The sequence below is a fragment of the Planomicrobium stackebrandtii genome, assembly GCF_030814955.1.
Lineage (GTDB): Bacteria > Bacillota > Bacilli > Bacillales_A > Planococcaceae > Planococcus > Planococcus stackebrandtii.
Map to the genome: position 1 here is coordinate 228,221 of NZ_JAUSWB010000006.1, position 103,780 is coordinate 332,000.

Annotated in this window: 107 protein-coding genes, 2 riboswitches and 1 other annotated feature; of the genes, 36 read left to right on the plus strand and 71 right to left on the minus strand. The window is 44.4% G+C overall.

The annotated features are described in order from the left end of the window. Positions 1-125: 125 nt before the first annotated feature. From QOZ98_RS12875 to QOZ98_RS12885, 3 genes are all read right to left on the minus strand, one after another. On the minus strand, positions 126-767 hold the full coding sequence (locus QOZ98_RS12875) for an NAD(P)-dependent oxidoreductase (RefSeq protein WP_308787828.1): 642 nt from the start codon (positions 765-767) through the stop codon (positions 126-128). Between the two features lie 75 nt (positions 768-842). After that, on the minus strand, positions 843-1,886 hold the full coding sequence (locus QOZ98_RS12880) for an LLM class flavin-dependent oxidoreductase (protein ID WP_308787829.1): 1,044 nt from the start codon (positions 1,884-1,886) through the stop codon (positions 843-845). An 87-nt stretch (positions 1,887-1,973) separates the two neighbouring features. Further along, on the minus strand, positions 1,974-2,708 hold the full coding sequence (locus QOZ98_RS12885) for an MBL fold metallo-hydrolase (RefSeq protein ID WP_308787830.1): 735 nt from the start codon (positions 2,706-2,708) through the stop codon (positions 1,974-1,976). A 124-nt stretch (positions 2,709-2,832) separates the two neighbouring features. Here QOZ98_RS12885 and QOZ98_RS12890 point away from each other — a divergent pair, with 124 nt between their 5' ends. The 4 genes from QOZ98_RS12890 to QOZ98_RS12905 all read left to right on the plus strand — a co-directional run bounded on the left by QOZ98_RS12890 (position 2,833) and on the right by QOZ98_RS12905 (position 6,170). Further along, positions 2,833-3,162, plus strand: a complete 330-nt coding sequence (locus QOZ98_RS12890) for a general stress protein (RefSeq protein ID WP_308787831.1) — start codon at positions 2,833-2,835, stop codon at positions 3,160-3,162. Positions 3,163-3,413: 251 nt separating this feature from the next. After that, entirely contained in the window at positions 3,414-4,469 is a 1,056-nt protein-coding gene (locus QOZ98_RS12895) for a YkvI family membrane protein (protein ID WP_308787832.1), read from the plus strand. Between the two features lie 231 nt (positions 4,470-4,700). Then, on the plus strand, positions 4,701-5,867 hold the full coding sequence (locus tag QOZ98_RS12900; protein WP_308787833.1) for an acyl-CoA dehydrogenase family protein: 1,167 nt from the start codon (positions 4,701-4,703) through the stop codon (positions 5,865-5,867). Positions 5,868-5,870: 3 nt separating this feature from the next. After that, the gene (locus tag QOZ98_RS12905; RefSeq protein WP_308787834.1) at positions 5,871-6,170 is read left to right on the plus strand and encodes a DUF3219 family protein; all 300 of its coding nucleotides are present in this window, start codon (positions 5,871-5,873) and stop codon (positions 6,168-6,170) included. A gap of 76 nt (positions 6,171-6,246) precedes the next feature. Here the strand turns inward: QOZ98_RS12905 and QOZ98_RS12910 are convergent, their stop codons facing one another. The 8 genes from QOZ98_RS12910 to glgB form a co-directional block, all read right to left on the minus strand. Beyond that, positions 6,247-6,507, minus strand: coding sequence for a DUF3006 domain-containing protein (locus QOZ98_RS12910; protein WP_308787835.1), 261 nt, complete (start codon positions 6,505-6,507; stop codon positions 6,247-6,249). Between the two features lie 4 nt (positions 6,508-6,511). Then, positions 6,512-7,642, minus strand: coding sequence for an MBL fold metallo-hydrolase (locus tag QOZ98_RS12915; RefSeq protein ID WP_308787836.1), 1,131 nt, complete (start codon positions 7,640-7,642; stop codon positions 6,512-6,514). A gap of 89 nt (positions 7,643-7,731) precedes the next feature. After that, positions 7,732-8,541 (minus strand): SDR family oxidoreductase, encoded by an 810-nt coding sequence (locus tag QOZ98_RS12920; protein WP_308787837.1) that lies wholly within the window; start codon positions 8,539-8,541, stop codon positions 7,732-7,734. A gap of 18 nt (positions 8,542-8,559) precedes the next feature. Beyond that, positions 8,560-10,947 carry a glycogen/starch/alpha-glucan phosphorylase gene (locus tag QOZ98_RS12925; RefSeq protein ID WP_308787838.1) on the minus strand — a complete coding sequence of 796 codons (2,388 nt, stop codon included), beginning with the start codon at positions 10,945-10,947 and terminating at the stop codon, positions 8,560-8,562. 15 nt (positions 10,948-10,962) lie between these two features. Continuing rightward, the gene (glgA, locus tag QOZ98_RS12930; RefSeq protein ID WP_308787839.1) at positions 10,963-12,387 is read right to left on the minus strand and encodes a glycogen synthase GlgA; all 1,425 of its coding nucleotides are present in this window, start codon (positions 12,385-12,387) and stop codon (positions 10,963-10,965) included. Continuing rightward, positions 12,384-13,406 (minus strand): GlgC family sugar phosphate nucleotidyltransferase, encoded by a 1,023-nt coding sequence (locus QOZ98_RS12935; RefSeq protein WP_308787840.1) that lies wholly within the window; start codon positions 13,404-13,406, stop codon positions 12,384-12,386. Before QOZ98_RS12935 ends, glgA begins: the two co-directional genes overlap by 4 nt. Beyond that, a complete protein-coding gene (locus QOZ98_RS12940; protein WP_456154011.1) occupies positions 13,403-14,554 on the minus strand; it encodes a glucose-1-phosphate adenylyltransferase in 1,152 nt (383 codons plus the stop codon). Before QOZ98_RS12940 ends, QOZ98_RS12935 begins: the two co-directional genes overlap by 4 nt. Beyond that, positions 14,551-16,410, minus strand: coding sequence for a 1,4-alpha-glucan branching protein GlgB (gene glgB, locus QOZ98_RS12945; protein WP_308787842.1), 1,860 nt, complete (start codon positions 16,408-16,410; stop codon positions 14,551-14,553). The genes QOZ98_RS12940 and glgB overlap by 4 nt, the downstream gene beginning before the upstream one ends. A gap of 232 nt (positions 16,411-16,642) precedes the next feature. Between glgB and QOZ98_RS12950 the strand changes: the two genes are divergently transcribed. Both QOZ98_RS12950 and QOZ98_RS12955 read left to right on the plus strand, forming a co-directional pair. Then, complete coding sequence (locus QOZ98_RS12950; protein WP_308787843.1) at positions 16,643-17,221, plus strand: SCO family protein; 579 nt, start codon at positions 16,643-16,645, stop codon at positions 17,219-17,221. 3 nt (positions 17,222-17,224) lie between these two features. After that, the gene (locus QOZ98_RS12955; protein WP_308787844.1) at positions 17,225-17,554 is read left to right on the plus strand and encodes a hypothetical protein; all 330 of its coding nucleotides are present in this window, start codon (positions 17,225-17,227) and stop codon (positions 17,552-17,554) included. Between the two features lie 50 nt (positions 17,555-17,604). Here the strand turns inward: QOZ98_RS12955 and QOZ98_RS12960 are convergent, their stop codons facing one another. Next, complete coding sequence (locus QOZ98_RS12960; RefSeq protein WP_308787845.1) at positions 17,605-18,645, minus strand: lactonase family protein; 1,041 nt, start codon at positions 18,643-18,645, stop codon at positions 17,605-17,607. Between the two features lie 179 nt (positions 18,646-18,824). Between QOZ98_RS12960 and QOZ98_RS12965 the strand changes: the two genes are divergently transcribed. Further along, complete coding sequence (locus QOZ98_RS12965) at positions 18,825-19,385, plus strand: shikimate kinase (protein ID WP_308787846.1); 561 nt, start codon at positions 18,825-18,827, stop codon at positions 19,383-19,385. A 301-nt stretch (positions 19,386-19,686) separates the two neighbouring features. Here QOZ98_RS12965 and QOZ98_RS12970 read toward each other — a convergent pair whose 3' ends face one another. Continuing rightward, complete coding sequence (locus QOZ98_RS12970; RefSeq protein ID WP_308787847.1) at positions 19,687-21,096, minus strand: hypothetical protein; 1,410 nt, start codon at positions 21,094-21,096, stop codon at positions 19,687-19,689. 273 nt (positions 21,097-21,369) lie between these two features. Here QOZ98_RS12970 and QOZ98_RS12975 point away from each other — a divergent pair, with 273 nt between their 5' ends. Further along, entirely contained in the window at positions 21,370-22,278 is a 909-nt protein-coding gene (locus QOZ98_RS12975; RefSeq protein WP_308787848.1) for a proline dehydrogenase family protein, read from the plus strand. Positions 22,279-22,730: 452 nt separating this feature from the next. Here QOZ98_RS12975 and QOZ98_RS12980 read toward each other — a convergent pair whose 3' ends face one another. Further along, positions 22,731-23,669, minus strand: coding sequence for a ring-cleaving dioxygenase (locus tag QOZ98_RS12980; RefSeq protein WP_308787849.1), 939 nt, complete (start codon positions 23,667-23,669; stop codon positions 22,731-22,733). 112 nt (positions 23,670-23,781) lie between these two features. Continuing rightward, entirely contained in the window at positions 23,782-24,519 is a 738-nt protein-coding gene (locus QOZ98_RS12985; protein ID WP_308787850.1) for a hypothetical protein, read from the minus strand. A 266-nt stretch (positions 24,520-24,785) separates the two neighbouring features. On the opposite strand from QOZ98_RS12985, the gene QOZ98_RS12990 reads away from it, so the two are divergent. Continuing rightward, positions 24,786-25,790, plus strand: a complete 1,005-nt coding sequence (locus QOZ98_RS12990; RefSeq protein WP_308787851.1) for an alpha/beta hydrolase — start codon at positions 24,786-24,788, stop codon at positions 25,788-25,790. Between the two features lie 47 nt (positions 25,791-25,837). Here the strand turns inward: QOZ98_RS12990 and QOZ98_RS12995 are convergent, their stop codons facing one another. The 10 genes from QOZ98_RS12995 to QOZ98_RS13040 all read right to left on the minus strand — a co-directional run bounded on the left by QOZ98_RS12995 (position 25,838) and on the right by QOZ98_RS13040 (position 35,660). Then, positions 25,838-27,154 carry a nucleobase:cation symporter-2 family protein gene (locus QOZ98_RS12995; protein ID WP_308787852.1) on the minus strand — a complete coding sequence of 439 codons (1,317 nt, stop codon included), beginning with the start codon at positions 27,152-27,154 and terminating at the stop codon, positions 25,838-25,840. Beyond that, positions 27,151-27,738: a xanthine phosphoribosyltransferase gene (locus QOZ98_RS13000; protein WP_308787853.1), complete on the minus strand. Its 588-nt coding sequence runs from the start codon at positions 27,736-27,738 to the stop codon at positions 27,151-27,153. The genes QOZ98_RS12995 and QOZ98_RS13000 overlap by 4 nt, the downstream gene beginning before the upstream one ends. A 146-nt stretch (positions 27,739-27,884) precedes the next feature. Continuing rightward, positions 27,885-27,986: riboswitch (purine riboswitch) on the minus strand. Positions 27,987-28,067: 81 nt separating this feature from the next. Continuing rightward, positions 28,068-28,472 (minus strand): acyl-CoA thioesterase, encoded by a 405-nt coding sequence (locus QOZ98_RS13005; RefSeq protein ID WP_308787854.1) that lies wholly within the window; start codon positions 28,470-28,472, stop codon positions 28,068-28,070. 107 nt (positions 28,473-28,579) lie between these two features. Next, positions 28,580-29,194: a PH domain-containing protein gene (locus QOZ98_RS13010; RefSeq protein WP_308787855.1), complete on the minus strand. Its 615-nt coding sequence runs from the start codon at positions 29,192-29,194 to the stop codon at positions 28,580-28,582. A gap of 128 nt (positions 29,195-29,322) precedes the next feature. Then, positions 29,323-30,624 carry a DUF4139 domain-containing protein gene (locus tag QOZ98_RS13015; protein ID WP_308787856.1) on the minus strand — a complete coding sequence of 434 codons (1,302 nt, stop codon included), beginning with the start codon at positions 30,622-30,624 and terminating at the stop codon, positions 29,323-29,325. Between the two features lie 56 nt (positions 30,625-30,680). Further along, complete coding sequence (locus QOZ98_RS13020) at positions 30,681-30,911, minus strand: hypothetical protein (protein ID WP_308787857.1); 231 nt, start codon at positions 30,909-30,911, stop codon at positions 30,681-30,683. A gap of 31 nt (positions 30,912-30,942) precedes the next feature. After that, the gene (locus QOZ98_RS13025; protein ID WP_308787858.1) at positions 30,943-32,442 is read right to left on the minus strand and encodes a carboxylesterase/lipase family protein; all 1,500 of its coding nucleotides are present in this window, start codon (positions 32,440-32,442) and stop codon (positions 30,943-30,945) included. A 162-nt stretch (positions 32,443-32,604) separates the two neighbouring features. After that, positions 32,605-34,269: a formate--tetrahydrofolate ligase gene (locus tag QOZ98_RS13030; protein ID WP_308787859.1), complete on the minus strand. Its 1,665-nt coding sequence runs from the start codon at positions 34,267-34,269 to the stop codon at positions 32,605-32,607. A gap of 169 nt (positions 34,270-34,438) precedes the next feature. After that, positions 34,439-35,401, minus strand: a complete 963-nt coding sequence (locus QOZ98_RS13035; protein WP_308787860.1) for a hypothetical protein — start codon at positions 35,399-35,401, stop codon at positions 34,439-34,441. Positions 35,402-35,507: 106 nt separating this feature from the next. Next, positions 35,508-35,660: a hypothetical protein gene (locus QOZ98_RS13040; RefSeq protein WP_308787861.1), complete on the minus strand. Its 153-nt coding sequence runs from the start codon at positions 35,658-35,660 to the stop codon at positions 35,508-35,510. Positions 35,661-35,798: 138 nt separating this feature from the next. Here QOZ98_RS13040 and QOZ98_RS13045 point away from each other — a divergent pair, with 138 nt between their 5' ends. After that, on the plus strand, positions 35,799-36,326 hold the full coding sequence (locus QOZ98_RS13045) for a methylated-DNA--[protein]-cysteine S-methyltransferase (protein WP_308787862.1): 528 nt from the start codon (positions 35,799-35,801) through the stop codon (positions 36,324-36,326). Positions 36,327-36,376: 50 nt separating this feature from the next. Here QOZ98_RS13045 and QOZ98_RS13050 read toward each other — a convergent pair whose 3' ends face one another. Together QOZ98_RS13050 and QOZ98_RS13055 are read right to left on the minus strand one after the other, a co-directional pair. After that, the gene (locus tag QOZ98_RS13050) at positions 36,377-36,775 is read right to left on the minus strand and encodes a hotdog fold thioesterase (RefSeq protein ID WP_308787863.1); all 399 of its coding nucleotides are present in this window, start codon (positions 36,773-36,775) and stop codon (positions 36,377-36,379) included. Between the two features lie 66 nt (positions 36,776-36,841). Beyond that, on the minus strand, positions 36,842-38,398 hold the full coding sequence (locus QOZ98_RS13055; protein ID WP_308787864.1) for a fatty acid--CoA ligase: 1,557 nt from the start codon (positions 38,396-38,398) through the stop codon (positions 36,842-36,844). A 612-nt stretch (positions 38,399-39,010) separates the two neighbouring features. Here QOZ98_RS13055 and QOZ98_RS13060 point away from each other — a divergent pair. Both QOZ98_RS13060 and katA read left to right on the plus strand, forming a co-directional pair. Beyond that, the gene (locus QOZ98_RS13060; RefSeq protein WP_308787865.1) at positions 39,011-40,054 is read left to right on the plus strand and encodes a C40 family peptidase; all 1,044 of its coding nucleotides are present in this window, start codon (positions 39,011-39,013) and stop codon (positions 40,052-40,054) included. 241 nt (positions 40,055-40,295) lie between these two features. Next, the gene (gene katA / locus QOZ98_RS13065) at positions 40,296-41,762 is read left to right on the plus strand and encodes a catalase KatA (RefSeq protein WP_308787866.1); all 1,467 of its coding nucleotides are present in this window, start codon (positions 40,296-40,298) and stop codon (positions 41,760-41,762) included. 149 nt (positions 41,763-41,911) lie between these two features. Here katA and QOZ98_RS13070 read toward each other — a convergent pair whose 3' ends face one another. Then, entirely contained in the window at positions 41,912-43,309 is a 1,398-nt protein-coding gene (locus QOZ98_RS13070) for a protoporphyrinogen oxidase (protein WP_308787867.1), read from the minus strand. Positions 43,310-43,465: 156 nt separating this feature from the next. Between QOZ98_RS13070 and QOZ98_RS13075 the strand changes: the two genes are divergently transcribed. The 3 genes from QOZ98_RS13075 (at position 43,466) to QOZ98_RS13085 (ending at position 46,182) form a co-directional block, all read left to right on the plus strand. Further along, positions 43,466-44,023: a nitroreductase family protein gene (locus QOZ98_RS13075; RefSeq protein WP_308787932.1), complete on the plus strand. Its 558-nt coding sequence runs from the start codon at positions 43,466-43,468 to the stop codon at positions 44,021-44,023. Between the two features lie 189 nt (positions 44,024-44,212). Continuing rightward, on the plus strand, positions 44,213-45,643 hold the full coding sequence (locus tag QOZ98_RS13080; protein WP_308787868.1) for an FAD-binding oxidoreductase: 1,431 nt from the start codon (positions 44,213-44,215) through the stop codon (positions 45,641-45,643). Beyond that, entirely contained in the window at positions 45,640-46,182 is a 543-nt protein-coding gene (locus QOZ98_RS13085) for an MFS transporter (protein WP_308787869.1), read from the plus strand. The genes QOZ98_RS13080 and QOZ98_RS13085 overlap by 4 nt, the downstream gene beginning before the upstream one ends. Before the next feature lie 74 nt (positions 46,183-46,256). On the opposite strand, the gene coaW is transcribed toward QOZ98_RS13085, so the two are convergent. Next, entirely contained in the window at positions 46,257-47,072 is an 816-nt protein-coding gene (gene coaW / locus QOZ98_RS13090) for a type II pantothenate kinase (protein WP_308787870.1), read from the minus strand. Positions 47,073-47,282: 210 nt separating this feature from the next. On the opposite strand from coaW, the gene QOZ98_RS13095 reads away from it, so the two are divergent. Beyond that, positions 47,283-47,771: a DUF948 domain-containing protein gene (locus tag QOZ98_RS13095; protein WP_308787871.1), complete on the plus strand. Its 489-nt coding sequence runs from the start codon at positions 47,283-47,285 to the stop codon at positions 47,769-47,771. 60 nt (positions 47,772-47,831) lie between these two features. Here QOZ98_RS13095 and QOZ98_RS13100 read toward each other — a convergent pair whose 3' ends face one another. Next, a complete protein-coding gene (locus QOZ98_RS13100) occupies positions 47,832-48,677 on the minus strand; it encodes a mechanosensitive ion channel family protein (protein ID WP_308787872.1) in 846 nt (281 codons plus the stop codon). A gap of 129 nt (positions 48,678-48,806) precedes the next feature. On the opposite strand from QOZ98_RS13100, the gene QOZ98_RS13105 reads away from it, so the two are divergent. Continuing rightward, the gene (locus QOZ98_RS13105; RefSeq protein WP_308787873.1) at positions 48,807-49,895 is read left to right on the plus strand and encodes an NAD(P)-dependent alcohol dehydrogenase; all 1,089 of its coding nucleotides are present in this window, start codon (positions 48,807-48,809) and stop codon (positions 49,893-49,895) included. Positions 49,896-50,170: 275 nt separating this feature from the next. Here QOZ98_RS13105 and QOZ98_RS13110 read toward each other — a convergent pair whose 3' ends face one another. After that, entirely contained in the window at positions 50,171-50,680 is a 510-nt protein-coding gene (locus QOZ98_RS13110) for a hypothetical protein (RefSeq protein WP_308787874.1), read from the minus strand. Between the two features lie 483 nt (positions 50,681-51,163). Here QOZ98_RS13110 and QOZ98_RS13115 point away from each other — a divergent pair, with 483 nt between their 5' ends. Continuing rightward, positions 51,164-51,370, plus strand: a complete 207-nt coding sequence (locus QOZ98_RS13115; RefSeq protein ID WP_308787875.1) for a hypothetical protein — start codon at positions 51,164-51,166, stop codon at positions 51,368-51,370. Between the two features lie 856 nt (positions 51,371-52,226). Here QOZ98_RS13115 and QOZ98_RS13120 read toward each other — a convergent pair. Then, positions 52,227-52,520 (minus strand): hypothetical protein, encoded by a 294-nt coding sequence (locus tag QOZ98_RS13120; protein WP_308787876.1) that lies wholly within the window; start codon positions 52,518-52,520, stop codon positions 52,227-52,229. Positions 52,521-52,688: 168 nt separating this feature from the next. Then, on the minus strand, positions 52,689-53,822 hold the full coding sequence (locus QOZ98_RS13125; RefSeq protein WP_308787877.1) for a DUF1835 domain-containing protein: 1,134 nt from the start codon (positions 53,820-53,822) through the stop codon (positions 52,689-52,691). A gap of 187 nt (positions 53,823-54,009) precedes the next feature. Between QOZ98_RS13125 and QOZ98_RS13130 the strand changes: the two genes are divergently transcribed. Next, positions 54,010-54,207 carry a hypothetical protein gene (locus tag QOZ98_RS13130; protein ID WP_308787878.1) on the plus strand — a complete coding sequence of 66 codons (198 nt, stop codon included), beginning with the start codon at positions 54,010-54,012 and terminating at the stop codon, positions 54,205-54,207. Between the two features lie 334 nt (positions 54,208-54,541). Here the strand turns inward: QOZ98_RS13130 and QOZ98_RS13135 are convergent, their stop codons facing one another. The 3 genes from QOZ98_RS13135 to QOZ98_RS13145 all read right to left on the minus strand — a co-directional run bounded on the left by QOZ98_RS13135 (position 54,542) and on the right by QOZ98_RS13145 (position 58,912). Beyond that, positions 54,542-55,621: a M42 family metallopeptidase gene (locus QOZ98_RS13135; protein WP_308787879.1), complete on the minus strand. Its 1,080-nt coding sequence runs from the start codon at positions 55,619-55,621 to the stop codon at positions 54,542-54,544. Positions 55,622-55,638: 17 nt separating this feature from the next. Then, complete coding sequence (locus QOZ98_RS13140; RefSeq protein WP_308787880.1) at positions 55,639-57,279, minus strand: ABC transporter substrate-binding protein; 1,641 nt, start codon at positions 57,277-57,279, stop codon at positions 55,639-55,641. Positions 57,280-57,493: 214 nt separating this feature from the next. Further along, the gene (locus QOZ98_RS13145) at positions 57,494-58,912 is read right to left on the minus strand and encodes a YfcC family protein (protein WP_308787881.1); all 1,419 of its coding nucleotides are present in this window, start codon (positions 58,910-58,912) and stop codon (positions 57,494-57,496) included. Between the two features lie 269 nt (positions 58,913-59,181). Here QOZ98_RS13145 and QOZ98_RS13150 point away from each other — a divergent pair, with 269 nt between their 5' ends. Next, a complete protein-coding gene (locus QOZ98_RS13150) occupies positions 59,182-59,973 on the plus strand; it encodes an alpha/beta fold hydrolase (RefSeq protein WP_308787882.1) in 792 nt (263 codons plus the stop codon). Positions 59,974-60,045: 72 nt separating this feature from the next. Here QOZ98_RS13150 and QOZ98_RS13155 read toward each other — a convergent pair whose 3' ends face one another. The 3 genes from QOZ98_RS13155 to QOZ98_RS13165 all read right to left on the minus strand — a co-directional run bounded on the left by QOZ98_RS13155 (position 60,046) and on the right by QOZ98_RS13165 (position 63,100). Further along, complete coding sequence (locus tag QOZ98_RS13155) at positions 60,046-61,047, minus strand: S8 family peptidase (protein WP_308787883.1); 1,002 nt, start codon at positions 61,045-61,047, stop codon at positions 60,046-60,048. Between the two features lie 128 nt (positions 61,048-61,175). After that, a complete protein-coding gene (locus QOZ98_RS13160; RefSeq protein ID WP_308787884.1) occupies positions 61,176-62,711 on the minus strand; it encodes a solute symporter family protein in 1,536 nt (511 codons plus the stop codon). Next, positions 62,708-63,100, minus strand: a complete 393-nt coding sequence (locus tag QOZ98_RS13165; protein WP_308787885.1) for a DUF485 domain-containing protein — start codon at positions 63,098-63,100, stop codon at positions 62,708-62,710. The genes QOZ98_RS13160 and QOZ98_RS13165 overlap by 4 nt, the downstream gene beginning before the upstream one ends. A gap of 245 nt (positions 63,101-63,345) precedes the next feature. Here QOZ98_RS13165 and QOZ98_RS13170 point away from each other — a divergent pair, with 245 nt between their 5' ends. Continuing rightward, positions 63,346-64,410 (plus strand): saccharopine dehydrogenase family protein, encoded by a 1,065-nt coding sequence (locus QOZ98_RS13170; RefSeq protein WP_308787886.1) that lies wholly within the window; start codon positions 63,346-63,348, stop codon positions 64,408-64,410. Positions 64,411-64,641: 231 nt separating this feature from the next. Here the strand turns inward: QOZ98_RS13170 and QOZ98_RS13175 are convergent, their stop codons facing one another. From QOZ98_RS13175 to QOZ98_RS13185, 3 genes are all read right to left on the minus strand, one after another. Continuing rightward, a complete protein-coding gene (locus QOZ98_RS13175) occupies positions 64,642-65,400 on the minus strand; it encodes an ABC transporter permease (RefSeq protein WP_142827494.1) in 759 nt (252 codons plus the stop codon). Then, positions 65,397-66,128: an ABC transporter ATP-binding protein gene (locus QOZ98_RS13180; RefSeq protein ID WP_308787887.1), complete on the minus strand. Its 732-nt coding sequence runs from the start codon at positions 66,126-66,128 to the stop codon at positions 65,397-65,399. Before QOZ98_RS13180 ends, QOZ98_RS13175 begins: the two co-directional genes overlap by 4 nt. Positions 66,129-66,192: 64 nt before the next feature. Then, entirely contained in the window at positions 66,193-66,690 is a 498-nt protein-coding gene (locus tag QOZ98_RS13185; RefSeq protein ID WP_308787888.1) for a ferritin, read from the minus strand. 247 nt (positions 66,691-66,937) lie between these two features. Here QOZ98_RS13185 and QOZ98_RS13190 point away from each other — a divergent pair, with 247 nt between their 5' ends. Genes QOZ98_RS13190 through QOZ98_RS13200 form a run of 3 tightly spaced genes read left to right on the plus strand, consistent with a single transcriptional unit; the run spans position 66,938 to position 69,355 of the window. Continuing rightward, complete coding sequence (locus QOZ98_RS13190; RefSeq protein WP_308787889.1) at positions 66,938-67,699, plus strand: GTP cyclohydrolase II; 762 nt, start codon at positions 66,938-66,940, stop codon at positions 67,697-67,699. Beyond that, a complete protein-coding gene (gene ribD, locus QOZ98_RS13195; RefSeq protein ID WP_308787890.1) occupies positions 67,686-68,786 on the plus strand; it encodes a bifunctional diaminohydroxyphosphoribosylaminopyrimidine deaminase/5-amino-6-(5-phosphoribosylamino)uracil reductase RibD in 1,101 nt (366 codons plus the stop codon). Before QOZ98_RS13190 ends, ribD begins: the two co-directional genes overlap by 14 nt. After that, complete coding sequence (locus tag QOZ98_RS13200; RefSeq protein WP_308787891.1) at positions 68,783-69,355, plus strand: 5' nucleotidase, NT5C type; 573 nt, start codon at positions 68,783-68,785, stop codon at positions 69,353-69,355. Before ribD ends, QOZ98_RS13200 begins: the two co-directional genes overlap by 4 nt. A gap of 178 nt (positions 69,356-69,533) precedes the next feature. Here QOZ98_RS13200 and QOZ98_RS13205 read toward each other — a convergent pair whose 3' ends face one another. From QOZ98_RS13205 to QOZ98_RS13260, 12 genes are all read right to left on the minus strand, one after another. Beyond that, a complete protein-coding gene (locus QOZ98_RS13205) occupies positions 69,534-70,370 on the minus strand; it encodes an SDR family oxidoreductase (protein WP_308787892.1) in 837 nt (278 codons plus the stop codon). Between the two features lie 11 nt (positions 70,371-70,381). Beyond that, entirely contained in the window at positions 70,382-71,440 is a 1,059-nt protein-coding gene (gene uxuA / locus QOZ98_RS13210; protein WP_308787893.1) for a mannonate dehydratase, read from the minus strand. 15 nt (positions 71,441-71,455) lie between these two features. After that, the gene (locus QOZ98_RS13215) at positions 71,456-72,076 is read right to left on the minus strand and encodes a bifunctional 2-keto-4-hydroxyglutarate aldolase/2-keto-3-deoxy-6-phosphogluconate aldolase (protein WP_308787894.1); all 621 of its coding nucleotides are present in this window, start codon (positions 72,074-72,076) and stop codon (positions 71,456-71,458) included. A gap of 12 nt (positions 72,077-72,088) precedes the next feature. After that, positions 72,089-73,108: a zinc-binding alcohol dehydrogenase family protein gene (locus QOZ98_RS13220; RefSeq protein ID WP_308787895.1), complete on the minus strand. Its 1,020-nt coding sequence runs from the start codon at positions 73,106-73,108 to the stop codon at positions 72,089-72,091. Between the two features lie 12 nt (positions 73,109-73,120). Continuing rightward, the gene (locus QOZ98_RS13225; protein ID WP_308787933.1) at positions 73,121-74,395 is read right to left on the minus strand and encodes a TRAP transporter large permease; all 1,275 of its coding nucleotides are present in this window, start codon (positions 74,393-74,395) and stop codon (positions 73,121-73,123) included. Then, positions 74,392-74,889 carry a TRAP transporter small permease gene (locus QOZ98_RS13230; RefSeq protein WP_308787896.1) on the minus strand — a complete coding sequence of 166 codons (498 nt, stop codon included), beginning with the start codon at positions 74,887-74,889 and terminating at the stop codon, positions 74,392-74,394. Before QOZ98_RS13230 ends, QOZ98_RS13225 begins: the two co-directional genes overlap by 4 nt. Before the next feature lie 69 nt (positions 74,890-74,958). Beyond that, positions 74,959-75,963: a TRAP transporter substrate-binding protein gene (locus QOZ98_RS13235; protein ID WP_308787897.1), complete on the minus strand. Its 1,005-nt coding sequence runs from the start codon at positions 75,961-75,963 to the stop codon at positions 74,959-74,961. Between the two features lie 22 nt (positions 75,964-75,985). Next, complete coding sequence (allD, locus tag QOZ98_RS13240; RefSeq protein ID WP_308787898.1) at positions 75,986-76,999, minus strand: ureidoglycolate dehydrogenase; 1,014 nt, start codon at positions 76,997-76,999, stop codon at positions 75,986-75,988. A gap of 116 nt (positions 77,000-77,115) precedes the next feature. Next, positions 77,116-78,072, minus strand: coding sequence for a sugar kinase (locus QOZ98_RS13245; protein WP_308787899.1), 957 nt, complete (start codon positions 78,070-78,072; stop codon positions 77,116-77,118). Positions 78,073-78,090: 18 nt separating this feature from the next. Further along, positions 78,091-79,095, minus strand: a complete 1,005-nt coding sequence (locus tag QOZ98_RS13250; RefSeq protein WP_308787900.1) for a LacI family DNA-binding transcriptional regulator — start codon at positions 79,093-79,095, stop codon at positions 78,091-78,093. Positions 79,096-79,299: 204 nt separating this feature from the next. Continuing rightward, positions 79,300-79,668, minus strand: coding sequence for a nuclear transport factor 2 family protein (locus tag QOZ98_RS13255; protein ID WP_308787901.1), 369 nt, complete (start codon positions 79,666-79,668; stop codon positions 79,300-79,302). A gap of 88 nt (positions 79,669-79,756) precedes the next feature. Beyond that, the gene (locus QOZ98_RS13260; RefSeq protein WP_308787902.1) at positions 79,757-80,056 is read right to left on the minus strand and encodes a hypothetical protein; all 300 of its coding nucleotides are present in this window, start codon (positions 80,054-80,056) and stop codon (positions 79,757-79,759) included. A 341-nt stretch (positions 80,057-80,397) separates the two neighbouring features. Here QOZ98_RS13260 and QOZ98_RS13265 point away from each other — a divergent pair, with 341 nt between their 5' ends. Continuing rightward, positions 80,398-81,117, plus strand: a complete 720-nt coding sequence (locus tag QOZ98_RS13265; RefSeq protein WP_308787903.1) for a YwaF family protein — start codon at positions 80,398-80,400, stop codon at positions 81,115-81,117. 5 nt (positions 81,118-81,122) lie between these two features. Here the strand turns inward: QOZ98_RS13265 and QOZ98_RS13270 are convergent, their stop codons facing one another. Together QOZ98_RS13270 and hisC are read right to left on the minus strand one after the other, a co-directional pair. Beyond that, complete coding sequence (locus tag QOZ98_RS13270; protein ID WP_308787904.1) at positions 81,123-82,031, minus strand: NAD(P)/FAD-dependent oxidoreductase; 909 nt, start codon at positions 82,029-82,031, stop codon at positions 81,123-81,125. Between the two features lie 122 nt (positions 82,032-82,153). Then, positions 82,154-83,263 carry a histidinol-phosphate transaminase gene (hisC, locus tag QOZ98_RS13275; RefSeq protein ID WP_308787905.1) on the minus strand — a complete coding sequence of 370 codons (1,110 nt, stop codon included), beginning with the start codon at positions 83,261-83,263 and terminating at the stop codon, positions 82,154-82,156. 324 nt (positions 83,264-83,587) lie between these two features. On the opposite strand from hisC, the gene QOZ98_RS13280 reads away from it, so the two are divergent. Further along, the gene (locus tag QOZ98_RS13280; RefSeq protein ID WP_308787906.1) at positions 83,588-84,307 is read left to right on the plus strand and encodes a SurA N-terminal domain-containing protein; all 720 of its coding nucleotides are present in this window, start codon (positions 83,588-83,590) and stop codon (positions 84,305-84,307) included. Between the two features lie 43 nt (positions 84,308-84,350). On the opposite strand, the gene QOZ98_RS13285 is transcribed toward QOZ98_RS13280, so the two are convergent. After that, complete coding sequence (locus QOZ98_RS13285) at positions 84,351-84,632, minus strand: DUF6509 family protein (protein ID WP_142827516.1); 282 nt, start codon at positions 84,630-84,632, stop codon at positions 84,351-84,353. Positions 84,633-84,763: 131 nt separating this feature from the next. On the opposite strand from QOZ98_RS13285, the gene QOZ98_RS13290 reads away from it, so the two are divergent. Beyond that, positions 84,764-85,411 carry an SDR family oxidoreductase gene (locus tag QOZ98_RS13290; RefSeq protein WP_308787907.1) on the plus strand — a complete coding sequence of 216 codons (648 nt, stop codon included), beginning with the start codon at positions 84,764-84,766 and terminating at the stop codon, positions 85,409-85,411. A 94-nt stretch (positions 85,412-85,505) separates the two neighbouring features. Continuing rightward, entirely contained in the window at positions 85,506-85,889 is a 384-nt protein-coding gene (locus QOZ98_RS13295; RefSeq protein ID WP_142827518.1) for a nucleotide excision repair endonuclease, read from the plus strand. Between the two features lie 39 nt (positions 85,890-85,928). Here QOZ98_RS13295 and QOZ98_RS13300 read toward each other — a convergent pair whose 3' ends face one another. After that, positions 85,929-86,351, minus strand: a complete 423-nt coding sequence (locus QOZ98_RS13300; protein ID WP_308787908.1) for a GNAT family N-acetyltransferase — start codon at positions 86,349-86,351, stop codon at positions 85,929-85,931. A 150-nt stretch (positions 86,352-86,501) separates the two neighbouring features. Here QOZ98_RS13300 and QOZ98_RS13305 point away from each other — a divergent pair, with 150 nt between their 5' ends. After that, a complete protein-coding gene (locus QOZ98_RS13305; RefSeq protein ID WP_308787909.1) occupies positions 86,502-87,356 on the plus strand; it encodes a dimethylarginine dimethylaminohydrolase family protein in 855 nt (284 codons plus the stop codon). 85 nt (positions 87,357-87,441) lie between these two features. Here the strand turns inward: QOZ98_RS13305 and QOZ98_RS13310 are convergent, their stop codons facing one another. Both QOZ98_RS13310 and trpE read right to left on the minus strand, forming a co-directional pair. Then, positions 87,442-88,041, minus strand: a complete 600-nt coding sequence (locus QOZ98_RS13310; protein ID WP_308787910.1) for an anthranilate synthase component II — start codon at positions 88,039-88,041, stop codon at positions 87,442-87,444. After that, positions 88,038-89,390 carry an anthranilate synthase component I gene (gene trpE / locus QOZ98_RS13315; protein ID WP_308787911.1) on the minus strand — a complete coding sequence of 451 codons (1,353 nt, stop codon included), beginning with the start codon at positions 89,388-89,390 and terminating at the stop codon, positions 88,038-88,040. The genes QOZ98_RS13310 and trpE overlap by 4 nt, the downstream gene beginning before the upstream one ends. A gap of 120 nt (positions 89,391-89,510) precedes the next feature. Further along, positions 89,511-89,722 (minus strand) — a binding site (T-box leader). A gap of 214 nt (positions 89,723-89,936) precedes the next feature. On the opposite strand from trpE, the gene QOZ98_RS13320 reads away from it, so the two are divergent. The 3 genes from QOZ98_RS13320 to QOZ98_RS13330 all read left to right on the plus strand — a co-directional run bounded on the left by QOZ98_RS13320 (position 89,937) and on the right by QOZ98_RS13330 (position 92,969). After that, positions 89,937-91,196 carry an ABC transporter substrate-binding protein gene (locus QOZ98_RS13320; RefSeq protein ID WP_308787912.1) on the plus strand — a complete coding sequence of 420 codons (1,260 nt, stop codon included), beginning with the start codon at positions 89,937-89,939 and terminating at the stop codon, positions 91,194-91,196. Positions 91,197-91,200: 4 nt separating this feature from the next. Next, on the plus strand, positions 91,201-92,076 hold the full coding sequence (locus QOZ98_RS13325) for a carbohydrate ABC transporter permease (protein WP_308787913.1): 876 nt from the start codon (positions 91,201-91,203) through the stop codon (positions 92,074-92,076). Between the two features lie 83 nt (positions 92,077-92,159). Beyond that, on the plus strand, positions 92,160-92,969 hold the full coding sequence (locus QOZ98_RS13330; RefSeq protein ID WP_308787914.1) for a carbohydrate ABC transporter permease: 810 nt from the start codon (positions 92,160-92,162) through the stop codon (positions 92,967-92,969). A 47-nt stretch (positions 92,970-93,016) separates the two neighbouring features. Here QOZ98_RS13330 and QOZ98_RS13335 read toward each other — a convergent pair whose 3' ends face one another. From QOZ98_RS13335 to QOZ98_RS13355, 5 genes are all read right to left on the minus strand, one after another. After that, entirely contained in the window at positions 93,017-93,445 is a 429-nt protein-coding gene (locus QOZ98_RS13335) for a hypothetical protein (protein ID WP_308787915.1), read from the minus strand. Between the two features lie 7 nt (positions 93,446-93,452). Continuing rightward, on the minus strand, positions 93,453-93,800 hold the full coding sequence (locus QOZ98_RS13340) for an ASCH domain-containing protein (RefSeq protein WP_308787916.1): 348 nt from the start codon (positions 93,798-93,800) through the stop codon (positions 93,453-93,455). Between the two features lie 100 nt (positions 93,801-93,900). Beyond that, positions 93,901-94,524 (minus strand): cell wall hydrolase, encoded by a 624-nt coding sequence (locus QOZ98_RS13345; protein WP_308787917.1) that lies wholly within the window; start codon positions 94,522-94,524, stop codon positions 93,901-93,903. Positions 94,525-94,795: 271 nt separating this feature from the next. Continuing rightward, a complete protein-coding gene (locus QOZ98_RS13350) occupies positions 94,796-95,326 on the minus strand; it encodes a dihydrofolate reductase family protein (RefSeq protein WP_308787918.1) in 531 nt (176 codons plus the stop codon). A 64-nt stretch (positions 95,327-95,390) separates the two neighbouring features. Next, entirely contained in the window at positions 95,391-95,675 is a 285-nt protein-coding gene (locus QOZ98_RS13355) for a hypothetical protein (protein WP_308787919.1), read from the minus strand. A 158-nt stretch (positions 95,676-95,833) separates the two neighbouring features. On the opposite strand from QOZ98_RS13355, the gene QOZ98_RS13360 reads away from it, so the two are divergent. After that, positions 95,834-96,337: a metallophosphoesterase family protein gene (locus tag QOZ98_RS13360; protein WP_308787920.1), complete on the plus strand. Its 504-nt coding sequence runs from the start codon at positions 95,834-95,836 to the stop codon at positions 96,335-96,337. A gap of 13 nt (positions 96,338-96,350) precedes the next feature. Here QOZ98_RS13360 and QOZ98_RS13365 read toward each other — a convergent pair whose 3' ends face one another. Next, positions 96,351-97,220, minus strand: a complete 870-nt coding sequence (locus QOZ98_RS13365; protein WP_308787921.1) for an STAS domain-containing protein — start codon at positions 97,218-97,220, stop codon at positions 96,351-96,353. A 324-nt stretch (positions 97,221-97,544) separates the two neighbouring features. On the opposite strand from QOZ98_RS13365, the gene QOZ98_RS13370 reads away from it, so the two are divergent. Continuing rightward, on the plus strand, positions 97,545-98,738 hold the full coding sequence (locus tag QOZ98_RS13370) for a DUF3238 domain-containing protein (RefSeq protein WP_308787922.1): 1,194 nt from the start codon (positions 97,545-97,547) through the stop codon (positions 98,736-98,738). A gap of 230 nt (positions 98,739-98,968) precedes the next feature. On the opposite strand, the gene QOZ98_RS13375 is transcribed toward QOZ98_RS13370, so the two are convergent. The 4 genes from QOZ98_RS13375 to QOZ98_RS13390 form a co-directional block, all read right to left on the minus strand. Then, positions 98,969-99,367: a thiol-disulfide oxidoreductase DCC family protein gene (locus tag QOZ98_RS13375; RefSeq protein ID WP_142827533.1), complete on the minus strand. Its 399-nt coding sequence runs from the start codon at positions 99,365-99,367 to the stop codon at positions 98,969-98,971. Positions 99,368-99,423: 56 nt separating this feature from the next. Continuing rightward, the gene (locus QOZ98_RS13380) at positions 99,424-99,786 is read right to left on the minus strand and encodes a nuclear transport factor 2 family protein (protein WP_308787923.1); all 363 of its coding nucleotides are present in this window, start codon (positions 99,784-99,786) and stop codon (positions 99,424-99,426) included. 84 nt (positions 99,787-99,870) lie between these two features. After that, positions 99,871-100,398 (minus strand): TraR/DksA C4-type zinc finger protein, encoded by a 528-nt coding sequence (locus tag QOZ98_RS13385; protein WP_308787924.1) that lies wholly within the window; start codon positions 100,396-100,398, stop codon positions 99,871-99,873. 94 nt (positions 100,399-100,492) lie between these two features. Further along, complete coding sequence (locus tag QOZ98_RS13390) at positions 100,493-101,428, minus strand: phosphotransferase family protein (RefSeq protein WP_308787925.1); 936 nt, start codon at positions 101,426-101,428, stop codon at positions 100,493-100,495. A 256-nt stretch (positions 101,429-101,684) separates the two neighbouring features. After that, positions 101,685-101,732: riboswitch (PreQ1 riboswitch) on the plus strand. 97 nt (positions 101,733-101,829) lie between these two features. Between QOZ98_RS13390 and queF the strand changes: the two genes are divergently transcribed. Both queF and QOZ98_RS13400 read left to right on the plus strand, forming a co-directional pair. Then, on the plus strand, positions 101,830-102,324 hold the full coding sequence (queF, locus tag QOZ98_RS13395) for a preQ(1) synthase (RefSeq protein WP_142827537.1): 495 nt from the start codon (positions 101,830-101,832) through the stop codon (positions 102,322-102,324). Positions 102,325-102,336: 12 nt separating this feature from the next. Further along, entirely contained in the window at positions 102,337-102,987 is a 651-nt protein-coding gene (locus QOZ98_RS13400) for a queuosine precursor transporter (RefSeq protein ID WP_308787926.1), read from the plus strand. A 121-nt stretch (positions 102,988-103,108) separates the two neighbouring features. On the opposite strand, the gene QOZ98_RS13405 is transcribed toward QOZ98_RS13400, so the two are convergent. Next, on the minus strand, positions 103,109-103,780 hold a 672-nt coding region (locus QOZ98_RS13405), incomplete at its 5' end, for a transposase (RefSeq protein ID WP_308787927.1).

Consider the following 103,780-nt stretch of genomic DNA (forward strand, 5'->3'; position numbering starts at 1 on the left):
TTATACATGATTCTTGGACCTGTTCTTTTTAGGAACGTGAACATTTCATGGCAAGTTCCGTTAGATTTCCACGCGGTTCATGCCAAAGAAAAGCCGATCCAAAGAAGATCGGCTTTTCCAGAAGATTAATGGTTTTCAGAAACGACGGTGAATCGTCTATTCTTATGTTCACCGCTTTCGATTTCATCGACTAGGGCAATGGCATAATCCGCATAGCTGATATAACTTTTTCCTTTGCTGTTGACAATAAATCCATCATCGCCTTTTTGGTAGCGGCCAGTGCGGCGTCCCTCCGGATCGAAAAATGCAGCAGGGCTCAAAAAAGTCCATTGAACTCCTTCTGAAGCTTCCAGGTCGGCCAGATTTTGCGCTTGGCCATTGGCGATCGATTTGAACGCTTCAGAAAACTCCGGGGTTTCTGCCAACCGGGTCGTCCGCGCTTCATCAACAAATAAGCTGCCCGCGCCTCCCACTACGATCAAACGGGTCTTCGGAGCTTGTTTAAGCACATCAATTAGAAGTCTTCCGGCTTCGATATGCTGCCCCGCCTTTTCTGGGGGAACCCCAAATGCGTTGACCACTGCATCAAAAGGAGACAAGTCTTCTGAAGTCAAACTGAAAATATCTTTTTCCAGCACTGGTATGTCCGGATTTCCGACTTTCTGCGAATTTCTGACGATGGCCGTCACTTCATGCCCTCTTTTCAAGGCTTCTTTCAAGACTAAATTTCCGGCTTTTCCAGTGGCACCAATAATCCCTATTTTCACTTGCTTCTCCTCCATTCTCTATATAGCGTATAGATGAACAAAAAGGTCAGTTTTTATAACAAGCGGGTCTGCTTATTAGACGTTTGAAGAGGCAGAATCTTGTTGGGCCACGCCGAATCGGCTTGCGGCTTGCTTCAGTACTTCGAATGAACGTTTTCTTTTTTCCTGGTCGTAAATATAGGAAACTGCAATCACTTCATCGATCTGCAGTTCCGCAACAAACTTTCCTAAATGCTCGCTGATGGTTTCTTCATCGCCTTGGAACGTATATTGAGACATTCCGCGCACCATCATTTCCTCACGGTAGCTCCATTGGCCGTCCATTGTATCGAGTGGCGGCTGCAGCAGATTTTTGCTGCCTCTCACGACATTCAAATAAAATTGATCACTGGACGTTGCCAGCTTATCAGCTTCTTTATTAGAATCAGCCCCAATGACATTGACGCAGACCATCACATACGGCTCAGCCAAATATTCAGAAGGCTGGAACTCGCTGCGGTAAATCTGAAGTGCCTGCTTTAGCTGCTGCGGTGCAAAATGCGCCGCAAACACGTACGGCAAGCCAAGGCTGGCAGCAAGCTGAGCACTTGAAGTGCTGGACCCTAGAATATAAACCGGCACTCCGGTTCCTACACCCGGATGTGCCCGGACAGGTCCTTGCTCGTCAAGCGGTTTCAAGTAATTTTGCAATTCGACAACATCCTGAGGAAAAGCGAACGCTGTTTCCTGAGTCGTTCTGCGGAGTGCATGCGCTGTTTGCATGTCTGTTCCTGGAGCACGTCCAAGACCCAGATTCAATCGTCCCGGATGCAGGGTTTCCAACGTACCGAATTGTTCTGCAACAACTAAAGGTGTATGGTTTGGCAGCATGATGCCGCCAGATCCTACTTGAATGGATTCAGTGTTTTCAAGCACTTTGGAAATCAAAATTGCTGTAGCGGAGCTTGCAAGGGTGGCTGTATTATGATGTTCGGACAGCCAAAACCGCCGATAGCCAAGCTTTTCTGCATGCTGAGCAATGGTGACCATTTCATCTAATGCGTCTTTCGTCGTTCCGCCTTCGCGGACTGGAACCAAATCCAGTACGGAAATCGGATATGAATCTATGGGTTGTGACATTTGTTTAACTTCCTTTCGCCCTTCTTATTCTCTAAGGATAAAAGGAAAATATCTGGTACACAAACTATCTGCCTGCTCATCGGCGATTCAGATTTCGTAGCTCTTTCCAATTACAGCAAATTCGACTTCACCAGAGTAACTGGACTTTGCTGCCTGCAAAATTTCATCCAGCTCCCCGTACTGCGGCAGATGGGTCAGCAGCAATTGTTTGGCACCTGCACGTTCAGCCAGCTCCCCAGCCTGGCTGCCGCTTAAATGCCCTTGAATAATTCCGATGTATTTTTCGTAAAGATTCGATTCAGCAACAAGTAAATCTGCTCCTCGGGAAAATTCAACCAGCTCTTCTTTCCAGCTTGTATCTGCCGTAAACACCGCGGCCCGTCCGTTGGCAGTAAATTTCATGGCCAGGCAGTACACCGGATGAACCGTTTCACAGAATGTCACTTGCCACGGACCCAGTTCAAGCGTTTCAGAAGCCTGGATGGCGCGCCCTTCCGTAACGCCTTTATACGAAAGCTTTTCAAACTCGGCAGCATCCTTATCATGGGCATGGATAAACAATGGAGTATCCCATTCTTTCAACTGCATGCCTACCATAGCGGCATGCTGCAGTACGCCAATGTCAGCAATGTGGTCCGGATGATAATGGCTGATGACGACTGCGTCCAACTCACGCAATGCCGTGTAATTCTGAACCGCTGCCAAGACGCCGCTCCCGCAATCAACCAGACAGCGGAAACCGTCCTGCTCAATTAAAAAAGCGGACGTTGCTTCGTTTTTATTGGGGTAGCCGCCCCAAATGCCAATCGGTATAATCTTCAAAAAACCACTTCCTGTCTCTAATTTTTCTTCAGTATAACCGATTCTTTAAAGTTCCTGTTGTTTAACCCGTTGCTTGCAGTGGTATATATAGAGTAAGACAGAAATTTCCTTTGGAGGGATTACATTGACTTTAAAAATGACAGTTGAAAACGCAGTGCAAGCAAAAAAAGAAATCGAGAAATTAGAAACACAAGGATACACGCACGATGATATCTACATTTTCGCGCATGATAAAAAACGCAACAAGGACATTACAAAAGCCTTAGATACAGAAGAAGTCGGCGTGAAAGAACAAGGCTTCCTAAACAGCATGAAAAACATGACCAGTTCACGAGGCGACGAACTTCGCGCGAAACTGGCAGCTGCTGGGTTATCCGATCAGGAAGCTGAGCAGTACGAAGAAGAGCTTGATAAAGGAAAGTTAGTTATCGTCGCAAATAAAAACATTAAATAATTTGTTTCCGAAGCATCGCCTACCCAGTAGGCGATGCTTTTTTTATGCAATAAAGTTTATCAGAGCCCCGTTATTTAATTATTCTAATATGTTATTTTAACCCAATTCAGCATATAGGTATATTGTGTTATAAATCAACTTGACGCCTTTTCTCTATTGTGTCCCTAAATGACTTTTGTTATATTTAGATAGGGATTTTTTAATTTTTAAAAAACTTATCCATGCATCAATTTGCATCAAGGGGGAACAACATGAAAAGTTTAAAAATGGGGAGCGCCTTTGTCGGCATTATTGTCGGTGCCGGGTTTGCTTCTGGCCAGGAAATTTTACAGTATTTTACCAGCTTCGGCTATATGGGGACACTCGCAGCCATTCTTGCAACCGCTTTATTTGCGTATCTGGGGATGAGCTTGACCCGACTGGGAAGCCGTATGAAAACCACTTCACATAAAGAAGCTGTTTTTGGCATTAGCGGAAAAATAATCGGGACTATCGTTGATTATATTATCATCCTTACTTTATTCGGCGTGGGAGTAGTAATGATTGCTGGAGCAGGTTCTATCTTTTCACAGCAATTTAATCTACCGGCACCGCTGGGCAGTACGGTTATGGTCATTCTGGTCGTTTTGACCATTATGATGAACGTCCAAAAAGTTATTGCCATTATTGGCAGCATCACACCGTTTCTGATCATTGCAGTTATCGGTTTGGCTGTTTACAGTCTATTGACGATGGATTCCACATTTGCTTCACTGGATCCAATCGCCAATGAACAACCATCTACTTTGCCTAACTGGTTCCTGTCTGCCATCAACTATGTGTCATTCAACATCGCAGTCGGTGCTTCGATGGCCATCGTCATGGGGGGAACGGAAAAAGATGAAAAAGTTGCTGCACGCGGTGGCTTGATCGGCGGCTTGATTCTCGGCGGCCTTATTATTCTGAGCCACTTGGCGATTTTCTCCAAAGTGGATGTTGTCGGCAGTGCAGAAATGCCATTGCTGCAAATTGCCGATGACATTTCACCCGTTCTTGGGGTCTTTATGTCGGTCATCCTTTTCGGCATGATTTACAATACGGCAGTCAGTATGCTGTTTTCGTTTTCGGCACGCTTTGTCGTAATGGGCACAAAAAAATTCCGCATATTTGTCATCATCGTTGGGATTGTCGCTTACATCTTAAGTTTTGTCGGGTTTACCGAACTCGTAAGTCTGTTTTATCCAATAGTTGGCTACCTCGGCTTCTTCCTAGTTGGAGCGTTAATTTTTGCCGACATCCGAAAACCGCATAAAAAGAAACATTCATAAGCGGGTTTTACCCGCTGACCCTCAAGCCGCCAAAGCCTGCCACACTGCTTTGACGGCTTTTTTATGGTACCGTTAATTTAGAAAAGTGGAAGCGGCCAAAAACAGAAGCTAACCTAAGTACGCGACTTCCTGTCGCAACGGTTAGCTGACCCACATACTGCGGGCCCTCGTCAGGCATAAGCCACTCTGGCCGCTGAAGTCTGGACAAAGAAAATCGGAAGGAGCCTTCTTATGAATCAGTTTATCAAAACACCGGAACAGCAAGCGTTAATCGATCGGCTTCGTGCTATACAGCCCGCTTTCCTGGCGCGCGAGCCGGAACTGGATGTACGCGGTTCCTTCCCTTTTGAAAATATTAAAGCTCTGAAACAATTGGACTACCATACCCTTACCTTACCGCAGGAACATGGCGGCCAAGGATTCGGGCTGTATGAATATGTATTGGCACAGGAAGCCATCGCTGAAGGTTCTGGAGCGACAGCACTTTCAATCGGCTGGCATGTCGGCATTGTTCTGGAATACGCTGAAAATCGCCATTGGCAGCCCGAATCCGCTTATTGGCTGATGGCAGAGATTGCAAACGGTGCACTCATCAACACCGCAGCAACAGAAGCCAATGCCGGCAGCCCAGCCCGAGGCGCCCTGCCGCAGACCACCGCTATCGCTGATGGAAATCACTATGTCGTCACTGGCGAAAAAACTTATACTTCTATGGCCCCCGCACTCGATTATATTTTCGTGACCGCGGCAACAGAAACGGATGAAGTCATCACAGTTATTATTCCACGCCACGCCGAGGGAGTCTCAATCGACGAAACTTGGGACATGCTTGCGATGAGAGGCACAGCGAGCCACACACTGGTTCTCGACAGCGTTCGGATTCCGAACACCCATATATTAAAATCTGCCGGAGTCGCGGCGGCTGCTAAAGGCTGGCTGCTCCATATTCCCGCCTGCTATATTGGGATTGCCGCGGCTGCACGGGCCTATGCAGTCGAATTCGCTGCCAATTACAGTCCTGCATCCCTCGACAAAACAATTGCAGAGACACCTGCTATCCAGCAGACTATTGGTGAAATGGAGCTGCAGCTTGCCACTGCCCGCCATCTTCTATATGGCACTGCAGAACGTTATGTTCATGCTGCCAATAAAGCGGAAATGGATGAAGCTTTGAATATCACAAAAATCGCCGTTACCCAAGCAGCTATGGAGATTGTTGACAAGGCCATGAAAATTGTCGGCTCCCGTGCCCTTTCAGAAGACAATCCGATGCACCGCCATTATCTCAACGTTCGTGCGGGGCTCTACAATCCGCCGATGGAAGACATGGTCAAGGGCCAACTGGCAGCACAGGCAATCCATACATTTACCCAACACTCAAAGACAGAGGTGAAATAAACGATGGAAACCACCGTTTGGATCAATCATACCGAAATACAGGCTTTAAATTTTAACGAACAATGGAGCCATCAACCAAATTCTCAAAAGCCACAAAGAAAAATTTCATTCGACTTCAAAGTGACCAGCGAAGAATACCATGACATCGCCGTACTGCTGTATGAAATGGATTTTCGAATCCGCGTTCCAGCGCAAGAACTGGAATTTGATGCGTCCATTTCCAATTATTCGACCTCTATTACCGATCTGTACAAACCAGGGCAAGTAGCTGATTATTACTTGGAATTAGTTGAACGGGTATAGATAGACTTGTATGGCCTGAACTGCATCATGTGAACCATGCCAAAAGAAGCGCGCGACCTCAGTCGCGGGCTTCTTTTTAATCTCGCTTAAAGCGGCTGCCTTTTTTCTTCGTCCGCAGCCTGGCCATGAGCTCTTCTGCTCGCCTCTTTTTCATCAGGCTTGTTTCCTCATCCAAAGTGACTGCCAGTTGACCGTTTTCGGCATCAATAGTAAACCAGGAATAAATCCTGCTTCCTTCGGGCAGGCAATTGGCGGGCAAAACCAATTCAAGTCCTTCGTCTTCCACTAAAATAACTGCATGGATGCCGTCTTCAATTCGATCCAAAATCCCTTTCATCGCCTTACCCTCCTATACATGCCAAACCCTGCTCCTGAATATTATCCAGCGTTGCCGGGCCAATCCCTTTTACATCAAGCAATTCTTCCAAACTTCCAAATGGCCGCTGGTCGATGATGGACTGCGCATAAACTTCACCTATTCCTGTAATTTCCTGCAATTCCGCTGAAGAAGCTATATTCAGATCGATGCACCGGTTTTCACCTTCAGTTGGAACCCCTTCCTGCTGTGTTTCCACGCTGTAGGACTCGCCGTCTGTTTCAACCAGGATAGTGCCGTTGACATCAGTGCCGAACACTTCTGCCCCCTCGTTTTCTGCAGCTGCAATCACCTCTGCATGCGGGTGGCCGTATGAATTGTCAGCGCCTGCACTGTAAATCGCCACTTCAGGAGCTACAGCTTTTAAAAAAGCGGTGCTGGTCGAAGTATTGGAACCATGATGCCCCAAATGCAGAATTTCTGCATCGAGATCCATGCCGCTGTCGATCATTTCCTGCTCTTCTTTAACACCTGCATCTCCTGTGAAAACAAAACGAACGTCGCCATAGGTCATTCTTAATGATATCGACTCTTCATTTGCTGCTCCCGTAATGTCGTCCGGATACAGCACTTCGATCTGCATGGAACCCACATCAAAGCGGTCTCCGCTTCTTGGTTCCACATAATCCGAACCGCTCGCTTCAATGGCTTGCAGTGCATTGAGGAATGTATTGGAGCTGCTCGTGTTGCCGGACATCCATACTTCTGCAACTTCGAATTCGCCAACAACCTGTGCCAGCTGTCCAATATGGTCTGCATCCGGGTGGGTGCCAACGACAATATCAATGTCCTGAATGCCCTGTTGCTTCAAGTAATCCACTGCTTCTGTTGAATTCCAATTGCCAGTGTCGATCAGCATCGTAAACCCTTCAAATTCAAGCAACGTGGAATCCCCTTGTCCGACATCAATATAATGCACTGTCAAACCATCCTGGCTAACTTCTTCTGCAGCAGGTTCTTCCGCTTGCGACTGGTCATTTTTTTGATCTGTTTCTTCATTATTGCGTTCTTCCTCCGGCTGTACGGCTATTTGTGTACAAGCTGCAAGCAGCATAAAAACAAGGACTGCCAATATGGCCCATCTGATCTTTTTCAAAAACTCACTCCTCTATCTCCAGTGAATTTTACCACAAGCAAATCGAAATGAAAAAGCAGGCCAAGGAAAATCCCTTGGCCTGCTGTCATTTACGTAGACATGTAGTCCCCGCCGTTCATATGCAGAAACTGCCCTGTCATATACGAGTTCTGCGGATCAGCTAGAAACACATATGCTTTCACCAGCTCATATGGCTGTCCCGGACGCCCTGCCGGAACATCTTCACCAAAGCCGTCGGCTACGTCCGGATTTAAATCACCGAAAGTTTTGGTGATTAAGGGAGTCCAGATTGGGCCTGGCGCAATTCCATTCACAGCAATTTCCTCTCGCACTAAACGCCTTGCCAACGAACGGGTCATGGCCACCATCGCACCATTGGCTCCTGCATAATCAATCAGATCCGAATGGCCGCGGTAAGCATTGATGGAAGCGGTATTGATGATGCGGGAACCTTTTTTCAAATGCGGCAAGGCTGCCCGTGTTAAATAAAACATGGCGAATGCCTTAATTTCGAACGTTTTCAGCATCTGTTCATCTGTAATATCCAGAGGAGAAGTTTGTGGATATTGGTAGCCGGCATTGTTGACTACTATATCTACCTGTCCAAATTCTGCTAACGTAAATTGGACCAGTTGGTCGCAATTCTCCGATTTGCCCAAGTCGCCGCTTAGCGCTTTGGCTTTGCCGCCATAGCTTTCAATCAGTCCAATGGTTTTTTGTGCGCCTTCGTCGTCACCGAGATATCCGATGACAACTTTTGCACCTTCCTTAGCATAGGCAATTGCCACTGCCTGGCCGATGCCGCTGCTGGCACCCGTGACAATTGCCACTTTCCCGACGAGTGCCCCACTGGCTTTATAGTCTTTTAAATCAGTGTTGTCGAATTCTTTATCTGCCATATTCCCACCCTCTCAACTCTAATATAAACTGGGAATTTTCGTTAAATGCCAGACATCGTCTGAATATTGCTGAATGGTGCGATCGCTTGAAAAATATCCAGAAGCTGCAATGTTTTTGACACACATTTCAGCCCATTTTTCCGGATGCGCATAAGCGTTTAAAATCTGTTCATGCGCTTTTGAATAACTGCGAATATCTTTTAATACAAAATAAGGATCGCCGTCCTCCAACAATTGCTCCACGATAAAATCGACATTTGTTTTGCCTTCTGTCCATTCCCCTTTGATCAGTTCTTCCATCAATTGTGCAATTTCCGGATCCGAATCAATTATGCTCTTCGGATTGTAGGATTTTTCCTTTTCGTGTTGCATGACTTGCTCGGCAAGCATGCCAAAAACAAAAGCATTCTCTTCACCGACTTGTTCAAATATTTCGACATTCGCACCATCAAAAGTGCCAATTGTCAATGCACCATTCATCATCAGCTTCATATTGCCTGTTCCTGAAGCTTCTTTGGATGCCGTTGATATTTGTTCGCTGACATCTGCCGCTGGAATCATGTATTCCGCTTGTGTCACGTTGTAGTTTTCAACAAAAACAACATGAAGGTGTTTTCTTGCTAGAGGGTCATTGTTCACTTTTGCTGCTACTGTATTAATCATTTTGATGACTTGTTTAGCAAAATGGTAGCTGGGGGCCGCTTTTCCACCGAAAAAGAAAGTTCGCGGATATGGCCGATACGTCGGATCCCGTTTAATCCGATCGTACAGCATCTGGATGTGAAGTATATTCATCAACTGGCGCTTATAACCATGGAACCTTTTGATGTGAATATCAAAAATTGAATCCTGATCCACGATGACATTTTGGTTTCTTTGGAGATGATGGATCAACTGCTCTTTTTTCAAGCTCTTGATCGCTTGGAAATCCTGAAGAAATGAATGGTTTTGCGAAAAATAATGCAACTCGCTCAAGCGTTCAGGTTCCTTGATCCATTGCGGCCCAATCGTATCCGTAATCAGCCCGGACAACTCATGGTTAGCTTTTAGCAGCCACCGGCGATGGGCAATGCCATTAGTCTTATTATGGAACTTGTTCGGAAATTGTTCACTCAATTCTTTCATTTCACGTTTTTTCAAAATTTCGGTGTGCAATTTTGCGACGCCGTTCACTTTATAGCTTCCCACTACCGCCAGCACCGCCATCTTAATGACGCCATTTTCGATAATGGATAGTTTATGAAGGGCTTCATCATCCAGTTCCTGCTCCTGCAGGCTTTCTTTAAAGCGCCGATCGATTTCTTCAATGACCATATAAATTCTTGGAAGCAAAGTTTGAATCAGCCGTCTGTCCCATTTCTCCATTGCCTCTTCCAGGATCGTATGATTTGTATAGGAAATAGTGCGGGTAGTGATATCCCAGGCTTGATCCCAGCTCAAGGCATAATCATCAATCAACAAGCGCATCAATTCCGGAACTGCGAGAGCTGGGTGCGTGTCATTGATTTGGATGGCGACATTTTCAGGAAGTTCCTCTATAGAGAAGCTGCCCTCATTCAAAATAGTTTGAAGTGATGCACTGCATAGGAAATATTGCTGTTTCAAGCGCAGGATTTTTCCGGCCTCCAAGGAATCATCCGGGTAAAGCCGATCAGTGATTTTAGCAGTTTCGTGCTCATAGACCGCATAATCTTTATGGCCGGGAAACGGACGATCCGACACTTCCGCTTGCCACAATCGCAGGGTGTTGACCGTACCGCCGTTTGCACCTACCACCGGCATATCATAAGGGACTGCTTTGACCCACTCTGGTTTTTCCACTTTGACTTTAAGCCCATCCATCCCCATGACCAATTGGACCTCTCCGTAATATGGAACCTCTACTACCAGATCCTCACGGCGAACGTCTACATTGTGTTTTTCCTGGATCCACTGGGTCGGTTGCTCAGTCTGGTAGCCATTCACAAAATGCTGCGTGAACAAACCCCCTTTGTATCTGAGGCCGTAGCCGTTTCCAGGCAAGCCCAAAGAAGCTAAAGAATCCACAAAGCAAGCCGCCAACCTTCCCAGACCGCCATTTCCAAGACCTGGTTCTGTTTCCAGCTCTTCTATCTCAGACAGTTGAAGACCCAATTCATCAAGCCCTTCTTTTACGATGTCATAAAAGTTTAAATTGATGAGGTTTTGTCCCAGAACACGTCCAATCAGAAATTCAATAGAGAAATAATACAATTGCTTTTCGTTATTATCTTTATATAATTGGCTTGTCCGATACCAACGGTCCTGAATCCACTCCTGGGTCATTTCCCAAAGAGTTTCATAGGCCAGTTCTGCAGTTTTTCCCATTCCCTTATGTTCCATTCGAGTGACAAAGATTTTCTTAAACTCTTCTTTGGAAGAAAACATTATTGACACACCCCTTTAGATTATCCTTTCATAGAGTTTAGCGTATTCTGCCGCAGAGCGCGACCAGGAATAATCACCTTTCATGCCGTTTGTCTTAACGGCCTCCCAATGCTCTGGCTGCTGATAAAAAGCCAGGGCTCGTGCGAGTGCCAGACCAAATGGCTGGCTTTGTGAAAAATCACTTAAAAATCCATTTCCGGCCTTTAGCTGTTCGTCGTATTCTACTACTGTGTCTTTCAAGCCGCCTGTTTTATTGGCTACCGGGACCGTTCCATAACGCATCGAAATCAGTTGGCTAAGGCCACACGGCTCAAAGTGGGAAGGCATCAGGAAGATGTCGGCTCCCGCATACAGGAGATGGGCGAACGCCTCATCAAAGCCCACATGAATATAAACCTTATCCGGAAAATCAGCTGCCAGCGTCCGGAAAAACTGTTCGTACTGTTCTTCTCCAGAACCCAGCAAGACAAACTGAAGATCCTCTTCTGCCAATAATACCGGAAGCACTTCCTCCAAAACATCAATCCCTTTTTGCCCTGACAGTCTGGAAATCATCGTCAGCAACGGAACATCCCCGCGCTCCGGCAGTCCAGCTCGTCTTTGGATTGCCCGCTTATTGACCAGTTTGCCTTCCATGCTCATCGCATCAAACTCGTGTTCAATGGACAGGTCCGTCGCAGGATTATAAACTTCGGTATCAATGCCATTTAAAATGCCAACCAGGTCCTGCTGTTTTTCCTGCAGGAAGCTGTTCAGCTTTTCCCCATAAAAGTCCGTTAAGATTTCATCTCGATAAGTGGGGCTGACAGTCGTCACTTTATCCACGTATGAAATACCCGTTTTTAACGAATTGAAGTCGCCGCGCCATTCCACAATCCCTTCGTCATAATAACGCGCATCCATTTCAAAGTTTTCCAGGAAAGTGTCTTTTGAAAACTTTCCTTGAAACTGCAGATTATGAATTGTCAACACTGTCTTGATTTCTCTAATGGACGAATATCGCTGATCTTCCTTCAATAAAAAAGGAACCATGGCGGTATGCCAGTCATGGACATGAAGCAGATCCGGCTGCTGCTCCTGCCGTTGGATGATCTCCAGCACTGCACGATTGAAAAAAGCATATCGTTCAGCATCATCCTCACCATAAATCTGGTCTCTTTTGAAATAGCTGTCATTTTCCACAAACAGAAATTTCACGCCAGCCTGGTCATATTCAAAAACCCCAAATGATTTTTGCTGGCCTTTAAAGCTGAATTCGACCGATTCTTTCAAGACGAATTCTCCTGCATATTCTTCTGAGATCAAACTGTATTTGGGTATGATGACATTGACTTCATGGCCTAATCTGCTGAGCTCTTTCGGCAACGCACCTATTACATCCGCCAGTCCTCCGGCTTTTGCAAAAGGCGCACATTCTGCTGCTGCCATAATGATTTTCATCGCATGTCCTCCTTAGTGACCTTTTCCCCTTTACGCAAAACAATCGGCTGTTCAGCTGTTCCATGCAAAACTACCCCTTCACCGATGTAGACGTCTTTATCTGCAATGACATAAGACAAGTCACAATTTTCCTCAATAACGCATTTTTGCATGATGATGCATTTCTCGACACGTGCACTTTTTTTAATATAAACGGCACGGCTGATGATGCTGTCAGCCACTTGACCCATGATCGTACTGCCATTTGCGACGAGTGCGCGTTCAACATGGCAACCGCTTACGTATCGTGTCGGCGGCTCATCCTTCACCTTTGTATAAATCGGACGGTCAGCCAGAAACAGTTGTTTCCGATTTTCTTCATCCAGCAAAGCCAATGATGCCTGAAAATAACTTTGAACAGAATCGATAACGGCAAAATATCCTTCATATTCATACTCGTTGAATTTATATGGGCTCTTCTTTAAATTTACCACATCTTCGACGCTTACCACTTTTTTGTCCCGGTGAGTCCGGATCAAATCAATTAGCAGATCTTTAGACAAAATATAGGTTTTTAAGGAAACTCCTCCGCTTACTGCTTCGGTGATATCTGCACCTGATTGGATATGCTGATCCAGCATGTCTTTGAAATCCAATTGGCTTACAATGAAGCTATTGATGACAACAGCATGCGGCTGAATGCTCTTCGTGAAAAACTGTATATGCTCTTCTAAAGCCCCAAATGCACCGACACTGGATATCCCCCCATCGCGTTGGGTAACCGGAAGGAAAAAAAGGCCATTTTTTCTTCTGTCCAAATCCCAGCTTTTGCCGACACCAATGTGATCAAGCAAAGAAGCAAAAGGATAGGTAGGAAATACGCCGACCGTATTAACACCGGAATTCACAAGATTTGATAAAGGAAAGTCGATTAATCGATAACGTCCTGCAAATGGTACAGAAGAAACGGTCCGTTGCATTGTCAAATCCTGCAGCCCTTCTTTTTTAACAGAGGCGTCTACTACTGCCATTAAATTCATTTTCCGCCACGCTCCTTCCATTCATCCAGCTGCTCTTGTGTCAATAAAACCACTTCATCCTTCTGGTTCGACACTTCAAACCCTTCCGGCACATCAAGTCTAGGCGGTACAATCGCACGGTGAAGCTTTACGTTTTTGCCGATTGTCACTCCGCTCATAATCACACTTTCCGAAACCGATGCACCTTCTTCAACCATCACATTCTGAAAAATAACAGATTTTAAAACTTCACCAGAAATGACACATCCTTCATTTACCATAGAACCTTGAACATTACCGGTTCCAGTAATAACTTGCGGAGGAAGTTGCGGATTCGAAGAAAAAATACGCCAACCCGGATCGTGCAAATTTAGGCCAGAATTCAAATCCAGTAAATCCATATTGGCTTCCCATAAACTTTCGACAGTTCCAACATCTTTCCAATATCCTTTAAACGGGTAGGCAACCATTTTTTCGCCTTTTTGCAGCATGGACGGCAAGATGTCTTTTCCGAAGTCATGGGAAGATGATTCATCTACATTATCCGTCTCTAAATACTCTTTCAGCTTTTCCCATGTGAATACATACACGCCCATGGAAGCCAGGTTGCTTTTCGGATTTTCCGGCTTTTCATCAAATTCCAACACATCCATCTCGTCGTTGACGTTAATGACCCCAAATCGGCTGGCTTCTTCCCACGGGACTTCCAGGACGGAAATTGTCACGTCGGCTTCATGCTCTTTATGGTAATCGACGAGCAATTCATAATCCATTTTATAAATATGATCCCCTGAAAGAATCAATACATACTCCGGATCACAGGATTGAAGAAAGCTGATGTTCTGATAAATTGCGCTGGCTGTTCCCGCGTACCATTTTATCCCATCAATTTCCGCGTAGGGCGGGAGCATTGTAACTCCGCCGTTGTGGCGATCCAAATCCCATGGGGTTCCCAACCCGATATACTCGTGCAGGACATGCGGCTGGTATTGCGTCAGCACACCGACAGTTTCGATGCCTGAGTTGGTGCAGTTGGATAACGGGAAATCGATGATGCGATATTTCCCCCCAAACGGAAGCGCAGGTTTGGCTATCGTATAAGTTAATGATTTCAACCGGCTTCCTTGTCCACCGGCCAACAGCATTGCGACTACTTTATCATTCATCATGCTTCACTCCCATCTTGTTTTTGTTTCCATATGCTCATCGTAAATGCTGGCAAATCCATTTCTACGGAGTACGGAAGATCATCGTATGGATCATCAAAGGTCCCAATAACAGCCTCTGGGGCATCGTTTCCTGATGTAAAGATTTTTTCATATTCCGTACTTTTTGGAACCCCTACCTTAAAATTCTCGTACCGGCGACTCGAAAAGTTGCAGACGACAATGCATTCGTCTTCTGGCATGAATCCTCTTCGAATAAAGGCAGCCACACTTTGTTCATTGTTATCTGCATCGATCCAGGAAAAGCCATCTGGATGGTCGTCCAGTTCAAATAATGCTTTTTCTGTTTTGTAAAATTCCAGCAGATCTCTTGTATAATCAGCCATTTTCTTATGTTCTTCAGTATCCAACGAAGCCCAATCCAACTCTGGTTTAAATTCCCATTCTTCGAAATGGCCAAACTCCTGGCCCATAAACAGCAATTTCTTGCCGGGGTGGGCAATCCAGAAACCGAGCAGCAGCCGCAATTGCAGAAACCGTTCATCCAGCGTTCCGGGAAGTTTATTTAAAAGGGAGCCTCTTCCATTTACGACTTCATCATGCGACAGCGCGAGAAGGTAGCGCTCCTCGTACTGGTATACGAGAGAAAAGTTCATCTTTTGGTGTGCTTCAGAGCGTTCGGATGGCTGTATTTCCATGTAATCCAGCGTGTCGCGCATCCACCCAAAATTCCATTTATAGTGAAAACCGACACCCCCTTCAGAAACTTCGTGCGTCACTTTTGGGTAATGCCAGGCATCTTCGGCGATCAATAGCACTTCAGGGTAAAACTCTCTTAAACTATTTGTCAGTTTCCTCAGAAAATTAGTGCCTTCCTGATTATGCGGACGCTCTTCTCTGTTCGGGATAAACAATAAACAAACCAATGCATCCATTCGGAAGCCGTCAAATTTAAATTCATTGAGCCAATAATGTCCGCTCGATATTAAAAAGCTGACGACTTCTCCTCTTTGAATATCAAAATTTAAGGTGCCCCAGTCAGGATTGGCACCCCGTTCCTCCCGCTCATCCTCGTACAAGGGACTGCCATTAAAGAGAGCTAGCGCGTGTTCATCAACACAGAAATGTCCAGGAACCCAATCCAAAATCAATCCGATTTTATTCTCGGCGCATTGTGCGATAAAGTATTTTAAATCATCAGCTGTTCCGTAGCGGCTGGTTGGCGCAAAATAACCGGTAGTCTGGTATCCCCAGGATTCATCCAGTGGATGCTCTGTGATGGGCAAGATTTCGATATGCGTAAAGCCCATGTCCAAGACGTACGGAATCAGTTTTGAAGCCAATTCACGGTAGTTCAAAAATCCTCCCTCGGCATTGCGCTTCCATGTCCCGATATGTAATTCGTAAATCACCATGGGTTTTTCACGGTGGTCATTATTTTGTATTTTCTTTTGGTGCAAAACTGTTTTCGACCATGTATGCTTGGAGGCTGAAGCTACCACCGATTTGGTTTTCGGTCTCATCTCACCTTCAAGCGCGTAGGGGTCGGATTTACGCAGCTTTTTGCCAGCTCTTGTTTCGATGATATATTCATACGAACAGCCGGTCAGTTTCTGCGGAATTTGTATGTCCCAGATTGTCTCATCGAGAGGATGCTGTTTCATTTGAAAAACTTCTTCTACCATACTTTCAGGACCCGTAAAAGCTACTTCCACATTTGCCACATCCGGAACCCATATTGTAAACCTCGTTGTATCTGCAGCTGCATGTGCTCCAAAATATAGATAAGCGTCTTTCATCAAGCCCGCATGGAAAGCATCCAGCTGTTCCTGAGTAAGACGGCTTTGCAGGTCATTCATCTTGACACCTCCAAATTTTTTACAGTTCCGCGTCTTCTTTTAATTCTACATAAGTACTGTAAATTCCTTGTTAAGAAAGAGAATTGTTCAAAAAATTCGATAAATTGAAAATTCCGCTGCCTCTTCGTTCGAAATGTCTACACATTTCTTTCTTCTTATACCCTTGTTTGAAGGAAGAATATCCACTACGCTTAGGAAGATAGCTGTTTAATTGAAAGAGAGGCTGAAATTTGTGCGAAAATATAGAGCCCTGCTGCTGGCTGTTTTCTTCAGTATCTTTCTGGCGGCATGCACTCAAGGCATTGAAGACCCGCTCGAGTGGGAGATAGAAGAATTTACTTTCACCAACCATAACAACGAAGATTTTGGCCTGGCTGACCTGGAAGGCGAAGTTTGGCTTGCTGATTTTGTGTTCACCAATTGCACCACAGTCTGCTTGCCAATGATGGCCAACATGACCGACTTGCAGGCACAATTGGCAGCCGAAGGACTGGATGTCCAGATCGTTTCCTTCAGTGTGGACCCGGCGTTTGATAAGCCCGATGTCCTGAAGTCCTATGCCGAGAACTACGGCGCCGATTTATCCAGCTGGAATTTGCTGACCGGCTATACACCTCAGGAAATCGATGAGTTTGCCATGGACAATTTCGAAACTTTAGCAAGAAAACCTGAAAATGACGATCAAGTTATTCATGGCACGTACTTTTATCTAGTCGATCAAGAAGGTGTCATCATGAAATCATATGACGGCTTAAACCCACCGGTTGAAGAGATTTTAGCAGACGCAGAAATCCTACTGACGGAGGAATAGCAGATGAAGCAGAAAAAAATCTGGACGGCCGCCCTCCTGCTTGCTGCCGCCGCATTGCTCCTCCTGTTTTTCATTCCACGTGAAAATGTTCCGGCTGATGAAAGCCGAGTCATCCTGGAGCATTCGTTTAGAACGTATATAGCTCCTTCCTGTTTCGAACAGGCAGAGGCCACTAATTTCCTGGAAGAATCAACATTGGAGACAGCCAAAGAGCTCAATTATCCTCCACATTCTTCCTGTACCGAAAAAGCCTTTGAAGGCAATCGGGACAGCGGGTTTATCCGGCTGATGAAAGAATTGGGCATTATGGAAAAAGAATCGACGGATTGGTAACTAAAAAACAGCCAGAGAAAAAATTCTCTGGCTGTTTTTCGTTATTGCATTTACTTTATGACTTTGACACACACTGGAGCGGTGGTCTGTATGGTATTCTCAACTGTACAAGGAGCACCTGAACCGACGATCTTTAAAACAACAAGTGTATGTGAGTTTTCATTCGCTACTACCATCCAGACATTGCCGGGGATTAAAGTAAAATGCCTCGGCCCTTCGCCTCCTGAACTGGTCAAGCCGATATTTTCCAATGTACCATTCTCCTGAACGGCAAAAGATGCGATGCTGTCATGTCCGCGGTTTGATGCGTAAACAAACAGGCCATCGCTTGAAACAGTAATTTCTGCGCTGGTATTTTCTCCTGTGTAACTGTCAGGCACTAAAGGCAGCAGCTGCAAAAATTCCAATTGCCCGTCTTGGCTGATTTTGTAGACCAACAGCGTGGAATTAATCTCATTTAAGGAATAGACCAAAGGTTTTTCTGGGTGAAAGCTTAAATGGCGCGGACCAGCTCCCGCCTCTGTTTTCACTTTGTATTTCAGCGTCAATGTCCCGGTATTGGCATCCAGTTTATAGGTGGATATTGTATCTGTCCCCAAATCCGATACCAAAAACAAATTTTTCCCCGGAACTTGTATGACTGAATGCGGATGAGCAGCATCTTGCCGGTCTGGATTCGGCCCGGAGCCTTCATGCATTACTGAAGCCGCTAGCTCTCCAATCGCTCCATCTGCATGGAGCGGATAAACATTCACGGTCGCGCCTGAATATGTAACAGTGAGCAGCCATTGCCCCGTTTCATCGATGGTGACATGAGCCGGATGGTCCCCATTGGAAGATTGGCGGTTGATTTCCACTATTTTCTTGGCTGCCGGTTGGATCCAATAGCTGACAAGTTCGCCATTGCCCACTTCACTGGCAGCTACAAAACTTGTGCCGTTCGGATGAACAGCGATAAAAGATGGGCGTTCAATACCCGCTATGCCCATTAGCTCTGTTAATTCTCCCGTGGTGTCTTCAAATTCCCAAAGTTTGATGCCCGGTTCTTTTTCTGATGAATACGATCCTGTCAGCAGGTAGCTGGATGCCATCAAATTCCTCCTCGATTTCTAGTACAAAGCAAACTTCTCCATTTTTAGTGCGGGTACGGCACGGACGCAACTTCTTCGTCCAATTATAAAATTTTAAATTCCCGTGAATTTCCGGTGAAGATGAGTTAAAGTAAGCTATGAAACCTGACCAGTCTATTATACGAGAAAGAAGGTTGTCCATGAGAAACTTCGGTTTATCCATCCGCGAAAAAAGCATTGTATGCATCGGCTTCATGGGAGTCGGAAAAACAACTGTTGGAAAACTGCTGGCCCAAAAACTGTATCGCAACTTCGTCGATATTGATGTGGAGATTGAGAAAGCATTTGCTATGCCGATTCCACAAATATTCGAAGTCTACGGAGAACAGGCCTTTCGTGCCAAAGAAAAAGAATTGATAGTGAAATACAGCCAACAGCCGCTGAACATCATTTCTGTCGGCGGCGGTGCCTTTTTGCAAAAAGAAATACAGGACATCTGCATGGCCGACTGCATCGTCCTGTTTCTCGATATCTCATGGGAATCGTGGAAAGACCGTATCCACATTCTCGTCGACAACCGCCCTCTTTTAAAAGGACGCTCTCTCGAAGACATGAAAACGCTGTTTCTTGAACGGCAAACAATTTATTCATTAAATCATTCCAAGTTCCAGGTCGATAATTTCAAAGCGGAAGAAGCGGCTGATTACTTGGCTGATGCCTTGAAACTATCCTGGGAAATTCATGCACCCCAGCCAAAATAAAAGAGGAAACCCGTCATATCTATATGGCGGGTTTTTTGTTGATTTGTCATATCTTCTGCCACTCCTCCCCGTTCTAATATTCAGATATTTTAAAGTATACGATATGTTTTAGAAGCTTACAATTTTTATCTTAGTAAAATATATATGCTGAAATAAAGAAACCAACTTTTACTCTGTGCTTTGGGCAGGGCAAAGGCGAGTGCCCGTGGATGCGCCATCGCTAAGAAGAGTAAATTCAAAACAAAATCATATTTTCCGCTGTATTCTTAAAAGATATAGAACAATTCAGCGGAAGATTCCATTACAAGTGAATTACCGTCTGGATGAATAATTGGACCATGATATAAAAAGCGACAGCAAACTTCAAGTTGAATTGCAGGCCATTCCGGATCCCGCTCAATCCATTGACACTGCTCAAAATAATAACCGGCATCACAAAAGGAGATAAAATGATGGAGATGACGCTTCCCGAAGTCACGGCCAGTACCACCAGTTCCGGCGGGTATGGAAAAGGGATCGCCTCTAAAACCCCTGTCACCAAAACGATGACTGGCAACGGCCCCAAACCGATAAAGCCCAGAAAGATGACAATGAACGGAATCAGGAACAGAACATTGAGCACTGGAACGATTCCAGTCAAATAGTTCATGCCGCCGATCACATAGCCACCTGCATTTGACTGGTTCAGTGCATAGATCAACAAACCTGCGGCAATTAAAATGCTAAACTGCTGCGCTTGTTTCGCGATTCCTGTCGAGAAATAATACCGGGTCTCCACAACAAAACTGCAAGGTTTTCTTTTGATTAAAAAATACAGCATAGTCCATCCAAGGATTACTAATGGAATGGTCAACAAAAATTCCAAACCGGTCATTTCATGCACAAAGAAAATGGTCCCAAACAGGGAAATGAACAGAAACACAAACTCTGCCACATCCTTATTCCACTTTCCTTGGTTCCGTGAATTCTTCATGGCTTTATCAATTTCCTGTTTCAAAACATAAGTAAAGTCCACTCCGTACTTCTTTTCCTGGAAATAAGAGAAAATTACAGATAAAATCGTTCCCGCGAAAGCGAAAGCAAACCCGAGCGCCATCGACTTCCAAAGAGTCGCTTCAAGCGCTTCCACCGCAAAAATAAAGCTGGGGATGCTGATGACCCATAATGTAGACAATCCAAAGCCGCGCAGGATAGCTGTTCCTTTAAAATTTTCCCAGGCCTCGTCTTTATGTTCTTTTAAAAACACATCGATAAAGCGGTACATCATCGGCACCACCCCAAACAAGAGGAAATGGGAAATTACTTGGGTCATCGCCATCAGCCCAAAGTAAAACTTCTGGCTCTTATTTAGCAAATTATGGGCAAAACTCATAATCTCTTCTATATAAGGTTCTTCTTTCAAAACCCAGCTGATCATTGGAACAATCAGCAGTAATCCAATGAGGCTTCTCATCTGCTGCAGCCCCTCGAATATATCACCCATAAAAGAATTGCTTGTAAAAAAAAGCACTATCAAAGCCGCGGCAATCAAGAACAATTGCAGCTGAATTTTTTTCAATGGCAGCAAGAACAAGGCCGACAATAAAATTAGCACACCTAAAATTGGGAGCATCGCGTTTAACGGACCACTCTCAAAAAAGTAAGTGACAAAATGCACGAGAGCATACGCTGAAACTGAAAAAATAAATCCTATAGCTGCTTTCTGATTCATTTCATCCCCCCTTTGAATAGCTCCATCATTTCTTTTTATTCTACACCTTTTAGTGCACTATTCTTTCAAGTTCCATGGATTTCCGATTGATTTCGGGACTGGGCGGCTAAGGCTGTACTAATCTCTCGGCATCTTCTTAAGATTTTTTGTTTTCAGTTAATATGTGATATGCTCTGAGATAACAATGAGTGGTATTTCATTGAGGAAGCAATTCCCTATGGTAAAGGCTTAACAGATTGACATCGTTTTCTCATAGTATAGGAGGAATTAAACGTGGGTGTAACAAGAAGCTTCTTTATCGCCTTGTCCAAAAACCAGGCGCTCAATAGCGGGGCTAAAAGATGGGGTTTAAAATTAGGCGCTGGAAAAGTAGTTGCCGGAACTGACATCAAAAGCATGATGCAATCGGTCAAGGAACTTAATGCGAATGGAATTAGTGCCACAATCGATAATCTGGGTGAGTTTGTACAGACCAAAGAAGAAGCAACACAAGCCAAGGAAGCTATCCTAAAAACACTGGAAGCCATTCAAGTTCATGGCGTTAATGCACATATGTCCATCAAGTTGACACAAATCGGTTTGGACGTAGACCCGGATTTCTGTCTGGAAAACATCCAAGAAATTGTATCAGCTGCTGCAAACTATGATATCTTCATTAATTTGGATATGGAAGATTATGATCACCTGCAGCAAACACTTGATATCCTAAATGTCCTGCTTAAGGAATACGATAATGTCGGAACCGTGATCCAGGCCTATTTATACCGAGCCGAAAAAGATCTAGAAAACTTGAAGAATGTTCGGCTCCGCCTCGTAAAAGGGGCATATAAAGAAAGCCCGGAAGTCTCACTTCAGGAGAAAAAAGAGATCGATGAAAATTATTTGAAGCTGATCAAACTTCACCTCCAAGCTCCTGGATATACATCGATTGCAACGCACGACCATCATATTATTGAACAGGTAAAAGCGTTTGTAAAAGAGGAAAATATTCCGCTGCACAGCTTTGAGTTTCAGATGCTGTACGGTTTTCGGACAGAAATGCAAAAGGATCTGGCAAAAGAAGGTTTTGCATTCACAACCTATGTTCCTTTTGGCCAGGACTGGTATGCGTATTATATGAGACGATTGGCTGAAAGACCTCAAAACATCAACTTGGCGTTGAAAAGTTTAGTTTCTAAATAAAAAGAAGCACCTCCAAAATCTGGAGGTGCTTCTTTTTGCCAATTAGATAAGTCGAACGAAAGAAACGCTTAAGAACGCCGCTTCGCCAGTGCGTCTTATGCCGGTCAAGGGGCCGCAGGATGCGGGTCAGCTAACCGTTGCGACACGAAGTCGCGCTCTTAGGTTAGCTTCTGCTTTTGGGCGCTTCCGCTTTTCTTCATTGTCCAGACTTCAGCGCCCAGGCCCTAGGGTCATAAGCCACTCCAGCTGTGCGGCTGAAGAAACGCCGCTTCGCCGGAGCGTCTTATGCCCGTCGGACCTACACGGGCGCTTACACTTTTCTTCATTGTCCAGACTTCAGCGCCCAGGCCCTAGGGTCATAAGCCACTCCAGCTGTGCGGCTGAAGAAACGCCGCTTCGCCGGAGCGTCTTATGCCCGTCGGACCTACACGGGCGCTTACGCTTTTCTTTTTTCAATCCAAATTTCTTACTTGGATAGGCGGCAAATCTTGCTGAAGGTTCTTTCTGTGCCTTTCGTATTGCAGTGGCAGCATCAACGCTTCTCCGAGCGATTCGGGAGATTCATCTATTGCAAACCCAGGTGGATCGGTTGCGATTTCAAATAGGATGTCTCCATATTCACGGAAATAAATGGCATTAAAGTAATTGCGGTCTTGAACAGGGGTCACTCCCAATCCGTAAGTTTCCACCTGCGCTTTCCAATCCAATTGGTCGGCATCATCTTGTGCACGCCACGCAATGTGGTGGACAGTTCCAACGCCCATCTGCCCTGTACCAACCGGAGACAATTTTACATCAATGATATTGCCCAGATCGCTTGCTGCACGGAAACGCAAGAGGCCGTCTTCTTCCCCTATCCGTTCGAGTCCCATGACCGTCTCTAATAATTCAGCGGTTTTTTCCGCATTGGCCGTATATAAAGTAACCCCGCCAAATCCTTTGATCGCAACCTCTTCCGCAACTTCACCAATTCCCCAGCTGTTTGCTTCGCCTTGCTGTCTTTCAACCAGCTCTACATGCAATCCATGCGGATCGTCAAATGTTAAATATTGCTCATCAAAACGCTTTGTTTTTGAAAATGGAATCTTGAACTTTTCCAGCCTGTTTTCCCAGAAAACCAGAGCTCCAACAGGAACTGCGTAAGTGGTGACACCAACTTGGCCATCCCCGATTTTCCCTTTGTAGGCATCTCCCCAGGGAAAGAAGGTAATGATGGTTCCGGGCTTTGCAGTTTGATCACCAAAATATAGATGATAGGTTCCTGGATCGTCAAAATTCACTGTTTTCTTTACCAAGCGCAGCCCCAATACACCTGCGTAAAAATCTACATTTTCTTGCGGGTCTCCAACAATTGCAGTGATATGATGGATTCCCATTGACTTCTTCGTCATTGCGCAGCACTCCTTTGTCATTACAACTATATGGTTATCTTACCATTGTATTATCTCGAATTAGAAATATTAATTGCAATTCCGTGTTCAGACACTATTTAGCAATAAAACTTCATTGCGGCTTATTGTCTTCATGCTTTTCCAACTGTTCTTCTCGCTGTTGTTTAATTTCTTCCAAGCTTTCTTTGTTGTCCTGTTTTTCTTCTTCAATTTTCTCTTTTCGCTGTTGTTCTTCTGTTTTAGAAATATTCGAATTTTCCTGTTCTTCTTCCACTTGATCTTTTTGATGCTCTTTGACTTCTTCTATTTTTTCTACTTCCTCTTGATACTGATCTTCCACTTCAGAGGTAGAGGGAAGGAAAGGTTCATTGTTATAATCCGTTCTTTTGCCATGGCGAAGCATATCATAAATGATCAGTCCGTTGTTCGGCATCCCATTAGCCGTTTTCATTGGAACAATATCAAATAATACATAGTAAAAGGCATAAAAGACAAATCTGTCCCAGAAAGTGGCATACTCTTCCAGCATGCCATTCGCCAACATGGCATTTATCGTGACTGCCACTACCAGATTCACTAAAATAGGGCCTGCATACAGGGATACATAAGCAAACTTCCCTTCCCTTTTCAGAGAATCATACGAATACCAGCTATACAGATGATAGTATTTCCGTATGTCGAACATTCCTATTTTAATAATCCTTGTACCCGAACCAATCGTCATTCGCGGGTTTTTCACGCCCAAAATCAAGCTCATTATTAAATAACCCGACTCTCTTAAAAAGACGACAACCGGCAAGATAATAAATGCGGAAATTATCAATGATACTAAATCGGCTAATCCGAACATTCGCTCACTCCTTTTCGAAAGCCCAAAAAGCTCTACCTCCTAAGGTACCCATATTATATTGCATTCCTGCTCTTCTATCATTACAAACATATTTCAGTTTGATGAAATTAATCTATTGGTCACTATCTTTTTTCGTGTTAGCATAGTTATTATATAAAGAAGCTAAAAAACAATTGAAGTTACGCAACTTTGAAACCGATCTTCTTATAACATGCGCCAGCCGGTCAGTTAATACGATGATTATTAGTGAAAATTCACTTTAAAGGATGGATACTGTGGGAGCTCAATTCAGACACTGGATTCAAAAAAAATGGATGATGCCTGTTTTCTTGATTGCCCTGTTATTTATTATGGCCGCTTTTGGGGAAATCACCTCCTCCCCTGATGCTTCCGCATCCATACAAATTGCAGGCTCCGCAGCCTTCAGCTCTCCACCAAACATCAATGAAATCAGCGAGCGGGTCGAAGTTAGGAAAAATTTATCTTATAGTGATACCGCTAACAGCTTTTTGGATATTTATTATCCTAAAGATGGAGCCCCTTCAATGCCGGTCATTTTATGGATTCATGGCGGCGGCTATGTTGGAGGTTCCAAAGACAGCCGCCAGGACTATGCAATGGCTTTGGCAGATGCCGGCTATGTAGTAGCAAACATCGATTATGCCTTAGCCCCAGAGTCGCTTTATCCAGGTCCAGTGCTGCAGGCGAACAAAGCACTTGCCTATATGCAGCTTCATGCAGCTGAATACGGCGGCGACATGGACCGTGTATTTGTAGGCGGCGATTCGGCAGGAGCGCAGATTGCCAGCCAAGTTGCTTCGCTTGTATCGAATGTAGAATTGGCCGAAACGATGGCGATTCAACCAGCTATCGCCAATAGCCAACTTCAAGGAGCATTGCTTTTGTGCGGCTTGTACAACTTGGACACGGTCAGAGCCACGGCCTTTCCCAATATTGATGTATATCTATCAGCTTACACAGGGGCAGAACCATTCGAATCGTTCCAGAGGATCGATGAGCTTTCGACGGTCCAACATGTCACCTCGAACTTTCCGCCCGCTTTCATCACAGTCGGTGACGCAGATCCTTTTGTGTCGCAATCCACTGAACTGGCCGATGTTCTGCAATCTTATGACGTTCCAGTCAGTTCTGTCTTTTTTGAAGGTACCCAAAAAAATCTGAAACACGAGTATCAATACGATTTAAGCACGGAAGATGCGCGGGAAACACTTGATAAAACTCTCCAGTTTCTTTTCATCCATAGTCAGTAAAATAAAAAACGAGCAAGCCGCTTATCTGCGGCTTGCTCGTTTTTGGTTCACCCTTGATTTATTGCACTTTCCTTTACTACAGCTGCCGCGTGCTTCCGTTTTTTAGAAGGCAGCATGTTGAACAAGATATTCAGAACGATAGCGGTAACACTCCCAGCCACGATTCCGTTGCTTGTCAAAATTTGAACGCTTGACGGCAATTGAACAAACAATTCAGGAACTACAGTAACCCCAAGTCCGATGCCGACTGCACAGGCAATGATCATGGAATTTTCCTGAGAGTCGGTAATAATTGTGCTTAACATCTTAATGCCCTGTGCAATGACCATGCCGAACATCGCAATCATGGCTCCCCCAAGAACAGAAGGTGGGATAATTGTTGTCACAGCAGCGATTTTCGGAACAAATCCAAGGGTGATCAGCATAATGCCGGCAATCAGAATGATTTTACGCGATTTGACGCCCGACATTTGGATCAGCCCGACGTTTTGTGAAAATGCTGTATAAGGGAACGAGTTGAATATCCCTCCAAGTACAATGGCCAATCCTTCCGCCCGGTATCCTTTTGCCAAGTCTTTCTCGGCGATTTTCTTTTTCGTGATGTCACCAAGTGCAAAGTAGACGCCCGTGGATTCTACCAAGGACACCATTGCCACTAAGATCATCGTCAGGATAGCCGGCCATTCAAAAGTCGGAGCTCCAAAGTAAAACGGTTCCACCATATGGAAGTACGAAGCATCAGCAATAGGTGAAACATCTACTTTTCCGAAAAAAGCAGCCGCGACCGTTCCAACAATCAATCCCACTAAAATGGAAATGGCTCTTAGAAAACCAGTTGAAAATCGATACATGAACACAATAAACAAAAGAGTACCGAACGACAGCCCGATATTGACGAGCGAACCAAAATTACTGGCTCCCTGTCCGCCTCCCATATTGTTGATGGCTACAGGTATTAACGTGATTCCGATAATGGTAACGACTGTTCCTGTGACAACTGGCGGGAAAAATCGGACCAAACTGCCAAAAAACCCGCTGATTAAAACAACGAACACCCCGGAAACGAGAATAGCCCCGTAAATAGCGGAGATGCCGTATTGCCCGCCAATAGCAATCATTGGTCCAACAGCAGTAAACGTACAGCCAAGAACAACCGGAAGGCCGATGCCAAAAAATCGGTTGCTGACGATTTGAAGAATGGTGGCTACACCACAAAGCAGAATATCAATCGCGACCAGATACGTCAGCTGTTCTGCTGTCAGCCCAAGAGCCTCTCCGACAATAAGCGGAACCAATACCGCACCTGCATACATGGCCAATACATGTTGAAATCCTAAAGCCGTTTCACCCAATGTTTTTTTCATTGATTTTTCGCCTCCTCAAAAAATGTCACTTTTCCATTTTCCAAAGACGAAATATTGGCCAATGTCTCGACACGGATACCACGCTCACGAAGCAAACCGCCACCCGGCTGAAACCCTTTCTCGATAACGATTCCGATGCCAGCCAACTTCGCGCCAGCTTGCTCAACAATATCCAATAACCCTAATGCCGCCTGTCCGTTTGCCAGAAAATCATCCATGACCAGCACAACGTCATCTTTTTGAAGAAAATCTTTTGATACTGAAATGTCGTTGGTTTCATTTTTGGTGTAGGAGTGAACGCTTGCTGTATATAAATGATCCACCAACGTCAGTGATTTCCGCTTTCTTGCAAAAACTGCCGGCACGCCTAAAACCAACCCTGTCATCATGGCTGGTGCGATCCCCGAGGATTCCAAAGTTAAAATTTTTGTAATGCCGTCTTCTTTAAAGCGCAAAGCAAATTCTTCACCAATCGCTTGCATCAGCGGTGGGTCAATTTGATGATTTAAAAATGAATCTACTTTCAACACCGATTCCGACAAGACTTTGCCGTCCGATAAAATTTTATCTTTTAGTTTTTTCATGCTGTCAGCTCCTCTTCTGTCACGGCTGAAGACATAAAAAAAAGCCCTCAGAACGTGCATCCATCCATACCATGAGTGGAGCAATGTCCTTCGAGCTTGAATTCGAAAGGAAACAAAAAGAAAAGACGCCTAAAAAGGCGCAATTCCCATGCTTCGTTGCTTCTCATAGTCAGTTCGTTTACGGCAAACCGGTAGAAACTTGCGGGCCATATCCCCGCGATTATATGAGTAAATTGTATTTGAATGGTTTTATTATAGCACGCTGTTTTCGCATTTCAACAGAGCTGGAATTTAAAAAAGTATTCCCTTTATTCAGATAAAATTTATACTTACTCGTCTTGTGCTTCCCATAAATGCTTGTCCAACTCTTCACGAATAGCATCCGGAATTTTTTCGGATTCCTGGCTTTCCAGGTTGTAATTCACATAGACAGCAACATTTCGTGCACAAAGTTTGCCGCTCTGATGCAGCTCTTCATATAACTCCAGGCTGCTGCCGCCAACTTTTTTGACCCATGCATTTACTTCAACATCCTGGCCGTAATAGAGTTGTCCCGTAAATTCCAAAGTGGTCTTTACAATGACCATTTTCCAGTTTGCAAAATCATGATCTGGTGTAAACAAGTCAAAAACCGGTTTTCTGCCTGCCTCAAACCAAACTGGCAAAGTCGTATTGTTAATGTGCCCGACAGCATCCGTTTCAGAAACTCTTGGCGTCAATATCGTCTTATACATAGGCTTCCTCCTAATTTAGTGAAATGCTTTCTTTCGCTGATAATTTTCTGACCATCAGAAGATCAGCAAAAAAAGATGGCGCCGATTTGGCATCCACCTTTTCTCTTTTAGTTGTTGATATACTTTTCAAACACGTCGCCAAAATCTTTAACATGGTATTGGTTGCGGACAGAAGTCATCCAGGTAAAACCAAAATCAGTCAGTTTCGAGTATTGGTCATCCAATGCCACTTCTCCGGTTCTGGAATTTTGCAGGACGGTAACCGCCTTCTCCAGACTGTCATTGGCCATATTAATGATAATTGAATTCTCGTGAGTGTTTTCGGCAATTCTCAGCAGTGATTTGTAAAGATCGGTCAAACGGTCTGCCTGCTGTTTTTGAACATCGATTTTAAATGGAATTGTCCCTACAACAAAGGCAATTTCTACATCCAAATCGATTTTTCCGGCAGTTTCAAGAATCACACCTGAAATCGTGTACTGGGAATATGGATAACGTTTCAATGTACGTTTGGAGGACATTGCACTATCTCCGTCAACGTGGATAATCGCAAGGTTTGTGAAGCAATATTCATCCGCTTTTGTTTTGATAAGAAAATAGATTTTTTCTCCATCTTCGTACATAACATAATCATCCGAATCTGTTTTGTCAAAATCCTGCGGATCGATTATTTTCCCTATGTCTGACAATCCAAGAGCTTCTGAAGCCATCTTTTTAAACATCTCGCCCGTTCCCCTTTATCCATAATATAGTGGTTTGTTCAGATTTATTTTAACAAAGAAATGCAAGAAGGACACCAATAATTTCCATTAGAATTTTTTTCTGCAGAATGTGCCTCTCCGCTTTTTCCTTATTTAATCCGTTTGTCACCAGTTCTGTCCACTTTGTAAGTGAATTCCACTTCTATTTCCTTTCCTGCCGCAATGTGGACACGAAACTCCAACTCGTTCGACTGCTTTAATTCGTAGTCGTGGCTGGACGACTCCATCTGCCAGATCCGTTCGTGAATTTGATGATTAACCTGGATTCGCACATATTCTGATTTTTGGTTTTGCAATTTGTATACATGAGTCACATAGTCAAAGTGGCCGTGCCGCTCACGTTTTTTCTCCCAGCTTTTGCTGACAATATCAAATGCCTCTCCTATAACAAAAGATACTTTCTGCTGTGGCGCAGTATGGCTGATAGCATTCTCGCCAATAAATTCCATTTCCCCATCACGGTCCTGCTCATAAACCTTGAAAATCCCTTTAGGCAAAGCAATCCCAAGTTGGTTGTCTTCAGTATTGTCAAATTCCACTATAACTTTCGCCCGCTGACTGCCCGGCTCCACTTTATACAGCTTCCGGAAAGCCACTTCCTGTGATTTTTGGAAACGGATCTGCTTTGTCTGCCCGTGCAACAGGGTTACTGGACGTTCGATGCTGTATGCATGATAATCAGCGAAGCTATGTTCCTGAAAAGAAGATTCCGGCTTCTCGGCTTCGGCAAAAAGCCTCGCTTGTGCATATAATGGATGAGCATCCACATACCGGTTCACCTTGCCGGAAGCCAATTTAAGGCGGCTGTCAAAAAAACTTATGCCGCTGTTATTCGACAGCTGGACCCAGCCCAAGAGACTTAACTGGGATCCCCGGATTTCTGCGACATAACTTGCCCGCCATTCCAACCCATTAGTCAAATAAGAAATTTTAGCTTCCAGGTCCGTTTCGATGGGAGCTGTTTTCCATACCAATGCCGGTTTCGTCAATATCCCTTCCGGCAACGAAGGAAGAATCAGCTCGCCGATCGGATCTATGACCACTTCTTTCGTATCGACGCGTTCACCGATGATACTCCCAGAAACACTGAGCAAACGGATCTGCATTTCTTCATCAAGCTCTGCATTTCTCACAGTAATAACATCATCAATGTATTTTTCCAAGAGCTTTTCTTTGCTGATCAAGTCGTAATTATGGCTTTGTTCCAGTACATGGAGCCCGTCCACCAAGACGGATTCCGCTTCAATTCCTGCAGCGACATCCATAAACTGAACTTCAGTTGTTTCTTTGTTCTGTGGAATCATTCGCGTCTCTTTGACCAATCCGAACCCATCATTGTAGATTGTTAAACTTGAAGATGTCTGCTGTTGGCGTGTTGATTGAAATTTCATGCGGATCTCTCCTTTTCTCCAGATCTAATCTGCCTGTTTGAAACCCAACCCTAAGTTCATCTTGTTGCCCGGTCAAAGTACTGCTGTAGATAAGCAATGGTATCCAAACGGCACTTTTCTGATAACGGGGACTTTTTCGGATGCACTAAGTCCCCGTAAAGCAGCTCTTCTAAAAATCGTAATTCTCCATCATGCCGCTGATCTTCCTGATGATCATAAACCTCAACTTTTATGTAAACTGCCGTTCCTTGTTCAATAAAATCGGTGACAGTAATCTGGCATTTCATATTTATCCCCACCGTTCCCCTGTTTCTGCTGTTACCGGATGCTTTCCAGATGCACCATAAGGTTTCCCCAATCTTTCCGCTCCTCACTGTTGGGGTCATGAACCAGCACATTTTCGCGGTTGAATATCATGACTGGCCGGTGTTCGAGATTATACGACCCCCACTCAGGAAGCTTAGGCGTGTTAGGATTGCCGCTTCGGGCAAAACGAATCCAGGCATGGTGCATTTCTTCCGCCAGCTTCTTTCGTTCCTTTAGGTTTCCGGTTAACCGTTCTGTACCTGCTCTTGAAAGAGTATTCCAAACAAACGGAAGTTCAAGGCTGTGGCAGGCTTTCAGCTCTCCATTAAAAACAGGAGTTTCCCAGTCGAACCGGTACATCCATACTGGAGCCTCTTGCTTGACCTGCAGCTCTGCAAGTTTTAAAGCTGGAGATGTAAACAGGCTCATCGTCATCAGTTTGTCGAAGATCTCCTGGTTCAGATTTTCTCCCTCAATCAGATTCCGGGAAATCTCCAGCCAGTTAAGGCCGAATGCGTGTTCAAAAATGGAAGAGATTTCTTCCGGATCGTTTTGTTTCCAACGAGGGTCAAAAAAGCTGAAAAGTCGATACTCATCTTTATTTGTCCCTATCAGTATCGGAATTTCTTTCGTTGCCCCTTCGGCTATCGCTTGCTCGGGATGAACAGGAAGCAAGTCGCCTTCTATCACTGGAACCAGGCTCATGGCTGGCAATAAAGCGGCAGTATCCACTAATTGCTGGGCCGGAATTCGTCTAATTTTGTCCACTTCACCATGTCCAATTTTCAGCGCAGCCAAAAGGCGGCTGCTTACTTTTTCCGCAATAGCGGAACTGAGCACATTAGCTGTTGCACCGCTTTGCAGAATTGCCTGATGGAACAGCCCTTTCGCTTTTGGAACCGCCATTAATACACCTATGCTCATCGCTCCGGCAGATTCACCGAAAACCGTTACACGCTCCGGATCTCCGCCAAATCTTTCGATGTTGTCCTGGACCCATTGAAGAGCGGCAATTTGATCCAAAATACCGCAATTGCAGGACCCTGAAAAATCATTGCCTCCCACACCACCCAGATGCAGAAAACCGAGAGCGCCCAAGCGGTAATTGAATGTCACAACGACAACATCCCCTTCTGACGAAAAAGAACGGCCATCAAAGGTTTGGCTGGATCCTGTTCCAGCGGTAAAAGCACCGCCATGAATCCATACCATGACTGGACGGCGTCTTTTGTCTGCTGCAGGCGACCAGACATTTAAGTAGAGGCAATCTTCACTTGTATTGTCTGTCTGATTTCCTAAAAATTCCATGATCCCACTGGAGGCTTGCATAGCAGACGGACCGAATAAAGTTGCCTCACGCACTTCTTCCCATGGTTCAGGAGGCTGCGGAGCTCGAAAACGCAGATCGCCAATGGGCGGCTTAGCGTAAGGAACGCCTTTCCAAACGATTACGTTGCCCTTCTTCTCTCCGCTCAGCTTTCCGTATACACTTTCAACGATGGTTCCTGTCATAGTTTTCTCCCCTTACTGATGATGCTTTGTCCCCTACATTCTACCATTCATCCTTATAAATAGCCTTTTTTATCTGATTATTGAGTATAATTAAAAACGTTTTCTCGCCCGCCATATTTGAACAGAAAAAAAGACCCAGAGCTTTGCCCGGGTCTTTCATTCTTAAAATAAACCGACGGCTTTGCCGTCATTTGTAACGTCCATATTCAGAGCGGCAGGCTGTTTTGGAAGACCTGGCATTGTCATAATATCGCCTGTCAGGCAGACCAAAAACCCTGCACCCAGCTTCGGCATGATTTCCCGGATTGTAATGATAAATCCTTCGGGACGGCCAAGCAGTTTCGGCTGATCTGATAATGAGTACTGGGTTTTTGCCATGCAGATCGGCAAAGAATCCCAGCCGTACTTTTTCAATTCGACCAATTGTTTTTGCGCAAGGTCCGATAGTTGAATATCCGCTCCCCCGTATACTTTTTGAACAATCGTGCGGAGCTTATCTTCAATGCCATCATCTTCCTTGTACAAGTGACGGAAATCTGTCCGACGCTGCAATTCCTGTTTGACCAATTTGGCTAAGGCAATGCCGCCCTGACCACCTTTTTCCCAAACTTCCGTCATGGCAATGGCAACCTTTTCTGCCTCGGCCCAATCCAGTACGGCTTTCAATTCTGCCTCGCTGTCGCCTGCAAAGCGGTTCAAAGCCACAACCGGCTCAATGCCGAATTGGCGAATCGTATCCACATGCTTTGCCAAATTGACCATCCCGCGTTTGACCGCATCCGCGTCTTTTTCTGCCAATAGATTTTTCTCAACACCGCCATGCATTTTTAAGGCACGGACCGTCGCCACAATGACGACGGCATCCGGGTGAAATCCGCCTTTTCTTGACTTGATATGCATAAATTTCTCTGCACCTAAATCGGCTCCGAATCCCGCTTCCGTTACGACAATATCTGCCAGTCTTCTTGCTGTATTCGTTGCAATCAGCGAGTTGCAGCCATGGGCGATGTTTGCAAACGGGCCGCCGTGGATGATGGCTGGAGTTCCTTCAATAGTCTGGACCAGATTAGGCTTAAATGCTTCTTTCAGCAATAACGTCAAAGCACCTTCCACTCCAAGATCCCTTACCGTAATCGGCTCTCTGTCATACGTATAGCCAATGACCATCTGTGCCAACCGCTCTTTTAAATCTGCCAAAGAAGTCGCTAAACAAAGCACCGCCATAATTTCCGAAGCTACGGTAATGTCGAAACCGTCTTCACGCGGAACTCCTTGCCCTGGGCCGCCAAGACCTATTGTCACTTGGCGAAGTGCCCGGTCATTGATGTCCAGCGCGCGCTTCCATGTGATGCGGCGCGGATCGATATTCAAGAGATTTCCTTGATGGAGGTGATTATCAATCAACGCAGCCAAAGCATTATTTGCTGAAGTGATGGCATGGATGTCTCCTGTGAAATGCAAATTGATGTCTTCCATCGGCAGGACTTGTGCAAATCCGCCGCCAGTGGCTCCGCCTTTTACGCCCATGACAGGGCCTAAAGAAGGTTCACGCAGCGCAACTGCCACCGATTCACCTAATTGTTTGAACGCATCTGCTAATCCTACTGTAACGGTAGACTTCCCTTCTCCAGCAGGAGTCGGGCTGATAGCTGTAACCAGTACCACTTGTCCCATTTTTTCAACAGGCGGCAATCGGTCCACATTGATTTTCGCTTTAAAGTTTCCGTATAATTCCAAGGCTTCTATAGAGATGCCTGCCTGTTCTGCAATTTCCAGAATCGGCAGGATCGTCGCTTTGCTCGCAATTGATAAATCCGTAAACGCCATGAATAGAATCCCAACTTTCAATTTTTTATTCAGTATAACCTGTTTTTACTAAAATAAAAAATAACCGTTTCTCAAAAATTCTGAGAAGCGGTTAATGCGTTCATAAAAACTGAAAAAAAATTTTTTGGATCTCCTTTAATTTTACTGCTGTGGATGCCGAAATCAAACATCAGAACCGGATATCTCCGATGATCATCAGTTCCGGGAAGTCTTCCTCCACGGTTGCCAATAAATCATTTTCTTCCAACTGCTCATACAGCTCTTCCTCATCAGCTTTTCGGATTGGCTCTAAGTTGTCAGCAAGGCCGTGGAACTTGAGAATGTATTTTTTCTGGCCGTTCTTGGTCAGCACATAAACATCCAAAGGCTCGTACTTTTTCACTTCTCTTAACTGCTGGTGCTCCAGAATCGACGCGGCATCCAGCTTGTTGAAATGGGTATAGAGGAAGCTTTCCGAACGTCCTTCTTCCGCTGAAATAAAACTCATTTTCGCATGGTGCCGATTGATAAAGCGCTCGGACAATGACTGATGAAACGAGAGGGTTTCCCATTCTATATCGCGGCTGTGCTTCTCAATAAAACGTTCAGACAAAGTCTGATGGCGCGTCACCAATGTCCAATCCACTTGACGGGCATGGCGGTCGATCAACGGCATCGGCAAATGCTGATGCCGGCAAAGTTCCGGCCATGATAATTCATGCTGGTGCTTTTCAATAAACGCCGGCGACAGGCCTTTCGAGTTGGCCAGTTGCTGCTTTGCCGAGACCAGCTTCCAATATTCCACTCCATCGAACGGCTTGCCCTCTTTGTCTACGGTCTTCTGCTGTTTTTTACTGAGTTCTTCTGCCGCAATCGGCCGCCATTTCTTTTTGTCCGCATATTTCTCGATAAAGGTTTCTGACAGTTTCTGCGCCTGAATGATTTCATCCCAGAACAAGCGGTTTCTGTATTTGCGGATAAAGCCTTCCGATAGCTCCTGGAAACGTGAAATCAGCTTCCAATTCACTTGGTCCAGGTTGTCTTTGATGAATCTTTCCGACAACTGCTCTTCCTGGCAAATTTGGTTCCACGGGATTGAGCGCTTGTCTGCTAACTCTTTGGCATCCATTAATTCAATTAAGGAATTAAACATATAAACCACTCTCTCTTTGCATTTTGATAGTGTCTATAGTAACATGCCTCCCCATGAAAAACCCGCACCTCGTTTGAAACCGAAATGCGGGAAATAGTTTTATCTTCTATTGCTTCTCTTCGTCCTGTTTGTCTTCCAGATCATCCTGCAGATTCGGTACCCGTCCGCTGTCGGTCATTTCCATCTCGTTTTCCTGCTCTCTCAATTCCTTTTCCAACTGCTTTTGTTTTAATTCCTCTAAATTTTTGTCTCTTGCCATCTTAGTTCCTCCTTATTTTTTATTGTTATAAAACTGAAAACCGTTTCTCCTGAAATTTTTGCAGCTTGCGTTTCTTGAAATAAAACCTTATTTTGGAGTTAGTATAGCGCCCAGTTTACAAGAAAGGATGATAAATGGATGCCAGTGGCCCACTCCACCATTTATTGGTCAACAATCGAATACAATTCGTGGAAGATTCATATCGCCAAGACCGAAAAGGGCTTGTGCTGCGTCGGTTCTCCCGGCGAAAGCCTTGAAGAGTTTACAGCTTACTTCAAGAAACGTTTTCCATCAGCGATTTTGGAAAGAAACGACAGGAAGCTCGCGGACTATAGCCAGGAATTAACGGTTTACCTTGAGGGTTCGCAACAGGAATTTTCTTTGCCTACCGATGTACAAGGGACTCCTTTTCAGCAACAAACATGGCAAGCCCTAAAACAAATACCCTATGGGCAAACCCTTTCTTATTCTGAAATTGCCGAACGCATTGGCAGACCATCAGCTGTGCGGGCAGTGGCAACTGCCATTGGCGCAAACCCGTTGCTCATCATCGTCCCTTGCCACCGCGTCATTGGCAAAAATGGCACCATGGCCGGCTATAGAGGCGGTCTTGCTTTCAAACGATTGCTGCTGGATTTGGAAACTCAAAAGCTTCCCGCAAAATAAACGAACCCCCGCTTCAGTTGCCGTGGCGGGGGTTCGTTTTCCAGTTGAAATTACTGCTTTTTCTTTTTGACGATTGCTACGGTACATCTCGAGACACAAATAAGCTTTTCTTCTTCATCAATAATTTTAATATCCCAAACCATTGTTGTTCTGCCTTTATGCAGCGGCGTGCCGATAGCGGTCACTAGCCCTTCCTGTTTGCCGCGCAGGTGATTGGCATTGATTTCTAAGCCGACGGCAATTTCGTTTTCCTGATCAATCAACTCCCAAGTGCCGATACTGGCAACTGATTCCGCCAATACAACGGAAGCCCCGCCGTGCAACTGTCCGAAAGGCTGATGCGTGGCTGCGTGAACAGGCATCGTCGCGATTACTTTGTCCGGGGTGATCTCGACAAACTCTATTCCTAATACACCCGCGATGGTGTCCTCTACCGGTTTCATTTGCATAATCTGTATTCTCCTTCTCCAGTTAAAACCCTCTCAAGACTGCCACTTTTCTGAGAGTTCGATTTATCAAGCATTGCTTTTAGCGTAAAGTTCACGCAACAGGAACTTTTGTATTTTACCGCTGGCATTTCGCGGCAGTTCATCGACAAAACGATAAGTTCTTGGCCGTTTGAAACGGGCAAGTTTATCATTATTAAGGCAAAATTCTTCCAGTTGCTGCTCTGTCAGCAAATCATCTTTCACCACTACAAAAGCCATTACCGCTTCACCCCATTTTTCGTCCGGGATTCCGAGAACAGCAACATCCTGAACCAGCTCATGTTCATGCAAAACATCCTCAACTTCCCGTGGATAGATGTTTTCTCCACCGCTGATAATCATGTCATCTACGCGGTCAGCAACAAACAAATAGCCGTCTTTATCCATATACCCCAAATCACTGGTGTGATACCAACCTTTATACAGCACACGAGACGTCGCCTGGGGACGATGGAAATAACCAGCCATCATGCTCGGTCCTCGGACAATGATTTCTCCTACTTCAAATATCCCTACTCTGTCATCCGGCTCTGAAGGCCCCTTTTCATTTGGCCGAACGATTCGGATTTCATGGTTAAACGCAGGTTTTCCGGCAGATCCCGCTTTGGTCAGCTGTTCGTCTTCGGACAGGAACGTAATAGCCGGACCCATTTCCGTCTGGCCATAAGCCTGAATCAAGTTGGTGCCCAGCACTTCTTTAACACGTTTGACCAACACGGGCGCCATGGGGGCTGCTCCGTATAATCCACGCTGCAGCGTTTTGACTTTTGAATCTGCTCCATCCAGATCTGCCATCATGCTCCACATGGTCGGTACAGCAAACATGACCGTAACCTGTTCTTTTTCGACAGTGTCCACAGCCGCTTGAGGATTGAATTGATGCAAAATGACGCTCGAGGCTCCTGCTTGAACGCGCGGAATAACACAGCAATGCAATTCAGCACAATGAAACATCGGTGCGATAACCAAACCCACATCATTTTTCGTATATTTCAGCATCGCAATGCATGTCATGCTTTGTTCAGCCATGTCGCGATGGCGGTGAATTACTCCTTTTGGCCGCCCCGTGGTACCGCTTGTATACATAATGGCATAGGTATCGATCTCATCAACCTGCACGAAAGGATCTGTTGCAGGCGCTGCATTGATCCGCTCCTGATAACTCACCGCATAGTCCGGAACATCTTCATCTATAAACCAAAATTGGATACTTGGAAAATGGGCAGCAACTCCCTTGATTGTGTCTTGCAGTGCTTCTTCGAAGAGGACGACTTCAGGTGTCGCATCATTTAAAATATACACCAGCTCTTCCGGCTTTAACCGGAAATTGATGGGGTTAAAAACAGCCCCGATTTTTGCACAGGCAAATAATGCAGTAGGCAACTCACGGTTATTGAACAAAAAAGTAGAAACCCGATCGCCTTTACTGACGCCTGCTGACGTTAGGGCATTCGCTAAACGATGAACTTCAGCGCTCCATTGCGAATAGGTCCACCTTTCCCCTCTTCTCACGTCAACCAGCGCTTCTTTGTCCGGATACTGCTCAACTGTCTGGTCAAATATTTTGCCAAGCGTTGCATACATCCTTCACTTCTCCTCCTTCTTATGAAATCGTTTTCTTTATCATTTCATGATGTCAGAAAAAAAGAAATATTGCAACAATTCATTTTCTCATTTTCGTATAAGAAATTAGTCCCTTTTTTATAGATTGGCATTCAAAACGGACTATTTTCATATTATGTATCTCTCCGGCGATGTAGGAGTTATTCTACTAAACCTGGACTTATCTTTCTTTGCTGACATTTCCAGCAGTCATAGGGAAAAACAGCCGAGACATCTGTAATAAGCCGGCTATTTCGCAGAATATGTACTGCACAGGCTAGCAGTTCAGCTTATATAGGCTGCTTAACAAAACGTTTTAAAGTTTCATAACCTGTATTTTTTTATTAGGCTATTAACATTTATTAAATAAGACCGATAAAGTTTATGTGCGAACCACCACTTCAAAACATCCATCCAACCGAGTAGTACCTACTTTTCATCAATAAATACAAAACAGCTATTTTGTTACTTTCATTTCTGTAACACAAATGTAATATTGAAACTTATTGCCTATATTAAATTAATTATATAGAATTAAGTAAAATATATAGAATAGATAGAATTATCTATAAAAGATGAAAAAGGGGTTTGAGAATGAGAAAAATTATTTTTACATTATTTGCAGCTACGACTTTATCGTTGGCAATTGGTGCTTCGGACACAGAAGCCAGTAGCTATACAATTAAACCAGGAGATACTTTGTGGAAAATCGCTTCCAGCAATAATGTATCGGTTGATCAACTGATCACATGGAACAAATTATCCTCCAATTCTATTTATCCTAATCAAAAAATTAAGGTTGCAGCTGTAGCATCTCCACCAAAGGTCACTGCTCCTAAAACATCTGCAAGCTCTGTGAGTACATATACGGTAAAAGCTGGAGATACATTGTCCCACATAGCCAGAGTTCACAGCACCAGCGTTAGTTCTATCCAACAGTTAAATAAGCTGGCGGGAAGCATGATCCGTCCTGGACAAAAAATAACTGTCCGCGGCCAAGCACAGGCGACTGCACCAGCACCAGCCATTAAAGCTCCTGCAGCGGCTCCTGCTGTTTCCAAAAGCAGTAGCTACCGCGTAGTCAGCGGCGATACATTATTCAATATCGCTAAAAAACACGGGACAACGGTCTCACAGCTAACGAGCTTAAACGGTTTGAAAACAACTTCAATCCGAGTCGGGCAAGTATTGAAGGTTACTGGCAGTTCGGCAGCAAAACAGCCGGTGACTGTTTCGAATCCGGTCTCTGCTGCACCTGCCGCATCCGGAAACATTTCAACATTAGTTGCTACAGCCAATTCGTTGCTGGGCACACCATATAAATGGGGCGGTGCTGCACCAGGCGGTTTCGATTGCAGCGGCTTTATCTATCACGTTTACAATAAAGCTGGAATCAGCATCCCAAGAACAAATACTACGGGCTATGATGCGATGTCTTATGCAGTGAGCTCCCCTCAGGTGGGTGACTTGGTGTTCTTTAAGAATACGTACCGCGCCGGAATTTCACATATGGGCATTTACATCGGCCACAACAGCTTTATTCATGCTGGCGGAGATCGAGTTCAAATTACAAGCCTGAACGACAGCTATTGGGGCAAGCACTTTGACAGCTACCAGCGCTTGAACGCAATGAGGTAACAAGAAAAGCGGAAGCGCCCGTCGCGTCTGGGTGTGGAAGCAGAAGCTTCTATATAAAAAGAGCCGCAGCGGCTTGGCCGCTGCGGCTCTTTTTGCTTTTCTCCCTCTTTAAACCAATAGTTTGACAGAAAAAAACTCCACTATTTATAATCATTATCACTTAGAATTGATTTTAATTTAAAAACTGTTATCATTAAGTTTGTAGTGTTTTACATAAAAAAGAGAATGAGGTGTCCGATTCATGAGTACAAACAAAACAGGTTTAACAACCAGCTGGGGTGCCCCAGTCGGAGACAACCAGAATTCCCAGACGGCCGGACAACGCGGCCCTGTCCTATTACAAGATGTTCATCTTCTTGAGAAGCTTGCACATTTCAACAGAGAACGTGTTCCTGAGCGTGTGGTACATGCCAAAGGCGCCGGAGCCCACGGTTATTTTGAAGTAACCCAAGATGTCTCCAAATATACAAAAGCCGCTTTCTTATCTGAAGTCGGCAAGAAAACCGACATGTTCGCCCGCTTCTCAACGGTAGCCGGTGAACTGGGATCTGCTGATACTGTCCGTGACCCGCGCGGCTTTTCTTTGAAATTCTATACAGAAGAAGGAAACTATGATCTAGTCGGCAACAATACGCCAATTTTCTTTATCCAAGATGCAATTAAATTCCCTGATTTTATCCATACACAAAAACGCGATCCACGTACTCACTTGAAAAACCCTAACGCTGTGTGGGACTTCTGGTCATTATCACCAGAATCATTGCACCAAGTTACTTATTTGATGGGCGACCGCGGAATTCCTGCCACTCTTCGTCATATGCATGGTTTCGGCAGCCACACATTCAAATGGACAAACGCGGAAGGCGAATCAGTTTGGATCAAATACCATATGCTTACTGAGCAAGGCATTCAAAACATCACTCAGGAAGTTGCAGACAAAATTGCCGGTGAAAACCCTGATTTCCATACGGAAGACCTGTTCAATGCCATTGAACAAGGCGACTTCCCTGAATGGAAGATGTATGTGCAGGTTATGCCTTTGGAAGATGCGAACACGTATCGCTTCGACCCATTTGATGTAACGAAAACATGGTCTCACAAAGACTACCCGTTAATGGAAGTCGGCCGCATGGTGCTTAACCGCAACCCTGAAAACTACTTTGCTGAAGTGGAGCAGGCTACTTTCTCTCCAGGTACTTTAGTTCCCGGCATCGACGTGTCACCGGACAAAATGCTTCAAGGCCGTTTGTTCGCTTATCATGACGCTCACCGTTACCGCGTAGGCGCTAATCACCAGATGCTGCCGATCAACGCGGCGAAAAACCAAGTTAACAACTACCAACGCGACGGCCAAATGAACTTTGGCAGCAACGGCGGCGGTTCTGTCTATTACGAGCCGAACAGCTACGGCGGCCCTACTGAAACTGCAGCTGCTAAAACGGATCCACTTGAAGTTTCCGGCGTCACTGATTCAGTGCCTTACTTTAAAGACGACCATTACACGCAGCCTGGCGACCTTTACCGTCTGCAAAGCGCTGAAGAGCAAGAGCGTCTTGTTGCAACTTTCGTCGGCGGCTTGAGCGCTGTGGATAAAGAAGACATCAAACTTCGCCAAATCTGCCATTTGTACAAAGCAGATGCTGAATTCGGTACACGTGTGGCTGAAGGCCTTGGTCTTTCAGTTCCGGATCTGACTGAAACAAAATAATTACTTGATAAAATAACCTCTATATTCTCAATTAGCCATTTATCCAAAAACCGGATAAATGGCTTTTCTTTTTCCCAAAGTAAAAAAATAAATCCTCAACAGATATTTGTCTACAAAAAAAGAGACCCGCTATGGCCTCTTTTCAACTCTTATTCTACATCAACCAATTGATTGGCAATGATTTTCGCCAGATCAGAGCCGTTTTGAATGCAAGCCCCAATTCCCACCCCAAAGTAGGATGAGCCGGCAAGTTTAACATTTGGAACCAGTTCTTCCATTTTCAGTTCCAGCGCACTGATCGCGGTTTTATGGGCCATGTGATAATTGGGCATCAAGTTTTTCCAACCGGTCACTTCGACTGCTATAGGCGCTTCTTCAACTCCCAAACTTTTGCGGACATCTTCCCTTGCCACTTTTGCAAGTTCTTCTTCAGACAAATCGTTCAGCATTCCGTAGGAAGGATGCGAACTCTTATAAAATAAGCGAACGAGCAAATTATGTTTTTTTGAAGTATGCCGCCATTTCCGGCTGGTCCAAGTACAGGCGTTGCAATGCAAGTCACTTTCCTGCGAGACGATAAATCCGGTACCATCTTTTGGCAGCTGGTCATCCGGAACGTCATACCCCAGGTAGACACTGATCAATGAAGAATTCAGGAACTGATCGAACTCAGTATCCAGCTCTGCTATTCCCAAAAGCCGCTGAGCAACTTGGTGAGGTGTTGCCAAAATGACGTAGTCCGCCTCTATCACCTCTCCATTTTCCAACTCCACAAGATACTGTTCTCCATCCCTTTGGACCGACTTGGTTCCGACGCCTTTCAATATGCAGGCTTGCTCCAGCTGGTTTTCCATTTCATCAATCAATACTCGCATGCCTTCATCAAAAGAGATGAACTTCTTATTGGCAGCGCCTTGGAAAAACTCCTTGTTTGCTTCGAACCCTTTGATGATGCTGCCGTATTTATTTTTGTAATCGACCAAGTATGGCAGGGTCGACGCCAGCGTCAGTTCGTGAAGGCTGCCGGAATAAACACCGGACAAAACAGGCGCAATCTGATTCTCCACCAGCTCTTTGCCAAGGAACGCTTCAAGAAACTCTCCGATTGAACTGTCCCGGGTAAAGTTTTCATTGGCGCTGTCAAAATCTTTCATCGCTGCTTGCTTGCCCTCTTCCGAAACGAGCGTTGAACGGAACAGCGCTTCTTTGTCCATCGGAATGCCGAACACTGTATCTTTGGGAATGGCATGCAGCACATTGTTGGCATATAAATAGGAAATGCCCGTACCGTTATAGACAACACGGTCCGCGATGCCCAGATCCTCAATCAGTGGCATGACGCTGGCATGACGTGCAACGATGGAGTCTGCCCCGACTTCCATGACAAATTCGTCATCTGTAACGGTCCTGATTTTGCCACCCAAATGCTGCTCCTGCTCAACCAGCACCAATTCCAGATCCAGATTTTCTTGCAGATTCAGTTTTTGTAAATAATACATAGCGGAAAGGCCGGTAATGCCTCCGCCAATGACTACAGCTTTCTTCAACTTTATCCACTCCTTGCGTATGCTTACATTCTAACAATATTTCAGACTCGTAGCAGGGATCTTTTTGTCTTTTTTGATACGCTTTTCCCTTCTCGCCATGGTAGGATAATGAATAGAGACCCGCATTTTCCATGCGGAAGGGAGAGACGTTTAATGATGAACGCTATTGACCAGAATATCATAGAGAGACGCTCAATCAAAAAATTCAAGGTGGACGCTGTCAATGTCGAGGAAATTATCGAACTATTGAACGTCGCCAAATGGGCGCCCAATCATAAAGTAAATGAACCTTGGCGCTTCCAGCTGTATACAGACGCCGGCAAAGAAAAATTTGTTCAGGCGTTTATTGAATCGATGCGCACGCCGGACGGGGAAATCCCACCGAAAATGCTCAATAAAGCTGATTACTTCCGCAGCATCCCATTGCACCTAGTCGTCATCATGCCAGAAGACCCGAGACAAAGAAGATGGGATGAGGACTATGGCGCGGTGTCTTCCATGCTGCAAAACTTCCAACTGGCAGCCTGGGAACGCGGCATTGGCATGATTTGGCGCTCCAATGACTGGATCTACAATCCTGTGTTCCGCGAGGCTATCGGGGTTAAGCCGGGCGAAAAAATCGTCGCTACGATGATGATTGGCTATCCTGCACATGTTCCCGCTAAACAGGAGCGTACGGATATTCGCGAAAAGTTGACGATCATCAGCGAGTAATATGATTTTGAAAGAGGTTGCGCAATCTGTGGCACCTCTTTTTTTTTTGCTAAAACCTCTTTAAATACATGGCAGTCTCCAGCATGGTTGCCGTTACATAAATTGTTTATACCATGGGAACTATTTCGAGGCACAGCGGTCTAATAAAGAAAAGAACTCAGAATCTTGCAGAAAAAGGGGAACGGCGCGATGAAAACCGTGTGGATAATACTTTTGTACCTATGTGTTTTCGGTTTGTCCGTTTACGTTTATTCCACCCAGCTGAACGGTCTCGCTGCTGAACTGCACCAGCGGCTTTTGCCCGTAGAGATCAAAACGGTGAAGGCAGGGATGAGTGAAGAAGAACTGCAACAGATCGTGCTGGATGCCAAACAGACTGGTGATGTTCTGTCTATTGCTGGCATGCAACACAGCCAGGGTGGACAGACAGTGTATCCGAACGGCATCATGATTGACATGAAGCCATACAATCAAATCGTCGAAATCAACGAAGAAGAAAAAACAGTAACTGTGCAAAGCGGCGCACGGTGGGCAGATATACAGGAAGCTATCAATCCTTATGGCTTATCGCTGAAAATCAGCCAGTCTCAGAACATTTTCACGGTTGGCGGTTCGTTAAGCGTCAATGCCCACGGTCTGGACATCCGCAACGGCGGCTTGACGGATACAGTCGTCTCCATGCGCTTGCTGGATGCGGAGGGCGATATTGTTCACTTGAGCCCCTCTGAAAACAAGGAATTATTCTATGCGGTCCTCGGCGGCTATGGGTTGTTCGGCATTATTTTGGATGTCACGCTGGAGCTGACTAATGATGAGCTGTATGAAACCCAAACGGACAGCATGCCTTACCGCGACTATCCTGCGTACTTCAAGCGGCAGGTGCAGGACAATCCGGATGCCAAAATGCATCTGGCCCGCATCTCCATTGCACCAGAGTCTTTTATGGAAGAAATGTATACGATTACGTACAAATCAGCCGAGGACCAAACGCCGTTTCCGGACTATCAAAAATTAAAAACTGAAAACCTGGTGGCCGTTCCGAAGTTCTTCCTAGGCCTTTCTCGCATCAATGATGCCGGAAAAGACAGCTTTTGGAACGCCCAAACAGCCTATACACAGCAAATCGATGGAAACCTAGTTTCACGCAATAATGTTATGCGTTCAGATTCCGAATTCATGGAATATGATAATAGCCGAAAAACGGAAATTCTTCAGGAGTACTTTGTTCCTGCAGATCAATTTGAACATTATATCCCGGCGCTTAAGGCTGTATTGGAAGCTAATCCCGATTTCAACTTATTGAATGTCACCATCCGCTACGTCGGAAAAAATGAGGATGCGGTTTTGTCCTATGCCAAAGAGGATATGTTTTCACTTGTCCTGCTGGTCAACCAGGGAACCGATACGGAAAGCGTGAAGGACACACAGGATGTTGTCCGTGAAATGATCGATGTAACGCTGGCGCATGGCGGCAGTTATTACCTGCCGTATTTCGGCTATCCAACAAAGGAGCAAATGCAGAGTGCGTATCCAAGAACCGGAGAATTCTTCGAATTGAAAGACCGGTTTGATCCGGACCACCGCTTTATGAATCTTTTTTACGAGGAGTATCGGCCATGAACTATAAACGTTTTATCTACTATCAGGGCACGGTTGGCATGGCATCCAGTATGATTTTTCCGTTCTATATTTTGCTGATCAAAAATGTCGGGGACAGCTATGCCCAGTTTGGCTGGGCTTATGGCCTGTTCGCACTGACAGCTGCCCTGTGTTACCCGCTGATTGGAAAATACGCTGACCAAATCGGAGACAAAACCTTTCTCGTTATTTATTCCTGGGGTATGGCCATTCTCCTGTTATTCTTTCCGCTGGCTTCGGAAGTTTGGCATGTCTATATTTTGCAGGTGCTGATGGGAGTTCTTGGAGCCATTCAAAAAAATTCCGAAAAAACGATTCTGGCACGCTATGCCACAAAAGAGATTGCCGGCACGCAAATTGGCCGCTACCATGTCTGGACCTCTGTCGCCGCAGCCCTGGCCGTTATCGCAACCGGCTACCTCGTCGATTTTCTGACGATCGCCAGCATCTTTTATATCGCCTCCCTTGTTTTCGCCTGGAGCGGGCTGCAATTGTTGAAACTGGAAAATGCCGCTGCATAACAACCAAACTAAAAAGATGCATTTTCTCCAGCCACTATGATGGCCCGAAAAAATGCATCTTTTTATATAGAAAATTACACAGTCTTTTTATTTAATACAGACATGGCCCCCATTGCTCCTGAAAATTCCCCGTTGTCGAGAAATAAAGGAACCGAGCCGCGCAAAATAGTGTAGCTCGTCACAACTTCCTTGAGCAAAGGATTGTCAATAAAGGAAGAGCCGATGTAGACAATGGTCGAACTGTTGCATTGGTGGGCTGCCTGCACACTGACTGTGCTGACCGTTTCGCCAACCAAGCCGATGACCGTTGCCAATAGCTCTTCTTTCGTCAAATCTTCTGAAATGGCAAATAAATTCTGCCCAAAGTTGCTGGCTGTCAATTCTCCTGAAATGGGAGGCTCTTTGCCTTCGTAAATATGCTTGACCTTCAAATCGATTCGTTCGCGGGAACCCTGCCTTGCCAAATCCACAATGTCATCGTATCTGGTAACACCTGTCAATAAATGGCTCAACCCGATCAACGTTCCCCCGCCGACACCGGTTCCGCCCAAGCGCTCATGAACATTGTTCTGAATGCAGTGAATAGAGGTTCCAGTCCCGACATTCGTCACCAGATAAGCATCTTCCAAACGGCCCATCTTCTTAAGAAGAACCTGCACACCGAGGTGAGTAGCTTCAAATTCCACCATTTCCTGGGCAGGCTGATCGAGCAAAGAAATCAAAACCCCTGATTTGCCTCCCGTTACACATACTTTACTATCGCCAAGACCATTCACCCAGTCAGCAACCCGCTCAATTTCAGCAATTGGATACTTCTCAAAATGGACTTCTCCTTTTCGGGTATACGCCACTTTGACCAACGTACCGCCTGCATCTATTCCGACAATCATTTCCGCACCTGCTCTTTCTCGCATCTTTCTAAAAAATGCCAGATAATATACACACATATGATAAAATTCTACCATACTCGTTTATATTATGGGAGCTGTTTGCTGGCCGTTCTCAAAACAAAGGGGTTTAGTTCAATACGGCATGTTAATCAGAGCGGTTTTACGGGTATAGCATACCCAAGACATCAATAAAACAGAGGAGGAAACAGCATGGATTCAACAATATGGCTGTACATAGCACTCGCAATCTTTGTAGTGGGGCTGATCATCGCAATCGTCGGCGTTGTTATGCTGATATCAGGGATGAAGGAACCGGTGAAAAAGATGAAGGGTTCCGCGAACAATTTGAAAGAGCGGGTCGATAAGCTCAACTTAGAAGTTTCAACCTTGTCGCATACCGCAAATGAATTAAAAGAAGACGTCCAAATAAAATCCGAAAAAGTCGGCGTCCTGGTCGATGCAGCAAAAGGCACAATGAATTCGGTCGTTGACTTGAACGCTTCGGTTCGGGCCATCACAGGTGGTATTGCGTCAAGAGTGGACCATGACAAGCGCAGCATTGCAGAAGTTAATCAATACAGCAACACAGCTATTGGCTTTGTCAATTTTATAAAAAACCGGACGTCCTCCGAAACCGTCAACACCACTTATACTCCGACATCTGCAGCTGATGAAAATCAGTTGCCGAAAAACTATTAAAAGAATTGTAAAAGGCAGCCGCATTGGCTGCCTTTTTTGTGTTTCATCGTGCTTTCATGGTCAACTTTTCGGAATTTCCATATTCTTATGGATATTAACTTGATGCGGAAACGGAATTTCAATGCCGCTTGCATCAAGAGCTTCTTTGATGGCTTTGCGCAATTGGCGTTCTACCGCCCATTGCTCACCGCTTTGCGCTTTTGCAATAACCCGCAAGGTCACATCTGATGCACCGAATGCCTGTACCCCAATAACATCAGGACCCTCAACAATTGTCGTATCTTTTGCCGCCACCTGGTCGCAGGCTGTTTGGATGATGCTAACCGCTTCGTCAATATTTTCATCGTAAGATATGCCAATATCAACGAGTGCACGCATATTGCCCCGCGAATGGTTGCTGACTGTGGTGATGTCCCGGTTTGGAATATAATTCAATGTGCCATCGAAACTGCGGATTTGAGTTGTTCTTAAACCCACCGCCTCTACAATGCCGTCCAGATTTCCGACGGTTACATAATCATTTACATCGAGCTGCTTTTCCAGCAACAAAAAGAAACCGGTCACTACATCACTGACAAGGCCTTGAGCTCCAAAGCCTATCGCCAGCCCCACAATTCCGGCACCCGCAATCAAACTGGCGACAGACAAGCCGAATATATTGAATAGGGTCGCAACCAATATAAAAATCAAGACATAAGAAAACACATTTTCCGATAAACTTTGGAGCGTCAAAGCGCGGCCTTTCGTAACATCGCCCTTTACCAGCAGTTTATCGAAGAAACGGTCTATCAGTTTTTTCCCGATTGCTTTTACCAAAGCAAAAGCAATGAGAATCCCGATAATTTGGGCTGCAATCACTCCTGCGCTAAAAAGCAGTGCTTCCCAATCAAAGCTTTCAAAATTCAAAACAAATCATCCTTCCCATTATCCTGTTTCTTTATAACATATATGCACCTTCCATTTCATTTGTCGGGACTAAACCGAAGAGATTCGGGTAGTAATTGAAGAAGATCAATTTTAGCGAGGAGGATTCTAATGAAAATACAAGCAGCCGTTACACATGGCTTAGGAGAAGAATTTAAGTTTGAAGAAGTGGAACTGGGCGAACCTAAAATGAATGAGGTGCTGGTGAAAATTGTGGCATCTGGTGTTTGCCATACGGATGCTGTTGCAAGGGATTTAGGCTTGTCTCCATTTCCTGCAGTCCTGGGACATGAAGGGTCAGGAATCGTTGAAAAAGTGGGATCTGCCGTTACGACCATTCAGGCCGGTGATCACGTCGTGCTGTCATTTGCTTATTGTGGCCATTGCGAAAATTGCCTGACGGGACATCCAACTGTTTGCCTAAATTTCAACGACTTGAACTTTGGCGGCAAAATGCAGGATGGCACAAACCGAATCCATCACCACGATCATGCCGTGTCGACGTTTTTCGGTCAATCGTCTTTTGGCACTTTCGCTGTGACCAATGAACGAAATGTCGTCAAAGTTGATCCGGAAGTCGATTTGACACTCCTCGGCCCTCTAGGCTGCGGTATTCAGACGGGTGCTGGAACGGTATTGAACCGGTTCAAACCTGAGTTTGGCTCTTCCATCGCCATTTACGGCAGCGGAGCGGTCGGATTGAGCGCGGTCATGGCCGCGAAAATCGCCGGCTGCTTTAACATCATTGCGGTTGACATTCATGATAGCCGTCTGGAACTTGCTAGGGAATTGGGAGCGACGCATACACTCAACGGTAAAAATGTCGACGTCGTACAAGAGATCAAAAAAATCACAAAAGGCGGTACACATTACGCGGTTGAGACCACCGGAGTGCCGCCGGTCGTTAAACAAGCGATCCATGCCCTTCGCCCGCTCGGTTCATGCGCCATTGTCGGCGTGACACCCGAAATCACATTCGATGTCCATAATGACATCATGGCTGAAGGCAAAACTGTCATGGGCGTAATTGAAGGAGACTCAATTCCGCAAGTGTTTATTCCGCAGCTGGTGGATTATTATAAACGCGGCCTGTTCCCATTCGATAAATTAACTAAAGTCTATGATTTTGACCAGCTTAACGAAGCATTCGAAGACTCAAAAAAAGGCATTACCATCAAGCCAATCGTAAAAATCAGTTAACCATAAAAGCGCTCCTCAAAAAGGGCTGCTCAACTGCAGACAAGCTCTGTGCAATCGGGTTTGTCTACAGTTTTTTTGATTTTCCGAATCACTTGTTGGCATTGAGAGCGTTCTGATCAGAAAAATTTAGAGGCTAAATTAATAAAAGTGATTGGCAAATTCCACTTTCACGACAAAAGAGAAGGATAAGAAGTGATCTCTTCTCTTCCTATAATCGCTCATATGTTAACTAATTTTTAAAAAACCAGCTTAACAAAATACCTGCAATCAGCAATTCAACTCTCCCCTGTACTAAACTGTTTATAACCATCCCAATCGTATATTACCTCTTGCTCTTCACCGTTTACGGTGTAGTTAATTCTTGCCGCGCGATGCGGATCTTCTGATACTTCACCAAGTTGCAGTTTTAATACAATTCTTCCTGTTTCGTCAATCTCATAACCACTGATATCTTCGACAGCCCCTATATCATGTCCCTCTGAATAAACACCTACTTGCTTTAAAGGATCCGCTCCATAAACTTCATAAGCAATTCCGTCTTCATCAAATGTAACGGGTTCGTGATTCTCTTTAACTAAATCGAAAGAATTAATTGTAACAGCCTCTTCCCCTGTCCACTCAATTTCATGAATCATAGAGTAAGTGGAATTAGCTTCAATCGAATCCATGTAGATACTGTCCAGAAGAAACTCCCCATTTTCTGCGTTTTCAACCTCTTCAGTCTCACTGCAAGCAGCTAATGTAAAAATAATTAGCAGAGCTGGTAATACACACAATCTCTTCATTGCTTCCATCTCCTTTCTTTATATCCTTATAATTACCGATACCCTACTTTTTCTCACTTAAAAGTGACTTGGGCCTTTATGGTATATAGTGGATTTTTCATTTGCGTATAAAAATGAAGAATCTTATTTTAGATAAAGTCCTTCCCTTCTGATAACATCGTGATGTGTAAACCGTTCAATTACATAGTTTACTTGTAACACAAGCAGGAACTTCAATTGGAACATTACTTATTTCCCGTTAAGTTAACTTTAAGATTGGATCAAAACTCTATATAATCATATTTATCTTCGCAATATTTTTACAAACCCTTCCGTTTTCAACTTAAAAAAAATTATTAGGTCAGTAATATTGAAATAAAGAGTTTACAAAGTAATTTTAGATTAGTTTTAAACTGCATTGCCCTAAGCTAGTTCAACTAAAAGATTCAGAACAAGTAATTGTTGAGATCACTACTATTTGCATGAGAAAGGAGAAGCACTAGTATGTCGAAAATAGAAAATTCTAGATGGAAACTTAGTATGGCTGGCTTTACAGCGTTTGTTTTAGCTACTATTTTCTACTTAATAACTGGTCCTAATATACCTGCCATACTTGGCTTTTTAACATCTGCAATAGTATTGTTCATTATAAATGCTGTTTATGTTTTTTACACAAACAAGAAATCAGGGAATACAAAAAATCAGATATAGACTAACTACTAGACGTCTGCTGTTCCCATCATTTAAAACCGTCCGTAGTACAATGCAGAATGGCTACTGATTGTAATGGAGTTGATTTTTCATTTACTTCATTTCTCTTTTTTAAATTAATCTTATAAAATAATAAAATCAGGAGCCTCATGCTCCTGGTTTTATTATTAATTAAATTGATATTTCATCAGTATTAGTTTGCGGTAGTAGAATTCTAGTGAAGGAGATCATGAAATGTTTAATCTAATCTCACCAATCAGCTGATTAAGATTATCCTGATTTGGATTATATACGTTCTAATATTTACAGATGGCAACTTTTCTTATCCTCAAGATAAAATCTTTATTATTTTAGTTACAATATTTTATATTTTACTAACGATTTTTTGCCTTTGGAGAATAAAAATCCTAGTAAAAAAGTGCGATCTGAACTAAGCGGACTTTAAAAGTAATGCATAATAACGATAAAGACCAGGTAAGGGATCCCCCTTTTTCCTGGCCTTTTTGAATGTAACTTACTTGCTAATAAGTTACATTCAAAATTAATAAAAAACCTACTGGATTTAAGTAGATATATTTCCAATGTAACTCACTTCTTCTGTAGCTTAGGCAAGAAATACGTACTGCTTCCCATTAGTATTCCTCCAAGTACTCCAAGCAACACGCCAATTATTATCCACGTTGTCGATAAAAGAGTGGACAAATATATTCCTGACATAAACATGATCAAGCCAATTAACAAACAGGTTATCCATCTTTTCATTCTTCTCCTCCAATAGAGCTTTTTGATAAATACTCGAATTTTTGACCCTTGTTATTTTGAACTAAACATAATTCACATTAAGTTACATTCATAATTAGCTGATTTGTTCTTTATTAAAAATCCCTTTTATCAAACACCAAATTCCAACTAGACAGATAACAGGAAAAATAAGAATTGGATAAATGATTTCTGCCCACCCAGTAGTTTCAACAGATCCAAATGTTGTATAAAGCCCTCCAATAAGCCAAGAAAAAAATGGTGCAACTAAAGCTATCAAAGTAATCCCCCATACGATTTGTTTCTTTTTCTGTGACTTGTGTCTACTACAAATATAAGCGACAGCCAAACCGAGACTTAAAATTATTAAAGGAAAAACAACTTCTAACATGAGTATGGCTCCCTTCCTTAACTTTTAATTTGTGCCAAATTTTCGGAGTAATATGAGTTAATTTTCTTTTTCATAAATTCTAATAATCGAATATAACTTAACGGCACTTTTGTTACATTCAATCTACTGTCAACTCTTACTTCTTACTTTCTAAATATCAACGAGAGCTCACCGAAGTTTTATCCGGTAATGGCTCATGGATTTTGGTATGCCTTTTATCTCAATCACTCCGCTATACAGCAATTGGCGAATCCGATATTCCAAATAGAAGGAATCAACAAACTCCTGCAGTTCTGCAACGATTTCCCCGATTACTTTTCCAGTCAGGATGAAATCTTTACTCTCTTGTTTTTGGTGCAGCTTTTCGAGTTTCTCTATAATGAGTAAATCGTAATAATCTGCTGGCACAGTTTTGAGTTCTTCATCTTTCCAAATGCGCAGCACTTCCTCCGTTTCGGAAAGGGCAGCCCATTCTTTAAGATAATAGTCTCTTTTTTCTTTAGGTAAAGGTTCAGCATTTTGCTCATTTTTAAAGAACAGCTTTAGTTTTTCCGCATTCAGAAATCCCGTATGAAAATAAACGGATCCGTCTTCAACAGCCATGTATTTCTCGTACAGTTCCATTGTATTCATCAGAATAATCCTATTTGTTTTATTCCGTAGCAAATAAAGATAAAAACGAAGGCCTATTTGTTCTTTTGCATTACCTCCGTACCAGATGTAGACAGGAATGTCAGGCGCTATATCTTCGATTTGCAGCACAGCATTTTTAAACTTTCGCTCATATTCATTATCTTCTTGCCCAGAATTGATATTGTCAAACAGCCACTCCGAACGGAAGTCCAGACCTTCTTTTTCAGGCATCTTCCACAACGGGCCGATGGAAAAGATATCCGGAAATGCAATTACGGTCTTAGGACGCTCCAGCCCGGCTCTTAATGAACTTTCTGCAAATTCCGAAGTCACAATATGAACTGAACTCGCATGATTCTCGCCTTTCTTTCTCTGGCGATTTTTTCGAATCTGTTTATTTATTTCGTCCGCTAGTTTGTTCAAATCACGATGATTTATAAATATGCTTCTGCCTTCAACAGGTTTTCTTTCAGTATGAATAAATGACTTAAAGTCTTCTGCGGATTCCACATTGTACGTCTCTGGATTGCTGCTCTCTATTAAATCCGATCCTGTCACATATTTTCCAGTTTCGATTCGATAAACTATAACAAGGTGCTCTTCAATTAGAAAATAGATAAATGGATAATTGACTCTAGTCTCGATTAAAATCTCCCTTTCCTTTTCCATAATTTTACCATATGTTTTTTTGATAATAAGGGTTCTTAACTAAACAATCTATCCTGAGTTAAACTTAGAAAAAACCATTCGTAAAAGTACACTTTTACAATCTAAAGAACTTTTGACATTCTTCTCAACATACATATTTCCAATCAAGTCTATGGTAATATAAGGATAAAATAAAAGAGGTGATTCGATGAATAAGATTTTAGCATTCTCAATTTTAGGGATGGGGTTAACTGGTGCCGTTTTAATAATCTCAGTTGCTCTATTATTTAATCCTCCAATAGGAAATGTATTGAAGATAGTTCTTGCTGGTTCAGCAACAGCTTTTGTTATATTAGCTATCTCGGCTCGAGTCCTTCGTCAGCGATTAGATGAAATAACAGAGTAAAATATTCATTAAAATAGTAGAGTCGGTATTAAGGAGCAGACAAATTTGTCTGCTTCTTTTCCACGTAGAATGATTTTAAATTGAAGGTGGATCACTCATAAACGATATAAAACCATTACTCAAACCGTTCGTAAAAGTACACCTTTACGAACGCTTCAAAACATCTGAAAAACCGCAAAAAAGAACGTTCGTAAATATGTCAAAACACTTTACGAACGTTCGCTGATTTGTACCCATGTTTACGAACGAAAATATCTCAAGTGTGCAGAAAACCGATGTTCCTTAAACAAAAAGCCGAGTGTCCTGTTAAGGCACTCGACTTTTCTTTTTGTCTTCATGTATCCAAAAAGGTCTTTCCAATTAACTCATTGGAAGAAAAAATAAATGCTTCCACCAAGCGCACGGTGTTTTTCAGGTCATCCAAATCGACAATTTCAATCGGGGTATGGGTATAGCGCGAAGGAATGGAAACCACTCCTGACGAAACCCCAGTAGATGTCATATGGATAGCTCCAGCATCTGTGCCGATGCCCATAAAAATCTCCTGCTGGTAAGGAATGCTTTGCTCTACTGCCACTTTTTCCAAAAGGCCTGTGACAAGCGGATGGGCAATCAATGATTTATCAGCAATTTTAATGCATGGACCGCCTCCAAGCGTACGCGTTCCAGTCATGAGTACATCATACGTATCGCTGGTTGGCGTGGTATCGACAGCCAAGGCAAAATCCGGTTTGATCCCCGGTGACAAAACAGAAGCTCCCCGCAAGCCCACTTCTTCCTGGACCGTAAAGACACAGTAGATGTCGCCGTGTTTGTCGTCTTTGTTTGACGCCAGATTCTTGATCAGTTCGATCAACACGGCGCAGCCTGCGCGGTCATCCAGTGCTTTTCCGACGACGCGGTTGCGCTTCTTATCTCCCACTAATTTCAGTCCGCTGCCATAGCTGATGGGCTGGCCGACCTTGATGCCCATTTCAAGAACTTCCTCTGTCGAAGATGCCCCAACATCGATATACAAATCACGGTGGGAAGTGATGCGTTTGGGATCATCCCACTTCACATAGTGGACAGCTAACGTTCCAATTACCCCTTCTATATAACCCTCGGCCCCTTTAATCGTAACCGGCTGAGCCAGCAGGACCCGGTTATCGAATCCGCCAAGCTGTTCGAAACGCAGGGTGCCGTTCGGCTCGATTTTCTTGACGATAAAGCCGATTTCATCGGCATGCGCCGCTAGCAGAATGGATGGCATCTGTGGATCTGTCGCTTTTATTGTCGCAATCAGATTTCCCAGTGCATCAACTTCTACTTTATCCACTTTGTTTTCTATTTCACTTTTGATAAAGCGTTGAACATCCTGTTCAAATCCGCTTGGCCCTACCAGTTCACATAAACCTTTCAGCAATTCATACAACCCTCATCCACTCCAAACTATTGATTTGATAGGTACACGTCTGTCATTAAATCGTTGCTCATCGGGTGCGGCACGTAATCTTCCACATAATCGCTTTGTGCAAGCGGCGGTGTTGTATAAGCCAACATTACCCAAGGTGCATCTTCCTGGAATAATGCCTGTGCTTCTTTATAAAGCTCTGTCCGCTTGTCCTGATCAATGGTTTCACGCGCTTCTGTAATCAACGAGGTAAACTCATCACTCTTATAGAAAGCTATATTCTGTGCGGGCACTTCCGCATTGGTTTTGCTTAAGTTTGGATACAGGAAGTTATCAGGATCCGCCATTACTCCGGTCCAGCCGTACATTGCCATACTGTGCTTCCCGCTCTTCGTATCGTCTAGGTATGTTGCCCATTCTGTTGAGACGATTTCTGCCGTGATGCCAATTTCGGCTAAATCCGACTGGATCGCTTCAGCGATTTTCATCGGCTCAGGCAAGTACGGACGAGGATTGCTCATCGTGTACAATTCTGTCTCGAAGCCATTTTCAAAGCCTGCTTCGGCCAATAGTTTTTTCGCTTCTTCAACATTGTAATCGTATTTTTCCAGTGCATCGTCGTGGCTCCATAACGATGGCGGCAACGGGCTTGTTGCCGGGTCTGCCATGCCGTTGTAAAATGCATCGACGATTTCCTCTTTATTGATGGCCATATTGATCGCTTTTCGAACCAACGGATCATCGAACGGTTCTTTTTCCATATTGAAGGCCATATAGCCGATATTGAAACTTGGGCGCTTCTGCAGTTCAAGCCCTTGTGCTTCTTCGACGACATTGGTGTCTCCCGCATTCATTCCGTCCAAGACGTCAATTTCTCCAGTTTGCAAGGCGTTCAAACGAGCGGCATTTTCAGGAATTACCTGGTAAATCAGCTTGTCCAAATACGGTTTGCCATCCATCCAGTACTCAGGATTTTTTGCCAACGTAATGGTGCTGTTGCGGCTCCACTCTTCGAACATGAATGGTCCCGTCCCCACCGGGTGTTCGTTCAATTCAGCTCCGTATTGTTCGATGGCAGCCGGGCTCGCGATTCCGAACATGGAAATGGCTAAATAGCTGAGGAACGGCGCAGTTTTTCGCTTCAATTTGATTTCAAGTTCATGTTCGCCAGTCGCTAAAACATGCTCAATCAAATGATTTTCGTCTCCTTTAAATCCGCCATAGAGGAACGGATAATAAGGGAAATCTCCTTGGTGGTACGGGTTTTCCGGATCCATCCATCGTTCAAAGTTGAAGACAACAGCTTCAGCGTTAAAGTCCGTTCCATCATGGAATTTGACGCCTTCCCGCAACTGGAATGTCCAAGTCAAGCCATCTTCACTGGAGTTGTACTCTGTTGCCAGTTTAGGCTGCAGTTCCAAGTTCTGATCGTATTCCAATAAGGTTTCAAAAATATTGTGGGTGACCCGGATGGATTCGCCATCCGTGACATTGATCGGATCCAACCCGACCGAATCGGCTCCTCGGCCGTAAATCAATGTACCGCCCTGTTTGTCTTCTTCGGTCATATCTTCTCCGGTATTTTCCGTACCCCCTGTTTCATCGCCTCCGGAACAGGCTGCCAACAATAAAACCAAAATCAACATAAAATAAAATGGACGATACTGTTTCTTCTCCATGTCTTTTCCCCCTCGTATGATTTTTCCGCTTTTTGTCTACATAACGGAAGTGAATTATGTATATCAACAAACAAAAGAATATAAATCTCAGTATAATCATTTTAATGCAAATTATCAAATAAATATTCAATTTTTCTTCATAAAAAGTATTACCAAGAATATTCCTGTCCAAATAAAAAAACAAATCCGTCGCTAAACGGATTTGCCAAATTTTTTATACCGGTCCCCAGTTGATCAGTACAGCGAATGTCAGCATAACAACCGCAATAACGACCCACATCAATAATAGCGGCAGCATCCACTTTGCCCATTTGATCCAAGGCACGCCAGCTACAGCGAGACTCGCCATCAACGGTCCGGATGTCGGGAAGATGCTGTTGGTGAATCCATCCCCAAATTGATAGGCCTGAACAGCCACCTGTCTGGTAACACCGATCATATCCGACAAAGGCGCGAGAATCGGCATGACAATCATTGCCTGGCCGCTTCCTGAAGGAACCAGGAAGTTCAATGCACCGTTGGCGACGAACATCCCCAATGCCGCAAAAACAGGCGACAGTCCTGCTAAAGGAACTGATAAGGCTTGCACAAAAGTATCCAAAATCAGTGCATTTTCCATCACGATTAAGATAGCGCGAGCCACACCGATAATCAATGCACCGTATACCAAATTTTTGCACCCTTCCAAAAAGGTCAAAGTTAATTTATTGTAATCCATCCCTGCAATGATGCCAGCACCGATACCGATGATGATAAAGAATGCGGCCATGTGATCAATGGTCCATTGAAATTCGATTGTCGCATAAACAAAGAATGCCAAGCAGAGCCCAACAAACGACAAAATCAGCTTATGCCGTGTCGTAAACGGCGCATCCAAAGGAGATTCGTCTTTCGCTCCTTCATCCAGCACGCCAATTAAACTTTTGGACGGGTCTGCCAATACTTTTTTTGCATAGCTCCACGTATAGAGAATCGTCACGCCGACGATTACCACAAAAGCGATGACACGCAGCCCCATCCCGGAAAACAAAGGCACATCCGCAATTGACTGGGCAATCCCCACTGTATAGGGATTTAAAAATCCGACGTTAAAGCCAGCAAACGTTGCACCAAACGTAATGGCCACTGCAACAATGGCATCCAACTTTAAAGCTCTTGCAATGATAACCCCGATTGCCACGAAGGGAATAATCGAGTTTGCCACTGCCCCCACTGCTCCACCAAGCGCAAACAGGATGGATACCAGGGCAATCAACAGGAATTCTTTTCCTTTGGTTTTATTGACCGCCCGCAAGATGCCTCCCTTGATCGCTCCCGAACGCTCCACCACTTCAAATGCTCCACCGGCAAACAGGACCAAGAAAATCAAACCGCCTGATTCGACCATTCCCGCCTGCAATGCCAGGAAAATGTCCATAAAGCCAGTGGGATTGCTGTCGGTTTGTGCATACGTATTCGGAACTACCCGTTCGACTTCATCTACCATTTCCCGTTCAAAGGAACCGGCTGGCACAATATAGGTGGCCGCTACAGCCATTAATAACACAATAAACAAGATTACATATGTATCCGGCATTTCAAACTTCTTTTTCTTTTTCAGCTCTGCTTCTTTCTGGTTGTTGGGAACACTCATAAAAATTCCATTTCCTCTCAAATTATCGATTTCCTTTTCATTCTTTCGCCATCCGAAAAGGATTGTGTATCAGTATATAAGTTTAAGAGAAAATTATCAAATCGGTTTTTTCAGAATTTTAAGAAGAAAGCCCATCTTTCTAGGGTGCTTCTGTTTAAAACTTATTATAAAATAAGTTCAATAATGCACTATTTCCTTCAATTTTGGGTATAGGTATCTTAGTCACTATTGCCTCTATCAATCCTGCTTCTATAGAAAGGACGTTGTCTATGCCCTACATTTACACGGAAGATGCCACAGCTTTATATTACGAGATTTCCGGTCATGGAACCCCTATTGTTTTTATCCATCCTCCCGTTATGGGACATATAGTTTTTAAGCATCAAAAAAGGCTTGCAGGGGATTTTCAAACTATTCTTTACGATCTTCGCGGCCACGGTCTGAGTTCAAAAGGAAACACGCCCCTATCCATAGAACTTTTAGCAAAAGATGTAAAATGCCTATTGGACCAGCTGAACATCCCAAAAGCCGTGATCTGCGGATTTTCAAACGGCGGCACCATTGCACAAGAATTTGCATTATTGTATCCCGAGAGAACAGAGGCACTCATTTTAAGCGGTGGCTACTCACGGGTTGATAGCCTCAACTTGAAAAGCATGCTCAGATTCGGCATGGGCATCAGTAAGCTCAATAAAGTTTCAATATTAGCAAAGATGCAAGCAAAGTCGCATAAATACTTTAAAGAAGATGAAGCTGATTTTTATCAATATGGCAAACTGGCTGACCCTCAGAGTGTTTATGAATTTTGCAATGCCGGCTTCAGCTACAACTCTACTTACTCACTTTACCGTTTGAAAATGCCCGTGCTATTGATATATGGTTCACAAGAAAAATCGATGCATCATTACCGGATTCCTTTCCAGCAACATGCTTCCAATGTGAAAGTGGTCTATATTAAAGGGGCAAGCCACGAAGTGCCGCCAAGACATTTCCCGGAATTTAATGGCATAGTCCATCAATTTCTGCAGCCACAACAAACAGGAGCTAACTCTATCCGCTAAAATCCATATAAATAAAAAAGCATCTTTTCACATCAAAAAACCATTCCGGCTACCTGGAATGGCTTTTTGATGTTATTTTCTTTCGCTCTTTTCAGCACCTATGCTGTAGGAAGTGTTGACCAGTTTAAACAACTGCTCAATTTTATTTAAAATATCCAATGCCAGCAAACCGTTCCCTTCTGCGGTTTTAGGATAGCCAAGTGCCATCGTGCGCCGAACCAACTGTGCATACAATTCGGCTTCTGTCAGTTCACGGGCAAACTCTTTTTCTGAAATGTTTTTAATCAATGCCAAAGCGCCGGAGACGTGCGGCGTTGCCATTGATGTGCCGGACAGACTGGCATACTTCCCTCCTGGAAATGTCGAATAAATATCGACGCCAGGAGCCACTAAGTCAATTTCATCATTGGTATTGCTGAACGCCGCGATTCTGCGGTTAAAATCTACCGCCCCTACTTGAATCACTTCGCCATAAGCTCCCGGATAAGCGAATTCATCGGTATCGTGAAGGTCGTCTCCTTCATTTCCTGCTGCGCAGACAACCGGAATACCAGCGTCCACTGCCCTTTTAATCGCCGCATGAAGCTCAGCCACATCTTCCGGACCTCCCAGCGACATGGAAATCACGCTCACTATCTCTTCTTCTGGGCCTTTCCAATCGACTGCAAAATGGATGGCGTCGATGATTCCCTGGTATTCCCCACTGCCCTCTCCTGTCAACACTTTCAAAATAAGCAGATGGGCCTCAGGAGCGACTCCCGCTATTCCACCATTTTCGCTGTAAGAGGCGGCAACAGTTCCTGCAACATGCGTACCATGCCCATTATTGTCGTCAAAGTTTGCCGGATCTCCATCAAAATCAACCGTAAAATTTTTCCCGCCAATGATTCGGTCCTGCAGGTCCGGATGATCCGGTTGGCAGCCTGTATCCAGGATAGCAACGATGTTCCCTTTTCCTCGCTCTGCTTCTTCCCATACATCGGGTGCCTGAATCATCCGGACGCCTTCCGGAATCTGCGGTGCCTGTTCTGTTATTTCTTCTACGCGATAAGGAATTAAATGCAGCTTCGCCATTTGTTTCACTCCTCATAATTTCCAATTATTTTCTTACTTCCTTCCTTAATTCGGCACCCATGCCCCGAAACCTTTATTGTTCCATTGAAAAAACCGATGCCTCAACCCCGGCACCGGTTTCCCTCTAATTATAGTTGTCTAAACCCGCCTGTATTGGCACGGACATTGACTTCAGAATACTTTTTAAGGTCTTGTTCTTTCGATAGCATCGTTCCAACCCACCCTCCGATAAATCCAAGCGGTACAGAAAGTAAGGCTGGATTGGTCAATGGGAAGAGGGGATCTCCTACGAAAATTGCCGCACCGGCTTCCGGACTCATAACGCTCGGGCTGAGAGATACCAGCACCAAAGCCGAAATCAATCCTGTCATAATAGCTGATACTGCTCCTGTTGTATTAAAACGTTTCCAGAAAATCGTGTAGACGATAACCGGCAAATTGGCACTGGCCGCAATACAGAATGCCAGCGACACTAGGAATGCCACGTTCAGGCTTTGGGCAAAAATCGCCAGAAGGATCGAGAATGCCGATACACCAAGAGAAGCATAGCGAGCTGCCAACATTTGCTGGCGTTCAGATGCCTCGCCTTTTTTGATGATTTGTCCGTAAATATCATGGGCAAATGCGGAAGCCCCTGTCAGAACCAGCCCCGCTACTACGGCAAGAATCGTTGCAAATGCGACTGCAGAAATGAACGACATCAACACATCGCCGCCTAATGCCTGAGCCAAAAGCGGTGCCGCCATGTTGCCAGCGGGATTTGTCGAGGTGATCAAATCAGATCCTACGAAAGCTGCTGCTCCAAACCCAAGGAAAATAGTCATGACATAGAAAATTCCAACAATCCATGTCGCCCACATAACCGAGCTCCGGGCTGTTTTTGCATCTTTGACTGTAAAGAAACGCATCAGAATATGCGGCAGACCTGCAGTACCCAAAACTAAAGCAAGCATCAGCGAGATCGTATCCAACGGAATCGTATATCTAACTCCCGGGCTTAAAAACGCTTCTCCATGAGGTGTAGCTGTCTTCATCTGTGTAAACATCTCCAGGATATTAAAGTTGAAGTTCTTTAATACAAGGAAAGACAAAATAACGGTACCAACCATCAACAACACAGCTTTGATAATCTGCACCCAACTTGTCGCGGTCATCCCGCCAAACAAAACATAGACAGTCATCATGATACCGACAAGCAGGACAGCCCATATGTAATCGATGCCGAACAGCAGTTGAATTAATGCTCCTGCCCCGACCAATTGTGCAATCATATAGAAGATAACGATGGTAATGGAGCTTAGTGCCGCTGCACCACGAACTTTCTTTGCATTAAAGCGTGCATTAATCATATCGGCAAGTGTGTATTTGCCCAAGTTGCGGAGGGGTTCAGCTACGATGAAAAGAACCACTAAATACGCTACCAGGTAGCCGATGGAGAATAGGAATCCATCAAAACCGAACAAAGCGATCGCTCCGGCAATACCCAGGAAAGAAGCTGCAGACAAATAATCTCCTGCAATAGCCAAACCATTTTGCCAGCCTGTCAAACCGCCTCCAGCCGTATAGAAATCGCTGGCGGAATTTGTGCGTTTCGCCGCAAAATAGGTTATGACAAGGGTAATTCCCACAATAAAAACAAATATGGCTATAACCGTAGCGTTCATCGATTTTCCTCCTCATCGTAATCAAATTCCTTTAGCGTGTCCTTAGCCATTTCATCGAACTTTTCCGCACGCTTCATGTATACGGTTACAAGAATCCACGTCATAGCGAATAAGGAGAAAGCAAAAACCCATACCCATGTGATGTCTCCTATAAAACTAGCATTCAACCAATCTGTATAGGAAATCACGATGTTGAATAAAAGATAAAGTCCTAAGAATAAAATCGTTGTCGGAATAAGAAAACTTTTTTTCTTGCGCATCAGCTCCCTGAAGCCTTCGGAGTTTTCAATTTTTTGGAAATCCGGAGTTCCATCCGCCAGCCTTTCATGGGTTACCTTTTCTCCAATCCTTTCATCATTGGCTTTATCCCCTGTAATCACTTTTGTCATGTCTTTCACCCCTTTTATTTTACTTTTCTGAATCTATAAACAATTAAAGCACTACCCATTTTCAGAGTCAATAATTATTTGTAAAAAATGTAAATATGTCATTTTCTCTTTGTGCTGCTCTTTTCAAGATAAGTTGTTTCAAATAGAGCAATGAGATCCTCAGCTATCTGCTGGAACTGAACAAAGGATATTATCGATTTTTACCGAATACATACAGAAGAGCTTAAAAACGAGGAGCCGATAAAATGGGAAAATGGATGATCTACGGTGCAAATGGCTACACGGGTGAATTGATTGCCAGAGAAGCTGTCAGCAGAGGCATGTCTCCCGTACTTGGAGGGCGCAATGCCCATAAAATCCGGCCATTAGCAGAAGAATTGTCACTGGAGTTTCAAGCTTTTCCGCTGGATGAACACGCCGCAGCACAGTTGGAAGATATCGATTTGGTGCTTCACTGTGCAGGCCCTTTTCATGTAACCAGCGAACCTATGATTCATGCCTGTCTGTCTGCAAAAACACATTATTTGGATATTACAGGAGAAATTTCTGTGTTCGAATACACGCATTCGCTGCATTCTCGGGCTGCAGAAAAAAATGTCATCCTGTGCTCAGGGGTTGGCTTTGATGTGGTACCGACAGATTGCACCGCATTAAAACTGAAAGAAGAAATGCCTGATGCCACGGAACTGGCGCTTGGTTTTGATTCGGATTCAGGCATATCACCTGGCACGTTCAAAACGATGATCCAAGGTCTGGGTTTAGGCAGCATGCACCGGAAAGATGGTGTTCTGAAAACTGTAACGCTCGGGACCCAGCGCCGGACCATCGATTTTGGGCGCGGTTCACGTTCCGCGATGGGAATCCCCTGGGGCGATGTTTCGACCGCGTTTTATACGACCGGCATTCCAAATATTTCTGCCTGGATACCGATGTCAAAATCAAAAATTTACAGTACACGTTTGCTTGGGGCAGCGGGTCCTTTGCTCGCGACAGATTGGTTTAAAGAAAAACTGCAAGGGCAAGTGGAAAAACGGATACAAGGTCCGGACAGCAGCGTTCGTGCAAATTCTCCTGCCTATATTTGGGGGCAAGCCAAAAACCAGCAAGGCATTATCAAAGTCGCACGCATTCGCACCGCCAATGTCTATGATTTAACGGTCTACGGTTCTCTGGAAATTGTCAGACGTCTTTTAATTGAAAGGATCGAAGGCGGATACTATACACCTGCGGGCCTTTTCGGTTCCAGTTTGGTAGAAAACCTGCCGGGCTCAGGCACTTTTGAAATCGATACTTTTTATCCGAGGCAATAGAGCTAGGCTGAGCGAAGCGCTGCAAACCATTGTTCTCCAACCAAAAAAGAAGACTAATCCCGGTTTCTGGGATTTGTCTTCTGCTTTAGCTATATAAGTTGAACGAAAGAAACCAACTTTTGCCCATCGCGCCGGTGCTGCGAGATGGTGTGAATTGAAAGCAGGCCGTTGTTTTCCGCTGTATTCAAAAAGATAGGGAGCAAATCAGCAGGTAGAAATCATTAGTTCAACTTATATAAGATCCTTTTTCATTAATTGCATCCGCCGGTTGAACAAAGTCGGATAAGACAGGAAGCCAAGCATGACACTGGTCACAGCGGCCGTTGTCAACAACAGGAACATAATGAGCAGCTGGAACTGAACCGCCTGGATCGGATCCGCCCCTGCAATGATCTGCCCGCTCATCATTCCCGGCAGCTGGACGAGCCCGACGGTTTTCTGGCTTTCAATGGTCGGAATCATACTGGCTTTGATCGAATTGATCAATTGCGTATGAATTGCCTGTTTCGGCGTTCCTCCAAGCGATAGGATCAACTCGGTTTCGTCCTGATGCGACTCAATTTCCGATGTAAATCGGTTCAGGAAAAGAATCGACAACACCATTGAATTTCCAATGACCATTCCACTGATTGGAATGATGTATTGGGCTGTTGCTGGTGTAATATTAAATCCTAACAGGATGCCTTGCGTTAATACTTCCACAGATATCAGGGTGACAGCCACCTTGGACGTGATGCCTTGGATTGCCGCTCCTTTTTTCTGTGCATTGTGCGTTGCCGCCACAATCATCAAAGCGACCATCAGGAAAATATAAACCAGGCTTTCCGAATCAAAAACAAACTTCAGTACATAGCCGACTGCCAATAATTGAACAATTGAACGCAAAGTAGCAACAATTGTATCCCTCTCCAGGCCAAGGTTCAGAGTTTTAGATAAAAGAAGAGGGATCACAACAAAAATCAGGGTGATGGACAACGTTAAATAGCTCATTGCGCTTCCCCCATAACAAACTGTCTGACTTTATCATTTGCCGGATCATTGAGCAGGCTGCTTTCACCTGTTTCAACCACTTCGCCATTCATCATTACCCATGTGAAATCACCAATCTCACGCGCCTGTTGGAGGTTGTGCGTAATCCAAATGATGGTAGTGCCGTATTTTTTATTGATTTTAACAATCAGTTCTTCAATTTCCTTCAAAGAAGTTCGGTCCAAGGAAGATGTAATCTCATCCAGCAGCAAAACAGCCGGTTTGTTGACAAGTGTTCGGGCAATCGAAACTTTTTGGCGCTGGCCGCCGGATAAGTCTTTGACTTTCCGGTCCAGCAGTTCTTCTTCAAGTCCAACATCGTGCAGCAATTCTTTTGCCTGAGCTTTGGACAGGGACTTTCCCTGCAGCTCCAGCGGCAGGCTTAAGTTTTTGTAGACAGTGCCGCCAACCATTGGAGCGCTTTGAAGTGCGATTCCGACTAACTGGCGAAGGTCAACCGGCTCGTAGTCCTCAATAGGCTTGTCTTTAATGTAAACTTCCCCTGATTGAGGTGATAACAATCCGTTGCATAATTTCAGTAAAGTTGTCTTGCCGGCTCCAGAGGGACCTACCAATGTTGTAATTTTCCCTTCTGGAAAAGAACCTGTAATGCCTGTTAATATGGGGGTTTCCCCATACGAAAAAGCCACATGATTAAAATGGACAGCCGGCCTATAATTTATAGACATAAAGCTCACTTCCTTTCGGCCAGAAAAACAGCACACTTTTTATAGTGTGCTGCCGGCATTGCTATTAATCTTCCAGTTTGCGATGTGCAAACTCATCATCCATTTTCAGGAAGTATTCGCCGCCTTCTTCAATGGCTCTTACTCTTGCGATGATGTCGCGGAATGATTTTTCTTCTTCCATCTGTTCTTCGATAAACCAATCAAGGAATGATAGCGTTGCATGCTCCTGCATCTCGTCAGCTAAGGTGACTAACGCATAAATATTGCTGGTAACGCTTTTCTCCTGCGATAATGAACTTTCCAGAACGTCCAGCGCACTGACGAAATGATTTTTCGGCTCAGTCAAAGCCTGCAGAACTGGCTTCTCATCCATTGTCACCAAATAATTGTAGAATTTCATCGCGTGAAAATGCTCTTCTCTTGATTGGATCAAATAGAAGTTCGCAAATCCATGATAGCCTTTTTTCGAAAAGTAGGCTGCCATAGCCGTATAAGCATGAGCTGCCTGTAATTCATTATTGAATTGGTCGTTTAATGCATTCGTTAATTTTTCTGATAACATCTTTATTCCTCCTCTTTCTTATTTAGAATTATTATAATGTAGTCAATATACCATAGCTCCAAATCAGAAGCAAGTTAAATGAGAATACGTAATTTTAAATGAGAATAAATATCAACAGAATTGCAAATAGACTTTATCTAAATGATAATAATTATTGTTTACAAACTATCCAAGCTAATAACTTACTTTTAGTAACAAGATGTAGTACGATATCATATAGACAGGGTACATATAGGGGGAAACCGAAATGACAGACATGAAACTAGATCCAAAGGTCTTTGCCATATTAAAAGAAAAAATTCAAATGATCGAGACTGCAGAAGGTGCTATTTACCTTGTCGGCCCGATTCGGCTGCCTGTTAGTTTATATGAAGAAACCTTCATATTCAACTGGTATTGCTGGTTAAGCCTCGACGAGGTCACTGAAGATTACGAGAGCATTATTGAAAAACTCAGTTCTGCAAACCTGGCAGAATACCAGCAATCGAGTGTCCTCGTTTATGGAGATTTCGAAAATGATGCAGATGCATTGATTCGCATGCATTCCATCTGCCACACTGGCGATATTTTTGGCAGCAAGCGCTGCGACTGCGGCTACCAATTAAAACAATCCATGAAACGGATTACAGACCATGGCACTGGTGCACTGTTTTATTTGGCCAACCATGAGGGGCGCGGCATCGGCCTCTTCAGCAAAGCAATGGCTTATGTTCTCCAAGAAAACGGCTATGACACTGTCGAAGCTAACGAACGTTTAGGATATGTGGATGATTCCAGAAATTATGGAGACGCTATCGCTGTTCTGCAGGCATTGCGCACCAAGCCGGTGATATTGATGACCAATAATCCAAAGAAAGTGGATGCCATTGAAAAAGCCGGTCTCCAAATTGCTTCGAGAACATCTCTATGGGGAGACGAATCCGAATACAACGCAAACTATCTCCAGACCAAGATCGACCGCTCAGGACACCTTAAGGATGGGGAGGATATTGTCCATGTCAAGCCATGAATTTTATATGGACCTTGCACTCAGCAATGCGAAAACCGTAAAGGGACAGACAGATCCAAACCCGCTCGTCGGTTCTGTTATCGTTAATAATAACCGGGTTGTCGGCATCGGCACCCACTTGAAAGCGGGAGAACCTCATGCAGAAATCCATGCTCTCCGTATGGCGGGTGACATGAGCCATGGCGCGACCATCTATGTAACGCTCGAACCGTGCTCCCATTTTGGACGGACCGGTCCTTGTGCACAGGCCATTATCGATGCAGGCATTAAACAAGTTGTTGTGGCTACGCTTGATCCAAATCCGATTGTTTCCGGAAATGGTGTTCGGATGCTGGAGGAAGCTGGCATTGAAGTGATTGTCGGAGTCCGTGAGCAGGAGTCGCGGGCAATGAACGAAGTTTTCAATAAATTCATTGTCGAAAAGACTCCCTTCGTGACCTTAAAAGCTGCTTCGACGCTTGACGGAAAAATTGCCACTCATTCCCTCGACAGCAAGTGGATTACTTCTGAAGAAGCACGATTGGATGTTCATCTTCTGCGTAGCCAGCACATGGCCATACTTGTAGGTGTCGGCACTGTTATCGCAGACGATCCGGAGTTGACGGCCCGCATTCCAAATGGCCGCAATCCGCTCCGCATTGTACTCGATTCCACGCTGCGCATTCCGCTGGAATCGAAACTTGTTACAGATAGATTAGTGGATACATGGATCTTTACGAGCCGCAATCACGACGCCGACAAGCGCAAGGACTTAGAGGAGCTGGGCCTTTCCATTTACGAAACCAGCAGTGAAAATCAGGTAGACGTGCTGGACGTTGTACGCCTGCTCGGTGAAAAAGGCGTTTCTTCACTCTTTATTGAAGGCGGCGGCACGATTAATGCAGCTTTTTTGGAAAATGGATTAATTGATAAAGTGGTATTTTACTTTGCGCCTAAAATCATCGGCGGCAAAATTGCACCGACTTTTATTGAAGGAACAGGCGTTGAATGGATGAAAGACGCCATCGATATACGAGATGGCGAATTCACCCCTATTGGCAAGGATTTTAAATTTACGGGATATCCCGAAAAGCGAGGCAGCAAATGAGATTTGGATTTGACGTAGACGATACACTGATCAATTTGCGTGAATACGCATTTCACTATTACCAGGAGCAATTGGGCAAACGTGTAGACATTGATATTTTCCATGCCTTAAACCGCGTCGAAATACACGAGGCATTTGAACTCAGCGATGAAGAAGGCAAGAACATGTGGAACCGCTCTTTGGACTTTTTGTATTTCACCGATTGCCCCATCTACCCCGGGGCACTGGAATTGCTAAAACAGCTCGAGTCTGGCGGCCATGAGATTTTCTATATAACCTCACGTCCTCCTGAGCATACGGAAAATACATTCAACTGGCTCATCGAACAAGGATTCCCCGTAGAGCGGGAGAACTTTTTCTGTGGCATGAAAGATGCGGAGAAAGTTGGGATCATCAAAAATCTCGAGTTGGATTATTATTTCGATGACAAGCCAGCTGTTTTGGATACCTTAACAAATGAGCCGGTGAGAGTAGTCGTCAAAGACCAATCTTATAACCGCCATCTTGATTTGCCGCGTGTGAAAAATTGGGACCAATTAGGCGATATGATGAATAGCGGCAGGAAGTGAAGCAGCTTTATTAGCCTTTGTAGCTTGGATTTGTGTTTGGAACACTTCAGATTTGAATTTCTCTCCGAAGTTGAATGCTATTGCAGTTTCAAAGCACTTCAAAAACCCCCTGATTCCAATTTTTGGAATCAGGGGGTTTTATGCATTTCCAACAATCGCTTCATGGAATGTGATTTTTCTATACGCCTGAGTAGGCCAAAAATCCACCGTCTACCGGGACTGTGATTCCTGTAACAAAGCCAGAATAATTCTCGTCGATGAGCCATAGCATTGTGCCGACTAAATCTTCTGGTTTGCCAAAACGTTTCATCGGTGTGCTGGCCATAATTTTCCCGGAACGGGGAGTCAACGAACCGTCTGCATGAGTCAACAGGTCCTTGTTTTGCGCGGTCAGGAAAAATCCAGGTGCAATCGCATTAACACGTAAATTTTCCTCTGCAAAATGAACAGCCATCCACATTGTGAAATTATTGATGGCCGCCTTAGCCGCGCTATACGCCGGCACTTTGGTCATGGGGGAATAGGCACTCATAGAAGAGATATTTAAAATAACCGGCGCGTCCTGTTTTAATAATTCTTTGCCAAATACTTGGCTGGCTAAGAACGAACCAGTGAAGTTGCTGGCGAAGACACGCGAGAATCCGTCTTCCTCCAATTCAAAAAAGGATTTTCCAGCTGCTCCCTCTTCATGTATTTCAATATCGGTAATAGCGTCAGGATGATTGCCTCCTGCACCATTAATAAGAATATCAATTCGGCCGAATGCTTCGACAATCTGCTCTTTAGCCTTTTCCAAAGATGCCCGGTCTAAGACATCAGCGGCTACAGCAATGGCCGTCCCCCCTGCTGCAATAATTTCATCCGCCACGCCCTGTCCTTTTTGGGCTGTCCGGTTCAAGATTGCAACATTTACTTTTTGAGCCGCCAGGTGGCGCGCCATTTCCGAACAAAGAACGCCGCTTCCGCCGGTAATGACGGCTGTCCGTCCTGCGATAGTTTCATGAGTTGAAAACATGGTATCCCCCTTTATTTTGTTTGATGTGCATCCCATAATCCTAAAAGATACATGATTCCAAGCGCTCGGTCGTACAAGCCATAGCCTGGTCTGCACTGTTCATTCCAGATATGGCGGCCATGATCCGGACGGGCATACCCTGTATAGTTCTGGTTCGACAATTCACGGACTACGCCATTCAAATCGATAGAACCGTCTTGTGTATAATGGGACGTTTCGATAAAATCACCATTGTCGAAAATCTTCACATTGCGCAAATGGGCAAAAGGTGAGTGTTTGGCATATTTTGATGCCAGGTCCACCATGTTATTCTGCGGATTGGCACCCATAGATCCTGTGCAGAACGTAATGCCGTTGGATGGGGAATCCGATATGGAAATGAGCCGTTCCCAGCTTTTTTCGCCTGTCATGATGCGCGGCAAGCCAAAGATAGACCACGGTGGATCGTCCGGATGGATGGCCATTTGAATGCCGCTCGCTTCTGCTGTTGGTAAAATTGCTTCCAGGAAATAGGTGAGGTTCTGCCATAACTGTTCTTCATCCATGCCTTCATATGCTTCAAAAAGTTCTTGAATCCGCGCCATTTTTTCCGGTTCCCATCCAGGGAGCGTTAAATCTGAAGCTGAAGAAACTGTTTCTATCAGTTCTGCCGGCTCTAAAGATTCAATTTTTTCCTTTTCAAAGAATAGGGCAGTTGAACCATCTGGCAGTGGATGATAAAGAGACGTACGCGTCCAGTCGAATATCGGCATGAAATTATAGCAAATCACTTTGACCCCTGCTTCGCCCAGGTTGCGGATTGTCTCTTTATAGTTTTCAATATATTGATCGCGCTCTTCGTTGCCAAGCTTGATGGATTCATGGACATTTACGCTTTCCACCACATCAGCATGAAACCCGAAAGATTTAATATAATCGATTTCAGAACCAATTTCTTCCTTTGTCCAAACTTCTCCAGCCGGCTTCTGATGAAGGGCCCAAACAATCCCTTTGGTTCCCGGAATCTGTTTAATTTGTTCTAGCTGCACGCTATCATTGCCGCGGCCATACCAGCGAAATGTAATATTCATGAGAATCCCCCCTTTTTAAGCTAACTCTTTAAGATACTCTTTAACCAATTGGGTAACGCCCTGTTCTCCGGCTGAACGGTAAGCTTTTGTCAAATCGCTGCCGATGCCGACTGCTACAGCTCCGGCTTCCAGCCACGCGTTCATGTTTTTGATATTGATGCCGCCAGTAGGCATAATACGCACTTTCGGCAGAGGACCGTTAACCGAACCAACAAAGGAAGGTTCAAATCCATTGGCAGGGAATAGCTTCAAGATATCACAGCCCCATTCTGTCGCCTCGACCATTTCCTTGATCGTCATGCAGCCCGGCAAATAAGGCACATTATAGCGATTGCACACTTTTGCAATATCCGGATTAAAGTTTGGGCTGACTACAAATTCAGCACCGTGCAGCAAGGCGTGGCGGGCAGTCTCTGCATCCAGGACTGTTCCCGCGCCAATCAACGCCTGGGAACCTGCCAGTTTCTCAAATACTTTTGAAACACCCGGTGTTGTATAGGTCAATTCAATCGCCTTTAAACCGCCATTCACAGCAGCTTCTGCGACAGCTATTGCTTCATCTGCATCTTTTCCGCGTATTACGGCTACGATTTTGGCATCTAGAATCTGTTGATATATTTCCATTTTAGGAATCATCTGCATCTCTCCTCATTCAAAGACAATCAAAGCTTTTCTTACTTTGTCCGGATTATTTTCAACAAAAGCAAATGCTTCTTTCACCTGATCCAACGAAAATTTATGGGTAATCAACCCACCTGATTTCAATTCTCCGCTGTTTAAAAGACCCACCACTTTTCCAAACTGATTGGTTTGCAGTCTTGAGCCCACGATGGTGATTTCTTTTTTCGTAATCGGCAATTGCGGAATCGCAGATGGCCGTTCATCAAATCCAAGAATGACCACGCTGCCTGCCGGCGACACCACATCGATGCTCAACTCTACAGTAGATGGAAGGCAGACCGCATCAATCACGACATTAGCACCTTCGTTCGACGTAAGCTCGAATATGCGCTCTTTTACAGACTCATTGCCTGCATTGATTACTTCGTCAGCGCCGCTGGCTTTTGCAAAAGCCAGCCGTTCTTCATTTAAATCCGTCATATAAACAGTTGCTCCAGCGACTTTGGCCAATTTCAAAATACAGATGCCAATAGGGCCACAGCCTTGAATCAAAACTGTATCGCCTTTTTCAACATTTCCCCGCCAGACAGCCTGCGCTCCTATTGTATAGGGCTCTGCCAGGACGACTTCATCCCAATCCAGTTCTTTATCCACAGCGTGAAGCTGCTTTTCCGGCAATACAATAAACTCTCGCATGCCCCCATCTTCATGAACACCGAAAACTGATAGTTTTTCACAGACATTTGGACGGCCTTTTCTGCAGGCATAGCACTTACCGCAGTAATTTATGGGTTCTACGACTACGTGGTCACCGGTTTTCAGGTGTTCAACAGAGCTCCCAACCTTTACCACTTCGCCAGCAACCTCGTGTCCAACAACACGAGGGTACGTAGCCAGCGGATTTGTGCCATGGTAAATATGCATATCTGAGCCACAAATTCCTACACGCTTCACTTTGACCAACACGTCATCACCATGTTTAATATTCGGAGCTTCCTGTTCGATAATTTGCAGTTCGTGTGCTTTTGGAACTTGTACTGCTTTCATCATATAACCACCCTATTCAAATAGACTTGGCAAGAATAATGTAACTTGGGGAACAAATGCGACAAGCATAAGTACCACTAAACTGACTCCTATAAATGGCACTAATTCTCTTGCTGTTTTTCCAATGGATACTTTCCCTATCTGGGAGGCAACAAAGAGACAAACTCCTACAGGCGGAGTTACTAATCCAATTACTAAATTCAAAACCATCATGACGCCGAATTGAATTGGATCCATTCCGACTGTCAATGCAACTGGCAACAGAACAGGGAACAGGATGACCAGTGCCGCAATAGTTTCCATAAACGTCCCTACAAAAAGCAAGAGCAAGTTGATTAACAAAATAACGATGATGGTATTAGTCGAAATCCCAAGAATTGATTCTGCGACAAGTTGTGGAATTTGTTCACGCACCATAATCCAGCCAAACAGGTTGGCGAAACCGACTAGCAGCATGATAGAAGCCGTAGCAGTCATTGAAGACAACATGATTTCCGGTATTTTTTTCACCGGCAATTCTTTATAGACGAAAATACCGATAACAAAAGCATAAAGAACAGCAATAATAGAAGCTTCTGTCGGTGTGAAGAAACCACCTAAAATTCCGTATAGAATGATAAACGTCATCAGCAAGGCCCAGAAAGCGCCCGTGAAGCTCTTCCAGATTGCCTTTAGAGGCTGGCGGTCACCTTTTGGATAATTCCGTTTGACCGAAATAATATACGTTGGAATCATTAATCCAAGTCCCAGAAGAATGCCTGGAAGTGCACCGGCTAAAAACAGATCCCCAATCGATAGCGAGGCCAGCGTTCCAACAATAATCATTGGCAGCGAAGGTGGAATAATCGGCCCCACCGTAGAAGAAGACGCGGTTACAGCAGCTGAAAATCCTGCGCCGTAGCCTTCTTTTTTCATGGCAGGTATTAAAATAGAGCCAATGCTTGCTGTATCAGCAAGCGCAGTTCCCGAAATTCCGGCAAAACCCATTGAAGCCCCAACGTTGGCAAGGCCCAGTCCACCGCGGATATGGCCGAAAAGATCGTTGGCAAATTGAATGATTCGTCCCGTAATCCCACCTGCGTTCATTAAATTACCCGCCAGGATAAATCCTGGAATACACAAAAGAACAAAGGAGTTTAATCCTCCGAACATCCGTTGAGGAATAATATTTAGTGGAATGCCAGCTAACATAAGGTAGATAAAGGAAGCTAGCCCTAAACTGAAAGCAACCGGTACTCCCAGGAATATCAATGCGATAAAGGATACAAAGAGAAGAGTAGCCATCAGTAATCGTCACCTCCAAAATTCTGACTGTAGTCCTGTTTGTTTTTGATAAGGTCGATAATTTTTAAAACTGCATAAAATACCAGAAATACAGCCATGATCAACAAAGAGGCATGGATAACTGACATTTGGAAAGGCATCGTTGCCGATCTTTGGTTATCGCCTAACAGAGTGAAATTATATCCTTCAATGACCATAACCAGGCTCAACACGATAATGGCCAGATAAATGATCACTTCATAATACCTTCGAAAGTTATCGGACATCCGATTAAGTATCATATCCACATTGATAAATTCATTGCGCATCAAAGCTAATGGAGCCCCAAAGCTGATGCCGTATAAGAAAAGATAGCGCGTCAATTCTTCGGTCCAAATAAAAGAAAATGGAGCAAAACGTGAAATGATCTGAACGGTGACAATAATGATAACACCGGCAAAGCTGAGGACTGTCAAAAAAGCGAGTGTGCTGTCAATCAATTTTCGGAACTTCGACATCCGAATTCATTCCCTTCCTAATGGAAAGGCACATTTGACCATGACAGCCAAATATGCCCTACTCACATATTATTCAACTGCAAGGATCTGTTCGTACAATTCCAATTGTTCCGGTGATAAAGAAGCTTCAACAGCCGGTGTCATCGCGTCGCGGAAAGCATCTTGGTCAACATCTACGAATTCCATGCCCTCGTCCATCAAGTCTTGCTCAATTGTAGAAATTTCACTCTCATAAAGCTCATCTCCAAGAATCTGTGCTTCTGCAGCAGCGTCTTGAACTACTTGTTTCAAGTCATCTGAAAGTGCATTGTACTGCTCATTTCCAACTAGGATGTAAATCCATGAATAAACGTGCTCTGTACGGTTGACGTAGTCCTGAACTTCAGCCAACCCACCGCTTTGGATCAAATCGACTGGGTTTTCCTGGCCATCGATTACGCCTTGCTGCAAGCCAGTGAATACTTCATTGAAATCCATTACTTGCGGAGAAGCGCCGGCAGCCTGCCAAACATCCAGGAATAATGGAACGTTAGGTACACGCATACCGAATCCACTCAAGTCATCCGGAGACGTGATCGGCTCGTTAGATGTCAAGTTCCGCGGAGCGCGCGTATGGTAGTAAAGAGCCGTCAAGCCCGCTTCGTCGCTGACTTCTTGTTTGATCTGTTCACCGATTTCTCCTTCAACTACCGACTTTACATGATCCAGATCACGGAAAGCATATGGCACTGCCATTAAGGCAGCATTAGGAGCCCAGTTTTGTAAAGTTTCCCCTGAAATAACCATGTCAGCTGTTCCTGCCTGAATCGAGTTGATCGTATCTGTTTCGCCGCCAAGTGAGTTATTGGGATAGATGGTGATTTCCATTTGGCCATCTGAATTTGTTTCAACCAGTTCTTTGAACTCCAAAGCTGTTTGGTGCCAGATGTGATTTTCATCGGCTAAATGCCCAAAGCGCCACTCAATTGTTTCGCCTGACTCTGAACCGCCTTCTTCCGATCCTTCTTCATTAGAACCACAAGCTCCCAATACCAATACGGATGCAAAAATACCTGTTAACCATTTCTTTTTCATGTTCAATTCTCCCCTTTGTTTTTTATTGTTTTTTCAAATACTCATAAGTAGTTGCGGCAATCTGAACTCCATCTTTTCGACTGCGCTCTTCATTTTTCTGTTCGATTTCTCCAGGGACCAGAACACGATCGAATCCTTCAGCTGCTGGTACTTCCCGAATTTCCTTGATCATATTATCCATCTGCTCCAGAAATCCTTCGGTATCTGTGAAGAAGGAAGGATTGATGGCGCAGAAATAATGGCCTAACTTTCTTTTCTTGTCTAAATCCCCATACATTGAATTGATGTGAGGACCGAATGCCATACCTGCAAGCAGACCGGAGAAAATATCCACAATCATCGATAATCCAGAACCTTTCGGACCGCCAAATGGCATTAAGGAAACGACTTTTGCAGGATCTGTTACGGCTGCACCCGCTTCATCGACACCCCATCCTTCTGGTATATTCTTCCCTTCCTCTTTATGCTGCAATATCTTCCCCAGCGCAACGTTCGAAGTGGCCATATCCAGAATAAACGGCTTTTCAGATTTGGCAGGAACTCCATATGCGATCGGATTTGTACCTAGGAAGGATTTTTTCCCTCCAAACGGAACAACAATTTTATCGGTATGCGTCATGGCAATGCCGATCAATTTCTGTTCTGCTGCTTCTTGAACAAAGTAGCTGAGCGCCCCGCAATGACTGCTGTTCATAACGGTCACCATGCCTACGCCATTACTCTTCGCCATCTCGATTGCGTGTTTCATTGCGGTATCGGCTATGACATGCCCGAAGCCATCATCTCCATCAACTACTCCCGTTACCGGACCGGTTTGGTTGAATGAGATATCAGGTGCTGGGTTGATGCCTCCTGCTGTGAGCCGCTTCATGTAATGCTCTGTACGAAGTGCCCCGTGTGAATTCACACCGCGCAAATCTGCATGAACAAGAATTTCCGCAATTTTAGCGGCGTGCTCTTCACTGACTGATACACTCGCCAGCTTTTTTTCGATTAATTTTTGGATTTCTGTAAACGGTACAGTTACGGTTGCCATTGCACTCCCCCTATTTCAAGTTAGCATGTGGATCTTTTAAGCATCCATGTAAATTTGGACTTCTGCTTTTACTGCTTCAGCGCCAGCATCTGAAGCGCTTGCAACTGACTGGCCTACTATCGTTCAACTGCTTTTTTATCACCGATAAAGTTTTCCACTTCTTCTAAATAAGGCAGCCCCTCATTATCTCCCGTGACTGTAGTGACGAGTGCACCGACTCCGTTTGCAAAGCGCAATAAAGATTCTTCGTCAAAGTGATTTAGGATTCCATAAATATAACCTGCATCAAAACCATCACCTGCACCGACAGTGTCGACCGGCGTTACTGAAAATCCAGAGCTTTCAATCCAACGGCCTTTTCTGTAGAGCTTCGATCCTTTTTCTCCATCTTTGATCACAAAATCCTTTATTTCGAAACGGGCCGTATATTCCACCAGTTCCTCCAAAGTTTCTTTTCCTGATATCATCTGAATTTCGTCTAATCCCGTCAACAGAATATCAACTTCCGGAAAAACCTTTTCATATGCTTCTCGTGCGTCCTCGATGCTCCATAATTTCAACCGAATATTAGGGTCGAAAGAAATAGTGATTCCTTTTTGTTTTGCTATGGTCAGGATTTTTTGAACAATTGCCATATTCGGTTCTCCAAGAGCTAGGTAAACACCTGTTAAGTGGACAACCTGGATGCCATCAAACAAATCTTCCGTAATGTCTTCTTCTGAAAGCGATGAAATAGGAGAAGGATTTCGATAATAGTATGTTTTCCCAGAACCATTTGCATGAATTTCTTTAAAATTCAACGATGTGGGGACACCTTCGACAAAGTCGACTGACGATACATCAATGCCTTCGCCGCGGGCAAAGTTATAAATTACTTGGCCGAATTCATCCTTGCCTAGCCTGCTGATCCATTTGCTGCCTAGGCCTAACCGTGCACAGCCTATAGCAAAATTCATTTCAGCACCGCCGATTTTTCGCTCAAACTGTGTTACATACTTTAACGGGCCAGTCGTGGATGGGTTCATGGTAATCATGGCATCTCCAATTGTTAATACGCCAAACTCTTTAAGCAAACTCTCACCTCCCTTAATTTATATGGATTCCCGCTCAACCAAAATCGGGCGATATCGACGCTCCTCATACTCTTCTTCAAAGTTTTTACTGGAAATCAGTTGAAGTAAAGTATCTGCTGCATTTTGCCCAATTTCGAAAGTGGGCTGTTTGATGACCGAAATCGGTGTTGTAGCCATTTCAAGAAACGGTGAGTCATCAATCGCAATCACGCCGATATTCTCTGGAATCACTAGTTTGTTTTTTTTGATAAACCTCAGCAACTCGATTAAAGCCAAATCATTTGTGGCAAAAAACGCTTCAGGCCGATTGCCGGAATCCCATAAACGTTGAAGCCTGCTGCCGATCTCCTCACGCTGCTCAGCAACAATCCAATCTTCCTCAATCGCCAGCCCATGTGATGCCAGCGCTTTTTTATATCCCATGATGCGTTCAATGCGGGGCGTCACCTTTTGAACGATGGAAGTGGAGACTAAGCCGATCTTTGTCCGCCCTTTTTTCGCTAATTGATCTACCGCAATCTGTGAAGCGCTTTCATTGTCGAGCAAAAGAGTGGGGAAAATCGGTTCGTTGATTACCCGGTCTACAAAAACGATTGGAAACTCTGCAGTTTTCAGTTGTTTATAATAATCGTTGTTGCCATTCGTTGGAAAAATAATCAATCCATCAACTTGCTTCGCAACCAGCATATCGATATAAGAACGCTCTTTTTCAGGTTGATCATCTGCATTGCAGACAAACAAGTGGAAACCATTTCTTTCACATTCGTCCTCGATGGCGCGAATAATTTCAGTAGAAAACGTGTGCAAAATATTTGCTACAATAACACCAATTGTTCCGGTTTTTTTCTGTTTCAGGCTTTTGGCTACGTGATTTGGAATATAGCCTAATTCCTTGATGGCTGCTTCAACTCTATGCTTTGTTGACACACCCATAAACTCAAAACGACTGTTTATATACTGGGAAACGGTGCTTTTGGAAACTCCCGCTTTTAATGCTACGTCTTGCATTGTTATTTTTTTCATTTTCTCCCCTTCTCACTAAACCGGTTTAGTAAGTCATTTTAGGAAAGTATAATTCAATTTTTTTTAAAAATCAAGTGGTTTTATCAGAAAATTTCGTTTAACCAAAAAATATTACTAAAGTCTCGTTTGGACTAAATAGAGCAAATAATAACTGTTTTATAGACTAAAATAAAAAAAGGGCAGGAGATTTTCCCTGCCCTTCCACTATTCAACTTTATCTTCCTCGCTCAATTGGCATTGCCCAAAAGCGTCATCCAAAGTATCGTATCTGCCTAATCGATGAACTTTTCCATTTCTGATATCCATAAAAGTATAAATCGTAACATGGCCATTCTGATTTTCCCATGTAGCTTTTTGAACACACACTACTTCGTTGCCTTTGGCGTAATAGTCCTGTGTTTCCATCTTGATGCCTGATTCTTTGATCCACTGCTGGAGAATATCATGACCTTCAGCTATACCTCTCGGACCAATCAATTCAATATGCGGATCTGAAACTTTCAGCACGCCTTTGATGTCCCGCTCGTTTACTCCAGTGGTCCACTGTTCTGCAACTCTGATATTGTTCTCCATTTCCTTTTCTCCCTTCTTCGAGAAATAGTTCTGCTCTTCCCGCGGTTCAATAAGGTTGAAAAAAGAAGACAGGAAAAACCCGCCTTCTTTAATAATTCTCGTTTTTCAACTTTTTAAACGTTGCCACGAAATTATCTGGATCTGTATGGATTTTATAGGTCAACACGCCGCGATGAGTATGGAGGTACAGCAAACTGGCGTCAGAAGAAAATGATTTATAGGAAATATCCCATACATTCGCTACATGAAATTTAGCCGCCGAAGTTACTAATTCATCCTTGTACAATTGAATATTGCATTCCGTTTCGACGATTTTCATTTCGCCAGCCTCAATGGAACGCTCCGTGTCGATGTAAGTGATAGACGACAATAAATTTAGTTGGTCCAAATCGGCATTCCTCCTACAAATCCTTTTCTATATGGGTTGAACTAAAGAAACCAAACTTTTATCCATCGCTTTGGGCAGAGCTCCTGCTAAGAGATGGAGTGGAATCAAAGCACACCTAAGTTTTTCGCTGTATCCATCAAAGATATGGAGCTTATTTGCGGAATATCAGCAAGTCAAAATCATTACTTCAACATATATAGAAGTCTATCGCAGAGAGAGGGTTTTTAGCAAAATATACGACCATCTGGCACTTGCCTATTTAACCCTTTAGGGAATAGACCTGCTGCTCAGGGAGATGTTAAACTATTCTTACAATACCTCATCACGGTAGGAGGACTGTTATGGAAACCTGGTTTGCGGCGACATCCACCCATTCTTTTAACCCTTTTTCGTGGAACCACCTGTTTATATTAGCGATCGCTGCTATCGGAATTATTCTTCTTATTTCCGTGAAAGAACGATTAAAGGAGGAAAAAAAGCTGTTCCGCTCATTGCGCTGGCCACTTCTTGCAATTCTGATCATTTCAGAATTCTCCTATCATTATTGGGCGATTACAAATGAGGTTTGGCATTTTAGCGGACGTATGCCGCTGCACCTGTGCGGAATAGCTTCTCTTACAGCTATGATCGGCCTGTTGACTATGCGGCCCTTATGGATTCAACTCTCTTTTTTTATCGGCATAGTACCTGCTTTTTTGGCTTTGATCACGCCGGATCTTCCATATGACTATCAGCATTTCCGTTTCTGGAAATTCTTTGTTCATCATGTCGCCATTCCCTGGTCTTGCTTATTTTTGGCATTATGCCGCCCGAATGCCATTACCTTACGTTCGGTCTTTTCCACCTACGCGTTGGTGTTAGCTTATGCAGCGCTGATCGGTTTCTGGATCAATCCTTTGACTGAATCCAACTTCCTATATTTAATGCAGCGTCCAAAGACCACTTCTCCGCTCGACTTCTTTGGAGAAGGTTTATGGTATTACATCAACTTGTGTCTGGCTGCTTTTCTGCTGTTTTTTGTCCAATATTTGGTGTTTCGAAAATTCATAAAAACTTCTTGATCCTGTTAATCCATTTCGAAGTATTCATTAACTAGATCCCCATTGACGCCAATTGCTACAGCACTTCCTTCACCAGCTGCAATAACCAGCTGGGAAGGAACGATCAATGAAGCATCGCCTGCCGCATACACGTTCCAGACATTTGTCCGCCCATAATCATCCGTCAAAATGCCTCCATGTGTGTTGATCTTACAGCCGAGTTCCTTGGCGAAGGGAGCAGCATGGCTCCATATAGGTGTAACAAAACCGCCAACACGATCAATTAAAGTCCCATCTTCAAGTCTAACGCTGCGTAATTGTCCATTGTCGCCTTCGAGGCCGCCTATTACATCTTCCACCACCTTGATGCCCTTTCGAAGCAGCTTTTGCTTATCCTTTTCTTCCAATCGTCCTTCTCCATTTGTAAAAACGATTAAGTCACGGCTCCACGTATAGATTTTTTTCGCCAATTCAAATACCTGCTTATCAGCAATGACTGCCAGCGGTTGATCGCGCAACTCCCAGCCGTCGCAATATGGGCAGCTGAATAAACTGGTGCCATAAAATTTTTCAATACCTGGGATGTTCGGCAGTTGTTCTTTTAGCCCAGCCGCGATAATGATTTTTATGCTGTGAAAAACATCTCCGCTCTCTGTAGCCAATTCATAGTGCGCTTCAGAAATGCGTTTCACACTGATGATGCGCTGCTTTTTCATGTCCACACAATCGTATTTGGCAATTTCCTCGCGGCCCAGGCGTTTGAGTTCTTCCGGTTCGATGCCATCCCGCGTTATAAAGCCATGCGATTTTCTTGTCACTAAATTGCGTCCGTTGTCGTCGTCAAAAAGCACAGTCTTTCTTCTTGATCTCCCCAATACCAACGCAGCATTCAGTCCCGCAGGCCCACCTCCTATTATCGCGCAATCATAAATCATATCACTCATCCTTTATTGTCGTTTCCTTCGAAATTTCCCGTTTCTCTCCCATACTAAACAAACGCTTCGGTTGTCTTTGATTTACGCAAAAAAAAAAGCTCCCTTTTCAGGAGCCTTTGTTGCTAAACTTGTTTAACCAATAACCCAGTTAAGGCATCAATAAAAAATTGATTTTCTTCTGGCGTTCCGACAGAAACCCGCACATACTCAGGCAAACCCCAAATTTTCCCGTATCGGACAATGACGCCTTTTGCCATCAACTCTTTGTACAGTTTTTCTCCATCTTCACCTATTCGAACCAATACAAAGTTCGCCATGCTTTCGATATATGTCAATCCCAGTTCATCGAAAGCTTTGTATAATTGTTCCCGGCCGGCTTTGTTGGCATTTTGGGAAGTCATTACATGCTCAGTGTCTTCAATTGCTGCTGTTGCTGCAATTTGCGCTAATGTATTGACGTTAAATGGTTCTTTCACCTTTAAAATCGACTGTATGATTGATTCAGAGGCAATTCCGAATCCAACCCGCACTCCGGCAATGCCGTAAATCTTCGAGAACGTTTGCAGCGTCAGGACCGGATATCCAGCATTGATGTACTCGATGCCGTTTGTGTAATCTGCAGCGTCTGCAAAGTGATTATAGGCAGCATCGATCACCACCAATACGTTATCAATTGCTTCCACCAGTTTATCCAGATCTGTTTTGGACATGTATGTGCCTGTTGGATTGTTCGGTGAACAAACGTAAATAATTTTAGTTTTCTCTGTAACAGCGGCAATCATTGCATCCACATTAAACTCGAAGCCTTCCGCAAATTTTACCGGAACAACTTTAGCGCCCATAATATGGGCGCCAAAATCATATTCGCTGAACGACGGAGACGGCACAATCACTTCGTCCCCTTCTTCAAGGAACGCTTCAGAAATCAGCGTAATCAATTCGTCTGCCCCATTGGTCGGAATAACTTGCTTCGGATTGACATGAAACTCGTTGGCAATCGCTTTTTTCAATGCGCTGGCATCTGCATCAGGATAACGGTTCAATTCTGCCAAGCCATTCTGGATGGCTGCTACCGCTTTTGGAGATGGGCCATGTGGATTTTCATTGGAGGCCAATTTAATGACGCGTTCCAATCCCAATTCTTTCTGCACTTCCCAGATCGGCTTTCCTGGCGAGTAAGGCTGGATTTTTTCTAAAGTTTTGCGTGCTTTAATATTATTTGAACTGGTCATTGAAATTCCTCCAAAAGATGTAAGTGATGGATCATTATTTATATTCTTATAATCATATCAGCCTCGGCGGGCAAATCAACTGAAAAAACCGCGAAGTATGGCAAGCTTCTTCTAATTCGGCCAAAGCGATGGGTGGATACATGAGTTTTAAACTTGGGCAGGAAAAGAATCATCTCCAAACTAAGCGTTTTTCAAGACTTTTCCCCTCTCCCCCCTTATTATACAGAATTGCGGCATTATTTGAACACACTTATCCAACTATTTGTGCGGGATAATGAAATATGGTTTACTGTTAAACAGACTAAGATATAGAGGAGTTTGGCCATGATCAAGAAAATGAAATTCGCATTTGCCCCTTTTCTGCTATTGCTGACACTGGGCGCATGTTCTGGTAATGAGGAGCCCGCTCCTGCAGAAACTTCAGAAGAAGCAACAGCCGAGACAGCCCCTGCAGAATCATCACTTGAATTGCCGGCCCAGGAAGATGTCGTGGTCATTGTGGACGGGGAAGAAATTTTAGGCAATGTCTACAATAGTGTAGCACGCCAGCTGGAAACGACATTGGCATCCCAAGGACACTCCACATCAGACGGCACTGGTGAGATGGTAAAGGAACAAGCACTGTCTGTACTGGTGGGCAATAAAGTGATTTTGAATGACGCAGAGGAAAAAGGCTATCAAGCTGACGAAGAGACTGTTAAAGAACGCCTCGAAGATTTGAAAGGGCAATTTGAATCGGAAGAAGCTATGAACGAAGCGTTGGAGCAAACCGGTTTTACACTGGACGATATGGAAATGCAGCTCCGTGAACAACTAGTATATGAAAAATATGTTGCAGAAGAAATCAAACCAGCTGAGGTAACAAGCGAAGAAGTACAGGAAGCTTACGATGGTTTTGTTGAGACTTCTGAGGAAGAAGTTCCTGCCTTGGAAGAAATGGAACCGAACCTCCGGCAGTCTCTTGAGCAGGAAAAAACACAAAATGCAGTATTCACACGCATCGAAGAGTTGAAAGAATCTGCTGAAGTGGAAGTCAAGATATAAATAAAAGCATCCTGCTCAAAATTGAGCAGGATGCTTTTTGGAATTAGGCCAGTTTTTCTGAACAGTAGGCAAGAATTTCTTCTTCTTCCTCGTCTTCGAGTCCGAATTCAAGCGCGCCTCTTGTTTGTTTGTCAATAAAGTTGTAATGCGCTATACGGGCACCGGTTTCTTCTGCAGCTATAATGACGCGCAGTTCCAGTCCGCCCTCGGTATATAATTCATCATCTTCATCAACTTCGACATTCAACAAAAACTCGTAGCGATCACCTACCATGATGCCTGTAGGGTCGTTGATTTTGTGGAATACATAATCTGTAATTTGCATTGTAACACCTCCGTTCTTCTATTCTAGCGTGTCCGCGCCTTTTTGGACAGTTGCATGGCAAAATAAAACGTTTAATGCGATATCAAAAGGGAACATATATGGGGTGAAGACAATTAAAGGAGTGGAATCGAATGAACGTATTAGTTATTGGAGCAAACGGTCAAGTCGGCCGCAACGTTGTCAAAGAATTAGCCGAATCAAACCACAAAGCTACTGCCATGGTCCGCAAAGAAGATCAGGTAGATAAAATGAAAGAACTTGGAGCTTCCAAAGTAGTACTTGCGGATCTCGAGGAGGATTTCAGCGAGGCATTTAATGGCGTCGACGCTGTCATTTTTGCAGCAGGTTCCGGCCCTTCAACAGGAGCTGACAAAACCCTCACCATCGATTTATGGAGCTCTGTCAAAGCAGCCCAGTATGCAAAGGATAAAGGCGTGAAACGTTTTGTACAATTAGGTTCCGTGGGATCAAATGATCCGGATGCCGGCGGCGAGGCAATGAAGCCTTATCTCGTAGCCAAACGGACGGCGGATGACTTGCTGCAGGCAACCGATTTGGATTACACGATCGTTCGCCCTGGAGCACTTTCAGACGAAGACAAGTCCGGGAAGATTGAAGTGTCTCTCAAAGGGTTTTCTTCTTTAGAAGGAAGATCTATCCCAAGAGCGGATGTTGCACACGCCCTAGTCGAAGTGCTTGACCGCAGCAATACTTACAACAAAGTGTTTGAAGTACTGCAAGGCGAGCAGCCAGCCAGTGAACAATTAGATTCTTTATAGAACAAAGCCGAATAGCAAGTAAAAAAGAGCGGATGGATTTCTGCTCTTTTTTGTGTTAAAATAGGCATTACGATAACTAGAGGACGTGATAAGCATGATTAATATTCAACCACCAAAAGCGGATGTGACGATTACACAGCGCAAACAGGAAATTACAGGTGACGAAGCTGTCATCAAACCATTATTCGGCTTTATCGATCTGCACGATATTCCACGCGATAAAGGCGGCATCATCCAATTTTTCAACCACAGCGGAGAGCTGTTGTTTGTCGGAAAAGCCCGCAAACTTCGCCAGCGTGTGAAAAAACATTTCGAAGATTCGGTTTCGCCGTTGAAAAACCATCGCGAAGAAGTATACCGCATCACCGTCTCTATCGTGGAAGACCCAATGGAGCGCGATATTTACGAAACGTATTTGATCAACACACAAAAAGCCAAATACAATGTGGATAAAGTCTTTTATCAAGAACAAGAATAAGAAAAACGGAGGCCCTTGGGCTTCCGTTTTTTTCTTTAGTTACTCTGTCAGCCATTTTTCAAAATAATGATGGCTATGCCCTTCCGGAAAATCTTTTATTGCACCAAATTCCGAGAAACCCTGCTTTTTGTAAAATTCCGGGGCTTGAAAACTTAAGGTATCAACGATCATCAATCGATGGCCTTTGCTGCGTGCATAAACTTCCGCTTGAGCCATCAGCTTTGCGGCAATGCGCTGGCCTCTGGCGGCTGGGTCAACCCACAGAAAATCGATGTGCAAATGCCGCCAAAAACCAGTAGCTGTCAATCCCCCTATAATTTCTTCCGCCTCGTTGCGGACAATAAAACTCATTTGTTCAATTGGAGATTTTTCTTCTCCAGGCAAACTGGCATTATTGTATTCGACGACCTTTTTCCGAATAAAATCACGATCTTCCGCCACTTCCTGCTGAATGATTTTCATTAAAATGCTTCCTCCTCTTAGTTGATCCAATTGCCTTTTTCCATTTTCTCATTGTTCACTTCTTTTGTGCATCTTCTTGTGCTGCAATGTTTTAATTTACCATTCAAAAGGAATACAGGGTTAATAACTACGTTTTTTGGAGGAACCCATATGTCGTCATATATAAAAGAAAGTACATCCGCCCGCTGCCAAAGCGAATATGATCCACTCCGGCGCGTACTGCTTTGCCCGCCACGCTATATGGAGATAAAAGATGTCATCAATGACGTACAGAAAAGATACAAAGATGAAAACATCAATGTGGACAAAGCGCTCCATCAGCACAATGAGTTTATCCAGGCATTGAATGACCAAGGCATACAAACTGATTTGATCGAGCCTTCTGAAGAATATCCTGAACAAGTTTTCACACGCGACATCGGGTTCACCATTGGGGATACGGTCTTTGTCAGTGAAATGGCTTCTGAAATCCGCCAAGGAGAAGAACAGGAACTTCGAAAGTGGATGGAGGCACATGACATCAACTTTAAACAGCTGACAGGCCACCGCATTGAAGGCGGCGACGTCATTATCGACCGCGACACGGTTTTTGTTGGCGTCAGCAGCCGTACTTCAAAAATAGCCATCCGTGACCTGCAGCTCCAATTGCCGGATTTTGAAGTAATACCTGTTTCTTTTAATGAAAAATACCTTCACCTTGACTGTGTTTTCAATATCCTATCGCCAACTGAAGCACTGATTTTTCCGGAAGCGCTCGACATGGCTACTGTCCAGATGCTTGCAGAACGCTATACACTGATCCGTGTCAACGAAAAAGAACAGTTTGCACTCGGCACCAATGTATTGTCCATCGGCGAACGAAAAGTCTTCAGCCAGCCGCAGAATCAACAAGTCAATAAGCAATTGACCGCCCGCGGCTTCCACGTAATTGAAGTTGATTATTCGGAAATCATCAAGTCAGGCGGGGCTTTCCGCTGCTGCACCATGCCATTGATCCGTGCGTAAGCGTTTGATCCGATATGAACAGCCAATCGCCTTTTCAAACCACAATAAAAATCCCAAGCCGCAATGGCTTGGGATTTTCTTTATTCTACTGAGGGCTTACCGCTTTTTGATTTTGCAGGACCTCTTCAATAAACTCTTTCATCAACTCCCCCCCGTTCGGCGTCCCGATCGATTCAGGATGGAACTGGATGCCGTAAACGGGATAGTCCCGGTGTTTGACAGCCATGATCGTGTCATCATCCAGTGCCCGCGATTGGACAACTAAGCAGTCCGCCAAGGTTTCCGGTTCCAGTACCAGTGAGTGATAGCGCATGACCGGCAATGGCTGCGGCATGTTTCTAAACAGCCCCTGATGGTCGTGCGATACATCGGAGACTTTGCCATGGCGGATAAACGGAGCCTGGACAACCCTGCCTCCAAATGCCGCACCAATCAGCTGCTGCCCCAGGCAAATTCCTAGAATCGGAACTGATCGATGCAACTCCTGAATCAGCTCAATCGAGTCCGGCAATTCCAGTGGATGGCCTGGCCCCGGTGACAGGATGATGGCTTGCGGATTTTTCGCTTTGATGTCATCGATGGTCAGAACACCCGAACGGACCACTTCGACTTCAACCCCCATAGCAGCAACAGCCTGATAAATGTTATAAGTAAACGAATCGTAATGATCGATTAATAAAATCATCCGAACACCTCCGTAAGAGAACGCGCCTTATGCAGCGTTTCCTCGTATTCTGCCTGTGGATCCGAATCAAAAACAATGCCGGCCCCCGCTTGGACATGGACCATTTCATCCTTGACTACAAAAGTGCGGATCGCCAATGCGACATCCAGGTTGCCATTGAACCCTAAGTAGCCGATAGCTCCTCCGTAGACCCCTCTGCGCTCTTCTTCAAATTCCTGTATCAATTGCATCGCCCGCACTTTAGGAGCTCCTGAGACTGTCCCAGCTGGCAAACAGGATACCAATGCATCTAACGGGTGCATTTTGTTGTCGAGCTCACCTGTCACTTCCGACACCAGATGCATCACATGCTGGTATTTTTCGATGACCATATACTTTGGCACTTCAACCGTTCCAATTTGCGCGACCCGCCCTACATCATTGCGGCTGAGATCCACCAGCATTTTGTGTTCTGCCTGTTCTTTTTCATCCCCGGCCAGTTCTTCCGCCAAACGTTCATCTTCATCTGCAGTCCTGCCGCGTTTACGGGTACCGGCAATCGGATTGGTCACCATATGGCTTCCCCGGATCGTCAGCAAGCTTTCCGGCGAAGCTCCTACAATGGCATAATCGTCGAAATCGATGAAGAATTGATAGGGAGACGGATTTTGTTTGCGCAACTTCCGATACAAGGTAAATGCATCTCCTTTGTAGCTCGCAGACAAGCGCTGCGACAAGACCAGCTGAAACACATCGCCTTTGCGGATATGGTCTTTGGCCTGCTCCACCTGTTCGCGGAAAAGAGCATCGCTGGTTTTGGAATTGAATTGCAGGGATGCTTGGTCTGCTGCCGCTGTTGAAGGTTCCGGTACAGACAGTTGCTGCTCGATTTCATCCAGCTTGTCTTCAAACGATAAAATTGTCACATCATTTTTCACATGGTCGAATACCACGATGGTTTCATATATCTGCAAGTGAATATCAGGCATCTGCAGGCTGTCTTCCTTAGGTGCTTTGATCGGTTCATAAACTTGAATGGCATCGTAGCCGATATAGCCGAGGGCGCCGCCTGTAAAAGGCAGGCCTTCCACCTCCGCTTCATAACGGGGCATCAGATTTTTAATCAGCTCCAAAGGCTTGCCGTCATGCACTTTTTCGGCACCTGTCCGGAAATCGATTTCCCGCAATTGCTGGCCGTGTCCGATATATCCGATCGACGGGTTTGCTGCGATAAAAGAATAACGCCCGGTGACACTGGTCTTCAATGAACTTTCAAGCAGGCATTTGCGTTCTCCTGCCAACCGGTTAAACACCGCAATCGGCGTCAAGGAATCTCCATCAATTTTTCTCGTCTTCATTTTGTTGCTCATCTCGACTCATCTCCATTTCCTAGAAGGCAGGCGGACGTTTAGAGTGTCCAGCGCTGCACCATTGGTTCTGTTTTCTTGCTGAAAAATAAAAAAGCCTCTGCAGGAACAGAACTGTTCCTTGCAGAGGACGGAATGACCGCGGTACCACCTCATGTTAAAGCCGACAAAGCTTTCACTTGATCCCTGATAACGTGGGGAAACGGATTCTTCTACTGACTTTTTCAAAGAATCACTCATAAGCCCATTCACTCAGACACCCCGCCAGTTTCCACCTGCCACTGGCTCTCTTTGAGAGGTTGATCTGCGCTACTCTTCTTACTCATCGATTTAGCTCTGCTATGCTCTGCTCCACTGGAATTCGGCGGTGTCGCTTCCGACCCCTTCAACCGCAATCCGTACATAAAAGGTTGTGCCCATCTTATTCAATTTGAGCCTTTTTGTCAACTAAAAACATGACTTATTTAGATAATTCTGTATTTACCAACTAGATTAAGGTATAAATAAAGTAAGCGTTTTTAACTTTTAAAATAGAGGGAGGACAAGACGATGAAAAATCATTCATTCTTAACACCAGGAATTTTAGCCATAGGTTTGCTGCTTACCGGCTGTGCTGGTGAAAGTACGAGCGATACAAGCAACGAAGGCGGAGAAGACAGCACCCAGATAAGCTTTATTCACTGGAGAGGCGAAGACAAAGCTGTATTGGATGATATCATTGCCCAGTTTGAAGAAGAGAATCCCGATATTTCAGTGGAAATGACCATTTATCCATCTGAGCAATATCAGGCTACCGGCCAGCGCCTGCTTCAGGATGGTTCGACCGGAGACGTCTTCACATCCTTCCCTGGCGCACAATTTGAAGCGATCGCCAGTGCCGGCTTATTTGAAGATTTAAGTGGTGAGGATTTTGTTTCCAATTTTGATGAAGAACTGATCACTGTTGGGCAAAAAGACGAGGCTCAGCTTGCGCTTCCTTATCAGCTGGTATTTAATATGCCGGTCTACAATAAAGGCATGTTTGAAGAATTGGGCTTGGAAGTACCGAAAAGCTGGACCGAGTTTCAGGAAATGGCTGACACACTTCTTGAAAACGACATTACGCCCATCGCCTTTCCCGGAGCCGATATTGGCCCTAACCAATTTATGAACAGCATGATGATGAACAATGCACCCGATGAAGATATTTTCGAAAAACTTCAAAATGGCGAAGAAACATTGACCAACGAATGGTGGGTCAAGACACTGGAAGATTTCCAGCTGCTTGAACAAAATGGCTATATCCAGGACGATGCACTCGGCACATCCCAGGATTCCGCAATGGCGATGGTCGCCAATGAAGAAGCCGCTATGCTTGCAACAGGATCTTACCATATGTCCGCTTTGCTCGGCCTGAACCCTGATCTTCAGCTGGATCTAATGGCACCGATCACAGTTGAAGAAAGTGAAGCCGTCTATGAAGGCATCAATACCGCCACTTTCATGTTGGCTGTCAACAGCCAGTCGGAGAAAAAAGAGCAGGCAAAAGAGTTTATCGCATTCCTCAGCCAGCCTGAAATTGCTTCGCAATATGCCAATGAAACTGGCCAGCATCTGACGGTCAACGACGTGGAATACGAATCAGAAGTGCTTCAGAATACAGCTTATTGGATCGATGAAAGAACAACCCGTTTCCAGCCGCGCTTCTTGATCACCAACGCTCAAATTGAGGCAGCAGTGCTTGGCTCCATCGAAAACGTACTGGGCGGAGCAGACCCGATGACGGCCGCTGAAGAAGCGCAGCAGCTCGTAGACGAAAACAGGGAATAATGAGATGAAAATTTCTAAATCCATCTACTTATTCTTTTTACCAGGGCTTCTGCTCTATGCGATTTTCTTTATTTACCCAACAATCAGCGCCTTGTTTTATTCGTTTACCGATTGGGATGGCCTCAGCCAAAGTTTCCAATTTGTCGGAATCAGCAATTACGAACGTGCCTTTACAGGAGATACGATTTTCCGGAAGAGCATCGGGAATAACCTGAAATTCATGCTCGTTGTTGTGGTCTTCCAAACACTCATTGCTTTGGCTTTCGCCTTGATTGTTCTGAAAAACAACAAAACCACCATCTTTTTGCGTGCATTATATTTTTTCCCGACCATCTTGTCATCTGTCTCAGTCGCCTTTATCTGGTCGTTCATTTACGATCCTTCACTTGGCATCCTGAATCAGGTACTGGAGCTGGTCGGTCTTGGATTCTTGGCTCAAAACTGGCTTGGAAACGCTGATATCGCCATCTATTCCCTTGCTGTGACGCAAGTCTGGTTCCATGCCGGCCAGATGCTCATCATTTTCGTAGCAGGTCTGCAGGCGATTCCGGACGAGTTGTATGAAGTGGCAAAAATAGAAGGCGCCAACAAATGGCAGACGTTCCGAACCGTAACGTGGCCCCTATTGGCACCATCTGCCACAATCGTCATTGCCTATACCACTATCCAGTCGTTCAAAGCATTCGACCTGGTCTTTGCGATGACAGGAGGAGGCCCGAATAATTCAACCGAAATTGTAGCCACCTATATTTTCGACATCGCATTCAGAAGCTATCAATTTGGCTATGCGAGTGCCATTTCGGTTATTTTCATGATCATCATTGCGATCATTACCTTCCTGCAGTTCAAAGCCCTGCGTTCTGATCGAATCTCTTATTAAGAAAAGCAGTAAAGACTCGGCAATAAAATAAAAAAGAGCGAAAACTTATATTTTCCTACGCTTTAAGAAAGGAGGGCAACAGCTTGTTCTTCCGAAGATTTTCTTTACTCATCTATGCACTGCTGATTTTAGTTCCTTTGCTGATTGTAGTCTTGACTTCCATGAAAACAATTCAGGAAACGTTCAGAAATCCGCTTGGCTTGCCCGAGGCTGGAATCCAGTTCGGAAACTATTCAGCGATTTTCCAGGAACAGACAATGTCCGGATATTTCATGAACAGTACGATTGTGACTTTGTTTTCCGTGTCTTTAACGCTGTTTTTTGCATCGTTGATCGCCTACGGCATAATTCGGCTCAATAACTGGATCGGAAATTTCATATTTATCTTGTTTACACTCGGTATGATGGTTCCGGCACAGGTCAGTATGATACCGCTCTACTCGCTGATGCTCGACCTTAGCCTGACAAACAGCCTGGTTGGGTTGATTCTTGTTAACATTTCGACCACTATGCCAATTGCCGTCTTTATCTTGACCGGATTTATGAAAACCTTGCCAAGGGAATTGTTTGAAGCTTCAACAATAGACGGGGCTGGGAACTGGAAAATCTACTCCAAGGTGGCGATCCCATTGTCGCTGCCATCCTTATCGGCTACCGCTATTTTCCTGTTTGTGATGCACTGGAACGACTTGCTCTATCCTTTGCTGTTTATTACGGACAATGCCTACAAAACCCTGCCGCTCGCTTTGCTCGAGTTCCAGGGCGAATATTCAACCAACTACCCAATGCTCTTTACAGGCGTCATCATTGCTTCTGCGCCAATGGTCATCGCCTATGTCTTCCTGCAGCGCTACTTTGTCGCAGGCATGACCGCTGGTGCTGTAAAAGGGTAACTAAAAGGACGGCCTGCTCTTCAATGAGCAGGCCGTCCTTTTTTTTATTACCAAAACACCGGTTTTCCGACCATAAACCAAAGCATCAATAAGAGCAATAAAATATAAATCCATAAGGAACGGCTGAGTTTCTTGACGAGCAGCAATTGGCTAACTTCACCGCCAAATTGGCGAAGAATAGGCGTAAAAGCGCGCGCCAAGAAAAAAACAGAAGCAGCCATTACGGCCAGCGTACAGACAATCCATGGAGTTCCCCATTCCCACGGGCCTTGCCAAATCAGCAGAATTCCCGTTGCCACCAGTACATGTCCTGCATGTTTAACCAGACGCGTAGCCGATTTGAACGTTGTGATATGTGAAACAAGCACATCGCCAGCCGCTGTTTCCATTCGTTTGACTAAAGGAAGCAATACAAAAAATGGGCCGATGGATAAAACCGCACTTAAAATATGAGCGTAAAGCATGATTGTATACATCGCTTAACTATTCTTTTGCCATTTGGAATTCGTGGACCCACACAGTCATTTCAGGCAGCCACGGCATGCCGGGATGGAAGGATAGGATGGACTGCTTGTACTCCTCAACTGTCGCATATCCTTCCCGAAGAATCATTTCGTCTGTTAACTCACCCAGTGTCTGCTGGTATACCTGGTCCACAACAAATCTCTTGTCGTCCAGCACCATGATCTCCCCTATATCTGCGTAACGGCCATTTCTGCGTGTTGCCGATTTTGTTCCGGCTAGAACTTTTTCTACATCGTGCTTATTGGTTACGAGCTTTTCGATCGTGCAAGTTTTTGGCGGCAATTGCTGGCCTTTTCTTTCTGGCATTTTGGTTCCACCTCTCATCATTCTTTTTCAGTATAAGCTTTTCTGCTTCCTAATTCACGGCAAAAAAAAACGCCCTGATGATATCAGGACGAATCTTAAATCATTTTGCAAATACGTGCTTGCCGATTTTAGTGATTGTCGTACGTGAGAAAATCCACGTATCCGTCACTCCACTCCGATTGTAATAATAAGTTGCGCCCATTGATGGATCTGAACCTTTAAAAGCTGCTTTCACTGCCTGGTAGGCAGAAGCGTTCGGCTTCAAGTTGTATTGGCCGTCATTTATAGCAGTAAACGCATTCCGCTGGAAAATGACATTGTATGTATTGTTTGGAAACGCCGAAGAATCTAGACGGTTCAAGATGACTGCAGCTACTGCTACTTGTCCTGTGTAACTTTCCCCACGTGCTTCTCCGTGTACAACACGTGCCATCATGTCAACTTCTGAAAGTTTTGCGCGCGTCATTGAACCTGTAAATCCTGTATCGGGAACATTAAAATCACGCTGAAACTGAATAACTGCATTTTTCGTGATAGAGCCATAGTAGCCGGTAGGTGTTGTATTGAAATAACCCAATTTTTTAAGCGTTGACTGAAGTTCGGTTACATCTTGTCCGGAAACGCCTTCATGCAAGTCTGGAGAATGCGCTTCTGCAGAGTTTTGAGAAAAACCTATGAATAGAACTGTAAATAAGGCAAATACCAATACTTTTAAATTTTTCATGCTTTCTCTCCCTTCTATTCCAAGAATCAACAAATGATTCTTCTTAACAGTATATAATTGGAATTGTAAGAATTCAATCCCTCGGACTACTTAAATTCTGATGATTGAATGACCAAAAGTAATAGTTTGTTGATTTTAAGTAAAAAAAGAAGAACAATTCTTTGAATAAATTAGGCATTTTCACTTAGAAAATCGAAAAAATAGCAAGGATCCGCTTTGCACCATACTCAAAAGGCCATCGAGCAATACTCGATGGCCAGAAAAATGGAATTTATTTTCTTTCGTAATGCAGCTGCGCAAATTGTCCATACGACTTTACCGACTTAAGCTTTAAAGGAATTTCAAAATCTAGTTCCCGAAACAATGGTATCCCTTTTCCAATCAAAGTAGGCGCAATGGAAATGATCCATTCATCGATTAAGTCCTCTTCTAAAAACCCATGAAGCAGGCTGCTGCCGCCAATTACCCAAATGTCTTTTCCCGGTTGGGCCTTAAGGTCTTTCGCGAAGCTGGCGATGTCTTGACTCGTAAACTTTACAAACGGATCGTCCTGATGGGCAGCAGATGTAAAAACGTAACTGGCCAATCCTTGATAGGGAAACTCTCCATCTTCCGCATCCATTACCCAATCATAGGTTCTGCGTCCCATGACCACAGTATCGATGGTCTCCATAAATTCAGCATAGCCTGCGTCGCCTTCTCCTTCGACTCTAAACAGCCATTCAAGAGAATCGTCTTCAGTCGCAATATAGCCGTCCAGACTAGCCGCAATATAACAGACAATCTTCCTTCTATTCTCCATGATTGCTTCCTCCTTATAAAATTTTCATGAAAAAAGGCCTCAGCATAAAACTGAGACCACTCATTTATTTACTTTCCAATTCTGCCATCGCTTTATGTGTTTGTGGAAAACCGTTCGCCTGCCATTCAGAACGATAGGCAGAATCCAACTGGGTCAATCCAATTTCCGCTTCGTCCGTATCAGCGTTGACACTTTCTTCATGATCCACTTCAGTACTATTCCTCATATCATTGTCTTCATAAACCCAGATTTTTTTAGCTTGGTTTTTTTTGTAGGCAGTCAGCAAAAGAATGCTGCCGGCCATTGCTGCTCCTGTATAAATAAACTTTTTCGTGTTGTTCTTTTTCATTGGTATCCCTCCGGTTATCTTCATTGTTTCTGTATCTTCTTCAATTCCCTTTTTCCTGAAAATTAATCCTCTTCCCGTGTCCGTCAGACGGCTCGGTTTCGACGGAGAGAAGTTTATTTGGTAAAGTGAAAAGAAAGAAACTGACTGGAGGCGTTCTAATGAAGAAGATTGTTATTGTTTCAGACACACATATTCCATTCCGCGCCAAGAAGTTGCCACAAAAACTATTGGATGCATGCCAAGAGGCTGATTTTATCATCCACGCCGGAGACTGGCAGACATTGGATGTTTATCACGAACTGGCAGCCTATGCAGAAATCGATGGCGTCACCGGCAATGTCGATCCATGGGAAATCCTCGAGAAGTTCGGCAGGAAAAAAATCCTCACTTTCGGGGAGTTAAAAATCGGTATTGTCCATGGAGACAGCGACAGGAAACCCACTGAGCAGCAGGCTTATGATACTTTTGCTGATGAAGGCGTGGACATCATTGTTTTCGGTCATTCCCATACCCCTGTCATGCGGGAAGTTGACGGTGTGACACTGTTTAACCCCGGTTCGCCGACCGATAAGCGCAGACAAGCCCAATTTTCCTTTGGCTTGCTGGAAATCGGCGATTCATGGGAATTAAAGCATGTCTTTTTCGATAAAGAGAGCAGCTGAAAAACAGACCTTCTCAATGAAGGTCTGTTTTTTCTTTGCAATCTTTTATCAGCACAAATCCAAGCTGTTTTAATGCCGACTCTAAGTTGGCTTCAATCAGTACATCTTTCAGTGCAGCGGCAAAATGAGGGACTCCCAATGCCATGAAGGGTTGGATTCCGGTAATGACCGGTGTTACCCCGATCACTTTAAGAATATTGACAAGCTTCAGCAAGTATTCCCCAACGACAGAGTTGATCTGCAAAACACCAGATACATCAATAATTAAATAATCCATTGACTCTTTGCTGCATTTATCAAGCACATGGTCGATAATGACCTGTGCCCGCGGCGCCGTAATGTCGCCAATCACCGGAACAATAGCTACGCCTTTAGTTACCGGAACTATTGGTGCGGTCAATGTTTGAATTTGATCGTTCGCTTTTTCCAGTTCCAGTACGTAAGTCAACAGCGTCGACATCATTTCGAAAGTAGTAAGTTGTTCTTCAGAAAGCTTGTAGTATCGATCATCTAATCCGCAAATGGTTCCATAAACCGTCCCGTCATTGTAATAAACCGGAACTCCAACGAATGTGCCGCTTCCATAATTTGCAGTAATGTCCATAGAGCGGGTCAGCTCGTTTTCGGAAACATCTTCTATAACTAATGCAGAGGGGCCATGATTAATGCTTAAACTGCAAAAAGACTGTGGAAGAGGCATCGAACTGCCTTCTTCAACCAGATCTTTGCTGGAGTTATGCACTTTAATAATATTATTTGTCAGTCCATCATTTTTAGCAATGAATATGGAATTGATTCCAATTTGTTTGCTCAGCAGCTGCAGGATATAGGCGGCCGCCTCATCAAAGTTACTGAAATTTCGTTTCTTTTGAGTGCTTTCCACTGTCAGTCCCCCGTTCTTTTGGCTGATCCTTGTTATCTATAATGAAGTGTTAAAGTTTAGAAATTGATACCAGACAGCCAACAAATCGTGTTAGGCCCTAAATACTAGATCTGCATGAACTAACAAATTTTAAGCATCTATAATAAGAGGTGAACTCTTACTTTACTTTCTTAGGAGGCAACCCTGCCTGTGTTTTATATTAATTATACAGTTAAATCCATTATTTTTACATTTAATTTGAGAAACAAATCTACTAGAACGCAAAGGGTTCATCTTTGATTCGATTAGGGTATATGAGTAAAAACAGTATTTGGAGGCGGGAAAATGACAAATGAACTGGATATCCTTGTATTGGAACAATCTGATACAATGATTTATTTTAGATGGACAGATACTGATGATGTCTGCCGCGTAAAACGAGATGAACAAGTCATTTATACCGGCACACAGAATCTGCTTAAAGACACCGGTTTGAAAAAAGGCGAATTGTATACCTATACCATCGAGCGGCTGGATGCTTCAGGCCATTGGACAGATAAAATCAAACTTCATACAGGAACAGAAAACCCGAAAGCGGACAGCATCAATCGCCTTGAGGAAATTGTTCTCACCACCATTGTTTCCAAAGAAAGAATTTCTTTGGCATGGGGGGAAATCGAAGGCATTGCAAAATTCGATATTTATCGAAATGGCCAACTGATTGAAACGGTTGAAGGGAATCAATATACTGATCGCCAAGTTCCAATGAGCCCGGAATTTACTTACTGGATTCGCGGAAAACGGCCAGTAGCCCGTTCTGAAGAAAGTTTCAGCGAAGAAAAGTTCACAGTGGCCAAGATATTCGGCGCCTTGAATTGGAACTCCACTAAGGATAAAGCTGCAATGGAAAAATTTTGGATGACCAAAAAAATTGCTTCTTTGGATGCTCTGCTGTCTGATGAGGAAAAACCAAAAATATACCCAGTCTGGCATTTCCGTTATCAAACTTTCTTGCCTGATTTGGTTTTAAAAAATCCAAATCTTTTATCGCCTTTTCCTTATTTCCAGGGGGATGGCAGAAAATTTGACCCTGAATCACTCCATTACCGGACGCGAGTCAATTTCACTGTCGACTTAAAAGAAGAAGAATCATCATTTGCTTACGATAAAGATGTTGGCCCTACCATCGGCTATAATTGGCGGAAAAAATTCAGTAAAGCAGATGTGGCTTCTGCTGAAGGAATTAAGTTGGAAAAGATTGATGAAACCGGCCATAAAGTTTCCATTACATTAAAACATGGCGTCGGCAACCCGATCACTACTTCGCCCAATATTGATTATAATGTGTCGGCCGCCTTTTATCGTGATGGTAGCTATGACATTATCGGAATCCATGATCAATCACCGAACCATGAAGTCTATTTAAAGTTTGGCGATGATGGCAAATGGATGGACATCCACCAAACTGAAAGCGAAGGGCTGGCCTTTATGGCAGACCCCATTGCCAGCCACTATTGGCGGATATCCAATTTCTACTGATATTCTCTGATTTTACTTTACCATTGATAAAGCCCGAACCGGAGTAGATTCCGGATTCGGGCTTTATCAATTATCGAAGAAAGGACAACTTTCAGCTTTTCATCCATTGTCCAGACTCTAAGCTCAGCTCTTCGGCATGTAAGCCACTCTGGCTATGCGGCTGAAAACCCGCCGTTTCGCCAAATCGCCTTACACCTGTCAGGGCTGAACAGGCACTTTCGCTTTTCTTATTATTTGTCTAAAAATCGTTTACGGATGTGAGGCGGCGGCAGCATACAGCTGTCCAGTTTGCCGAACACTTTGTAACGGTTTTTGGCTACGACATCATATGCACCATCACGGAGTGCACGAGGGAATGGTTTCAGATAAAATGCCAGCTTCCAAAGGCCTGTTAAATGATTCGAAATCATTAAAGCGCCTTCAGATTTTACATATGCCTGTCCATCCTTTATCAATACAAGGCTGTCCACATCTTCTGGCACCTTGTGCTTTTTAGAGAGTTCCTGACCAATCTCACTTTGCAATGAAGCAAATTGATAATAGCCGGCCGGATCATGATTTATGATAAACTGAACGCTCGAATCGCAAAAATTACAATCTCCATCAAATAATACAACGGCATGTTCCATATCGGTTTCCTCCTTTGGAAAAAATGGTTCTGTTATGTAAATAGCCTCTTTTGCCTTTATTGAAACACCTCTTCAGTCGAAACTGTTCCTTGGTGAAAAAATAGTTTCCAGCCTTTTCTCCTTTTTTTCCAGACAGAACTTCGGTTTGTCAGTATTTCTGTGTTCCGGTTATAAAGCTGATACGTAGTCAAAACTGCAGATGGCCCCAATTCATGCAGGGCAAAACATTGTATTTCCATTGAATCTGGGTTTAAAATATGATCTCCGCTAAGCTCTGAACGTTTGATGACTCCACCAGAGCTGCCAAATTCAAAAAACTCATCGTCCAGTACTTCTCCCAACTTTTCCATCGAAATCCGGACTTCTGGCCGCAAGTGACTGCATTCGAGCTCGTAGAACTTCTGGGTCAGCTTATCCATATATATTCTCCTCCATCATTTCCCGGGAAATGTTCCTTGTTAAAAATGCCCCTCTTTGCCTAAGGGCAAAAGGGGCATTTCCACTTATTTATCGTCTTTAAAGAACTTCTGTGGATCTTGATCCGGTTGATCCTGCGGAGTGTCCGATGATCCAAAATCTTCAACATCTTCAAAGCTGTCCTGGTAATCCCGAATCGCACCGTCTTCTTTCTCAACCGGCTGGGATGTAGAAGCACGCAGCACATCTTCTTCCGGCGGCCGTGTTTCAAGATCTGGCTTTTGATCAGCATGATCTATGCAAGTCAACGCGGTCGGCAATGCTTCCAACCGTTCAAACGGAATGTCTTTGCCGCACACGGCACATGTTCCGTATGTCCCATCTTCGATGGCTGCCAAGGCAATTTTGGCGTCTTCCAGTTCTTCTTCTTTAAACTGGGTCATCGCCATGCCGCGCTCCTGATCGTATAAATCGGTGGCGTTGTCAGCGGGATGGTTGTCGTAATTTGAAAGCTCCGTCGATTCAAACTCCTCTGTATGCTCAACACGATCTTCCAGTGATTCGACCTGATCTTCCAACTGTTTTTTCAATTTCTTTACTTGTTCGGCTTTCATCTAATTTCCTCCTCAAAAAACTCACTTATCCTCTATATTGCCTTTATTGGGGAAATCAAACCTGGAAGTACATTGAGCTTTGCCGTCTTTCCATTTAAAAATCATCAAATCGATCCAACAAACTTAATAAATAATCGTCCAACCGATGGCGCATCAGCTCATTGGACAGCCCGGTCATACCAAAGGCTTTCCAGCCCGGATAAACGACTGGTGAACCATCAAGGGTATCCGTCAAGGAAACGAGGTCCCAATATGGATCATAAGTAAATGAGCTGCCAGCATGGCGTTCATAAGCCGCTAAGAAATCATTGGCAACAGAAGTGCCATAAAGCTGGGCCAGGTTGACACGGCAATGCCCGACATCAATTCCCGCCGGTCCCCGGCAAGCATTCACCCAGTCTACGATGGCGCTGACCCTGCCGTTTTCCCACAGTACATTGGCAGGGTGAAAATCCCGGTGAATAAAACATTCAGGAGCTTCGGGACGGCTTCCAGCGACGATATAAAAAGCACGCATCCAGTCATTCTGCACCTTGGACCATGTCGGTTTTTCCAATAAGAACGCATTGTTGTAGGAGAAATACTCATAAGGAAAGCCTTCTGGCTTGGTTTTATGCAGATGTGCCAGAGAGGCAGCCAAACCTTCCAGCCAGTTTTCGTCATTGGATGGCTGAAGCACGACCGATCCGGACAATTTAGTCATCAATACCGCAGGCACCTCGCTCGCCTCTCCCGTCTCATCATATGCGATCAAATGGGGGACAGGAAGGCCCGCCTGTTCAGCGAATTGAAGACTATCCGCTTCATGCCTCGCCAAATCAGGTTCTTTCTCCAACCAATCAGCTTTATGAAAAAGCCGCAGTACATAAGACCGGATCTCGTCTTTTTCCCGGACATCCAATTCAAACAAAGTTGAGGAGGTCCCTCCAGTCAGCGGCTTGATGCTTGCCAGCTCTGCTGCAGCTCCCAATTGTTCTTGCAGCCATTCCATTGATTGTGCCGGCAATCCGTTCCATTCGTTTTCAGCCATCCTTGCCGCTCCTTTCTGCCTATCTTTTAGTTTCAGTGTACCATGAACAAATGAGCACTCCATAATTTAGGAGTAAGACAAATAATCTGCAACACAGCAGCTTGTTTTCTGCAAAAAACCTTATTAAGGCCGAACCATCTATTGCTTCCACACATTCAGTTTCTATTATTATTGCTGCTATTTTACCGAAATTGACTGATTGACAACGAATAGCAAGTCTTATACGATAGATGAGGAAAAAGTAAATAACCCGGCAACGGGAGAGGTTCATAGCATTTCACCCTCTATAAAAAACTATGGATTGCCGAAACTCCGCCAAATCCACATGCGATTTGGCTTTTTCTTTTGTCCGTTTTTTATAGCCCTCTTCCAAGCCGGCCATCTAAAGGAGGCCGTTTTTCATGGCAGGAAGAAACGAAGAAACGCTAGACCATTTATCATTGCTTGGCAATCAGAATACCAAGTATAAATTTGAATACGATCCGGAGATTTTGGAGCCGATTGACAATCTCCACAGCCGCGATTATTTCGTGAAGTTTAATTGTCCTGAATTCACATCACTTTGCCCGCAGACAGGACAGCCTGATTTCGCGACCATTTATCTTAGCTTTATCCCTGACAAGAAATTAGTGGAAAGCAAATCACTGAAGCTTTATTTGTTCAGTTTCCGAAATCACGGAGATTTTCATGAAGACGTTGTAAACATTATCATGAATGATTTGATCAAATTGATGGATCCCCGCTATATCGAAGTATGGGGGAAATTTACGCCACGCGGCGGTTTGTCGATTGATCCTTACACAAACCACGGCAAACCTGGAACCAAATACGAAGAAATGGCATCTTACCGGATGATGAATCACGACTTGAATCCGGAAACGATCACCAACCGATAAGGAGCAGAGCAGATGTTACTTTATCTGAATGGCGCATTTGTCGGCCTGTTGATCCTATCTAATATTTTGGCAGTGAAATTGTTCAGCATCAATGAATGGGCTGTTTTGCCGGCTGCTGTCATTGTCTACGTCTTTACGTTCCCGATTACCGATACAATTGCGGAAGTATACGGCAAAGAAGCTGCGCGGCAAACCGTTACGGCAGGGTTTATCACACAGCTTTGCGCACTGGCTTTTATTTTTTTCGCCATCCATTTGCCGGCTGCTCCGTTTTTCGCGGATCAGGAATCTTTTGAAGCTATTTTTTCCGCAGGTTTCCGGGTCACCCTGGCAAGCCTTGTCTCTTACTTCATCAGCCAAAACCTGGATGTCACCATTTTCCATAGTCTCAAACAGCGGCATGGCGAATCTCGTTTATGGCTGCGCAATAATGCCTCCACGATGACCAGCCAATTAGTCGACACGAGTATTTTTATTACCATCGCTTTTTATGGCACTATGCCAATCGGCGCATTGCTTGGCATGATTGCGACACAGTATGTATTTAAACTGCTGGTGGCCGCAGCTGACACGCCATTTGTTTATTTGCTGGTCAAGTTATGCAGACGCGAACAATTGTCAGGCAAGCAGATTTATGGAAACCAAAAACCGGAAGCTCTCTAATAGAGCTTCCGGTCAGAGTGTAGACAAAAGAGGTTTTGGGATGGGGACATTCCAAAACCTCTTTATTTTTTTGCGGTGATCGGTGTATGGCTCTTGATTTGGCCTTGGGAGAGCGTCGAAGTTAGCTTATTTCGGCAGCTTTCCATGTCCACTTGGCCGTCTTTTTTAAGTTCATCGATGCGAAAATGAGCATCGCCTGCATGGACAATTTCTTCAGTCCCCTGAGCGTTGTCCAACGCATGCCATGCTTTTCTTTTGCATCGGCGAAAATGCGTTCAATCGTTTCCTTTCGCCTTGCATAAATGACTTTGACCGGTTCCGTGAGCCGAAGACGTTCGGCTTCTTCGATATACCCATGCCAAATATGTCGCGTGACCACCTTTTGGTGGTTCTTACTTTCCGTACACTTTGCCAACAAGGAACAAGTCGCGCAAATGTGGGGGGTGGATTTGTATTCGCGATACCCCTCTTTATTGGTTGTGGAATAAGCCAACCGTTGTCCAGCTGGGCATCGGTACCCATCCAGTTCTTCGTTATACGCGTAGTCGCTTTTCCGAAAGAACCCTTTTTTTGTTCGCGGTCGTGTGTAAGGCAATGCCGGGGTCATGCCCTTGCGAAGTAAGTACCGGGCAATCGCCGGGGTTTTATAGCCAGCGTCTGCCGCGATAGCGAGTGGCTTCCCGAAAGACCGAATGACTTCGCCCACTAAGGGTTCCAAGAGGTGGCTGTCATGAATATTTCCTGGGGTTACGCAGGCACCGAGGACGAAACCGTTGCGGTCAGATGCCACATG

What these genes read in the sequence shown, in the direction of transcription:
- QOZ98_RS12880 (WP_308787829.1), bottom strand. Translation starts at nt 1,886, where the DNA reads ATGTCACAACCCATAGATTCATATCCGATTTCCGTACTGGATTTGGTT.
- QOZ98_RS12895 (WP_308787832.1), top strand. Translation starts at nt 3,414, where the DNA reads ATGAAAAGTTTAAAAATGGGGAGCGCCTTTGTCGGCATTATTGTCGGT.
- QOZ98_RS12900 (WP_308787833.1), top strand. Translation starts at nt 4,701, where the DNA reads ATGAATCAGTTTATCAAAACACCGGAACAGCAAGCGTTAATCGATCGG.
- QOZ98_RS12905 (WP_308787834.1), top strand. Translation starts at nt 5,871, where the DNA reads ATGGAAACCACCGTTTGGATCAATCATACCGAAATACAGGCTTTAAAT.
- QOZ98_RS12910 (WP_308787835.1), bottom strand. Translation starts at nt 6,507, where the DNA reads ATGAAAGGGATTTTGGATCGAATTGAAGACGGCATCCATGCAGTTATT.
- QOZ98_RS12920 (WP_308787837.1), bottom strand. Translation starts at nt 8,541, where the DNA reads ATGGCAGATAAAGAATTCGACAACACTGATTTAAAAGACTATAAAGCC.
- QOZ98_RS12925 (WP_308787838.1), bottom strand. Translation starts at nt 10,947, where the DNA reads ATGTTTTCTTCCAAAGAAGAGTTTAAGAAAATCTTTGTCACTCGAATG.
- glgA (WP_308787839.1), bottom strand. Translation starts at nt 12,387, where the DNA reads ATGAAAATCATTATGGCAGCAGCAGAATGTGCGCCTTTTGCAAAAGCC.
- QOZ98_RS12935 (WP_308787840.1), bottom strand. Translation starts at nt 13,406, where the DNA reads ATGAATTTAATGGCAGTAGTAGACGCCTCTGTTAAAAAAGAAGGGCTG.
- QOZ98_RS12940 (WP_456154011.1), bottom strand. Translation starts at nt 14,554, where the DNA reads ATGATGAATGATAAAGTAGTCGCAATGCTGTTGGCCGGTGGACAAGGA.
- glgB (WP_308787842.1), bottom strand. Translation starts at nt 16,410, where the DNA reads ATGAATGACCTGCAAAGCCGTCTTACTCAGGAACAGCTGGATGCTTTC.
- QOZ98_RS12955 (WP_308787844.1), top strand. Translation starts at nt 17,225, where the DNA reads ATGAAGCAGAAAAAAATCTGGACGGCCGCCCTCCTGCTTGCTGCCGCC.
- QOZ98_RS12960 (WP_308787845.1), bottom strand. Translation starts at nt 18,645, where the DNA reads ATGGCATCCAGCTACCTGCTGACAGGATCGTATTCATCAGAAAAAGAA.
- QOZ98_RS12965 (WP_308787846.1), top strand. Translation starts at nt 18,825, where the DNA reads ATGAGAAACTTCGGTTTATCCATCCGCGAAAAAAGCATTGTATGCATC.
- QOZ98_RS12970 (WP_308787847.1), bottom strand. Translation starts at nt 21,096, where the DNA reads ATGAATCAGAAAGCAGCTATAGGATTTATTTTTTCAGTTTCAGCGTAT.
- QOZ98_RS12980 (WP_308787849.1), bottom strand. Translation starts at nt 23,669, where the DNA reads ATGACGAAGAAGTCAATGGGAATCCATCATATCACTGCAATTGTTGGA.
- QOZ98_RS12985 (WP_308787850.1), bottom strand. Translation starts at nt 24,519, where the DNA reads ATGTTCGGATTAGCCGATTTAGTATCATTGATAATTTCCGCATTTATT.
- QOZ98_RS12990 (WP_308787851.1), top strand. Translation starts at nt 24,786, where the DNA reads ATGGATACTGTGGGAGCTCAATTCAGACACTGGATTCAAAAAAAATGG.
- QOZ98_RS12995 (WP_308787852.1), bottom strand. Translation starts at nt 27,154, where the DNA reads ATGAAAAAAACATTGGGTGAAACGGCTTTAGGATTTCAACATGTATTG.
- QOZ98_RS13000 (WP_308787853.1), bottom strand. Translation starts at nt 27,738, where the DNA reads ATGAAAAAACTAAAAGATAAAATTTTATCGGACGGCAAAGTCTTGTCG.
- QOZ98_RS13005 (WP_308787854.1), bottom strand. Translation starts at nt 28,472, where the DNA reads ATGTATAAGACGATATTGACGCCAAGAGTTTCTGAAACGGATGCTGTC.
- QOZ98_RS13010 (WP_308787855.1), bottom strand. Translation starts at nt 29,194, where the DNA reads ATGTTTAAAAAGATGGCTTCAGAAGCTCTTGGATTGTCAGACATAGGG.
- QOZ98_RS13015 (WP_308787856.1), bottom strand. Translation starts at nt 30,624, where the DNA reads ATGAAATTTCAATCAACACGCCAACAGCAGACATCTTCAAGTTTAACA.
- QOZ98_RS13020 (WP_308787857.1), bottom strand. Translation starts at nt 30,911, where the DNA reads ATGAAATGCCAGATTACTGTCACCGATTTTATTGAACAAGGAACGGCA.
- QOZ98_RS13025 (WP_308787858.1), bottom strand. Translation starts at nt 32,442, where the DNA reads ATGACAGGAACCATCGTTGAAAGTGTATACGGAAAGCTGAGCGGAGAG.
- QOZ98_RS13030 (WP_308787859.1), bottom strand. Translation starts at nt 34,269, where the DNA reads ATGGCGTTTACGGATTTATCAATTGCGAGCAAAGCGACGATCCTGCCG.
- QOZ98_RS13035 (WP_308787860.1), bottom strand. Translation starts at nt 35,401, where the DNA reads ATGTTTAATTCCTTAATTGAATTAATGGATGCCAAAGAGTTAGCAGAC.
- QOZ98_RS13040 (WP_308787861.1), bottom strand. Translation starts at nt 35,660, where the DNA reads ATGGCAAGAGACAAAAATTTAGAGGAATTAAAACAAAAGCAGTTGGAA.
- QOZ98_RS13045 (WP_308787862.1), top strand. Translation starts at nt 35,799, where the DNA reads ATGCCAGTGGCCCACTCCACCATTTATTGGTCAACAATCGAATACAAT.
- QOZ98_RS13050 (WP_308787863.1), bottom strand. Translation starts at nt 36,775, where the DNA reads ATGCAAATGAAACCGGTAGAGGACACCATCGCGGGTGTATTAGGAATA.
- QOZ98_RS13055 (WP_308787864.1), bottom strand. Translation starts at nt 38,398, where the DNA reads ATGTATGCAACGCTTGGCAAAATATTTGACCAGACAGTTGAGCAGTAT.
- QOZ98_RS13060 (WP_308787865.1), top strand. Translation starts at nt 39,011, where the DNA reads ATGAGAAAAATTATTTTTACATTATTTGCAGCTACGACTTTATCGTTG.
- katA (WP_308787866.1), top strand. Translation starts at nt 40,296, where the DNA reads ATGAGTACAAACAAAACAGGTTTAACAACCAGCTGGGGTGCCCCAGTC.
- QOZ98_RS13075 (WP_308787932.1), top strand. Translation starts at nt 43,466, where the DNA reads ATGAACGCTATTGACCAGAATATCATAGAGAGACGCTCAATCAAAAAA.
- QOZ98_RS13080 (WP_308787868.1), top strand. Translation starts at nt 44,213, where the DNA reads ATGAAAACCGTGTGGATAATACTTTTGTACCTATGTGTTTTCGGTTTG.
- QOZ98_RS13085 (WP_308787869.1), top strand. Translation starts at nt 45,640, where the DNA reads ATGAACTATAAACGTTTTATCTACTATCAGGGCACGGTTGGCATGGCA.
- coaW (WP_308787870.1), bottom strand. Translation starts at nt 47,072, where the DNA reads ATGATTGTCGGAATAGATGCAGGCGGTACGTTGGTCAAAGTGGCGTAT.
- QOZ98_RS13095 (WP_308787871.1), top strand. Translation starts at nt 47,283, where the DNA reads ATGGATTCAACAATATGGCTGTACATAGCACTCGCAATCTTTGTAGTG.
- QOZ98_RS13105 (WP_308787873.1), top strand. Translation starts at nt 48,807, where the DNA reads ATGAAAATACAAGCAGCCGTTACACATGGCTTAGGAGAAGAATTTAAG.
- QOZ98_RS13110 (WP_308787874.1), bottom strand. Translation starts at nt 50,680, where the DNA reads ATGAAGAGATTGTGTGTATTACCAGCTCTGCTAATTATTTTTACATTA.
- QOZ98_RS13115 (WP_308787875.1), top strand. Translation starts at nt 51,164, where the DNA reads ATGTCGAAAATAGAAAATTCTAGATGGAAACTTAGTATGGCTGGCTTT.
- QOZ98_RS13120 (WP_308787876.1), bottom strand. Translation starts at nt 52,520, where the DNA reads ATGTTAGAAGTTGTTTTTCCTTTAATAATTTTAAGTCTCGGTTTGGCT.
- QOZ98_RS13125 (WP_308787877.1), bottom strand. Translation starts at nt 53,822, where the DNA reads ATGGAAAAGGAAAGGGAGATTTTAATCGAGACTAGAGTCAATTATCCA.
- QOZ98_RS13130 (WP_308787878.1), top strand. Translation starts at nt 54,010, where the DNA reads ATGAATAAGATTTTAGCATTCTCAATTTTAGGGATGGGGTTAACTGGT.
- QOZ98_RS13140 (WP_308787880.1), bottom strand. Translation starts at nt 57,279, where the DNA reads ATGGAGAAGAAACAGTATCGTCCATTTTATTTTATGTTGATTTTGGTT.
- QOZ98_RS13145 (WP_308787881.1), bottom strand. Translation starts at nt 58,912, where the DNA reads ATGAGTGTTCCCAACAACCAGAAAGAAGCAGAGCTGAAAAAGAAAAAG.
- QOZ98_RS13150 (WP_308787882.1), top strand. Translation starts at nt 59,182, where the DNA reads ATGCCCTACATTTACACGGAAGATGCCACAGCTTTATATTACGAGATT.
- QOZ98_RS13155 (WP_308787883.1), bottom strand. Translation starts at nt 61,047, where the DNA reads ATGGCGAAGCTGCATTTAATTCCTTATCGCGTAGAAGAAATAACAGAA.
- QOZ98_RS13160 (WP_308787884.1), bottom strand. Translation starts at nt 62,711, where the DNA reads ATGAACGCTACGGTTATAGCCATATTTGTTTTTATTGTGGGAATTACC.
- QOZ98_RS13165 (WP_308787885.1), bottom strand. Translation starts at nt 63,100, where the DNA reads ATGACAAAAGTGATTACAGGGGATAAAGCCAATGATGAAAGGATTGGA.
- QOZ98_RS13170 (WP_308787886.1), top strand. Translation starts at nt 63,346, where the DNA reads ATGGGAAAATGGATGATCTACGGTGCAAATGGCTACACGGGTGAATTG.
- QOZ98_RS13175 (WP_142827494.1), bottom strand. Translation starts at nt 65,400, where the DNA reads ATGAGCTATTTAACGTTGTCCATCACCCTGATTTTTGTTGTGATCCCT.
- QOZ98_RS13180 (WP_308787887.1), bottom strand. Translation starts at nt 66,128, where the DNA reads ATGTCTATAAATTATAGGCCGGCTGTCCATTTTAATCATGTGGCTTTT.
- QOZ98_RS13185 (WP_308787888.1), bottom strand. Translation starts at nt 66,690, where the DNA reads ATGTTATCAGAAAAATTAACGAATGCATTAAACGACCAATTCAATAAT.
- QOZ98_RS13190 (WP_308787889.1), top strand. Translation starts at nt 66,938, where the DNA reads ATGACAGACATGAAACTAGATCCAAAGGTCTTTGCCATATTAAAAGAA.
- ribD (WP_308787890.1), top strand. Translation starts at nt 67,686, where the DNA reads ATGTCAAGCCATGAATTTTATATGGACCTTGCACTCAGCAATGCGAAA.
- QOZ98_RS13200 (WP_308787891.1), top strand. Translation starts at nt 68,783, where the DNA reads ATGAGATTTGGATTTGACGTAGACGATACACTGATCAATTTGCGTGAA.
- QOZ98_RS13205 (WP_308787892.1), bottom strand. Translation starts at nt 70,370, where the DNA reads ATGTTTTCAACTCATGAAACTATCGCAGGACGGACAGCCGTCATTACC.
- uxuA (WP_308787893.1), bottom strand. Translation starts at nt 71,440, where the DNA reads ATGAATATTACATTTCGCTGGTATGGCCGCGGCAATGATAGCGTGCAG.
- QOZ98_RS13215 (WP_308787894.1), bottom strand. Translation starts at nt 72,076, where the DNA reads ATGATTCCTAAAATGGAAATATATCAACAGATTCTAGATGCCAAAATC.
- QOZ98_RS13220 (WP_308787895.1), bottom strand. Translation starts at nt 73,108, where the DNA reads ATGAAAGCAGTACAAGTTCCAAAAGCACACGAACTGCAAATTATCGAA.
- QOZ98_RS13230 (WP_308787896.1), bottom strand. Translation starts at nt 74,889, where the DNA reads ATGTCGAAGTTCCGAAAATTGATTGACAGCACACTCGCTTTTTTGACA.
- QOZ98_RS13235 (WP_308787897.1), bottom strand. Translation starts at nt 75,963, where the DNA reads ATGAAAAAGAAATGGTTAACAGGTATTTTTGCATCCGTATTGGTATTG.
- allD (WP_308787898.1), bottom strand. Translation starts at nt 76,999, where the DNA reads ATGGCAACCGTAACTGTACCGTTTACAGAAATCCAAAAATTAATCGAA.
- QOZ98_RS13250 (WP_308787900.1), bottom strand. Translation starts at nt 79,095, where the DNA reads ATGAAAAAAATAACAATGCAAGACGTAGCATTAAAAGCGGGAGTTTCC.
- QOZ98_RS13255 (WP_308787901.1), bottom strand. Translation starts at nt 79,668, where the DNA reads ATGGAGAACAATATCAGAGTTGCAGAACAGTGGACCACTGGAGTAAAC.
- QOZ98_RS13265 (WP_308787903.1), top strand. Translation starts at nt 80,398, where the DNA reads ATGGAAACCTGGTTTGCGGCGACATCCACCCATTCTTTTAACCCTTTT.
- QOZ98_RS13270 (WP_308787904.1), bottom strand. Translation starts at nt 82,031, where the DNA reads ATGATTTATGATTGCGCGATAATAGGAGGTGGGCCTGCGGGACTGAAT.
- hisC (WP_308787905.1), bottom strand. Translation starts at nt 83,263, where the DNA reads ATGACCAGTTCAAATAATATTAAAGCACGCAAAACTTTAGAAAAAATC.
- QOZ98_RS13280 (WP_308787906.1), top strand. Translation starts at nt 83,588, where the DNA reads ATGATCAAGAAAATGAAATTCGCATTTGCCCCTTTTCTGCTATTGCTG.
- QOZ98_RS13285 (WP_142827516.1), bottom strand. Translation starts at nt 84,632, where the DNA reads ATGCAAATTACAGATTATGTATTCCACAAAATCAACGACCCTACAGGC.
- QOZ98_RS13290 (WP_308787907.1), top strand. Translation starts at nt 84,764, where the DNA reads ATGAACGTATTAGTTATTGGAGCAAACGGTCAAGTCGGCCGCAACGTT.
- QOZ98_RS13295 (WP_142827518.1), top strand. Translation starts at nt 85,506, where the DNA reads ATGATTAATATTCAACCACCAAAAGCGGATGTGACGATTACACAGCGC.
- QOZ98_RS13300 (WP_308787908.1), bottom strand. Translation starts at nt 86,351, where the DNA reads ATGAAAATCATTCAGCAGGAAGTGGCGGAAGATCGTGATTTTATTCGG.
- QOZ98_RS13305 (WP_308787909.1), top strand. Translation starts at nt 86,502, where the DNA reads ATGTCGTCATATATAAAAGAAAGTACATCCGCCCGCTGCCAAAGCGAA.
- QOZ98_RS13310 (WP_308787910.1), bottom strand. Translation starts at nt 88,041, where the DNA reads ATGATTTTATTAATCGATCATTACGATTCGTTTACTTATAACATTTAT.
- trpE (WP_308787911.1), bottom strand. Translation starts at nt 89,390, where the DNA reads ATGAGCAACAAAATGAAGACGAGAAAAATTGATGGAGATTCCTTGACG.
- QOZ98_RS13320 (WP_308787912.1), top strand. Translation starts at nt 89,937, where the DNA reads ATGAAAAATCATTCATTCTTAACACCAGGAATTTTAGCCATAGGTTTG.
- QOZ98_RS13325 (WP_308787913.1), top strand. Translation starts at nt 91,201, where the DNA reads ATGAAAATTTCTAAATCCATCTACTTATTCTTTTTACCAGGGCTTCTG.
- QOZ98_RS13335 (WP_308787915.1), bottom strand. Translation starts at nt 93,445, where the DNA reads ATGTATACAATCATGCTTTACGCTCATATTTTAAGTGCGGTTTTATCC.
- QOZ98_RS13340 (WP_308787916.1), bottom strand. Translation starts at nt 93,800, where the DNA reads ATGCCAGAAAGAAAAGGCCAGCAATTGCCGCCAAAAACTTGCACGATC.
- QOZ98_RS13345 (WP_308787917.1), bottom strand. Translation starts at nt 94,524, where the DNA reads ATGAAAAATTTAAAAGTATTGGTATTTGCCTTATTTACAGTTCTATTC.
- QOZ98_RS13350 (WP_308787918.1), bottom strand. Translation starts at nt 95,326, where the DNA reads ATGGAGAATAGAAGGAAGATTGTCTGTTATATTGCGGCTAGTCTGGAC.
- QOZ98_RS13355 (WP_308787919.1), bottom strand. Translation starts at nt 95,675, where the DNA reads ATGAAAAAGAACAACACGAAAAAGTTTATTTATACAGGAGCAGCAATG.
- QOZ98_RS13360 (WP_308787920.1), top strand. Translation starts at nt 95,834, where the DNA reads ATGAAGAAGATTGTTATTGTTTCAGACACACATATTCCATTCCGCGCC.
- QOZ98_RS13370 (WP_308787922.1), top strand. Translation starts at nt 97,545, where the DNA reads ATGACAAATGAACTGGATATCCTTGTATTGGAACAATCTGATACAATG.
- QOZ98_RS13375 (WP_142827533.1), bottom strand. Translation starts at nt 99,367, where the DNA reads ATGGAACATGCCGTTGTATTATTTGATGGAGATTGTAATTTTTGCGAT.
- QOZ98_RS13380 (WP_308787923.1), bottom strand. Translation starts at nt 99,786, where the DNA reads ATGGATAAGCTGACCCAGAAGTTCTACGAGCTCGAATGCAGTCACTTG.
- QOZ98_RS13385 (WP_308787924.1), bottom strand. Translation starts at nt 100,398, where the DNA reads ATGAAAGCCGAACAAGTAAAGAAATTGAAAAAACAGTTGGAAGATCAG.
- QOZ98_RS13390 (WP_308787925.1), bottom strand. Translation starts at nt 101,428, where the DNA reads ATGGCTGAAAACGAATGGAACGGATTGCCGGCACAATCAATGGAATGG.
- queF (WP_142827537.1), top strand. Translation starts at nt 101,830, where the DNA reads ATGGCAGGAAGAAACGAAGAAACGCTAGACCATTTATCATTGCTTGGC.
- QOZ98_RS13400 (WP_308787926.1), top strand. Translation starts at nt 102,337, where the DNA reads ATGTTACTTTATCTGAATGGCGCATTTGTCGGCCTGTTGATCCTATCT.